Raw genomic sequence first — 112225 nt, 5'->3', positions numbered from 1 at the left:
CCTTCGGCATCGCCGATCTCGCCACCATGCTGGTGGCGAAGAGCAAAGGCGCCGACGACGTCGCGCTGATGAGCATCTATGCCAACACCGGCCAGACCTTCTACTGGCTCAAAAGCTACGGCGTGAACGGCGTCAAGGATTTTCCGAGCCACAAGATCGGCAATCCGCCGGGCGACGCCTCGCGCGTGATGTGGCCGGCGTTTGCGAAGGCAGCAGGCATCGCGCCTGATGCCGTCAGCTTCGTCAATATCGGGCCGACTGCGAAGATTGCGGCGCTGAAGAGCCACACCGTCGACATCATCAGCGATTTCTACAACGAGCACGATCTGAAGGTGATCGAGTTCGGACCCGATCTCGGCTTCGTCAACTGGAAGGACATCGGGCTCAATCCCTACGGCAATTCGCTGATCGTCAACGGCGCTTATCTCCAGAAGAATCCGAAACTCGTCGAAGAGTTCGTGCGCATCTCGCAGAAGGCTTTTGCGACTTGCGTTGCCGACGCTGCACCATGCCTGAAGGCGCTGCTCGACCAGGTCTCCGGTCTCGACAAGGCGAACCAGGAACGCCAGTGGGAGCGCATCAAATATTTGATGACCGACGAATTCACGACGACCAAGTCGCTCGGCTGGATCGAGGGCGAGCGGATGAAGAAGGACTACGAGCTGGTCCAGACCTATCTCGGCATGGAGAAGCCGTTCGACGTGACGACCGCGTTCACGACCAAGATGCTCGACCCCGCCATCAAAATGGATGCGAGCAAGGTGAAGAAGTAGGGGGCGCTGTCGCCCCATACTCCGTCAATGCGAGCGCAGCGAAGCAATCCGGAGTCCCTCCGCGGAAAGATTCTGGATCGCTTCGCTGCGCTCGCAATGACAATGTCGGGGCTGGTTGCGCGCCATATTGTCCGAATGTTGCCCCGGCGCGAGCCAGGACCCCATCCCCGCCGCCCAGCGCCAATCCACGTAACCTCACAGAGAAATTAACCGACCGTTAACCATATCCGCCGCATCGTTAACCATTCAATAAAGGGAACGAGTCGGCCGCTATGCAGGCTGCAGCAAAACCTCAACGCCAAATGGTGCGCCTGCGCGGGCGCTCCTATGTGGCCTTCGTGTTCGTACCGACGGTTCCGATCCAGGACTGGCTGCTGGAGATCGACACCACGATCGCGCGCTCGCCGGGCTTCTTCGCCGGCCGGCCCGTGGTGATCGATCTGTCCTCGGTCGATCTCAGCCAATCCGGCATCGGCCATCTGCTCACCAGCCTTCAGGACCGTAACATCCGCGTGCTCGGGATCGAGGGGGTAGAGGAGGGCCGGCTGACGCCGTCCATGCCGCCGCTGCTCTCGGGCGGGCGCAGTTGCGTGGTCGAGCCGAGCGCGCCCAAGAAGGCTGAAGTGAAGGCCCAGAGCAAGCCGACGTCGCTCCTGCTCGAAAACCCCGTGCGCTCGGGCCAGACCGTGATCTTCCCGGAAGGTGACGTCACCATTCTCGGCTCGGTCGGCTCCGGCGCAGAAGTCGTCGCCGGCGGCTCCATCCACATCTACGGCGCCTTGCGCGGCCGGGCCATGGCGGGCGTGAACGGGCACACGAGCGCGCGCATCTATTGCCAGAAGATCGAGGCCGAACTGCTTGCAATCGATGGGTTTTATCAGACCGCCGACGACATCGACGACGCCTTGCGCGGCCGGCCTGCCCAGGCCTGGCTGCAGGGCAACACCATGCGAATTACGGCACTGGACTGACCAGCAAAGGAGATACTTCAGATGAGTAAAGTACTGGTCGTGACATCAGGTAAGGGGGGCGTCGGCAAGACGACGACGACCGCCGCGCTGGGCGCCGCGCTCGCGCAACGCGGCGACAAGGTCGTCGTCGTCGACTTCGACGTCGGCTTGCGCAACCTCGACCTCGTGATGGGCGCCGAGCGCCGGGTCGTGTTTGACCTCATCAACGTGGTGCAGGGCGTGGCCAAACTGCCGCAGGCGCTGATCCGCGACAAGCGGCTCGAAAACCTCTGGCTGCTGCCGGCCTCGCAAACCCGCGACAAGGACGCGCTGACGGAGGAGGGCGTGGGCAAGGTCATCGACGATTTGCGCGCTCGCTTCGACTGGGTGATCTGCGACAGCCCGGCTGGTATCGAGCGCGGCGCCTCGATGGCGATGCGCTTTGCGGATGAGGCCGTGATCGTCACCAATCCCGAAGTCTCCTCGGTGCGCGATTCCGACCGCATTATCGGCATGCTCGATTCCAAGACGGTGCGGGCCGAGAAGGGCGAGCGCGTCGAGAAGCACATCCTCATTACCCGCTACGATCCCTCGCGCGCCGCGCGCGGCGAGATGCTGACCATCGACGACATCCTGGAAATCCTCGCAACGCCCTTGCTCGGGATCATTCCCGAGAGCCAGGACGTGTTGAAGGCCTCCAATGTCGGCACGCCGGTAACGCTGTCGAACGCGGACGGTGCGCCTGCGCGGGCCTATATCGACGCGGCACGGCGGCTGTGCGGCGACACCGTGCCGATGCAGGTGCCGACCGAGCGCAAGGGCTTCATGGATCGTCTGCTGCGACGGAGGGCTGCATGAGCATGGGTCTGCTTCGGCTTCTCCGCGGCAACAAGGCCTCTGCACCCGTCGCACGCGAACGGTTGCAGATCCTGCTCGCGCATGAACGCGGACTGCGCGGCCAGCCCGACTTGCTCGGCGTGCTGCGTGAGGAAATTCTCGCCGTCGTCTCCAGGCACGTCACGCTGGATCCGACCAAGGTCATCGTCCGGCTCGAGCGCGGCGTCGAAGTGTCGACCCTGGAGGTCGATATCGAGGTGCCCAACGATCTCGAGCGCAAGCGCGTGGCGGTCGCGTAGGGGACGCGGCCGAAGACTTCCAATTTGGGGTGGGTGAATAGGCGGTCCGCTGGGCATAGCGGACCGCCTTTGTCTTGCTTGGGTCTTGCTTGGGCGCCCGTTCAGGTTCCCGGGCCTGCCGATGTGATCGGCTGCTGCCGGAACAGGAGCTGCTGCGAAATCGTTGTTGGCGACCGCGGGACAGCCGAGCGATGCACCGTGGTTTGGTCAGACGGGAGAGCGCCCATGATGTCCGAGGTCCAGGTCCATACCGTTGCGCGGCAGATGCTCGAACAGCACGGCTTTGCTGCGATCGCGAAGGCCGCCGAGCAGGCCCAGGCCTGCGAGGGCCGCGGTGAGGCCGATGAGGCCAGGGAGTGGCGTCACATTGCCGATGCCATGAAGATCATGCGCGGGCCGGCCCATAGCTGACAGCCGGTAAGCGCGGGCGCGCTCAACGCTCCCCGCTGTCGGCGCCCTGCTGCGAAGTGCGATTCGAAGTGGGATTCTGGGTCTGCGGCTGTGGGCGTTCGCCTGTCGCTTTGCAGGGGAGCGGTTCCCACGCGCCGTCGGGCGTCTGCTGATAGGCACTACAGGATGACGAGGCGGATTTTTCCTCGCTTTTCTGGGCATCTGAATTCTTCGCCAGGGCGGGCGCGGTCAGCACCGTGACGGCCGCAAGTGCGCCGGCGAAAACGAAATGGATACTCCGCATGAGGGCTCTCCTGTTCGCATTCGGAGAGGCGGCATGGTGTCGAGGATTGTGACGATTGTTAGCCGCAGCTTCGGTTCTGCCGCGGCGTGCTTAACGCCGCGAAAGAGCGCCTAGCCGCCCTTGCTGCGGATCAGGCCGGCGAGATTGGTTTTCTGGGCCTCGCACCAGCCGGGCATGCCAAGACGGCGCTGGTCCATGTCGGTTGCCTGCGTCGCGACCGCGACCTCGGCCATCAAATCGTCGTCCTGCTTTTCGCCCATCTTGCCGCCGGTGTGCATCCAGGCGATTGCCTTGCGCACCTTCTCCGTGGTGCCGTCCGGCAGCTGCATCTGCTGCGCCTTCTGCACGAGGTCCTGATAGGCGAGATCGGTATTCGGGCATTCGACCCTGGCGGCGAAGGCCTGCAAGACCATCGTCACATAGGTCGAGCGTGGATGGTCCGCCGCTTGGGCCGGCGCGGCGAACAGCAGCAGACCCGCCATCAGGAAACCGGTGCGCATCCTTGGTATCTCCTCCGTTTTTTTGAAGGCTAGCGTCCGGCGGGCCGCTCCGCAATGGCGACGGGACGTATTTGTTGCTTCCCGGTGCGGTGCGCTATCGTGGCCGTCCCCGGCCCCGGAGAGCGACATGAGCCTGTTCAGCACGCCATTCGACCCCGCACGCGACACGGCGCTCGTCACCGGCGCAGGCAATGGCATCGGCCGCGCAATCGCGCAGGCGCTGGTCGGCGAGGGCGTCCGGACCATGTTCGCCGATGTGAGCGCGGAACGGGTGAGTGCGGCGACCGGCGCGAGCAGCAAGCCTGAATTGGCGGTGCGGTGGGTCGGCGATCTCGCCAGGTCAGACGCTTGCGATGCGCTGCTGAGCGCCGCACAGGCCGTGCTCGGTGGGGTGACGTATTTCGTCCACAGCGCATCGCCGCCGCGGCGGGAGTCCGATCATGCGCTCGCGGTCGATCGCAGGACATGGCAGGAGATGCATGCCGTCAATCTCGATGCCGGATTTCATCTGGCGCGCGGGCTGGCAGAACGGCTGATCGCGGCGAAACGGCCCGGCTCGTTCCTGTTTCTCACCTCGCTGCATGCGGGCACACCGCGCAACCTGCCGCATTATTCGACGGCGAAGGCGGGAATGGCGATGCTGGTGAAGGAACTCGCGAAGACGTTCGGGCGTCACGACATCCGCGTCAACGCGCTGGTGCCCGGCGCGATCGCGGCCGGCGGGTTCGTCGCGGACGCCTCGCTGGCGCGGCACATCCCGCTCGGACGTCTCGGCGAGGCCAAGGACCTCGCGCCGATGGCGCTGACAGTATTGTCGAACAGGCTCTCAGGCTACGTCACCGGCGCAGCCTTCGTCGTCGACGGCGGATTGTCGCTGACGAACTGGTTCGAGCCGCCGGTGCTGGACGAATAGCTAGCGTCGCCAGGCCGGCACGGGGTCGAGCGGCGTACGATAGACCTCGTTGTGATCGCGATCGGTGACGCGCACCGCGCAACCCTTCCGTTGCAGCTCCGGCTTCACTTGCGACAGTTCGGTGGCCAATTGATCGGCGCGATCGGAAGCGACCTCGATGTCTTCGAGGATGATTCCGCCCTGGTTCTTGAACTCTTCACCAACCACCAGATCGAAGGAGTAGTAAGGCATCTGAATTCCCCGGTGTGACGACCCAAGTCCTGAAAGTCTTGGCTACAAGTCTTCAACGGAAGTCTTCAACACATGACAGATGGTACCACTGAGTCGATCTTTATCGAATGCACCGGCCGCGCAATCTCTGTGCTTATGGCGCAGAAATGATGTGCAGCATCTGAGCCCGTTAACATTTTATTAAATATGTCAGCGCGATCATGAGGCATGGAATTGCAGCAGAACCGGGCTCCGGGAACCGGCAGCTGCACGAGAAGGCCGCCGGCATAAATCCCGACGGCCTTTTCTCCTGACGGAAGACGGTCATCGGTCTCCGTAGTCGCCCGGACTCAACGCGTCACGTCGAGTCGGACAGCTTGTGCGACGTACCGACAGCGACGCTGCGTTGGCGCTTGGTCTAGCGCAGCGGCATCGGCGGACGCACGACAGGTCCGTCATCATCGGCAACGGCTTGCGTCGTGGCGAGCGGTGCTGGCGGCGGCGCGCCCGCGGCAGCCTGCGAAGGTGCGAGCGGCGCGGGCGAATATGCCGGCATGTAGGTTTGCGACACGACCGGCTTCGGCTTGCGAACCGGCGGCGCCGGAGGCCGCGGCGGGAGCGTGGACGCGCGCGCGCGCGGATCGACCGGCTTGGCCTCAGCCACCGGCTTTGGCGCGGGCGGTTTCGCCATCTCGCGTGCCATCTGCTCCTGCCCGGTCTTCAACTCGGCGATGCTGGCCTTGAGTGCTTCGATCTGCTGCGCCATCGCTGCAAGATCGCGCGTCATCGATTCGACCGACTGCGCTGCATCGGGCTGTGTTGCGGCAGGCGCGGCTGCCGCAACCTGAACCGCAGGCGGGCTCGCAGATTGGTCGATCGTTTCATCCGCTGCAGCTTGCTCCGCGGGAGGCGCGGCCTGCGCGGCGGCGACCGGCGCCGTCTGCGATGTCGAAGGCAGCAGCGATGACAATGCAGGTGTCCATGATGACAATGCAGGCGTCCATTCGGCGAGCATCTGCTTGGCCGTGTCGCCATGTTTCTCCCAGGCGACGGTGGCGGCCGCGCTTCCGCCCGCGAACAATATGGTAACGAATGCGCCGCGTAGCCATTTGCCGGCGGAGGATCGCTTCTGCCGGTTGTGACCATCGCTGGCCGCGACGCGCACGGCAGTGTCGACCGAGGGCGCTGCCGCCTGCCGCTCCGAGACAGGACTGAACCTCGGCTCCAGATTAATCGTGGGCTGCGGCGCGAACTTCGGATTTATTTTGGGCTCCGGACGGGTCGCGATCTCAGGCGCGAAGGCGGGCGCAACGCTGATGGGGCGCGAAGCCAGCACCGTGTCGGGCGAAATCTGCACGGCGTCGTGCGGATCGTTGTCCTTGACCGTGTCCTTCACGATCTCTTCGACGATTTGCCTGGAGTTCAGCGTCGCGAGCATCGCAGCTCCTTTGAAGTATTGGTTTTGAAGTCCTGGTCGTCCGCATTGGCGCGAGCCGATCTGTTGAGGTGAACCCATCCCAAATCCCATGAGCCGAGCCCGAGCACGCACGAGTCCAGCCGGGTTTGACCAAAGCAAGGCGACGGGATGGAGACTGTGCGACGGTCTTCCGCCGTTTGTGGTGATGGAACCCGTATCGCCAAACACGTGCACGTGTTCCGTTTTGCCTTGTTTTCAGCACGATTTAGGCAGCATCTGGTTATGCTGGGGGCGCTACTATCCGCTATCGGGGGGGCCGGCGGTGCCAAAATCTCTACTCGCCTTGTTCGTCGTTGCCTTGCTTCCGCTCGCCGGCTGCATGCAGACAACACTTTCGCCATCGACGGATGCGAGCATGACGCCGCGCGACCGGCAGTTGCTTGCGCATGTGCCTTACGCGCAGGCGAAGGTGCCCGAGCAATATCTCCGCCATATCGTCGATTATCCGCGCAAGGAGCAGCCGGGCACGATCCTGGTCGACACCGATGCGCGCTACCTTTATTTCGTGCTGCCCGAGGGCAAGGCGATCCGCTACGGCGTCGCGGTCGGCGAGGAAGCTATGGCCTTCTCCGGCGTCGCGCGTGTCGGCCGTCTGGCGGAATGGCCTGACTGGGTTCCGACAGCGGACATCCAGGCACGACTCGGACCCTATCCAGCGCGCGTCGCCGGTGGCCCCGCCAATCCGCTGGGCGCGCGGGGCATCTATCTCTATGTCGGCAACAAGGACACGCTCTACCGCATCCACGGCACCAACCAGCCGGAATATATCGGGCAGGCGATCTCATCCGGCTGCATCCGCATGCGCAACGAGGACGTGATCGATCTGTTCGACCGGGTGAAGCTGAATTCGATGGTCGTGGTGTTGCCGCCCGGACAGAACGCGCAAGTCGAGGCAGGCACGAGATGGCGCGGGTAAGGTCGCGCCCTAATTCTCAGGCCGGGCAATGCGCCATTGCAGCGTCGTGGCATTGCCGTTGGCCTCGCCTGGTGCCTTGTCGGCCGGCGAGGTGTAAAGCGGGCGATAGCGGTATGCCCACATCTTGCTGCCGTCGTTGCGGCTGATCACGGTGAAGTCGCCGATGGCCTTGGCGTCGGCTGTTGCGGATAGCGGCACCCAGCTCTCGACGCATTTGCCGTTGCAGTTCGACGTCTTGCCGGTGGTGTCGCGCTCGTAATAGTAGAGCGTCATGCCCTTGAGGTCGACGAGCGTTGGACCCTGCTTGGTCAGGATCACTTTCGCCGGTGAGGTCGTCGCCTCGGGTTTCGGCGGAGGCGGGGCATCGCCGCCCCCATGGCCGTTCGCGAGCGCAGGGCCGGCCGAAAGCGCGATGGCCACCGCCGTCATGAAGAACCTGAACATCCGAAACTCCCGACGGCAAAGTTAATCGCGCGTTAAGCGCCGAATGTTGCCGACCATAACGGCCGAAGGTTAGTTCCTGGTTTCGCGGCATTGCGACAATTACGGATAGAAATAGGTCTATGCCTGCACCCCGCGCAGCGGTGCGCGGCTGAGCTCGTTTCCGGCGGCGATCGCCTTGCGCAAGAGCCGCATCAGCTCCTCGCCTTCCTTCGCGCTGAGACCGCGCAGCATGACGCGCTGGGCAGACTCCACCGCTGGCGTGATCTTGCGCAGCGTGCGCCGGCCTTCCTCGGTGATCTCGAGTTCGCGCGCGCGGCGGTCGCGGCTGGAGGCGCGGCGCTCCGCAAGCCCTTTTTGCACGAGGCGATCGATCACGCCGGTGATGGTGGTGCGGTCGTAGGCGATCAATCCTGCCAGCGTCACCTGGTCGAGCCCCGGATTGGCCTTGATGGTCGCGAGCGCCGCATATTGCACCGGCGTGAGATCGAAGCCGGCGTCTGCGACCTCGCCCAGGAACACGGCGACCGCGATCTGCTGAAACCGGCGCGCCAGATGCCCGGGCATGTCGTTGTTGTCTTTCACCGAAGTCTCCATTTTGGGTCGGGAAGGCGCGGATCGTTGACAGGTATACTGATAGTCAGCATACTGATCAATATCCAAGCAGAACGTTGACGGGAGAGAGGCTCATGCAATTCCATCTGAATGGATTTCAGCCGGGCGATTCCGAAATCGCAGATCCCGCCGAGCGCGTTCAGCCCTCCGGGGCAGCGGGCGCTGTGCCCGAAGAAGTCGATGTCCTCATTGTCGGCTGTGGCCCCGCGGGCTTGACGCTCGCCGCGCAGCTTGCGCAGTTTCCTGACATCAAGACCTGCATCGTCGAGCAGAAGCCGGACCGCCTGCTGGTCGGGCAGGCCGACGGCATCGCCTGCCGCACCATGGAGATGTTCCACGCCTATGGCTTCAGCGAGCGCGTGCTGAAGGAGGCCTATTGGGTCAACGAGACGACGTTCTGGAAGCCGAACGAGCGGACGCCGGAGAAGATCGTCCGCAGCGGCCGGGTGCAGGACGTCGAGGACGGGCTGTCGGAATTTCCGCACGTCATCCTCAATCAGGCGCGTATCCATGACGGCTTTCTCGACATCATGCGCAGATCGCCGGCCAAGCTCGCGCCTTATTACAGCCGCCGCCTGCTTGATCTCGAGCTCGATCCGGCCGCAGGTCCCGCCGATCACGCGGTAACCGTACGCCTCGAACGCGTCGATGCCGGAAGCGAGGGCAAGGTCGAGACCATCAGGGCGCGTTATGTCGTCGGCTGCGACGGCGCGCGCAGCATGGTGCGCAAATCGATCGGCCGCGAGCTGCATGGCGATTCCGCCAATCATGCCTGGGGCGTGATGGACGTGCTGGCGGTGACCGATTTTCCAGACATCCGCTTCAAGGCCCTGATCCAGTCGGCCAGGGACGGCAGCCTGCTGATCATTCCCCGCGAAGGCGGCTATATGGTCCGCCTCTATGTCGAACTCGCCAAGCTCGAAATCGGCGAGCGCGTCGTGAGCCGCAACATCACCGCCGATGACGTGATCGCCAAGGCGCAGCGGATCCTCAAGCCGCACACGCTCGAGGTGAAGGAAATCGCCTGGTGGTCGGTCTACGAGATCGGCCAGCGCCTGACTGACAAGTTCGACGACGTGCCGGAGGCCGAGATCGCCTCGCGCTTGCCGCGCATCTTCATCGCCGGCGATGCCTGCCATACCCACAGCCCGAAGGCGGGGCAGGGCATGAACGTCTCGATGCAGGACGCTTTCAATCTCGGCTGGAAGCTCGCCGCCGTCCTCCGGAGGCAGTGTGCACCGGGCCTTTTGCATTCCTATTCGGCCGAGCGCCAGGCGGTGGCGAAGGAGCTGATCGATTTCGACCGCGAGTGGGCCGGAATTCTCGCCTCCGCCGCCAAGACCGGCGGCGCCGATGCCGCCAGGACGCAGGACTATTTCGTCAGGCACGGGCGCTACACCGCGGGCACGGCGACGCACTACCGGCCATCGGTCCTCACCGGTGCATCGTCCCATCAGCACCTCGCGCAAGGCCTCGTCATCGGCACGCGCTTCCATTCCGCACCGGTCATTCGGCTTGCGGACGCCAAGCCGGTGCATCTCGGCCATGCCGCGCAGGCCGATGGCCGTTTCCGCATCTACGCATTTTCGCCCTCAGATGATCCCGCAGCCGCGGGCTCGGCTATCCGTGCGCTGTGTAACTTTCTCACTGAGGCCCGGGAATCGCCGGTCCGGCGCTATACGCCTGTTGGAGCCGACATCGACCGCGTGATCGACCTGCGTGCAGTCTTCCAGCAGGATCATCGCGCACTCGCGCTGGAGGCCATGCCGGCGCTGCTGCTGCCGCGCAAGGGGCGGTACGGCTTGATCGACTACGAGAAGATGTTCTGTCCGGACCTCAAGAGCGGCCAGGACGTATTCGCCATGCGCGGTATTGATTTGAAGGCTGGCTGCATCGTTGTGGTGCGTCCCGACCAATATGTCGCGCAGGTGCTGCCGATCGACGATTTTTCTGCACTCGCTGCGTACTTCGACGGGTTCATGCTGCAGGCGAACTGACGGTCGAACAGCCCTCTTGCACGCTGCGCCGATGAACGGCGAATGAATATTGAACCGCGCGGCGCATGCGTCTCGATCTTTCGACGGATGAGACCATCGTGCGCGGAACGCCCATTCCGCTTGCGCGTTCCGCCTTGAGAGGAGGAATACGTCATGAGACTCAGAAGCGTTTTGGTTGCCGCATTACTGCTCGCCCCGACGGCCGCACTGGCCGCACCGGGCCTCGTCACTGTCTCGACCGGCCTGCGCGCCGGGCCGGGTTCGGGCTTTCCCCTGGTCGATCGCATCCCCGAGGGCGCCCGCGTCAACATCCATGGTTGCCTGCGCGGCAATGCCTGGTGCGACGTGAGCTTCTCCGATGACCGTGGCTGGGTGTCGTCGCAATATCTCGAATATCTCTACCGCAATCACTACGTCTATCTCCCCGATTATGTCGACGAGATCGACGTGCCTGTCGTCCCCTTCGTGCTGAGCTCGTACTGGTCGAACCACTATGAGGGGCGGCCCTGGTATCGGCGGCACGCCTACTGGAATAATTACTGGACGTCGCACCAGCGCTTCGCGACGCGGATGACGATCGATCCGCGCGCGGCCCGCATCGGTCGTGCGGCGACGCGCGATGCGGCGGCCGCACTCGGACGCAACGGCGCGAACACCAGGGGCGCTGCCGCGGTCTCCGGCCGTGATGCCGCCACGGCACGGCACGACGCTGCCATCGCCAAGCGCGATGCTGCGGTTGCGACCGACCGGACTCGCGCTGGGCCAGGCGAGCGCATCGCGCATGAGCGGACCAACGTGCAGAGCCGCAATCCGCGCGATGCACAGGCCCGCATCATGCACGAGCAGGCGGGAAGCCGCGCCGCGGTGCGTGCGCAGCCGATGGCTCGCGCACACGAGGCGCCACGTGTATCGGCCGCGCCCGCGGGCCGGCCTGCGATGCCGCATGTGGCCCGGCCTAATTTGAGCCACGGCTCGCCGATGAATGCTCATGCCCAGATGCCGACGCCGCGCGCGGCTGCGCCTGCGATGCCGCACGGCGGCGGCGGTGGTGCTCCGCATATCAATGCTGCGCCACGCGGCGGCGGTGCGCCGGCCGGTGGTCCCGGCGGCGGCCACCAGAAGCACTAAATTTGCTAACGAAAGCCCGGCCCTCGCGCCGGGCTTTCTGTTTGGTTCGGGTCAGGTTCCCTGCACGTACAATTTAAGAAAGTTCTTCGCGGGCAGATTTCATCGATCGTAATATGTCTACTCAAAGCTGTAAGCATCCACTCGGGGCAGCGGGGCACGGGAGGATGACGATGAGACAGAGCCAGGCGGAGACGCGCCGCCAAAATGTCGCTAAGCGGTCGATGACCAAGGAGGCCAGACAGCTGACCGGCCTGATCGCCGGACTGCGCAAATCCCTTGATGGGATTCACAAGGAGCGGACGAGCACAAAGCTCACCAGCGCCGAGATAGGCTTGCTCGACGAACGCCGCAACAATCTGCTGCTCACCATCGCAGCCCTGGACGACCGTCTCTCGGCGGTGCAGGGGCTGATCGATCTCGGCCGCCCCCATATCATCCGTGTCCACTGAGCGGACCGCGATCCCTAACGGTTCCGTCGCGGCGGCGATGGACCCGGCCCCGGTGGCCGGCTCTGCATGGCATAAGGGTTGGCGTAGCACTGGGCGGACTGCCCGGAAGCAGTCGCGGCGCACTGCGCAATCGACGTGAAACTGCAATCGATGTTGCTGCCGTCGATGCTGTAGATTTCGATGCAGACAGGATAGTGCGGATCGTAGGTTTGCGCTCGCGCGGGTGCCGTGGCAGCAAGCAGCGCCACGCCAAGCCAGCTCGCGACAAGCAGAATCGCATTCATGATGCGGCGCACGATCAATCTCCGTCGTTTGGTCGGAACCAAAGCACAATCCTGCCGTGGAAGGCACCAAATTGCCACGCTCCCGGCGAATTGCCGCCAAAGCCCGCTGCCACGAGAGGAGCAGGTGCCGGGCAACGCAAGAGGATGCGCATTGGCCTATAAGATGATCGCAGAACGCGACAATGAGAAGTGCAGTTTTGCCCGCGAGAGTCGGTTGCTCATCGTAGCGAAGGCAAAAGTATGGGCGAGCGAGGGGTGGCAGGTCGTCATCACCGATCCGGACGGGAAGGCCTATACTCCGCCCGAATTCGATCAGCTATTGGCGGCGTGACCGCGCGACGGGCTTGGGGACCACATTGACATCGCTCTTTCGACCGGGACGCGATCTGATCGCGTCTTCGGTGATTGTTTCCGTCGTTGCCGTGCTGACGACGACGTTCGCATTCGCGCAAAATCTCGACGCCGGCAAACCGGCCGCGAAGCTCTTCGCCGATGGCTGCTCGACCTGCCATCGCAGCCCGCGCGGCCTTGCGAAGGGTCGCTTCAGCCTGACGCTGACGTGGTTCTTGAAAGACCACTACGCCACCAGCTCCGACTCGGCCAAGGCGCTCGCTGCTTATCTGGAGTCGGTCGATAGCGTCCCGCGTGCTGCGGCGAAGCCCGCTCCGCGTAAGCCGCGGCAGCCCCGGCCGGTTCAGGGCCAATAGCGCCTGCCCGGCGCGGGCGAAGCGGGTGGTGCCGATCAATGCACCGCTGTCTGCGAGAACAGGTTGATGACCAACGACCCCTGATACAATCAGCGCAATGCCGACGAAGGCGGCGGCATCCAGCATCTGCCGGAACAGCACGAACGAGACGGTCGCGGTCAGGATGATGCCGACGCCGCCCCAGATCGCATAGGCGATGCTCAGGGGGATGACCCGGATCGCGACCGAGAGCGCCGCTCGCTCTCGCCATCGTCTTGGGCCGATTATTCTTCAGATGTTGCCGGACCATGGGTTAGCCTTCGCTCGCCGCGTCCCACACTCCAGCCATCGAGCGCTGCGCCATGCATATCCTTCGACCTCAGTTTCGCATCGAGGAGCAGCGCGCGCTGGAATTTGCAGGCCGGCGCGGCTTTGGCGTGATTGTGGCGACGGATGATCGCGGGCCACGCACCTCGCATGTGCCGTTCGTGCTGGACCATCGCGACGGGAGCGCCATTGTGCAGATCCATTTCACTGCCAAAAATCCGCTCGTGCCGCTCGCAGACGGCACGCGGCGCTTCCTGCTGATCGTTGCCGGCGACGATGCCTACATCTCCAACGACTGGTATTCTTCGCGGGACAACGTCTCGACCTGGCTCTATGAGGCCGTGCACCTGTCGGGCGTAGCGCATCTGCGCGGGTTTGACGCGAACCGCGGTCATGGCGATGCGCTGCTTGCGGTGTCCGAGGCGCGGTTGCCGAAACAGCCCTGGGACCTCGCGCAGATGGAGTCGGGCAAGCGCGAGAGCATGTTAGCTGCGATCCGCGTCGTCGATCTCGTGGTCGACACCGTTGAGGGACAGGCCAAGCTCAACCAGCACAAAAGCGATCCGGATCATGTCGCGGTCGCGGATCGATTGGCGCGGTCGGAGGAGACGGGGCACCGGCGGCCGGCGCGGAAGATGCAGGCGCTGCGGCCGGGGCTTGAGTATGAGGCTACTCTTGCGTCACCTCGCATTTGACCCTACGGACCTCTTTCATGCTCGTCATCTCCATTCAAAGCCAGGTGGTCCACGGCCATGTCGGCAACAGCGTGGCGGCCTACGCCATGCAGGCGGAGGGCGTGAACGTCGCGGCGGTGCCGACGACGCTGCTGTCGAACCATCCGCGCTATCCGACGTTGCGCGGACGGGTGCTGGAGACCGAGCTCGTCGCCGATCTCCTGAGAGGCGTCGAGGAGCGCGACCTTGTCGACGAGGCCGCGGTGCTGGTCACCGGCTATCTCGGCTCGCCCGGCAATGCGGCGGTCATCGCCGATTTCGTCGAGCGGGCGCTGAAGCGCAATTCAAAACTGGTCTATTTCTGCGATCCCGTGATCGGCGATGACGGCCGCGTCTATGTGGCCGACGGCATCCTGGACGTGGTCCGGCACCGTCTGCTGCCGGCCGCGCACCTGACCACGCCCAACCGGTTCGAGCTCGAGCTGCTGTCGGGCACCAGAATTGCGGACGCGCAAGGCCTGCGCGTGGCCTGTACAGCGCTTGCGGGCATCGATGTCGTCGCGACCGGCTGCACGCTTACTGACACGCCGGAAGGGCAGATGGAGACGATCCTGTGCGCGGACGGGCAGTTGTCGCGCTTTGCGACGCCGCGATTGCCGATCCGCCCCTATGGCACCGGCGATCTCCTTACCGGCCTGATCGCGGCGCATCTGGCCAAGGGCAAGGCAATGGAGGCGGCCGTGCGGCTCGCGGTCGAGACCGTCTTTGCGGTGCTGGTGCGCACGCAGGAAGCCGGGTCAGCGGAGATGCGCCTCGTGCCGCTGCCGGGGCACAGCGCGTAACGGCTCAGGTGGCGCGCTTGGCGGCCGATTGCGCCGATTTGTGCGGCTTTGCCGGGACCTTCTGCTCGCGCGCGGCCTGCGCCTTTGCTGGCTTGGCGCTGGCCACAGCCCGCATCTTCTTCGGCTTGACGTTGGCGGCTTCCTTGCGATCCGCCATGCCACGCTTCGAGATGTATTCCTGGCCGTCGATCGGGCCGACATGCGGCGGATCGCGGCCGAGATAGGGCCGGCCGATGCCGAGCGCCCTGCCGTTGGCATCGACCCATTTCCACAGGATTTCGGTCGAGACCCAGCGCTGCGCGCGGTTGTCGCCCTTGGTGCTGACGATATCGGCCGCCATGCCATGGCCGTAGCCGCCGCGCGTGCTGCCGCCATGATAGGAGCGATTGGAGGCGGCCTTCAGGCCGCTCGCGATCGACTGGCGATAGTCGTCGCGGAATGCGCTGGTGATGCCCGGTGAGAGGCCGGCGGCTTCTGCGGCGAGCAGCATGCGAAACAACTTCCGCTTGAAGCTGCGGTCCATTCCGCCGATCACGTAGTCCATCATCGGCATGCCGGCGTGCTCGGCCGCCTTCGGATCTTTCCAGCCAAAGTCCTCGTCGACCAATTTAGTGAAGCTGCGCATTACCGTGACCGTCTTGCCCTTGCGCTTGACGGCGACAGGGCGGCGCTCCTCGACCTTGATCGAGTCTTCCTTCGCGGTGCGCTGATAGAGCGTCCACAGATAGCGATCGATGCAAGCATCCATGACGAAGCACTCGTCGAGCACGGCGACGGTGTCGGCAGGTGGCGACGCCTTGCTCGCGGCGGGCGCAGGGCCGGTCGCGATCGCCGCGGGCGACAGCGCGTCTGTCGTCACGGTGTCGGTGGGATCGGCCGATGCGAGTTTTATCACGGACTCTGGCGCGGGGGCAGCCTCGCTGCTGACAGGAGCAGGCTCCGGCGAAACCGCAGGCGGGGGTTCCGTCGGCAATATCAACGCCGGATCGGCCGAGGCGAGCTTGACGGCGGGGGCGGGCATCTCGGGTGCTGCCTCGGCGGCCGCATTCGGTGTCGCAGCGACAGTGGCCGCCGCGATATCTGCGGTCAGGGCGACGCCGTCCTCGATGGTCCCAATGTGCGGGACGTCGGCGAGGTCGAGCCGGCCAAGATCTTTCGCGCGGGACACCGCAGCCGCATTGGCGCCGCTGTTCTCGATGAGGGCCGGAGCGTAGGCGGACAGCGAGAGCGCCAGCCAGCCGGCAAGAACGGCCGAGGGGCATGAGATCGCCACCAGAAGAGACCGCCGATCGTTCATGATCCCTGCCTCCAAACGGTTCTGTTCGAACCAATCTTGCACAGCCAGGCACGCAATGCGTGAATTGTTCGGGGGACGGTGTGGCGGCGCAATGGCGCAAATCGCTCAATGAGGGCTTTTTCGATAGGTGTTGCCGAGGTGCAACGCGGGTTCCCTGGGGTTCTAGGGCGGTACAGCCTGAGAAGGGCTGCAAAGGCATCATACATTGTCGTCAAATTGAGATAACTGAATTTACTCAATCTTGGATTGTGATTCGGTATCTCGCCCTTGCCGACAACGTGCGGTAGAGCTGGGAAGGATGCGAGTTGTGAAATTGAGATTGAAATGTCTGTTGGCCGAATTTGCTGTCGATGAATCCGGCGCGACCGCAATCGAATACGGCCTGATCGCAGCCGGGATCGCGCTGGCGATCATCGAAATCATCTACGCGCTCGGCACCAATCTGGTCGCAAAGCTGCAATCGCTGGCGACCGCGTTGAAATAAGCCGCGTGGTGCGCGATGACGGAGGGAGGCTGGCCATCGCTCTTTCGACAGGCAACCTTGCCGCGGCCGGCGCGTTGGTCGACATGACCCATTCCTCGCTTCGTCCCATGGACGCCTTCGACCCCACCGAGCCGGCCATCCTGCATGATCGGCTCTCCGACGCGATCATCACCTGGACCACCGAGGAGGCTGACGATTACCGGCGGGCCAGCCGGCCGCGCGAGGATGGAACCGTAGTCTGGAAGGCCTATGTCTTCGACGGCTGGGGCAATGTGCTCGGCGGCTGATCGCCGCCCATAAAAGTGTCATGTCGCGCCCGCCGGGGCCTCGACCAAGCTCCTGTGTGCATTAAATATATTGCTATGCGGCGGGCGCGCTGTTGCAATGCAACAAAGTATGTCGCAACGCAGCAAAACGCGCTTAAATGTGCTCCGAATCTTCCACTCAGGAGCATCACCAATGAACACGAAAACTCTGTCGATCGCCGCCGCCATCCTGACGATCGCGGGCAGCACCGCGGCTTTTGCCGCCGAGCTGCCGACCTATGAGGCCAACGGTTTTCCGGTCTCCGCCCTGCAGGTGCGCGTGCTCGGTGCTGCGCATGTCGAGCAGCAGGCAACCGTGCCGGCCACGGTCGCTTCGGTCCACCAGGCTCGCGTGCTGACGCCGCGCAAGGTCAAGACTGCGGACGTCACGACGGGCACCGCCCGCTGATCTGAATTTGCCTGAAGACAACATGAAGCAGGCTCGTCTTCCGAGCCTGTGCGGACCGCGTTCTGTTTCAGGAGCGCGGTCTTTTCTTTGGCGAAGCGAGCCGTGATCTGGCGCTGCCGTGCGCGGGTTATGAAAGTTGCGGCCAATCGCCGTCACGCGCCGGTTGTGTACCGTCGTTCAAAACGAGTGTCGTAGCAATCTTGCGGGCTTCGCCGCGTGACAGACCTGCAACCGGATGGGTTGAGGCGGCTCACGCGCTGACATAAGGCTTGCCGATGGATCAGCGAACGAGCGGCGCTGACGCTCTCATTCGGAAGAACGATGCGGAGCCGGCACTTCTCGGCGTCGTCTGCGGCCTGTCCGCGGCGCTGTTCTGGGCGCTGGGCTTTGCCGGAACGCGGCACGGCCTCAAAGTCGGCTTCACGCCGGTCGATTTGCTCGTGCATCGCTATGTCTGGTCGGGCATCGCGTTCCTGCCGCTGGTGCTGCGCGCCGGCATCGGCGATCTCTGCGGCATCGGCTGGGGCAGGGGCCTGGTGCTGATGGTGCTCGGCGGCCCCGTGATGTCGCTGATCTCCTACACCGGATTCCTGTTCGTGCCGCTCGGCCATGGCAGCGTGATCCAGCCCTCCTGCGCGACGCTCGGCGGCCTGCTGCTCGCCGCAATCGTGCTGAAGGAGCACATCTCCGCCTCGCGCCTGGCCGGCGCTATCGTCATCGTCGGCGGCCTCTGCGTGATCGGCGCGGAATCGATCGGCCATATCGGGGCCGATGGCGTGCAGGGCGATCTGATCTTCGTGCTCACCGGATTCATGTTCGCCGGTTTCGGCGCGCTGCTGCGTCACTGGCGCGTCTCCGCAGTGTCGGCCGCGCTCGTCATCAACGTGCTGTCGCTGCTGCTCTTGCCGATCTATCTTTTGACCGTCGGTCTCGCCCATGTCGCGGCGATCGGCGTAACTGAGAATGCCATCCAGGCGTTGGCGCAGGGCGTGCTCGCCGGCCCCGCCGCGCTTTATCTGTTCGCCGTCTCGGTCCAGCGCCTCGGCGTCGCCCGCGCCGCAATGTTCCCGGCCTGCGTGCCGGCGCTGACGCTCCTGGTCGGCTGGCTGCTGCTCGGCGAGCCACCGACGATGCTGCAGGCGGCGGGCCTGGTCACGGTGCTGTGCGGGTTTTATCTGGCGCAGCGGCAGCGGTGAGCTTGCAGGGGCGGTGGATTGGGCTTCGCCAATCCACCCTGCGGCACCATCCCGGATTGCACAAAGCACAATGCGGGCTACGCTGGCCGCCATGTCCTTCCTCCTCAACATCGACGTCCCCGACGTCGCGCTGGCGACGACATTCTACACTGCCGCCTTCGGCCTGACGGTCGGCCGCCACTTCGGCGCCGATTTCGTCGAGCTGCTCGGCTGGCCGGCGCCGGTGTATCTGCTGACCAAGCCGGCCGGCACACTCGGCGCGGGCAGCGACCGCCGCCGCTACGAGCGGCACTGGACGCCGCTGCATATCGACGTGGTCGTTGACGATGTCGACGCCGCAGTCGCGCGCGCACTTGGTGCCGGTGCGATCCTCGAGGCGCCCGCGCGCGATGCGCCCTATGGGCGGATCGCCATGCTCGCCGATCCGTTCGGGCACGGGTTCTGTCTGCTGGCGTTCAGCGCGAAGGGGTATGACGCGCTGGTCGGAGAATAAATCGAGCGGTCCCGGATGACGCTTGCGCGCCATCCGGGCCAGGCGTGCCGCTATGCTTTCTTCACGAACTCCGATTTCAAATTCATCGCGCCGATGCCGTCGATCTTGCAGGCGATGTTGTGTCCGTCGGTCGCCTCTTGCAGACGGATGTTTCTGACCTTGGTGCCGCCCTTGACGACCGATGAGGATCCCTTGACCTTGAGGTCCTTCATCACGATGACGCTGTCGCCATCGGTCAGCACATTGCCATGCGCATCGCGCACGCCGGCCTCCTGCGCGGTCTGCGGGGCCGCATCGCCCGTGGCGCTCCATTCATGGGCGCACTCCGGACAGACCCAGAGATCGCGATCCTGGTAGGCATGCTCGGACTGGCAGTTCGGGCATTTCATCGGTTCGGTCATTGCTTGCCTCATCACCCGTCACGGGCGCGCCGCACGCATTCCGCCGGACTTGATGGTCAGTCTCGACGGGCTCGTGGCGGGCCCGGCGCCCGAGGATGTCGACGCGGCGTAGCGGCGGGCCGCGCCCAAACAAAAATTCGCGAAAACAACCCCATGCAAAGTAGAAATCGCTCAGGATTTTAGATTTCGGCGATACCGAATAGAATTTGACCCGTCGGGCAAAACAGGGGCATTATGGCATAGTGGGCAGGTGCGGCGGCTGAGTGCCTGTAGTCCGGATGGAGCGCAAGCGTAATCCGGGATGTTGCCACAAGGCACACTGGTCCCCGGATTGCGCTGCGCTCCATCCGGGCTACGAGAGATTGAATTCTTAAGACACTTACATCCCTGCGTGCCGACCTAGCGCATGGGAAAAAATGGCAAAGCTGAGGCTGTCAAGCGCAGATCGGGTTAGGAATGCCGCTTGTCCCCGTAATACACTCAGCGCCGTTTGGGGTTCGGGAGCGTATTGGGAGGGTCGATCATGGCAAGTGTCGAACAATTGCGCAGACGCGAAGGAGTGAACCTGGTTCAACTCGAGGCGGACATCTCATCGATTCGCCAGGGAAGCTCGATCGCTTCAATTGCTTTGCCTGATTACGTCGAGCACACCGAGGGCGTCACGCGCGTCGGCGCGCTCAGTGCAGAGGCGGTCATTCGCGACTATGAGTCCGCTGCAAAAGAGATCGAGGCCATGGGCACCGAGTTGATCGACGCCGCGCAAAAATGCGAGGCGCTGACAGTCCAGGTCCATGATGCGATTGCGTTCATGCGCGAAACGGCGGCGGGGTATCGTGACGAGGGACGGAAGATCTTCAAGCGCATCGAAGAATGCGCGCTCTTCACGGAAGACGTCCGCAAGACGTGCGAAGAGGTCAAGCGCAGAATGAAGGACGTCTCGGTCGGCGAGTCCCCCAACGAGGAGCACGCGATGCAAGAGCGCGAGCTGACCGGGATCGCAGCCAAGGTGTCGGTGTACGAGATACCGGCCACGGAGCGGTAATCCGTAAGGATGGATTTATCCCTCGCGATACCCATCACCTCCGAAGTTGATGGGTATCGCTTTCGCCTGCGCGCGGTCATGCAGGCAAGTCGGATGGCGAATTGGGCTTGCGTTGTTTTGCGTCCTTTAGCACTCTTGCGGGAAGGAGGCCGACGCATGAAGACAATGACCGCCGTGTGTGCTCTCGGAACGGCCCTGGTGCTGTGCAACCTTGGGATATCAGGTGCCGAAGCCCGGGCGCGGAAAGCCCAAGTGGTTCGTGAAGTCGTTCCTGAGCCACGGCTGAGGGTGGACGTCCCGGTGCTCAGGCCAACGCCGTGGGATTATTATATCGTTCCACGCTATCGTTATCGCCCTGAAGACGACCGGGTCGATCCCTACGGCCCGCCCTTGGTGTCGTCGTGGGTGCGCTATGAGGGCTGGCGCTGGCCGTATTGGTGGTGAGATCGGCCAGCGACGGACGCGGAACTGATTGGCGCCTAGGTTGGGTTAGCTCGTAGGATGGGTAGAGCGAAAGCGAAACCCATCACCAGCCGTTATGGCACGATGGGTTTCGCAAGTGCTCTACCCATCCTGCGGGCCACGCTCCCTGACCGCTGTCATCAGCTCGTAGGATGGGTAGAGCGAAAGCGAAACCCATCACCAGCCGTCATGGCACGATGGGTTTCGCAAGTGCTCTACCCATCCTACGGGCCACGCTCCCTGACCGCCGTCATCAGCTCGTAGGATGGGTAGAGCGAAAGCGAAACCCATCATCAGCCGTCATGGCACGATGGGTTTCGCAAGTGCTCTACCCATCCTACGGGCCACGCTCCCTAACCGCCGTTATCCGCCGCAAGGCGCAGAAACTGCCGCTTCATCGCGTTGACCTTGGCAATATAGCCCGCAACGAGGTGATCGCCGCACCGCTCGCCGGCCAGCATCTGAAAGTGGCGGCGCGCGTAGGCCGTGGCGGGGCCTGCGCCGCAGAGATGGATGAAGGCGGCCAGATCCTGCTTCTGCTGCGCGCTTGCTGCGGCGCCCGCTGATCGGAATCCCACACTCATTATGAACATTTGTTCAGGGGAACGGGCATTGGGTTCAGTTCGTTGCATTGGGGGCTTATTCGGAGGAGGACATCATGAAATCAAAGATCATCGCGCTCTCTGCTGCTGTTGTCATGGCTACAGCACCTGCCGTGTTTGCTCAGGGCGTATCGAGCAAGACGCCAGGTCACGAGATGCAGCAGACGGGTTCGAAGAAAGGCGAGCCGGGCGCTTCCAGCTACGCTCCCGGACATAAGATGCACCACGCGAAGACCTCGAAGAAGACCAGCCCCGGCGCGTCGAATTACGCTCCAGGCCAAACCACCGGCTCGAGCACGAAGTCAACGACCGGCTCGAGCACAAAGTCAGGGTACTGAAGTCCAAGTACTGAGGTCCAAGTACTAAGGTCCAAGTACTGAGCGCGTACGGTGGGTTAGCCGAAGGCGTAACCCACCACTGTTTGTCTACGAGGAAGCGAAAGAGGTGGGTTACGTCGGTGGACTGCGCATCGCGCGCAGCCGCGGGCTAACGACCCTACGCGCGACGCTCGCTCCAAGAGCTAACCGCCGTCATCCGCCGCAAGGCGCAGAAACTGCCGCTTCATCGCGTTGACCTTGGCAATATAGCCCGCAACGAGGTGATCGCCGCACCGCTCGCCGGCCAGCATCTGAAAGTGGCGGCGCGCGTAGGCCGTGGCGGGGCCTGCGCCGCAGAGATGGATGAAGGCGGCCAGATCCTGCTTCTGCTGCGCGCTCGCCTTCACCTCGCCCGCGCGGGTGAGAACGTCACCCACATTGCGGTCCAGATACACCGATGCCAGCTCGATGGCGTGGCTCGGGATCGCGCGGCTATAGAGGAAGGTAGACCCGCAAGCAGTCTCCGTGACCGCGTTGCCGCGGACACAGAACCGCGCGGCGTCGGCGTAGGCCGCGTCCAGCATCTGGTAGAGGCCGACGGCGCTGGAGGCGGGCCGGTAAATCGCGAGGGGATTGAGGCTCAATCGCCAGCGCCAGTAGGTGCGCGCCACCGGATTGCCTGAACTCTCGACCTGCGCCAGCGCGGCCAGCAGTTCGGGCGTGATCGTCGCGGTGGAGTAGGCGCGGAAGGGCGGTCCGTATTGCCGCCAAGTCGCAGCCGGGTCCTTGTCGAGGGCGTTGCCGACAAGGACAAACAGCTCGGTCGGCTTGCGGATGACGTTGTAGGTAAGGTTGGCCAGCGCAACGACCGCAAGCAGGATCGCTACGACGCCGACGATCCGAACCATCCGCGGTGCTCGCGCGAACGTCTTTCGCACCCACCGCGCGCTTTGCAGGACGCTGCGAAGGCCGGGCAGGAGGCTTTTGCTTTTTCTTGGCATGGGACTTGTGCGGCGTAGCGACAAGGCTTGTGGCCGTGAACGCTAGTGCGAGACGCCGATCGAGGTCAACCGGCTGACGGGAAGCGGGCAGTTCGCCAGCGAGCGGCGCTCCGCGCCTTCGGCTCATCCGCCCTGCGGGCTCACCAATCCGGATCGCCGTAAGGATCGAGCATATAGGGCGGGGGCATCCAGGGTCCTCGAGGCGGCGGCCTGGGCCGCCGGGGTGCGGCCGCTTGCACGTGCGGCCGTGCAGGCGCAGCCGTATCGTTGTTCGTCGCGCTCCGCGCGGCGGGCTTCGTGGGTGCAGATACCGATGAAGTCGTCAGCTGCGTTTGCAGCGCCTGGACCTGTGCGGCGAGGCGCGCATTGTCCGCCGCATCCTTCTCCTGCGCCGCCTTGAGCTGTTGAATGGTGTCGGCCTGTTCGCGCAGCGTCTGCTCGTTGCGGCTTTTCAGTTGCTCGAGCTTTCCGTTGATGCTCGCAAGCTCGTTGGTGATGGTCTTGAGCGATTGCGCGAGATCAGACGATGACGGGTCAGGCGTTGTGGCACCAGTTCTTGAAGTGTCAGGTTTTGGAGCATCAGGTTTTGAAGCGTCAGCTCTTGAAGCGTCAGGTCTTGGAGCGCTTTCGGTTTCCTTGCCGGCCGGCGGGGCGGGCACCGGACCGGGCCCATCCGCAGCAGCCAGTTGCATCGCCGGCAGCTGCGCCGGACTTTCAACCGCGGATGCTTGCGGGGGCCGACTCGCGGCCGGCGGAGCCCATCGCGCCACGATCGACCTGGCCTCATCGCGATATTGCGATGCGAAGGCGGCACCGAGCAGGCCGATCGCCAGCACGAGGCCGACCAAAGCGCGCACCATGGTCCGATCTCCCTTCAGGCCTTGATCGCGAGCCGTGCGATTCGGTGCCGCCGCTTTGTCCTTGGGAGTCTTGTCCTCGGGAGTCTCGTCTGCGGAAGGCTTGGCTGCATTCGCACCGGCGCTTGCCTGCGAGGCCCCCGGGCCTTCGTTGCCGCGTTCCATTCCGGAAACCAGCCGGTCCAGCCGCGCAAGATCTTCCTCTGCGCTCTTGATCTGGTCATAGGCCCGCGCCAGCCCGCCATCGGCGCGCACCTCGTTCGGCTTGGCGGTATCAGGTTTGGGATCGTTCGTTTCAGGCACCGATGCGCTCTCCATCCGGTCGGGCGTCAATGGGAGGCAGTCCGATCACTGGAAGGATAGGTCTCGCCGCCGTCCAACACAACGCGTGTGCGAAGGAGAAATTATGGCGGGCTGGGGCGGGAGGATCGAAGGCCCGACACCGAACTGTAGCTCCTAGCCCGGATCAGCGACTTGTCCGCCGCAGCTCGCAGAGCGAAGGCGGAAGCGATCTCCGGGACTCTGTCGCCGATAGGGCAGCGACTCCGTCCCCAAGAGTTGTGTGCGCTAACGCCGAAATTCTGGAACCGATAATCAATAGCGGCCGCCGCTGCCCTTTTGCTGCGTGATCCAATCCGATAATGTTTTCCGTGTCGATCCCGCAGTCCGGCCCGGTGATGCCTTCGGATTGTCGCGGACGCCTTTCGTCGGACGGGTGCGCGGCGCTTCCATTGCGTTGACGCCCTTCAAGGCAGCCGTCGATGCTTCCGCGGCTTCCTTCTCGAGGCGCAACTGTTTCAATCGCGCCATCTTGATGCGCTCTGCCTCGACTTCAGGTCGCTCGGACAGCAGCAGCGGCTTGGATTGAGCAAGCCCGGCCGGGACCAGGACCCCGATAATGGTTGTCTCGCCGAGGGCCTTGCAGGCTTCGAACCGATGCAGTCCCTCGACCAGAACGAGGCGGTCTCCGTCAAGCCGAACGGAAATGGGAGCCTGTTGTCCGATGTCCAGAATACTTTCCGCGATCTCCCCGACGGTCTCGGGCCTGAGGGCCTTCTTCTGCTTCGTGGGAACGAAGATCTTCTCGATCGGGAAGCTTTCCGGTTTGGGCATAACATAACTCCGCGTCTACCGGGCCCGTCGGAACCCTTGCCGGTGGTGTCGGGAGTTTAGGAGGGAAGGGCTCGACGGCAAAGGCAATTTCGGGGGCGGGGTGTTGATGAGCATCGACGCCGGAACAGATATGCGATTACGGCAACAGTGCACTTAATTGACGCCGCCCACCAAACACGAGCGGAATCCGCAGATCAGCCGGACGGAGCGAGTGAGTTTAGTGCACTGTCGTCGTAATTCATGTCATGACAAAGGCGTCTCAGGCGGAAATGGGACGATACTCTTCTCGATGAATTTCCCGTCATCGTCGAACAGGACTGTAAAGCGGCCGTCGTCAATGGCCCTCTCCATTTCATCCTTGGTCTTGCCGAGGGCCCGCATTGTCGTGATTCGATCGCTCAGTGCGTGGCGAAACAACGCGCCTCTTAGCGCAAAGTCGAGCTCTCCGAGCTCGAACTGAGCAGGCATCACGGCGCGCTCTGCCAGCTTCCCATTCTTCATGTCGCACTCTGTGTAGAATTGTGGCCGCTCTTTCAGGCTCAAGTTCATGAAGGCGAAATCAACCATTACTTCGCGAGCCTGAATTTCTGAGAGGGAGCCTGTGATCCTCTCAAGCCGCGGCATGGCGCCGTTAATTGCTCCGCAGGCGTCGTTGAACGTCTTGATCAAAACGACATCACCAAGCCTCAAAAGCATGGTTTGGGCCTCAATCAAGTCGCCATAGTCGAACTCGTCAAGCGATCCCTCGCTCTTCGCGGCGAATGCGCCGAGCGAACCAAATACCTCCTTGTCGAGGTGTGAACCGTTAACAAAGCATCGCACAATGCAATGCAGGTGGTGCAAGGTCCCCCAGTCATAAAGGTCGCTGATCTTATGGTCTGGCTTGCGCAGGTCGCGTTCAATGCGAAAGTCGCGATCCTTCAAGTGGGTCTTCAGAAAGATCAGGCCTAGCCATACGAAGAATTCGAGTGAATTGCCGGTTGCGATGTGATTTTGAACCGCTTCCGGACCGGCATTGACGACAGTGCTGATACGCTGCTCGATCTGGCGTCCCATGAGCGAATTACACTCCTCGCAGCATGGAACCTTGTACCTACTGTACTTGATGGTGGTGTTGTTCGGTAGCGTGATCGTTCGGTCGAACAGATTGTATTTCCGCAGAACCCATTCCGGAATGATGTGCTCGTCATTGAAAACTTTCGAGCCAGGCTGTGCACCGCAAATGAAGCAACATCTGCCGAGGCATATGTCGTTCACAAATCGCTCTTTGCTGAAAAACAGGACATTGCCGGCGGCGTCTAGGAATGATCCGTCGGGTGTTTTTGTCCAGGCCATGATGATGTCGAATCTTTCAACTGGTAGCAGAGGTGTTAGAGATGAATAGCTTCTCGATGTCTGCGTCCTTGAGGTCAGCTTTGCCCAGGACGATGATCCACCGTTGGGCAGCGGGTGATTAGTATCGGTCCGCTGCACCTTCTTGCGGCTATTCGCCTCGGCGCTTGCCGCGCAACTTTCTCTCCTCGGCCGAAGGCGGCTCATACTTCCACATTTCGCGCCTCGTGAGTGCTCCCATGAAATCAGCGAGCTTGCCGACTCGAATTCGGTCGTCCGAGTATCCTCCGTGCGAAGCTGCCTCCGGGCGAGCGATCAAGATATAGTCACCAGCCCGGATTTCGCGCGGGCGATTCTGAAAGTCGGCCTCTCCAAAGTGATACTGATCGGATAGCCAAACGCGAACAGTGTCGTTAAATCGCAGTCGGTTTATCTCGTAAACAATCTCAGTCTCGTGTGGGAGTTTTCGGAATGCGCGTACCGCTGAGTGTTCGCGCATCCGCTCCTCAAAATAACGTGGAATAGTGTAGTACAGGTTTTTGCCCATCTCTCGCTCCTCATAGATCTAAAGACAGCGCAACCTTGGCCCACACCGGCGGAAGAAAGCCGCAAATTCGTTGATCTGATGCACATAGAAAATCTGAGTGTGCATGTGTCTCTTGGTGGTGCGCCGAAACTCGCGCCTTGCGCGAGTCAGCTCCGCATGAAAATAGCGCTTACGCGCGATGATAATTACGTCGACGTCACTGTCCCGGGATGATCTGTGAATCGCCGATCCGAACAGATACGTCTGACCAAAGTGGCATGGTCTAAGGTGTCTTCGTATCGCGCGGATGATGCCGTGCCTATTCATTGGCGGCTCTTGTAATTACTGCCGTAATTTCAGTCGGAAACTGGTGCTCGCGGTAGTCGACTTGATCATTGTTCACGTGTGCCTCAAATGCGTCGATGTGGGAGATGAGGCGTTCAAAGATCGAGGTGTGCTCCTTTGGGATCAGAGCGCGATACTCTGTGATCATTTGGCGAATGATTTGATTGTTCGGAATGATTTTCGATTTTCTTAGTTCGTACCAAGCGTTGAGATTGAATCGAACCGGCCCCTGAGAGTCAGCCCCGGAGTTCGGGCCGAAATCACGAAACACGCGGTAATTGTCGTTCATTATCGGGAGGAGCTCGCGGCAGAGCCAAGCAAAGCTCGGGTCACGGGCTTTCGGCCTTGGTGAAGGAGAAAGTGTTCTGATCCGACCCAGTTCGGGAGCGGTTATTGCTGGCTGTTGAGTCAGCCAGCGATAAAGGTCTTCGTAGCCTCGATCGTCTGCCAGACCATATCGCGAGCAGCCGTGCAGCAAGTCCGGAATGCAATCTTGATCCGCACGAGAGAGAGACGCCACAGCGATCTTCTCGAAGGAGACGCCATTCTTTAGTAGCAAAGTACGAAGAATGACTGCCTCGAATCTTGCGCCAGATCCTATGCCGTCTACTTGAGAGTAGCGATTCAGATATTTTTGTGAGGGAACGACGATGATTTTCTCTGCGTGAAGGAATTGGTCTTCCATCCACCTTGGCCAACCTTGAGGTGGGTGAGATTCGTATTGGTCAATTCTAACATCGACGCCTTCGGACCGCAGTCTATCCGCCAGTGATAGTATGGCGGTCTTGAACTGCTCATTCTCCTGGGCGTACGTGATGAAGGTCCGCGGGCCAGTTGGGATGGTTCGCGTTTCGGAAGCTTCTGTTTTCTTGATCACGTGTTTAGCCGAAGTGTTTTAGGTGGTCTTTCAAGCAAGAGAGCCAATAATTAAGCACGCCCTGCGGTTGTGCAAGTGCGCATCTTGTTAACAAATAAGGGCGACCTCTCGGCCGCCCTTAAACGATGTTCTTGTCAGATGCGGGCGAAAGCTGTTCGCGATCTGACCCTCACGAACACCCCGTCGTGCTGCCGCACGTATCGCACTTCATGCAGGTGCCATTCCGCACCAGCGTGAAGTTGCCGCACTCGCTGCACATCTCGCCTTCGTAGCCTTTTGCTTTCGCTTCCGCGCGGCGCTCGGCCTTGCTGGGCACTGCGGTCTGCGCGGTGCCGGCCTTGCTCCATTGCAGGGCTTCCAGCTTCTCGGTGGGCGAGAGGTCGTGGGCGACTTCCTGCTTCAAGGCGACCGCGCCTTCGAGGACGTCGCCGGCACGGCCAGCGCCGTGGCCGGCGAGGGCGGTGACCTTCGAGCCGCCGGCAGGCGCGCTGTCGTTGCCTTGCGAGACCGCGGTGGAGCCGCTGCGCATCACGAACAGATTGTCGGTGCGGGAGCGGGTGAGGCCGCGCGAGACCAGCCTGGTTGCCTGGCGGTTCTGTTCGTCCGGCTCCTTGCCTTCCTCGACGCCCTTGCCGAGCGCGTCGAAGTTCGACTCGGTCGGATCGACATGGGCAAGGTCGAAGCGCGACATATAGCTCACCGCCAGTTCGCGGAAGACATAGTCGAGGATCGAGGTTGCGTACTTGATGCTGTCGTTGCCCTGCACGGGGCCCGCCGGCTCGAAGCGGGTGAAGGTGAAGGCGTCGACATATTCCTCGAGCGGCACGCCGTATTGCAGACCCAGCGACACCGCGATGGCGAAGTTGTTGATGAAGGAGCGCAAGGCCGCGCCTTCCTTGTGCATGTCGATGAAGATCTCGCCGAGACGGCCGTCGTCATACTCGCCGGTGCGCAGGTACACCTTGTGGCCGCCGACGACCGCCTTCTGGGTATAACCCTTGCGGCGATCCGGCATCTTCTCGCGCTCGCGCATCACGATGATGCGCTCGACCAGCTTCTCGACGATCTTTTCCGAGACCTGGGCGGTCCGCGCCGCCATCGGCTTGTCGTAGAGATGGTCGACCGCATCGTCCTCGTCCTCATCGTCGCTGATGAGCTGCGAGTTGAGCGGCTGGCTGAGCTTCGAGCCGTCGCGATAGAGCGCGTTGGCTTTCAGGGCGAGTTTCCACGACAGCATGTAGGCGGACTTGCAGTCCTCCACCGTGGCGTCGTTCGGCATGTTGATGGTCTTGGAGATCGCACCCGAGATGAAGGGCTGGGCTGCCGCCATCATGCGGATGTGGCTCTCGACCGAGAGATAGCGCTTGCCGACCTTGCCGCAGGGGTTGGCGCAGTCGAACACCGGATAGTGCTCGGCCTTGAGGTGCGGAGCACCTTCCACCGTCATCGCGCCGCAGATGTGGACGTTGGCCGCCTCGATCTCGCGCTTGGTGAAGCCAACGGCCTGGAGCAGGTCGAAGCCGGGGGCCGCGATTGCCTCGGCACCGATGCCGAGCTGGTCGCGGATGAAGTCCTCGCCAAAGGTCCATTTGTTGAAGGCGAACTTGATGTCGAAGGCGGTCGGCAGGGCCTTCTCGACCTTGGCGATGGCCTCGTCGGTAAAGCCCTTGGCCCTCAGCGTCGAGGCGTTGATGCCGGGGGCGTTGGAGAGCGAGCCGTGGCCGACCGCGTAGGCCTCGATCTCCGCGATATCGGCTTCGCGATAGCCGAGCGCGCGCAGCGCCGCGGGGACCGCGCGGTTGATGATCTTGAAGTAGCCGCCGCCGGCGAGCTTCTTGAACTTCACCAGCGCGAAGTCGGGCTCGATGCCGGTGGTGTCGCAATCCATGACGAGGCCGATCGTGCCGGTCGGCGCGATCACCGTGGTCTGGGCGTTGCGATAGCCGTGCTTCTCGCCGAGCTCGAGCGCCGCATCCCAGGCCGCCTGCGCATGGCTGACGAGGTCGGCCTGCGGGCAGGAGACCAGGTCCATCGGCACCGGGTTGACGCTCAGCGCCTCGTAGCCGTTGGACTGGCCGTGCGCGGCGCGGCGGTGGTTGCGGATCACGCGCAGCATGTGCGCGGCGTTCTTCTTGTAGCCCGGGAAGGTGCCGAGCTCGCCAGCGATCTCCGCCGAGGTCTTGTAGGTGATGCCGGTCATGACCGAGGTCAGCGCGCCGCAGAGCGCACGGCCTTCCTTGCTGTCATAGGGCAGGCCCATGGTCATCAAGAGGCCGCCGATATTGGCGTAGCCGAGGCCGAGCGTGCGGAACTCGTAGGAGAGCTCGGCGATCGCCTTCGACGGGAACTGCGCCATCATCACCGAGATTTCGAGCACCAGGGTCCACAAGCGGCAGAGGTGCTCGTAGCCGTCGACGTCGAAGCGCTTGGAGGGGATGTCGTAGAACGTCAGCAGGTTCGCGGAGGCGAGGTTGCACGCCGTGTCGTCCAGGAACATGTATTCCGAGCACGGATTGGAGGCGCGGATGTCGCCGGACGCCTTGCAGGTGTGCCAGTCGTTCATGGTGGTGTTGAAGTGCAGGCCCGGGTCGGCCGACGCCCAGGCGGCGTAGCCGATCTTCTCCCAGAGGTCGCGCGCCTTCAGCGTCTTGGTGATCTTCTTCGTCGTGCGTCCCACGAGATTCCAGTCGCCGTCGGTCTCGACGGCGCGCAGGAAGTCGTCCCTCAGCGAGACCGAGTTGTTGGAGTTCTGGCCGGACACCGTGAGATAGGCTTCGGAATCCCAGTCGGTGTCGTAGACGTCGAACTGGATGTCCTTGTAGCCTTGCTTGGCAAACTGGATGACGCGCTTGATGTAGTTGTCGGGCACGAGCGAACGGCGCGCCAGCTTGATCTCGCGGCGCAGCGCCGGGTTCTTCTCGGGGTCGAAGCAATCGTCGCCCGAGCCTTCGCAATTGACGCAGGCCTTCAGTACCGCCTTGAGGTGCTTCTGGTTGATCTTGGAGCCGGTGACGAGCGCAGCAACCTTCTGCTCCTCCTTCACCTTCCAGTCGATATAGGTCTCGATGTCGGGGTGATCGACATCGACCACGACCATCTTGGCGGCTCTACGCGTCGTGCCGCCCGACTTGATCGCGCCGGCGGCGCGGTCGCCGATCTTGAGGAAGCTCATCAGGCCGGACGAGCGGCCGCCGCCGGAGAGCTTTTCGCCTTCGCCGCGCAGGCGCGAGAAGTTGGAGCCGGTGCCGGAGCCGTACTTGAACAGGCGGGCTTCGCGGACCCAGAGGTCCATGATGCCGCCCTCGTTGACGAGGTCGTCACTGACGCCCTGGATGAAGCAGGCGTGCGGCTGCGGATGCTCGTAGGCCGACTTGGACTTGGTCAGCTTGCCGCTGAAGGGGTCGACGTAATAATGGCCCTGGCCGGGACCGTCGATGCCATAGGCCCAGTGCAGACCGGTGTTGAACCATTGCGGCGAGTTCGGCGCGACCATCTGCATGGTCAGCATGTAGCGGAGCTCGTCGTAGAAGGTCTGGGCGTCTTCGTCGGAGGTGAAGTAGCCGCCCTTCCAGCCCCAATAGGTCCAGCAGCCGGCGAGGCGGTCGAACACCTGCTTGGCGCTGAGCTCGCTGACATAGCGGTCCTTCTCAGCGAGTTGGCTGAGCGCCTCGGTGTCGGGCACCGAGCGCCACAGGAAGGAGGGGACGGACTCTTCCTCGACCTTCTTCAGGCGCGCGGCGACGCCGGCCTTGCGGAAATACTTCTGGGCGAGCACGTCGGAGGCGACCTGCGACCACGCGGTCGGCACCTCGACGTTCTCAAGCTTGAATACGACCGAGCCGTCGGGATTCCGGATCTCCGACGTGGTCAGCCGGAAATCGATTCCCGCGTAAGGTGACTGTCCCGAAGTGGTGTGGCGCCGCTCAATCCGCATGGTCTTGCCCCGTCCTTGTTTCTAGCCGGACCGCCTCCGCTGGGCGCCCGGGTCGCTATTTCGTTTCGCGAGTCCTTGACGGGCCTTGCCGGCCTTAAGGCTTCGCAGTTCAGCCGGTGATCCGGCTCCGTTTATCCCGGCGCGATGGTTCACATCCGCCGGCATGTCCACACCCATCCGCCCCCAAGGCGATGAACCCGACATGCGTTCAACGCCCGCAACGTCACTTCAACCAAACGCCACTTCAACCGATTGCCATCCGAGCCTGTTGCCGGCCCGTTCTGGCGCCCGAAAAGTCCGCTTCCGCGGGCAGACAAGCCCTCATCCCGCTGCCATCGTCTGGCTTGGCGGAGTGCAATTTTGCAGACCCTTTGGGGAGTGCCGGCGGGACGCAAACACACTCGCGCCGAACGGACCGAAAGCTAGGACTCTCCGTTGCGCCCGTCAAGAACTAGTGCGAGTTCCTGAATCAAATACTAAATATGGTGGACAGCGGGGGAAAACAGGGGGCAAGCCCGCGCATGTTGTGAGGGCAAGTATCGGTGAGTCCTCAGGGATTCCCAACCAAAAAAATTTATCTGCCGTGACCATACGAAGGCTTCATCCCGCTGTTCACAGGGCAGGTATATTTTTGGGCAACGGGCTTGCCTCGGCGGGACTCACGTAGCGGTACGGAAGGTGAGGGCAGGCATGCCCGCCGGGGTGGTGGTACGGGGGGCGAATCCGCGCCAAGCTGAGCCCGATTTTGCCGGACTGCCCACATGCTTGATTCGACTCGACCGGTGCTGCGGCCACGCATCGCCCCGGCCGGCCTGATGTTCCTCGCCATCACTTCGGTGGGCTGGGGTTTCAACTGGCCGGTGACGAAATTCCTGCTCTCCGAGCTGCCGCCGCTGACCCTGCGCGGGGTGACGGGGGTGCTGGGCGCGGTGCTGCTCGCCGCCCTCGCGCTGATCCGCCGGCAGAGCCTCAAGGTCGAACCTGCGATCTGGCCGCGGCTCGTGACCGCCGCAATCCTCAACGTCACCGGCTGGATGGTGCTGATGGGGCTGGCGCTGCTCTGGCTGCCGGCCAGCGAGGCGGCGCTGATCGCCTACACCATGCCGGTCTGGGCCTCGCTGATCGCCTGGCCGGTGCTGGGCGAGCGACCGACGGTCCTGCGCACCATCGCGCTGGTGATGGCCTTTGCCGGCATCGCGTCGATCATGGGCGGCAACGGCTTTGCGGCCAGCGCGGAAAAGCTGCCGGGCATCATCATGGCGCTGTGCGGCGCGCTCGGCTTCGCCATCGGCACGGTGTTTTCGAAGAAGTACCCCATCCATCTGCCGCCGATCACGGCCGCGGCCTGGCAGATCGGGATCGGCTGCCTGCCGATCTCGATCATCGGCCTATGGGTCGAGATCACGCATCTGGAGCTGGTGACGCCTGTCGGCTGGTGGCTGCTGGTCTATTCGACCGTGGTGCAGTTCTGCATCGCCTATGTCAGCTGGTTCGCCGCGCTGGCGCGCCTGCCGGCCTCCGTCGCCGCCATCGGCACCATGGCGGTGCCGGTGATCGGCGTCGCGGCCTCGGCGCTCGCGCTGCACGAGCCGCTGGGGCCAGGGCAGATCGCGGCGCTGATCTTCACGCTCGCAGCCGTGGTGCTGGCGACGCGCTAGCTCGCCGCCATCCCGCCGCCGTTCAACGCCTTCCTGATCATCTCGGCGAGCTGATTGCGGCGGTAGGGTTTTGTCAGCAGCATCACGCCGTCGTCGAGCTTGCCGTGGTGGACGATGGCGTTGTCGGTGTAGCCGGAGGTGTAGAGCACCTTCAGCCCCGGCCGCCGCTTCGCGACCTCCTCGGCGAGCTCGCGACCGCTCATGCCGCCGGGGATGACGACGTCGGTGAACAGCAGGTCGAAGCCCTGGCCGGCCTCGATGAGTTGCAGCGCGGCCCGGCTGTCGGGCGCGGCGACCGTGTTGTAGCCGAGGCTCTGCAGCTGCGCAGTGACGAAGTTGCGCACCAGCGTGTCGTCCTCGACCACGAAAATGGTCTCGGCGCCGCCTTCGGCCGTCGGCGCGGCGGGGGCGATAGCTTCCGCCATGCCTTCGCCCGGCGGCAGATAGAGCTTGATCGTGGTGCCGTGGCCTTCCTCGCTGTAGATCTTGATGTGGCCGCCGGACTGCTTGACGAAGCCGTAGACCATGGAGAGGCCGAGGCCGCTTCCCTTGCCGACCTCCTTGGTGGTGAAGAACGGCTCGAACGCCTTCTCCTCGACGTCGGGCGGCATGCCGGTGCCGGTGTCGCTGACCGCGAGCATCACGTAAGGCCCGGGCCGCACGTCAGGATTGGCCTGCGCATAGGCCTCATCGAGCACGACGCGGTGGGTCTCGAGCAGCAGCTTGCCGCCATTCGGCATGGCGTCGCGCGCGTTGATGGCCATGTTGAGCACGGCGTTGGTGAGCCTGGAGGGATCGATATGCGAGGTCATCGGCCCCTGTTCGAGGACGGTCTCGATCTGGACCTGCTCGCCGAGAGTAGGGCGCAGCAGCTTTGCGATATCTGATATCGCGGCGTTGATCTCGACATTGCGTGGCTCGAGCGGCTGCTTGCGCGCGAAGGCCAGCAGATGCTGGATCAGCTCGGCACAGCGCTGCGCGGCATCGTCGATCAGCCGCGCCGTGTGCTGGAGCTCCGGCTGCTGTTTCAGGCTCGCCACCAACGTCTCCGTATTGCCGGAGATCACCGTCAGCATGTTGTTGAAGTCGTGCGCGACGCCCCCGGTCAGCTTGCCGATCGCGTCCAGCTTCTGCGACTGGTGCAGTTGCCGCTCGGTCTCGCGCGAAATGGTCGCGTCGTGATAGACCAGGACCGCCCCGGAGACGTTGCCGTGTCCGTCAAGCATCGGCCGGCCGCTGACCATGAGGTGACGGGGAGGATTGCCGCTGTGGGGGCGGACGATCATCTCTAGATTCTCGAACGACCCGCCGCGCAGCACGCGTGCCGACGGCAGCTCGTCGGCCTTGAGCGGGGTGACGCCGTCGCCGTGAAACACCTCGGACAGCGCACGCAGATTGCCAAGGTTCATGCCGGTCCGGTGGAGCAGCATGCGCTCCGCGGCCGGATTCGACAGCAGGACGTTGCCCTCGGCGTCAATGACCAGCACAGCCTCGGCCATGCTGTGGAACGTGCTTTGGAGCACGTTGACCGACAGGCGCAGTTCGTCATGCGCGTTGACGAGATGTTCGGTGCGCTCGGCCACCGCCGCCTCAAGCACTTCCTTGGCGGCCGTGGTCTCCAGCAGCGTGCTCTTCAGTGCGACCGTGGTACGCTGGCTCTCGCGCATCAGCAGTACGACTAGCAGCAGGATCACCAGCGCGCCGATCACGTCGATGCCGAGCAGCACGATGCCGGTGCGGCGAGAGTCCGCTTCACGGGCCGCCAGCAGCTTCTCCTCGCCCGCGGCCAGCCGGTCGAGATTGGCCACGATCACGTCCATCAGGCCGCGGCCCTCGGCCTTGCTCTGAAGCGCTGCAATGCCGGTCTGGTCATCAGCGGCGCGCAGCCGCATTGCCTCCGCCGCGATATCGAACCGCCGTCTGACCAGCGGCACGGTCGTCTTCACCAGTTCGTCCTGGTCGCGATTGTCCCGCACCGCGCGTTCGAGGTCGGCGAGAGTCGGTGCGATCCGGTCCTGTGTCGTTCGAAACTCGTCGGCGAAGCTGTCGCTCCGGTAGATCTCGAAGCCGCGCGCGGCGCTCTCGACGTGGCGAAGCAGCAGGCGCACGTCGGAGATCTTCTTCAGCACCTCGACGGTGTGGTTGACCCAGGCGGCATCGGACCGCGACTTGACGTCGAGTCCGATCGAGGCGGCGGTGATGATCAGGAGGATTGCAAGTCCAGCACCAAGGATGACGCGCTGCGTTCGGATCAAGGTGCTTCTTTCTTGTCCTTCGGCTGCGCGGCCTCGCCGAGGCATTCCCGGATCGTGGTCAGCAGCGCGTCCGGCGTGAACGGCTTGCGCAGGCAGCGTGTCGCGCCGAGTTCCAGTGCCATGCGGAGGAAATCGGGGGAGGGCGAGGCAGACGAGGCGAAGGCGTAGCCCGACATCGCGATCAGAGGGATCGCCGGCGCGCGCTCGTGAAAGATGCGGATGGATTCGAAGCCGCGCATGTGCGGCATGAAGATGTCGACCAGCATCACGTCAAACGTCTGCGCTTCGAGCGCAGCGAGCCCCGTTTCTCCGCCGTCGGCCATCGTGACATCGAAGCCCTGACGTTGGAGGAGGACCTCGATGGTCGCGCCGACCATCGGATCATCATCCACCACGAGGATACGCGGCATGACATTTCCCAACAGATCGAAGTCCCCACATCCATTGGTGATATAGGCGAATCGCGGGACGGGTCAATTTGGGATTGGATCATTGTAGATATGCACGGTGCGGTGAATAGAGGTCCCCGCGCGCTTACATGGACAGGACCTCGCACGTAATGCGCGCGTTGCGCGCGAAACAGGCGATGAGCGCGCGACAAATGAAAGAGGCGCCGCATCGATGCGACGCCTCTTCCTTCAGGTGTTTAAGATCTGCTTACGGGCAGGGATGACGCTGGCCGTCATAACCGAGATACGTGCCCGAGGCCGGGTCGTAGGACTTGAAGCGCTGAGCGCAATAAGCCGACGAGTCGCCGCCGCTATCGGGCACCACCGCCACCGACGGCTCGTCGTAGTAGCTGTCGTCGCCATAGTAGTAGGGGTCGTTGTAGTACCCGCCGCCATAATAGGCGTAGGAGCCGAGGCCGCCGATTGCCGCACCCGCCGCGACGCCCGGCCAGAAGCCGCCACCGTGACGACGCCAGCCGCCACCGTGCCAGTTGCCGCCTCCGCCACGCCAATGGTTGCCCGCGGCTGCGAAGTTGCGGCCACCGCCGCCGCTGAAGGACGGTCCGGCGCCGCCGCCAGGACGCATTGCAGGTCCGGCCGCGAAGTGACCACCACCACCGCCACCGCCGATCCGCGCCCCGCCGCCAAAGCCACCGCCCATGCGGGCGCCGCCGCCACCACCGAAATGAGCACCACCGCCGCCGCCACCACCGAAGTGAGCGCCCCCGCCGCCGCCAATATGACCGCCACCGCCACCGCCACGGCCCGGACCTTGCGCGAAGCTCGGCGTCGCCAACGGAATAACCAGCGCCAGAGCTGCCGCGGCGCTCAAAACTCTCAGACTGTTCATGTCAAAACTCCTTTTCCCGCAAGCAAACCCCTTGAGAGGGCAGTGGTTCCTGGTTCACGCGGCTGTGCGCGTGTGAGGGAGAGATTTTCACGCGGTCGCTGTACCCGGCATGAACGGATCGCGACCGATTTGCGGCTTGGTCTGCGGCGGTCAACACATTTGCGTGGGCACGGCCGCACCCGCCGAACTGGACATTTCGCCGCCCGGATGCCATCAGGGCCTCACGAAGCAGGGTCCTTGCCGCATGAAACAGTTCTTCCTGAAGTTCTTCACCTGGTGGAGTGGCCAGACCTTTGGCACCCAACTCTGGACCAAGCGGTACGGGGAACTGGTCGGCCAGGACGAGCAGGGCAATCTCTATTATCGCACCCGCGGCGGGGCGATCGATCCGACGCTCGGCTTCGAGCGGCGCTGGGTCATCTACAACGGCTACGCCGAGGCAAGCCGCATCCCGCCGTCCTGGCACGGCTGGATCCATCACGTCGTCGACGTGCCGCCGACCGAGGTCAACTACCAGCCGCGCGAGTGGGAGAAGCCGCACCAGCCGAATCTCACCGGCACGGCGAAGGCCTACCGTCCCTCGGGCTCGACGCTCGCCAGCGGCAAGCGTCCGAAGGCGACGGGCGACTATCAGCCCTGGACGCCTGGCTAGGCCCTTCGGCCGCGCGCGAATCTTCAGCACCGGATTGGATGCACCCGCATCCGCCTCATGCCGCTGTGGACAATGGGAACAGCGGGGATGCCGCCTGCGCGCCGATTGCCGTCGCACGAGCGATGCGGCTCAATGATCCCATCTTACGGAGATGGGAGACCATCGCGTTCGGTTCGGGCAACAGTTCGCGACTGTCCCGAGATGCAGCGGCCGCCGACCAGGACTCGATCGGGAGATAGGCCCCCGGTCTGGAAGCTCCGAAATCGCCCGATGGAATGTGCAGCCGCCGTAAGACAGGAAAGGCCGCTTGGGAAACCGAGCGGCCTATTTCTTTGATCTGTTTGTTCCACTCTTTGCCGGCTTGTCAGAGATAGAGATGGAGCGGCGGTGAGTTGCCGACCGGCATCATCTCATAGGGCGGCTTCCAGCCGGGCAACTCGGCGACACGCCGGCGCCAGGCGTCGATGGCGGGGAAAGCGGCGCCAAGATCGAAACCCGTCTCCTCGGTCGGATAGTACAAATAGCCCAGCAGCGAGAAATCGACGATGGTCAGCCGGTCGCCCAGCATGAAGCGGCGGTCGGAGAGGTGTTTGTCGACGATCGAGAACGCGCTTTCGGTTCGTGCCCGCAGATAAGCGAGCACGGCGGGGTGGGCGGGCTCGGGCATGAAGCAGCGCTGAAACCGGTGCTGAGCGAAGCTCGACGTGAATTTGTGGTTGTCGAACAGCAGCCAGCGTCTCGTCTCGAATGTCTCCTCGCGCGTTGGACCGAACACGCCGTGGGTCTCTGCGAGCCACAGCAGGATCGCGCCCGACTGGCTCATTTGCCGGCCATCGGCCTCGAGGACAGGGACTTCGCCCATGACGTTGGTTGCGGCCCGCCAGTCAGGGGCGCGGGTCTCGCCGCCGGCGAAGTCAACGCCGATAGGCTCCCAGTCGAGCCCGGCGGAGTTGAGGAATAGCGCGACCTTGAACGAATTGCCCGAAGCTCCAACACAGTGCAGCCGGTATCGCGCCACGGTCACGCCCTCCTGTGCGCATGCGACCGGCAAGCGTCTGTGGGTGTCGGTCGCAGCCCGGATTATCGCGACAGGCTCCTGACAGCGTCGTGTCAGCAGTGCGGCGCTGAAGAGGCGTCGCGCTGTGTCGCGACACGAGCGGGACCGCGCGTGCTATATCACCCTTTCAGCTGCGCGCTTCACCGCTTCGAGGCGCCGCGCCTGGTTCTGCGCGCCGCGTTGCTTCAGCAACGCAAGCACCTCGGCCGGCGCGGTGTCGGGCGAGCCCGAATTGAAAGGCGGGGCGGGATTGTATTCGAGCTGAGGCTGGATCGCCTCCGCGGTGGTGCGGTTGACCATGATCGACACCAGCGTCAGCGCAAAATCGATTCCTGCGGTGACGCCGCCGCCGGTGATGCGGTTGCGGTCGACGCAGACGCGCGTCCTGGTCGGCGTTGCACCGAATTGGCCAAGCATCTCCATCGCGCTCCAATGGGTGGCGGCGCGGTAGCCTTTCAACAGGCCGGCAGCGCCGAGCGCCAGCGATCCCGTGCAGACCGAGGTGATGTACTTTGCGCTCTCCGCCTGGCTGCGCAGGAAATCCAGCACCTCCTCGTCATTGAGCAGATCGTTGGTGCCGCTGCCGCCGGGCACGCAGATCACGTCGAGCTGCGGGCAGTCGGCGAATGTCGTGGTCGGTGTCAGCGTCAGCACGGAGTCGCTCGGCACCGGTTCGATCCGTTTCCAGACCAGGTGCAGCTTGGCGCCGGGGACGGAAGAGAACACCTGCAAGGGGCCGGTGAAGTCGAGCTGGGTGACGCGCGGAAACACCAGAAGTCCGATCTGGAGCGGTGTCGACATGAGAGCCTCCAACTATGAGCTTGACGACGGCAGATTGGCATGATGCCCTTCCGTCCAAAATGGCGTATTTCCCTCACTTTCGGACATGACTATGATCGGCATCCTGATCTTCCCGGATTTCCAGCTGCTGGATGCGGCCGGCCCGATTTCGGTGTTCGAAATCGCAGCGCGCTGCACCGGCAAGACGACGACCGGGATCCGCGTGCTGGCGCTGAACGCGGGGCCTGTGCGCAGCTCGTCCGGCGTGGAAATGATGGCGCGGGATTTCAGGTCGGCGAATGCGATCACGACCCTGGTCGTGGCCGGCGGCGCCGGCGTGGCGGATGCTGCGCGCTGCGAGGTCACGCGCGCGTTCGTGCATCGGCTGGCGCGGCGCGGCGTGCGGGTTGCCAGCATCTGCTCGGGCGCCTATGTGCTGGCCGAGGCGGGTCTGCTCGACGGGCGCCGCGCCACCACCCATTGGGGACGCACGCGGGATTTCGTCGCACGCTATCCCAAGGTGAAGTTCGAGCCGGACCAGATTTTCACCCGCGACGGCAATGTGTGGACGTCGGCGGGCATTACCGCAGGCATCGATCTCGCGCTCGCGATGGTGACCGAGGACCATGGTGAAGAGATCGCGCAACAGGCCGCAAGGCAGCTCGTGCTGTATCATCGCCGCAGCGGCGGCCAGTCGCAGTTCTCCTCGCTCCTGGAATTGAAGACACCGAACGGCCGCTTCGGCGCGCTGCTGTCCTGGGCGCGCGAGAACCTCGACGCCCGCCTGACGGTCGAAGACCTCGCCGATCGTGCCGGCATGAGCGCGCGGCATTTTGCCCGTGCCTTTGCCGCCGAGACCGGCACGACGCCGTCGAAGGCAATCGAGCGCTTACGGATCGAGGTCGCGCGCGAGCGCGTGCAGTCCTCGCGCGAGGCGATCGAACTCGTCGCGGAGGCGACCGGCTTCGGCGACCCCGAGCGCATGCGGCGCGCCTTCATCCGCGCCTTCGGCCAGCCGCCGCAGGCGCTGCGGCGCGCGGCAAGGGCGGGGTAGGGCGTACTTTAAAAGTGAGGACGTCCGCTTTAGCGGGTAAGGCAGACGTACGCATGGAAGCCCGGCACTTCGCGTTTTGACCCAGAGCGAATGCGACCTGTGCATCGTCCGCTGCCCTGAAAGGAGCGGACGGGTCACCGCCGGCAGCCTTGAAGGAAGTGTACGGGCCGTCTGTCGCAGCAGCCGGCAAGAATCTGTTCAATGGTACTTAATTTGCTTAAACAGGACTCCAACGCTCTTTGCCAGGCTCGGTGGAATCCGACAAGAAATGGGCTCCGTAGACATCGTTGTTCCCTGCTTCCGGTACGGGCACTTCCTGCGAGAGTGTGTCGAGAGCGTTTTGACGCAATCCGGCCCCGAATTGCGCGTGCTTATTATCGATGATGCGTCGCCAGACAATACAGCGGAAGTTGCGGAACAGTTAGCGTGCTCCGATCCCCGCGTCGAATACCGCAGGCACACCTCGAATCAAGGACTCATCGCTACCGCCAACGAAGGCATCGCATGGGCGAGAGCTGATTATATGCTTCTGCTGTCTGCGGACGATTACCTGTTGCCCGGTGCCCTTTCGAGATCGATCGATCTGATGAACGATCATCCTTCTGTCGCTTTCACCTTCGGAGGCGCGGTTGTTCTTGATCAACTGGGGGAGCGTTCGCCCCGTCGAACAGGAGTGGGATCCAGAACCCACGTTTTGTCCGGACTTGATTTCATTGCACTTAACGGCGCAAAAAACATTGTGCTGTCACCAACTGTGGTGGTTCGCACCAGCCTGCAGAAAAGAGTGGGCGGGTATTTGGCTGACTTACCCTACGCCTCTGATATGGAAATGTGGTTACGGCTCGCCGCACACGGCGACGTCGGGGTCATTGCCGCTGACCAAGCCGTGTATCGATCGCACTCGGCCAATATGTCAAGAGAGCCTTCGCGGGAGCAAGATCTGCTGCAACGCAAGGCGGCGATCGAACACTTCCTGACGAGTAGCGCCGCCAAGTTGACAAGCGCTGATGATCTGCGTGCCTGGTTGAACCACATGTTGGCACTCGACGCGATCGGCTGCGCAAGCGCTGCCTTCAACGAGGGAGCGATGGAAAGCTCGGCACGCCTTTCTGAACTTGCAGTGAGTATTGATCCGAGCGTTCAAAGAACGCGTCGCTGGTGGTTTTTCGCCTGCAAGAAGGTTCTGGGCTTGCGAGGTTGGCAGCTGGTGCAGCCTGTAGTTGAATGGTTTAGATCTATCTTGCGGAGTGAGCCCCGCTGAAGGCTGCCAAAACGACGGGGGCGTTATTTCCGCTTCTGGCCCTTCCGGCTCACAAAGACGAGCGCAATTTGTCGGCTCCCGAGGAGAAAACGGACTAGGCATGTCTTGCATGCCGATCAGCCTGATGAGGCGGTGCTGCCGGTTGCCGCGGCGCCAGAAGTGTTCGCACGCGCCGTCAGGCGCCGTGCGATCGGCATCAGCATGTAGGGCGCAAGGTGGATCGGAAACTGCGTCATCGCGAAATAGAGCCAGGTGGTGGGCGGCAGCGCGCCGGCGGTCGCTGCCAGCATCAGGCCGAGGTTGCGCTGTGACACCATCAGTCCGAGCGCCAGCGCGCGCTCATAGCCGATGCGGCGAAACAGCAGCGTAGTGACGGCGAGCAGCGTGAAATAGATCGCGAAGGCGAGAGCCGCGATGCCAATGGTGAACACCGGCTGGGCCACGAGGTCGCTCGCGACATCGCCCATGATCGCGGCCGCAAAGATCAGGAGAATGACGATGTTGAAGCCGTCGATCGGCCGCTTGTGGCGCTCGATCGCGGCGGCGCCGAAGACCCATCGGATCACGGTCGCGGCCAGCAGCGATGCCGCGAGGATGCCGAGCAGCTTCAGGCCCAGCGCAGGCGGCGAGATGCTGAGCATGCCGTCGAGGAAGAGGCTTGCGAACAGCGACGCCGTGAACGGCACGAGCGCGGTCGAGGTCACCAGCGTGACCAGCACGAGCGTGGCATCGAGGCCCATCAGCGCGGCCAGCGCCGGCGAGGCCATCATCGGCGAGGCCATGCCCTGGAGCATCAGTGCCAGGGAAAGGCCGGGCGAACGCGCCGCGAGCCCGGTTGCATGGACGATCAATCCGACGATCAGCGGCACGCCGATCGTGGTCAAGGCGGTGGCGGTGGCGACCAGCGCCGGCCGGCGCAGATGGCTGTAGAGCGCGGCCAGATCGACCCGCATGAAGGAGATGCAGAGCAGAACGAAGATCGCCTCGGTGACGTAGGGCCGCAGCAGTGTCCCGAGCGGCGGCACCGCGGCCGCGATGAACACGACGGCGGCCACCGCACGGGTGCCCTGGCCGCCGAGCCATGTCAGCCCGCGCAGGGGGACGGCAAGGATGGTTTGAAGAAGGGGAGGCATGCGGGACAGCGTCGTCAGCCCAATCCCTTCAGCCACGCGCCGATCTCGCTCACGGCGATATTGGCCTGCTTCAGCAATTTGCCCATCGTGAAGAAGCCATGGAATTGGCCGGGATAGTGCTTGGTGGTGACGGGCACGCCGGCCTGCTTGAGGCGCTCGGCATATTCCTCGCCTTCGTCGCGCAGCGGATCGGCGCCGGCCGTGAGCACATAAGCGGGCGGCAGGCCGGCAAGGCTCGTCGCACGCGCCGGCGAGGCGCGCCAGTCGTGGATGTCGGCGACGCTGCCGAGATAATGATCGCGGAACCAGCGGATCACCGAATGCGTCAGCAGCACGCTGGTCTCGGGCTCGCTGTGGGAGCCGTGCGTCATGGCGAAATCGACGGCCGGGTAGATCAGGAGCTGGCCTGCGATCACGGGGCCCTCGCCATCGCGCGCAGCGAGCCCGACGACGGCCGCGAGATTGCCGCCGGCGCTGTCGCCTCCGATCGACAGGCGCGAGGCGTCGATGCCGAGTTCGTGCGCGTTCGCGGCAATCCAACTGGTCGCGGCGATCGCGTCATCGGCGGCGGCGGGGAACTTGTGCTCAGGCGCGAGGCGGTAGTCGACGGAGATCACAATCAGCGCGCCGGCGGCGGCGAGCTGGCGGCAGACCACGTCGTGGGAATCGAGATCGCCGATCACCCAGCCGCCGCCATGGAAGAACACCAGCGCCGGCGACACGCCCTCGTGCCGGCGCGGCTCTTTCGGGACGAAGATGCGGGCCGGAATCGCACCGTGCTGCGCCGGGATCGACAGCGACGCAACGCGTGCGAGTTCCGGCGGCTCGGGATTGGTGGCAAAGCGCGCCTGCGCGTAATAGGCGCGGGCTTCGCTAGGGGCCAGCGCCTCGTAGGCGGGGCGGCCAGCCTCCTGGAAGGCCTTGTAGACGGCGGCAGCATCGGGATCGAGCACAACGGGCATGACAGGCGACCTGGCGGTTTCTGGTTATGGTGGGTTAGACAATCGGGGCGATGCCCGCCTCGGCCCCGGGGAGGACCTTCCGACTATCCCATCAGCCTGTCGCTCTGGCCAGCGGACGGCGGGCAGGGCAGGAATGCCGCCCTTTCCCCGCCGTATTCAACGTGTTAACCGGATGGCCTGCGAGCGGCGGTATCCCCTGTACAATGTCCAACAAGCCCGATTCGCTGTTGAAGCCGCGCGAGATGTTCAAAACCCTTACTCTGACAGGCCTTGCGGCGCTGCTGGCCGCCACCGCGCTGACGGTTGCGACGCCTGCGCGGGCGCAGATCGGCACGATCTTCTCCGATCCGCCGCCGCGGCCGCCGGGTAGCATTCCGCGCGGCCAGCCGCAGCCGCAGATCCCTGATGACGACGAAGAGGTCCCCGAGCTTCCGCCGCAGGGCCGCGTGCTGCCCTCGCGCCCGATGGCGCCGCCGCCGGGCCGGCAAGGCAATGTGATGCCGGGGCCGGTCGAGACCCAGCCGCTGGCGCCCCCACCGGGCTCAACCGTCGCTCCGCCAAACCAGCCGCCGTCCATGGCGGTCGCTCCGCCCAATCCGCAAGCCGCCCCGCAGCCGGGTGCGCCCGGTCAGCGCCAGCCCCAACAGAAGGGGCCGGGCGGCACAGTCCCGCAGACCCCGGCAAGCCTCCAGCCGGGCGATGAGGTCGTGACCGAGCCGCCGGCCCAGAAGATCGTGAACAAGAAGGCGACGTTCTCCGGCCTCGACAAGATCACGGGGCGCATCATCAATTTCGACGAGGATATCGGCGAGACCGTTCAGTTCGGCGCGCTGCGAGTCAAAACCGACGCCTGCTATACGCGGCCGGCGACGGAAGCCACCAATACCGACGCCTTCGTCGAGGTCGACGAGATCACTCTGCAGGGCGAGGTGAAGCGCATCTTCTCGGGCTGGATGTATGCCGCGAGTCCCGGCCTGCACGGCGTCGAGCACCCGATCTACGACATCTGGCTCACCGACTGCAAAGAGCCGCAGCAGACCATTGCGACCGCGGCGCCGGATCCCGCGAGCAAGCCGGCTGCGCCACCGCCGCCCGCGCAGAAGAAGGCCGCACCCAAGCAGGCCGTGCAGCAGCGTCCGCCGCAGCCCTTGCCGCCGCCGCAACAGCAGCAGCCGGCTCCGCCACCTCCGCCGCCACAGCAGCAGCCGGGCCTGTTCGGCATCCCCGGATTCGGCCGTTAGGCCGATCGTTTGATTATTGCCGCGAGGCGATGATCTCGAGCGCACGTGCGCCCGGGATCGCGGCGCCATCCGAGAGCCTCAGGAAGTCGCCGGGATCGCCGGCGAGGGCCTTGTCGAGCAGGGCGGTGTAGCGCCGGCGCGAAATCTCGACCGCGCCGAAGCTCTTCAAATGCTCGGTGACATATTGCGTGTCGAGCAGCTCGAAGCCGCCATGGATCAGCCGCGCGACCAGGTGCACCAGCGCGACCTTCGAGGCATCGCGTGCAGTGTGAAACATGCTCTCGCCGAAGAAGGCGCGTCCCAGGCTCACGCCGTAAAGTCCGCCGACGAGGTCGTCGCCCTGCCAAGCCTCGACGCTGTGGCAATGGCCGAGCTCGTAGAGGCCGCCATAGAGATCGCGGATGCGCTTGTTGATCCAGGTGTCCTCGCGCCCCGCCTGCGGCGCGGCGCAGCCGGCGATCGTCGCCTTGAACGCGGTGTTGACGGTGACGCGAAACATATCCGAACGCACGGTGCGCGCGAGCCGTGAAGCCACGCGAAATCCCGCGAGCGGGATGACGCCGCGCGATTCCGGCTCGACCCAGAACAGGGTCGGATCGTCGGCGCTCTCGGCCATCGGAAAGATGCCGCAGGCATAGGCGCGCAACAGCACGGCCGGCGTGATTTCAGACGGGGCGGAGTCGCGCGAAGTCATGGCAAAAACAATAGCAGGATCGCGGTGGGGTTGCGATGGGTCGCGCAGGTCAGCTTGCGGCGGCGCTGTTGGTCTTGCCCGGGGCTGCGGGCGCGCGGCGGAACCTCAGCATGACGCGAGTTCCGGCATGGGCGGGGTCGCGCTCCACAGTGGCGTCGAGCTTTGTGGCCATCGCCGCGACGATACGCTGGCCCATGCCGGTGGAGCGTGGATCCGCCTTGACCTTGTCGCCGACGCCGTCATCGGTGATCGTCAGCAGGAGATCGTCGCCCTGCGAGGTCAGCTCGACATGGATGGGGCCGGCGCCGTCCGGATAGGCGTATTTCACCGCGTTCATCACCAGCTCGTTGACGATGATGCCGACAGCGACGGCGCGGTCCGGGTCGATCTCGATCGGCTCGGCCTTCATCGTCAGGCGCGACATCCGGTTGCCTTCGGCCGAGCGGCGCAGATCCTCGAGCAGCGAGTCCAGATACTGGTTCAGCACCACGCTCTTGAGGTCCTGCGAGGTGTAGAGGCGACGGTGCACCTGCGCGACCGCGGCGACTCGGCCCATCGCATTGGTCAGCGCCGCCTTGACCTCTTCCTGACTAGCCGAGCTCGCCTGAAGATGCAGCAGCGAAGCGATGATCTGGAGCGAGTTGCCGACGCGGTGATTGACCTCGCGCAGCAGCAGTTCGCGTTCGGCGGCGAGCGCGGCGTAGCGGTCGCGCGAAGCGTGGATCTCGGCTTCGGCTTGCTCGCGCGCCTTCTGCAATTCAGCCTGGCGGAGCGCGCCGTCGGCGGCGACCTGGAGCAGCGGGATGAATTCGCCCTTGACGTCCTTGACGAGATAATCGGCCGCGCCGGCCTTCAACGCGGTGACCGCGATGCTGGAATCCTGCGACGCGGTGACGAACACCACGGGCGGCGCGCCTGATATCGCCATGATCTGCTCGAGCGTCTCCAGCCCGTCGAGGCCGGGCATGTACTGGTCGAGCGCCACGACGTCGATGCAGCCGTCCGTCTCCGCGCGGCGGATACGCTCCAGGCCTTCCTCGCCGCTTGCGGCGTGAATGACCTTGTAGCCGTGCCGCGTCAGGCCGCGATCGACCAGGCGCGCCAACGCTGCGTCGTCGTCGATGTAGAGCAGGGTTGGCGTGTGCTGGTTCATGAGGCGGCGGGCGGGACCTGGATGACCGAGAAGAACAGGCCGAGCTGCCGGATGGCATTGGCGAAATTCTCGTAGTTCACGGGTTTGGTGATGTAGACGTTGCAGCCGAGCTCGTAGCAGCGCTTGATTTCCTGGGAGTCGTCGGTGGTGGTCAGTACCACCACGGGCGAAGCCTTCAGATATTTGTTCTCCTTGATCTGCTTCAGGATGTCGATCCCGGTCATGTCGGGGAGATTGAGATCGAGCAGGATCAGGAGCGCATTGCCCTTCTGCACGAGCCCGCTGCCGTCGGCGCCGAACAGGTGCTTCATCGCGTCCGTTCCGTTGGCGAAGGAGACGATCTCGTTATTGACGCCAGACCTTCGGATGTTGCGTTCGATCAGCCGGGCGTGTCCCTCGTCGTCCTCGATCATGATGATTGTGACAGGTTGAGTCATTGGTCGGCGTTCCGGTTGCTCGCGTTCCAGGTGATCGGCAGCGTGATGGTGAAGGTGCTGCCCGTGTTCAGTTCCGACGATACCGACATGGTGCCGCCGAGGCGGCGCACAAGTGCACGCACATGCGCAAGACCGATGCCTTGACCTTGCTTGTCCTGGGTTCCCGCCCGGCGAAACAGGTCGAATATCCGCTGGTGATCTTTCGGATCGATCCCGCGGCCGTTATCGCTGATCTCGAAGATAGCGTAGCCAAGCTTCGTGCGCCCGCGGATTCTGATCTCGCCGGGGGTGCCGGGCTTGAGATACTTAATGGCGTTGTCGATCAGATTGGAGAAGATCTGCTCCAGCGCAAGGCGGTCGCTGACGAGAGCCGGCAGGGGCGCGACATGGATCTCGGCCTGCGCTTCGGCGGCCTGATGCGCCAGCGTCGACACGATGGCTTCGATCAACTCGCGGGTGTCGATCTTCACGGGCACGAATTCGCGCCGGCCCTCGCGGGTGAGGTTGAGGATCGCCGAGATCAGGCGGTCCATCTTGCCGATCGACGATTTGATGAAGCCGAGTGCTTCGGAGAAATCCGCTGAAAGTTGCTTGTCGGGACCTTCGAGCGCGATCTCGCCGGCAGCCGGCGGCGGCCCGTCGGCCGGGACATGGGTAAGGCCGCCGATGCGGCGGAAAATGTCGCCGCCAAGTTCTTCGAGTTCGCTGGTGAAGCCCATGATGTTGACGAGTGGCGAGCGGAGATCGTGGCTGACGATATAGGCAAAGCGCTGGATCTCGTCGTTGGCTTCGCGCAGGTCTGCCGTGCGTTCATCGACGAGGGCCTCGAGGTTGGCGTAGGCGTCGCGCAGACGCCCCTCGGCCTCGTCGCGGCGCCGCGCCGAACGCTGTACCAGCCAGATCGAGATCAGGGCCAGCAGCACGACGAGGCCCGAGCCGATGCCGGTCATCGAGGCCGCCAGTGTCTGGCTGCGGTCGGAATTGACCGATCGGAGCCTGAACAGGCGCTCCTCCTCCTGGATCATCGAGACCGCGACCTTGCCAATCTCGGCCGTGGTGTCGGTGGAGGCGGCCTCGCGGACCAGCGCTGCGGCCTTGTCCTGCTGATTCTGGTCGGTGAAATCCAGCTCCTGCGCGAACTGACCCAGCCGGGTTTCGATGGCCGTGCTCAGCTTCTCGATGCTTTCGCGTTGCGCCGGATTATCGCCGGTCAGGCGCGTGAGCCGGTCGAGGGCCGGTATGATCGCTGCAACGGCTTTCTCATGGTCGGCCTTGAAATCCGCCCCTTGCGTCAGGAGATAGCCGCGGGCGGCGCTCTCGGCACGCCGGATTTCCAGCAGCAGAGCGTTGATCTGGTTCTCCGCCTCGATGGTGTGAACCACCCATTTGCTATCGTCTCTGGCCTTGTTGACCAGGTAGACGGAGCCGGCGCTGATCACGGTCAACACCAGAAGGCCCGCCGAGAACAGCAGGATCTGCCAAATGGCGCGCCGTCGTTGCGACTCAGCCGTCACGACGGTCTCGCTTCACGTCAATGGAACTCAAGACGGCCCCTCGGAACTATCCCCGCCGTCCAGAACGCAATCGGGACCAGGCGGTTCCATGGGAGAGAGGATTATCCCGCAGCCGGTTCCTTGCCGGCGAGGTACTGTTCCAGCCAGTGGATGTGATAGTCGCCGTCGATGATCGAGGGCTGGCGCACCAGGTCGCGGAACAGCGGCAGCGTCGTCTCGATGCCCTCGACCACCATCTCGTCCAGCGCCCGGCGCAGCCGCATCAGGCATTCGCTGCGGGTCTTGCCGTGCACGATCAGCTTGCCAACCAGGGAGTCGTAATAGGGCGGGATGGTGTAGCCCTGATAGACCGCAGAATCGATGCGGACGCCAAGGCCGCCGGGCGGGTGATATTGTGTGATGCGGCCGGGCGAGGGACGGAAGGTTTGCGGATTCTCGGCGTTGATCCGGCACTCGATGGCGTGGCCGATAATCTGCACCTCGCTCTGCTTCGCCGGCAATTCGCCGCCGGCGGCGATGCGGATCTGCTCAAGCACGAGGTCGATGTCGGTGATGCTCTCGGTGACGGGATGCTCGACCTGGATGCGGGTGTTCATCTCGATGAAGTAGAACTCGCCGTCCTCGAACAGGAATTCGATGGTGCCGACGCCGAGATATTTCATCTCGCGCATCGCCTTGGCGCAGGTTTCGCCGATCCTGGCGCGTGCAGCGGCGGTAAGAACGGGCGAGGGGCCTTCCTCCCAGACCTTCTGATGACGGCGTTGCAGCGAGCAGTCGCGCTCACCGAGATGGATCGCGCCGCCGCGGCCGTCACCGAGGATCTGGATCTCGATATGACGCGGCTTCTGGAGGTATTTTTCAAGATAAACGGACGCGTCACCGAAGGCGGATTTGGCTTCGTTGGCCGCCGTCGACAGCGCGACCTGAAGATCGGCCTCGCTCTGCGCGACCTTCATGCCGCGGCCGCCGCCGCCGGCCGCCGCCTTCACCAGCACGGGAAAGCCGATCTTCCTGGCGATCGCCATCGCGTCGTCCTCGGGGCCGACCGCACCGTCTGAGCCGGGCACCACGGGAATGCCGAGCTTCCTGGCCGTCTTCTTGGCCTCGATCTTGTCGCCCATCAGGCGGATGTGCTCGGCCTTGGGGCCGATGAAGTGCAGATTGTGCTCGGAAAGGATTTCGGCGAAACGCGCGTTCTCCGAGAGGAAGCCGTAGCCGGGATGCACGGCGTCCGCGCCGGTGATCTCGCAGGCCGCAAGCAGCGCGGGCACGTTGAGATAGCTGTCCTTGGACGGTGGTGGCCCGATGCAGACGCTCTCATCCGACAGGCGCACATGCATGGCATCGGCGTCGGCGGTGGAGTGCACGGCAACTGTCGCGATCCCGAGCTCCTTGCAGGCGCGCAGGATGCGAAGGGCGATCTCGCCGCGATTGGCTATGAGGATCTTGTCGAACATGGTGTCCTTAAGGGACGAATGGCGCGCGGAAAGCGGCGAGGGCGGCTGGCCGCCCCTGGCCGTTACTCAATGATGACGAGCGGCTCGCCATACTCGACCGGCTGGCCGTCTTCGATCAGGATCTGCGTCACCGTGCCGGCGCGCGGCGAGGGGATCTGGTTCATGGTCTTCATGGCTTCGATGATCAGCAACGTCTGGCCGACCGAGACCTTGCTGCCAACCTCGATGAACGGCTTGGCGCCGGGCTCCGGCGCCCAATAGGCGGTGCCGACCATCGGCGAGATCACGGCGCCGGGGTGCTTCGACAGGTCGGCCGCGGCAGCAGCCGGCGCGGCGGCAGCTGCGGCCGCCGACAGGGCGGGGGCGGCTGCCATCTGCATCGGCATGGTCGCGGCGACGCTGATGTTGCGGGCGACGCGCAGGCGAAGGCCGGCACGTTCGATTTCGATCTCGGTGAGGCTGGTCTCATCGAGCAACAAAGCGAGCTCGCGGACGAGCGCGGAATCCTCGCTGGAAAACTTTGCGGCTGCTTTGTCGTCTGGCTGGCGCGCCATGTTCTTTGATCCGAATGTTCTGTGTGAAGAGGGAGCGTCAGGCTTTGGGCTTGATGCCGAGCTTGGCAGCAAGGCCCTGGATGGCGAGGCGGTAGCCCTCGACGCCGAAACCGCAGAGCGAGGCGAAGGCCGCGCGCGCGGTGTAGGAGTGGTGACGGAAACTCTCGCGGGCGTGGATGTTGGTCACGTGAACTTCGACCGTCGGGATCTGGACCGCGAGCAGCGCGTCGTGCAGCGCGATCGAGGTGTGCGAATAACCGCCGGCATTGATGATGATGCCCTTCATCTTGCGGGCGTGAGCTTCGTGGATGAAGTCGATCAGTTCGCCCTCGCGGTTGGACTGCCGGCAGTCGGCCTTGAGGCCGTACGTCGCCGCCGTCTGCCCGCACAGCGCCTCGACGTCGGCCAGCGTCGCGTGGCCGTACTTCTCCGGCTCGCGCGTCCCCAGCATGTTGAGGTTCGGCCCGTTGAGAACGAGGATCGTGTCGGTTGCTGGTTCGGCCATTCCAATCCCGCAAGAGGTGCTTCGGCGTGGCGGGGGTTATAGGTAACAAAGGGCGTGAGGGGAAGCCTTGAAGGACCTCCCAAGGGGCTTCAGGCAGCTCATCCGGCCTGCAAAAACCTGTGCGCAAACTACGGAAATTGCTTGTTAACCAGTCCGAAGGGTGGCTGGCGGCCGAACGGCAAAGGGCGGGCATCGCTGCCCGCCCCCTGAGGTTGCCGTGATCTGGCCTTAGACGTTCAGGACCGCCACGATCTCGTAGGTGTCCGGATTGATGATCACGATCTCGTCCTTGACGAGGACGTACTTGTAGGTGCGCCACTCCGGATAGATCGTCACGACACGCGACGGCAGGGCGTGCAACTCGATACCCTCGCGCGGCACGCGCGTGCCGACCGAAATGTTGAAGTTCACATTGGTCGCGGGCGCCACCTTCTCCTCGCGGATCACCGAGGTGATCTGCGTGCGCTGCTCGGTCGAGAGCTTGGCGGCCGCGCCAGCCTGGCCGGTCGTCGTCTGCGACCGCTCGGTCCCGGTCTGGGTCTGGGTCTGGCTTTGCGAACCCTGGTGGCCCGGCGCGTTCATGCCGCTGCGGTCTTCCTGACCTTGGGCCTTCATGTCCTTGCTGCCCTTGGTCTCGGTTTCCTTGCTCATGCTACCCTTGGACTTCTCGTCGCTCCGCGGGCTCTGGCCGACCGTCGACGACTTCTCCGACTGCGTCGACTTCTCACGCGTCGCTCCCGGCTGGTCCTTGTTCATCTTGTCGGACTGAGTTGACTTGTCGTGAGCGCCCGGCTGATCCTTCATGCCGCCGGCCTGACCGACCGTTCCCTTGTCATGCCTGTCTTGCTTGTCCATGGACTCTTGCTTGCCCATGGAACCACTACGCTCGCCAGAAGGCTGCGAATGCTGCATCTGCGCACCACCGGCGCCGCCACCGCTGTCGCGGTTCATGGTGCCCTGTGCGTTCGCCAGACCGGTGCCCGCGACAAGGGCGAGTGCGGCAACCGAGATCATAAAGCGGTTAGACATCGAATTCTCCTCAGGTGTTTTCTCTGCGTCATTGCCCGCGCCATCAACGAAAGGAGATTTGAGTTGTTCCGGAACGTCAGCGGTTCCGCGGCATTTGTTTCCTAAACGCGAGATGAATGCGCGCGCCGAATTCGCGCCGGAATTCGCGCAGACCTCGGTTAACGAAGCAGAGCTTCGGTCAACAAAAAGGCCGGCTTTTCAGCCGGCCTCGTCGCATGCGCAAGTTGTGAAACGCGAGATCAGCAGGTCGCCTTGCCGCAGCGGGCAATGCCGATCTTTTCCTTCAGGCCTTCGACACCGACCGCGCCGATCACGATCTGCTTGCCGATCACGTAGCTCGGCGTGCCGTTCATGCCCATCGCTTCGGCGAGCTTGAAGTTCTCTTCGATGGTGGCGCGCACCTCGGCGCTGCCGATGTCCTTCTCGATTCTAGCGGTGTCGAGGCCGGCTTCCTTGGCCGCTTGAAGCGCGCGCGCCTTGTCGGCGGCGCCACGGCCGCCGAGCAGCTTCTGATGGAAGTCGAGATACTTCTTGCCGGAGGGATCCTGCATGCGCACGGCGACCGCGACCTGCGCTGCTTCGACCGAGCCCTGGCTCAGCACCGGAAACTCCTTCAGCACGACCTTCAGCTTCGGATCGGACTTCATGAGGTCGAGCATGTCACCCATTGCGCGCTTGCAGTAGCCGCAATTGTAGTCGAAGAACTCGACGAAGGTGACGTCGCCGTCCTTGTTGCCGAGCACGACCTGGCGCGGCGAGTTGAAGATCGCAGCGGAGTTCTGCGCGATGCTCGCCTCGTGCTTTTGCGTTTCGGCCGCGGCCTGGCGCTTGGTGAGCTCGGTCATCGCTTCCTCGAGCACCTCGGGATGGGTGACGAGATAGTTCTTGATGATCGCCTCGAGATCGGTGCGCTGGGCATCGGAGAAGCTGTCGGCCGACGCCGGCGCGGCTGTGCCGAACAGGGCGAGCGCAAACAGCGCGGGAGCAAGCAGGCGCAGCGAAGGCATAGGCAGATCCTCTTATCGAAAGCTGGTTTCGGAAAACGTCCCGGCGGACTTGAACTCGGTGTCGTGACGTCGTGGTGTCGGGCGTCGTCTTGGTCGCGTTAGTTGCGGGGCGGCTTGGCCGCCACGATATCGTCGGCCTTGACCCATCCGGGCGTGCCGACGGCGAAACGGGTTTTCGCGCGCGTGGCGAGCTCGCGGGCGGTCTTGTTGTCGCCGCGCAGATAAGCGGCCTGTGCCGACGCCAGATCCGCCTCGGCATAGTCTCCCTTCCGGCCATAGGCCATCGCGAGCTGCATGTAGCCGAGCGCAGCCTCCGGTTCCCGTGCCACCGCGGCCCGGAGAATCCGAACGGCATCGTCCGTGTAGGCCTTATTATCGGACCCAACCAGAGCCTGCCCAAGTAACATCTCGATGAGGGGCGCGCTGTTCGAAAGCTGCACCGCCTTGCGCAGGGCAGGGATCGCCTCGGCCGGCTTGCCGCCCTCCAACAGGGCCTGGCCTCGCACCTCGTAAAAATACGGGTTGTTCGGCTGGACCTGGATCAGCGCGTCGATCTGGGCCAGCGCACTGCGCAAATCGCCGTGCAGATAGGTGCTGATGGCGCGGGCGTAGCGCGCCGGCATGCTGTCGTTCGTCTGGGGGTAGCGGCGGTAGACCGTCTCCGGCCGCTCCATGAATGCGGAAATCTTGGCGCGCACCATATCGTGGCGGAGCTGGAGCGCGGGATCGTCCTTCTTGTCCCAATAGGGGCTGGAGCTGGCGAATTCCTGGAGCGCCGCGACGCGTTCGGCGGGCATCGGGTGCGACTGCAGATAGGGATCGGCGCCGCGCGCCGCGAACAGGCTCTCGCTGGTGAAGCGCTTGAAGGTCTCGTACATGCCCTTCGGCGATTGCTGGGTCGCGGTCAGGAATTTCACCCCGGCCCGGTCGGCGTTCTCCTCCTGTTGGCGCTGGTAGGACAATAGCGTGCGGCGGATCATCTCCTGCGGTCCGGCGATGGCGGCCGCGCCGGCATTGGCGAGCCCGTTGTTGCCGGCGCTGCTGCTGCGGGTGCTGCCCACGGCGATCGCGCCGGCGCCGAGCAGCATGGCGATGATCATCTGGGTCTGGGCGTTGGCGAGCTGTTCGCGCAGCTTGGACAGATGGCCGCCGGCCAGATGCCCGGTCTCGTGCGCGAGCACGCCGATGATCTGGTTCGGCGTCTCCGACTGGAGGATCGCGCCGTAATTGACGAAGATGCGGCGGCCGTCCGCAACGAACGCGTTGAAGGAGCCCTCGTTGACGATCACCATCTGGATGTTCTGCTTCTCCAGACCGGCGGCGCGCAGGATCGGGCGCGTATATTCGCGCAGGAGCTGCTCGGTCTCGGTGTCGCGCAGCACCGGCGGGCCCTTCTGCGCTTGCGCTGCCGGCATCGGCAACAGCGCGATCGCCGCGGCCGTGACGAGGGCGGTGAGGGCGGAGGCCTTCTTGCGCAATACGATCTGGAGCAACATCAGGCGGTCCGGGTCAAACGGTCTTGATCAAGCAGTTTCGGGATTGGATTTTTGGCGATTGGCGGCGGGCCGTATACGCGATATGCCCTTATGAGCCGTACCCCTTATGAGCCGTACAATGCGGCCAGTCTGGGGCGCAAGCGCCCCGTTTTCCGGACCGGACGGACCGATCCGCCAGCGAAATAGCAGAAATTCATGCACGATGCGACATTGAGGAACCGGTTGGGGCAGTGGCTCGAGCCCTCCCGCCGCAGTGATGTTCCCGCATTCATGGTGATGGACGTGATGGCCGCCGCGGCCCGGATCGAGGCGGCAGGCGGCCATGTCATCCACATGGAGGTCGGCCAGCCCGCAACCGGTGCCCCAAAGACCGCGATTGTGGCCGCGCAGGCGGCGCTCGAGGCGGGGCGGATCGATTATACCTCCGCACTCGGCATCCCCTCATTGCGCGGACGCATCGCGCGCCATTATCGCGATGCCTATGGCTGTGATGTCAGCCCCGAGCGGATCGTGGTGACGACAGGCTCCTCCGGCGGCTTCATCCTGGCCTTCCTGTCGATGTTCGAGCCCGGTGACCGCGTCGCCGTGACGGTGCCGGGTTATCCGCCATATCGTCATATCCTCACCGCGCTCGGCTGCGAGCCGGTGTTGATCGAGACCACGCACGAGACGCGCCATGCGCTGACCGGCGGGGCGCTGCTGGCCGCCCATCGCAAGGCGCCGCTGAAGGGCGTGCTGGTCGGCAGCCCGGCCAATCCGACAGGAACGATGATGTCCCGCGAGGCGCTCGCTGGCCTGATCGCGGCGGCGGAAGACGCCGGCATCCGCTTCATCTCCGACGAGATCTATCACGGGCTCGACTACGCGTTTCCAGCGGTGACGGCGGCGTCGCTCTCGGAGCACGCACTCGTGATCAACTCGTTCTCGAAGTATTTTTGCATGACGGGCTGGCGCGTCGGCTGGATGGTCGTGCCGGAAATCCTGGTGCGGCCGATCGAACGGCTCCAGCAGAACCTCTCGATCTCGGTACCGGCGCTGTCGCAGATCGCAGCCGAAGCCGCCTTCGACGGTGCGGCCGAGATGGAGGAGATCAAGCACGGCTATCAGGAAAACCGGCGCATCCTGATCGAGGGACTGCCCAAGGCAGGCTTGAGCAAGTTCCTGCCTGCCGACGGCGCATTCTATCTCTATGCGGACGTCTCGGACTTCACCTCGGACAGTTTCGACTTCGCCAAGCAGATGCTGGAGCAGGCGCACGTTGCGGCCACGCCGGGCCTCGATTTCGATCCCATCCATGGTCGTTCGTTCATACGGCTCTCCTACGCGCGCTCGGCAGATGAGATGCGGGAGGCAGTTGACCGGATCGCTCACTGGCTTAAATAGCCGCCAGTTTTCGACAGCCGTTTCGAAAACAGCCTTGCGGAGTTCAACTTGTCTGACCGTTCCCTTCCGTCCGCCACCAACCTGCATTCTCCTCTCGCCGCATTGATGTGGCCGACCCGGCCGGGTGAAAGCGTCGGCGCCTTGCGCGCCGTCGTGCTGGTCGCGCTCGGCACCGCCTTGATGGCGCTGTCGGCCAAGGTGAACCTGCCGCTGCCTTACGTGCCCATGACCTTGCAGACGCTGGTCGTGCTGATGATCGGCGCCGCCTATGGCTGGCGCCTTGGCAGCGCAACCATGGTCGCTTACCTCGTCGAAGGTGCGATGGGGTTGCCGGTATTCGCCGGCCCCGTCGGTGGAATTGCGCCGCTGGTCGGCCCGACCGCAGGCTATCTGTTCGGCTTCGTTGGCGGCGCCTTTGTCAGTGGCTGGCTCGCCGAGCGCGGCTGGGATCGCAGTGTGGTGCTGCTGTTTACGGCGATGGCCGTCGGCCACGTCGTCATTCTGGCCGCCGGTTTCGGCTGGCTGGCCTTCGGCCTCGGCCTCGGAATGTCCAAGGCGTGGCAGATCGGCCTGATGCCGTTCATCGCGGCCTCGCTGGTCAAGAACGCACTGGGCGCGACGCTGATGCCGGCGGCCCGCCGGATCATCGATCGTCGCCGGTAAAGCGCGCAATAACGAGCAGTTCCAATTGACAGAGCCGGCCAAGTTGATCTTGGCTGGCTCTGCGTTTGCGGGGGAATGAAACGATGACGACGACAACGATGGCGGGGGCGCCGGTCGCGCCGACCGCCGCCAAGCCGTGGTACAAGGTCCTCTACGTCCAGGTGCTGATCGCCATCGTGCTCGGCGCCATCGTCGGCTGGCTCTGGCCGACGGTCGCCACCAACGAATGGATCAAGGCGCTCGGGGACGGCTTCATCAAGCTGATCAAGATGGTGATCGCGCCGATCATCTTCTGCACCGTGGTCTCTGGCATCGCGCATATCCAGGACGCCAAGAAGGTCGGCCGCATCGGCGTCAAGGCGCTGGTCTATTTCGAGATCGTCTCCACTTTCGCCCTTGTGATCGGGCTCATCATCGGCAACCTGGTGAAGCCAGGCGCAGGCTTCGGCAATGCCGCGGCAAACGAGGCCGCCGTTGCCAATTACGCCAAGCAGGCCGCCGGCCAGAAGTCGGTCGACTTCGTCCTGCACATCATTCCGGACACCGTCGTCGGCGCCTTCGCGCAGGGCGAGATCCTCCAGGTGCTGCTGTTCTCGGTGCTGTTCGGCTTCGCGATCATGGGGCTCGGCGAGCGCGGCCACACCATCCGCAGCTTCATCGACGACGCCGCGCATGCGGTGTTCGGAGTCATCTCCATCGTGATGCGCGCGGCGCCGATCGGCGCCTTCGGCGCGATGGCCTACACCATCGGCAAGTTCGGCACCGGAGCGATCCTCAACCTGATCGGCCTGATCGCGACGTTCTATTTGACCGCGGCGCTGTTCGTGTTCGTCGTGCTCGGGATCATCGCGCGCTTCGCCGGGTTCTCCATCTTCAAGTTCCTCGCCTACATCAAGGACGAGCTGCTGATCGTGCTCGGCACCTCGTCCTCGGAAAGCGCGCTGCCCTCCTTGATGGAGAAGCTCGAGCGCCTCGGCTGCTCCAAATCGGTGGTCGGGCTCGTGGTGCCCACGGGCTACTCGTTCAACCTCGACGGCACCAACATCTACATGACGCTGGCGACGCTGTTCATCGCGCAGGCGCTCGGCTTCGATCTCTCCTTCGGCCAGCAGCTCACCATTCTGGTGGTGGCGATGCTGACCTCGAAGGGCGCCTCCGGCATCACCGGCGCGGGCTTCATCACGCTCGCGGCGACGCTTGCGGTGGTCGACCCGCGCCTCGTGCCGGGCATGGCTATCGTGCTCGGAATCGATAAATTCATGAGCGAGTGCCGCGCGCTGACCAATCTCTGTGGCAACGGCGTTGCCTGCGTGATCGTCGCCTGGTGGGAAGGTGAGCTCGACCGCGACAAGCTCAACGCCAACCTCGCCAGGCAGATCGATCCGACGGACATGGAAACGGCGGTCACGACGGACTGATCTGCAAGCTGGGCCCTGCGGCGCAGAGCGCCGTCAGGTCTTGAAATAATAGGGCTGGTCGAGATCCTCGATCAGCCCTATTTCTTTCGGCGTCCAGCCGAGAGTAGCGCGCGTCTTCGCGCTCGAGGTCGGAACGTCGACACCTGCGAATTGCGCGAACCAGCCAAAATGCTCGGTCGCTTGCTCCGGTGATTTCGAGACGACGGGTACGCCGAGCCGTCGGCCGATCACGTCCGCAATCGCCTTGAACGGCACACCTTCCTCCGCGATCGCGTGATAGTGCTTTGCGGTGGCGCCTTGCTCCAGCGCGAGCCGGTAGACGCGCGCGGCATCGAAGCGGTGCGCGGCCGGCCAGCGGTTGCTGCCGTCGCCGATATAGGCCGCCACGCCCTTTTCGCGCGCGAGATTGATGAGGATGGGCACGAAGCCGTGATCGCCTTCGCCATGCGTGGACGGCGGAAGCCGGACCACGGTTGCGCGGACGCCGGCCAGCGACAGCGCGGTCGATTCCGACACGCGCGGAAAGCGGTGCGCCGATAAATCGTCCTCGGTCGCGAGGCGTCCGGGCGCGAGCAGGGCGACGCCGGAGGTGACGATGAGAGGGCGGTCGGAGCCCTTGAGCTCCTCGCCTAATGCCAGGATTGCGCGGCGGTCCAGCTCGCAATTCTCCAGGAATTTCGAGAAATCGTGGTTGAAGCCGAGGTGCAGCACGCCGTCGGAGGCGGCCGCACCGCTGCGCAAGGACGCATGATCCTCCAGCGACCCCCGATGGATGTCGGCTCCCATCGCAGCGAGCGCTGCGGCTCCCGCATCGGAGCGGGCAAGGCCGGTGACGCGGTGGCCGGCGGCGATCAGGTCCCGAACGACGGCGGAGCCGACGAAGCCGGTGGCACCAGTGACGAATACACGCATGAGCAGTCTCCAAAGTTGGTGGAGACAACGATCTGCGCTAGGATTATCCGGGTAAAGTAGTGACATTATCAGGGTATAATGGCTAACAGGATGAGCGAAACAGCCGCCGCTGAAAACCGGCTCGGGGCCTTTCTGAAGCACCGCCGCAGCCGGCTCGATGCCGCAGCGTTCGGCCTCAGTGGCAGCCGCAGGCGTACGCCCGGACTGCGCCGGGAGGAGGTGGCGCAGCGCGCAAATATCAGCCCGACCTGGTACACGTGGCTCGAACAGGGCCGCGGCGGGGCGCCGTCAGCCAACGTGCTCGACCGCATCGCGCACGCCTTGATGCTGACCGATGTCGAGCGCGAGCATCTGTTTCTGATCGGGCTCGGCCGCCCGCCTGAGGTGCGCTACCGGACCGGCGAGGATGTCTCACCACGGCTGCAGCGCGTGCTGGACGCGCTCGAGACCAGCCCGGCCATCATCAGGACCGCGACGTGGGATGTGGTGGCATGGAATCGCGCGGCAACAATCGTGCTGACCGACTACGCAAAGCTCGCGCCGGAACGGCGCAACATCCTGCGGCTGCTCTTCTGCGAACCGCACGTGCGCGCCGCGCAATACGACTGGGACAGCGTGGCCCGCTTCGTGGTCGCGGCCTTCCGGGCGGATGCGGCGCGCGCCGGCGCGGTCTCGCATGTCGCGGAGTTCGTCGACGAACTCTGTCGGCTCAGCCCCGAATTCGCGGCGCTTTGGGGTGATAACGACGTGCGCCATCATGGCGACGGCACCAAGCGGCTGCGGCACCCCGTTCACGGCACCATGTCGTTCGAATATTCGAGCTTCAATGTCGAGGGCCGCGCTGATCTCAGCATGCTCGTCCACAACCCGGCGACGCCTGAAGATGCCGAACGGATCAAAAAGCTGCTCAGCGAGCGAGCTGACTGACGGATTTTGCCGGCTCGTGCGTGTAACCCGCATCTGACTTCGAAGGAGCGGGCGGCATCGTGGGCAACGCGGCTGTTCGCCGACACGGGCGCTGGCTGCGCGAGTGCGAGGATCGCGATGCTTGCCGCGAAGGCCGAGAGCTAAAAGCGCTCAGGCCGATACGGCGCGGGATCGATCGCCGGTGTCTCGCCGCTCATCATCTCGGCGAGCAGGCGGCCTGTCGCGGGCCCGAGCGTAAAGCCCTGGTGACCGTGGCCGAAATTCATCCAGAGGCCGGGGTGACGCGGAGCGGGACCGAGCACCGGGAGCATGTCGGGCGTGCAGGGTCTCGTGCCGAACCATGGATCCGGCTCGACGCGCCTGCCGAGGTCGATCAGCTCGCGTGCGGAGGCTTCGGCGCTGGCGAGCTGCACCGGTGTTGCGAGCGCGTCCGGGCCGGTCAGCTCGGCACCCGTGGTGATGCGGATGCCCTTGGCCATCGGCCCCATGGCGTAGCCGCCGCCCTTGTCGACCAGCGGCAGATCGAGTGAAGCGCCGCCGCTGTAATGCATGTGGTAGCCGCGCTTGCGCACCAGCGGGATGCGATAGCCGAACTTATGCAGGAGATCGGGCGACCACGGCCCGAGCGTCACGACGGCTGCGGCGGCGTCGATGCGTCCGTTGTCGGTATCGACCGACCAGCCCGTCGCGGTCTGCTGCAAGGTCTGGGCATCACCAAGCAAAAGGGTGCCGCCGAGGCGCTCGAACAAATCAGCATAGGCCGTGACCAGCGCGCCGGGATCGGACACGGTCCAGGTGTCGAGCCAATGGATGGCGCCAGGCAGATCGTCGCGCAGGATCGGCTCGGCCTTGGCGAGCTCGCTGCCTGACAGCACGCGAAAGTTCACACCGAATTCGCGCTGGTCTTCCTCCGCGGTCTTGACCGCGAGGTCGAAGGAGGCGGCGTCGCGATGCAGCATGCGATAGCCGGCGCGGCGGATGAGATTGTCGGCATGGGCCTCGCGAATGAGGACGTCGTGCTCGCCCGTCGCGTAGGCGATCAGGCGCGCCCATGCCTCGATCGCTTCGCGATGCCGCTTCGGCGCCGAATGCCACCAATAGCGAAGCAGCGGCTCGACATGGAGGTGAAGCGACGACAGGCTGTAGCGTACGTCGTTGGTGCGGCCGGTCGCGATCTTCAACAGTGTGGCGAGGTCACGCGGCATCGGATAGGGCCGCACGGCTTCCGCCTGGATCATTCCGGCATTGCCGTAGCTGGTCTCGCGGCCCGGCTCCCTGCGATCGACGAGGGTGACGGTCCAGCCGCGCCGCTGCAAATGCAGCGCCGCGCCCACGCCCACCATGCCGCCGCCGAGAACAATTGCACTTCGCATCAGAGGTGACCTCGCCAAATCAAAACCGCCCGGTTTGACCGGGCGGTTTCAACTGGATTTCCGTTTTATTCGCCGCCGCCGAAGCGCCGCGACCACCAGCCGGCACGCCGCGGTGCCGACGTTTCTCTTGCCGCTTCCGGCGTGGGCTCCGGAGCCGGCACGGGCGGAGCAACCGGGTCGGGTGCCTGCGCCGCGGGCTCGCTCTGGCTGCTCGACGGGAAGCTCACCTTTTCCCGGACCGTGGAGCGACGGCGCGCAGCCTTGTCGTCGGCGGGCTCTTCTTCCGCGGCAGCAGGAGCGGGCTCAGGCTGGGCCGGCGCCTCAATCTGCACCTCGGCGCGCGGCTCGGGCTGGCTGACCTGAGGCTCGGTGGTGTGTTCGGCCTGCGCGATCGAGGGCGCAGCCTCGCTGCCAAGGCTGTCGAAATCGGCGACGGCGTCCGTGGCTTCCGACGGAGCATTGGCTGCGAGCTCGTCGCCGATGGAGCCGGCGAGACCTTCCTCGTTGCCACCGCGACGGCGGCGTCCACCACGACGACCCCGCCGGCGGCGGCGATCGGCGCTGCCCTGCTGCTCGCCGCGGGCTGCCTGGTCCTCGCCTTCCTCGCCGTCCTGCTCGGACTCGGCGTCCTCTTCACCTTCACTAGCCGCCACGGTCGCTTCGGGCGACGTCGGAGCACCGTCCTCGCGCAACTCGCCGTCGCGCTGGCCCCCGCGGCTGCGCCGGCGACGGCGGCGCTTGCGGCGCTGGCCGTCTTGCTCGGAGACGGCTTCGCCGGCAGGCTGCTCCTCGGCGAGACCTTCGGTCTCCTCGGTCTCGACCTCGGATTCCAACTCCGGATCGAACTCCTCGCCGTCAAACGCCTCTTCGGCCACAGGCGGCGGGCTTGCGGCAGCCTGTGCCATCAGCAGCGCCTTGGCGGCTTCCAGCGTATGCACCTGCTCGCCGCGGTCGATCAGATAGGCCTGCGGTCCGCTGACGCTGGGGTCGGCGATGACGGACAGCGTGACCTTGAAGCCGTTCTCGAGGTCGCGCAGATGGCCGCGCTTGTGGTTCAGCACATAGAGCGCGACGTCGGTGCGGGTGCGGACCACGAGATTGTGGGTCGCGCCCTTCATCAGGATCTCTTCGAGGCCGCGCAGCAGCTGCAGCGCAACCGAAGACACCGAGCGGACATGGCCGGTGCCGCCGCAATGCGGGCAGGGATCGGTCGAGGATTCCAGCACGCTGGCGCGGATGCGCTGGCGCGACATCTCGAGCAGGCCGAAATGCGAGATGCGACCGACCTGGATGCGGGCGCGATCCTGCCGGAGGCAATCGGACAGCTTGCGCTCGACTGCACGGTTGTTGCGCTTCTCGTCCATGTCGATGAAGTCGATGACGATCAGGCCGGCGAGGTCGCGCAGGCGGAGCTGGCGGGCGACCTCTTCGGACGCTTCCAGATTGGTCTTGAGCGCGGTGTCCTCGATGTGGTGCTCGCGGGTCGAACGGCCGGAGTTGACGTCGATCGAGACCAGCGCTTCGGTCTGGTTGATGACGATATAGCCGCCGGAGCGCAGCTGCACGGTCGGCGAGAACATCGCATCCAGCTGGCTTTCGACGCCCATGCGCGAGAACAGCGGTTGCCCGTCGCGATACTGCTTCACCGCACTGACATTGGCGGGCATCAGCATCTTCATGAAATCGCGCGCTTCGCGGTAGCCGGATTCACCGGCGACCGAGATCTCGTCGATCTCCTTGTTGTAGAGGTCGCGCAGCGAGCGCTTGATCAGCGAGCCTTCTTCGTAGACCAGCGTCGGGGCCTGCGACTTCAGCGTCAGGTCGCGCACCGTCTCCCACATCCGGATCAGATATTCGAAGTCGCGCTTGATCTCGGGCTTGGTGCGGGCAGCGCCCGCGGTGCGCAGGATGATGCCCATGCCTTCGGGCACGTCGAGATCCTGCACCACTTCCTTCAGGCGCGAACGGTCCTGGGCGCTCGTGATCTTGCGGCTGATGCCGCCGCCGCGCGCGGTGTTCGGCATCAACACGGCGTAGCGGCCGGCGAGCGACAGATAGGTCGTCAGCGCCGCACCCTTGTTGCCGCGCTCTTCCTTGACGACCTGCACCAGCATCACCTGGCGGCGCTTGATGACTTCCTGGATCTTGTACTGGCGGCGCGGGCGGAACGTGCGCTCCGGCACTTCCTCAAGCACGTCGTCGCCGCCGACGGATTCGACGATTTCCTCTTCGCCTTCTTCATCCTCTTCGTCGTCCTCGTCGTCTTCCTCGACTTCGGTGGACTCGTGATGCCGGGCCTCGGCGCTTTCGCCGGCCGCGTACACGGCGTCGGCCGGTTCAGCGGCGGCGGTCACGGCTTCGGCCAGAGCCTCTGCATGCGCTTCGGAGGAGGCGGGCTCCTGCGGCTCGGCGGCGACCACGGGTTCGGCGCCAACGGCTGCGACGGGCGCGGGGGTTTCGCCGGCGTGGTCATGGTCGTGATGTTCGTGCCCGCTTTCATGGCCATGGTCATCATGATCGTGCGTGTGATGGTGATCGTCATCATGGGCGTGGTGATGATCGTCTTGTCCATGTTCATGGTGATCATGTTCATGGTGATCATGGGCTTCGTGCTCGCCGTGATGCTCAGCGTCTGCGTGCAGATTCTCACCCTCGTGCAGGGCGCCCTCGATGTGCTCCGCAAGGACGTCGTCCTCGACCGGCTGGGCCGCGGGATCGGCGCCAGCAACGCCTTCGACGATGTTGCTCCGGACGCGTTCGCCATGACCACGGCGGCGGGCGTTGCGATGGCGCGAGCGGCGACGGCCGTGGGAGCGATTCTCGCTCTCTTCCTCGGCCTCGCGATGAGCCTGCTCCTCGGCCTCGATCAGCGCCTGCCGGTCGGCGACCGGGATCTGGTAGTAGTCGGGATGGATTTCGCTGAAGGCGAGAAAGCCGTGGCGGTTGCCGCCATATTCGACGAAGGCGGCCTGGAGCGAAGGCTCCACCCGGGTGACCTTGGCGAGGTAGATATTCCCGCGCAGTTGCTTGCGTTGCGCGGTCTCGAAATCAAACTCTTCGACGCGATTGCCGCGGACCACGACGACCCGGGTCTCCTCCGGGTGGGTGGCATCGATCAACATCTTGTTGGGCATGTCTTAACTCTTGGCGGCGGCGGGCGCGATTCACCGTGGGCGCTATCTGCGCTGCCGGGTGACGCGACGGTCCACCTGATTCGGGGGTGAGGGGAAGGCCGAAACGCCGTCTCTCGCGCCTTGCCGAATCGGAAGCTGGAGGGCCGAAGCGGCGCGCGGGATTGTCACTCCGCAGCGTCGCGAATGGTCCTTCAGAATTCGTCGGCACAGTCTGGCGCATCAAGCGTCGGCCCGTATGAAACATTGGGCGGCGGGGCCGCCCCTCAATCAGTTGCTGCTGGCCAGGCATGGCGCGAGCGCGCTCGCCTTGGAGATTACGAACCGCTCCCTTGGGATTAAGGGACCGGGTAACGGGTCACGTCGCTGTCAAAACCGTCCCGGAAACGCGGTGGTAACCAGGGACCGTCCGCCACCGGGGCTTAACCCGCTCCACCTCGCTGCCGCGCACCGCGCTGGTCTTTGAGGGGAACGGAAAACGCTGGAATTCCCAAACCTTGAGAGTTCCGGCGCTGCACCGGGAGGCTGAATGCGACACAACCGGAAATATCGGCCGTCAGCATTCCGTACATACGTGGAATGGGCCGACCGTGCAAGGGAGCGTCGCAGGGCGGTCACAGTCGGCAAGTTTCGCGTGTCCGTCATTAAGGATCGATTAACCCTGTGGTTCTATTGCGTTAAAAGAGCTGCTCGGAGGCACGGCATCGGTGGCGAGCCGCACACATCAAAGGGTTTTGCTGGGATGCGTGCTGCTGTGCGCCGCAGCATTGGTGTGTGCTGATTCCTGGCGCCTGAGCGCGGCGGAAAGTCAGGCACAACCCACTGCTGCGGTAGCAAATTTTCCGATCGCCTCGGCCGCTCGGCTGGCCGGCGACGGCAAGCAGACCCGCTTCATCCTCGACATCGATCAGACCGTCACCTTCCGCGCCGTCACGCTCGCGGACCCGTACCGGGTGGTGGTCGACGTGCCCCAAGTCAATTTTCAACTGCCCGCGGGCACCGGGACGGGGGGGCGGGGACTGGTCAAGGCCTTCCGCTATGGGCTGGTCATGCCCGGCGGCTCGCGAATCGTGTTCGACCTGACGGGCCCGGCCAAGATCGCCAATTCCTATGTGCTGGACGCCGCCAATGGCCAGCCGGCCCGGCTCGTGCTCGAGCTGGAGGAGGTCGACCGTAGCGCCTTCGTGCAATCGCTCGCCCCTGAGAATCGCCCCGAACTGCGGCCCGCCATCGCCGACGCGCCCGCAACAGTTCCGGCCGCCGCAGCTCCGGAAGCCGCGCAGCAGAAGGCCGACGGCCGCCCGATTGTCGTGATCGATCCCGGCCATGGCGGCATCGACAACGGCACGCAGTCGGGCGGCGAGAGCGAGAAGAGCCTGGTGCTGGCCTTTGGCCTGGCGCTGCGCGATCGGCTGGAAAAGACCGGCAAATACCGGGTCGTGATGACACGGGACGACGACACCTTCATTCCGCTCAACGATCGGGTCAAAGTCGCCCGCGGGCTCAAGGCGGCCTTGTTCGTCTCGATCCACGCCGACGCGTTGCCGCGCGCCGAGGGCGATGCGCAGGGCGCGACCATTTACACGCTGTCCGACAAGGCCTCCGACGCCGAGGCGCAGCGACTGGCGGATGCGGAAAACCGAGCGGATGCGATCGCCGGTTTCAACCTTGCGGAGGAGCCGACCGACGTCGCCGACATTCTGATCGACCTTACCCAGCGGGAAACTCGCACCTTTTCAAGCCGTTTTGCCCGCTTCTTGATGGGCGAAATGAAGTCGACCGTGCGGATGCATAAGCATCCGCTGAAATCAGCCGGCTTCCGGGTCCTGAAGGCGCCGGATGTTCCGTCGGTGCTGGTCGAGATCGGCTATGTCTCCAACAAAGGCGACCTCGAGCATCTGGTGTCCGAGGGCTGGCGATCCCGCGCCGTGGGCTCGATGGCGCAGGCGATCGACGGGTTCCTGGCCAAACGGATGGCGACCGCCGGGTCGTCGAATTGAGAAGGGTTTTTCTGGGCCGCCGCAAAAGCCCTAGTTTGGCCACAGCGGGCGCTTTATAAAAACGCCGCAGGGGGTTCCGGAATCGGCGAGAATCCCGTTCGGCAAGCGTCTTAGGTCCGGCACTGAAGCAATTGAGTAGGCCGGTAAATTCGCGACGTGATTTTGGCGCCTGTTTTGGGTGTCTTGAGCTAATCTTGAGCTGACCAGAGTTTGAACGGATAAACACATAATGCGCTTGCTGGTGCGGTTCATGGGCTTCCTGTTCGCCGCGGGAACGGTGTTGTTCCTTGTCGGTGTCGGGGCCGTGGCAGGCCTGATCTGGCACTTCTCCAAGGACTTGCCGGACTACTCTCAGCTTCAGGATTACGAGCCGCCGGTGATGACCCGCGTGCACGCGGTCGACGGCTCGCTGCTCGGCGAATACGCCAAGGAGCGGCGGCTGTACCTGCCGATCCAGGCGGTACCGAAGCTCGTGATCAACGCCTTCCTCGCGGCCGAGGACAAGAATTTCTACGAACATGGCGGCATCGATTACACCGGCATGGCACGCGCCGGCGTGGTCTATATCCAGAATTACGGCTCGAACCGGCGTCCGCAGGGCGCTTCCACGATCACGCAGCAGGTCGCCAAGAACTTCCTTTTGACCAACGAGGTCTCCTTCGCCCGCAAGATCAAGGAAGCCTTGCTGGCGATGCGCATCGAGAAGACCTACTCGAAGGACAAGATTCTTGAGCTGTATCTGAACGAAATCTACCTGGGCCTTGGCGCCTACGGCATCGCGGCTGCTTCGCTGGTGTATTTCGACAAATCCGTGAACGAGCTGACGGTGGCGGAAGCCGCTTATCTGGCGGCACTGCCGAAGATGCCGGCCACCCTGCATCCGGTGCGCAACCGCGACCGCGCCATCGAGCGCCGCAATTACGTGGTCGACCGTCTCCAGGAGAACGGCTGGATCAAGCAGGCCGACGCCGACAAGGCGCGCAAGGAGCCGCTGGCCGTCACCAGCCGTTCCAACGGCGCCCACACTTTCGCCGGCGAATATTTCGCCGAGGAGGTCCGCCGCGACATCTTCGAGCGCTACGGCGAGAAGAAGCTTTACGAGGGCGGTCTTTCTGTCCGCACCACGCTCGATCCGAAGATCCAGGTCATGGCGCGCAAGACCATGGTCTCAGGCCTCGTGAACTATGACGAGCAGCAGGGCTATCGCGGTGCGCTGAGCAAGCTCGATGCGTCGGGCGATTGGGGCTTGAAGCTCGCGGAGATCAAGTCGCTCTCCGACATCTCGCCGTGGCGCATGGCGGTGGTGCTGGAGACCAGCGACCAGTCGGCGCGAATCGGCTTCCAACCGAGCCGCGAACTCGGCGGCGCCGTCAGCAAGCAGCGCGAGACCGGCCTCATCACGCTCGATGGCATCAAGTGGGCAAAGGCGGCCTCGGGGGCTGCGAAGGGCAGGGCGGCGACTGCCGTGTCGCAGGTGCTTCAGCCCGGCGACGTGATCTATGCCGATCCGCTCTACAAGGACGGCCAGCCCGTCGAGGGCCAGTACCGGCTGCGCCAGATCCCCGAAGTGTCCGGCGCGATGGTGGTGATGGATCCCTGGACCGGCCGCGTGCTCGCGATGGTCGGCGGCTTCTCGTTCGACCAGAGCCAGTTCAACCGCGCCACGCAGGCCTACCGGCAGCCCGGTTCGTCGTTCAAGCCGATCGTCTATTCGGCTGCGCTCGACAACGGCTATACGCCCTCGACTGTGGTGCTCGACGCGCCGATCGAGATCGACCAGGGCCAGGGCGCCGGCGTGTGGCGGCCTGAAAACTTCTCCTCCGGAAAATTCCAGGGGCCAGTGACGCTGCGCAACGCGTTGCGGCAGTCGCTGAACACCGTGACCGTACGCCTGGCGCAGGATATCGGCATGCCCCTGATCGGCGAATATGCGCGCCGCTTCGGCGTCTATGACGAACTGCCGAACTATCTTTCCTACGCGCTCGGCGCCGGCGAAACCACGGCGATGCGCATGGTCACGGCCTATTCGATGCTCGCCAATGGCGGCCGCCGGGTGAAGCCGACCCTGATCGACCGCATCCAGGACCGCTACGGCCACACCATCTTCAAGCACGACCAGCGCGAATGCCGTGGCTGCGACGCGCCGGGTGGCTGGAAGAACCAGGCCGAGCCGCAGCTGATCGACCGCCGCGAGCAGGTGCTGGATTCCATGACCGCCTATCAGATCACCGAGCTGATGGAAGGCGTGGTCCAGGCCGGTACCGCGACCGTGGTCAAGGCGGTCGGCAAGCCGATCGCCGGCAAGACCGGCACCACCAACGAGGCCAAGGACGCCTGGTTCGTCGGTTTCTCGCCCGATGTCGCCGTCGCCATCTACATGGGGTACGATAAGCCGCGCCCGCTCGGCAAGGGTAACGCCGCGACGGGCGGCCATCTCGCAGCTCCCATCGCACGCGACTTCCTCCAGCTCGCGCTCGCCGACAAGCCCGCAGTTCCGTTCAAGGTCCCGGCCGGAATCAAGCTCGTGCGTGTCGCCGCCAAGACCGGCATGCGCGCTGGTCCCGGCGAGACCGGCGGCACCATCCTCGAAGCCTTCAAGCCGGGCACGGCGCCGCCTGATAATTACTCGGTCATCGGCGTCGCCGATGCCGACGGGCGCATGCCGGCGTCGCAGCAGCAGCAGCCGGATTCCGGCTTCTTCATGCGGCCGGGCACCGGCGGGCTGTACTAAGGCTTAGGACAAGAGGGGCGTTCTTCGCAGCGGCGGTTGCGCTTTGCAGCCGCCGCCGTTACATCCCATCTCAATTGCACGCGGACCAATTCCGCGAGACCAGAGAACGACATGCGCGCCGAAATCGAACGGTTGGTAGAAGAGATCAAGCAGTCGGTCGGGCTGCTGAGGAGGCATCTTTGACGTCGAGAAATCGACGGCGCGCCTCGCTGAGCTGAACAAGCTCGCAGAAGATCCCAATCTCTGGAACGATCCCCAGAAAGCCCAGAAGCTGATGCAGGAGCGCACCTCGCTGGAGGATTCGCTCTCAGGCATCGGCAAGGTCGAGCAGGAGCTCGAAGACGACATCGGCATGATCGAGCTCGGTGAGGCCGAGGGCGATGAGGGCGTGGTCGCGGAAGCCGAAGCCGGACTGAAAGCCTTGAAAAAGGAAGTCGCCCGGCGCGAGCTCGAAGCGCTGCTCTCGGGCGAGGCCGATGGTTTCGATTCCTATCTCGAAGTGCATGCCGGCGCCGGCGGCACCGAGAGCCAGGACTGGGCGCAGATGCTGTTGCGCATGTACTCGCGCTGGGCCGAGACTCATGGCTTCAAGGTCGAGGTGCTGGAGGAGTCCGATGGCGAAGAAGCCGGGATCAAATCCGCCACCATCCAGGTCTCCGGCCACAATGCCTATGGCTGGCTGAAGACGGAGGCCGGCGTGCATCGCCTGGTGCGCATTTCGCCATTCGATTCCAACGCGCGTCGGCACACCTCGTTTTCGAGCGTGCAGGTGTTCCCCGTCATCGATGACAGCATCAAGATCGACATCAAGGAATCCGACGTCCGCACCGACACCATGCGTTCGGGTGGCGCCGGCGGCCAGCACGTCAACAAGACCGAATCCGCGGTGCGCCTGACGCACATTCCGACCGGCGTTGCCGTGGTCTGCCAGGCCGGCCGCTCCCAGCACAAGAATCGGGCGCAGGCCTGGGACATGCTGCGCGCGCGGCTCTACCAAATGGAGCTGAAGAGGCGCGAAGAGAAGGCTGCCGCCGACCAGGCTGCCAAGACCGATATCGGCTGGGGCCACCAGATCCGCTCCTACGTGCTCCAGCCCTACCAGATGGTGAAGGATTTGCGCACGGGTGTGCAGACCTCCGACACTTCCGGCGTGCTCGGCGGCGATCTCGACGACTTCATGGCCGCGACGCTGGCGCAGCGTGCCTTCGGGACCACCGGCGGCGACATCGAGGACGTCGACTGATGCCGCGCGTTGCGTTCATCGGGCTCGGGCGGATGGGCCACGGCATGGCCGGCCGTTATCTCAATGCCGGCTTCACGGTGACGCTGTGGAATCGCAGCAAGGCGAAGGCCGAAGACCTGATCGCGCGCGGCGCGCATTGGACGACCTCGCCAGAGGATGCCGCGATCGATGCCGATGCGGTCGTGACCATGGTTGCCGATGACGAAGCCTCGCGCGCGGTCTGGCTCGGGCCTGAGGGAGCCGCCAAGACGGCGAAGGCGGGCACCATCGCGATCGAATGCTCGACCGTCTCCTACGATCATGCGCGCGAGATGGGCCGCGAGCTGAACGGGCGCGGGCTCATCTACATCGATTGCCCCGTGACGGGATTGCCGGACGCGGCAGCCAGCGGAAAGCTGACGCTGTTGGCCGGCGCCGATGCGGCCGATCTCGAACGCGCGCGGCCCTATCTGGTGCCGATCGGCTCGACCATCCGCCATTTCGGGCCGGTCGGCTCCGGCACGGTCTACAAGCTCATCAACAATCTGATGGGCGCGATCCAGATCGCCGGTCTCGCCGAAGGCCTCGCCATCGCCGAGCAGGCCGGGCTCGACATGAAGCTGGTGCTGGAGTCGATCCAGGCGGGCGTTGCTGCAAGCCCGCAGGTGCAGCGTCACTCCAAGCGCATGGTCGCCCGCGACTTCAGTGGGGCGACGTTTACGTCGGCGCTGCGGCACAAGGATGCCGCCTATGCGGTGAAGCTCGCGGAGAGCCTGCTGGCCGACAAGCCATTGGTCGCGCGCGCCGCGGTCGAGGCCTATGACCGCGCCAAAACCATCATGCCTGATGACGATGAAGGCAAGATGATCGAGCTGGTGTCGCGGCCGAAATAGGCCGTATAGCTCTGTTGCGGAAATCGGGTGGTCACTTCCATGGCTTCGCGCTAGGCGACGGCTCTGGTCGCCAGATGCGAGACGTCATGCTTCCCACCGACAACAGGATCGACGCACGCGACTGGTTGCTGTTGGGCTTCCTTTCGATCCTGTGGGGCGGCTCGTTCTTTTTCAACAGCGCAGCCTTGAGGGAATTGCCGCCATTGACGCTGGTGCTGCTGCGAGTGGCGCTGGGCGCGGCCTTCCTCCTGCCGCTCCTGCGGCTTTATCGGATCAGCCTTCCCGGAGACGTCGCGAGTTGGCGGCCGTATGTCGCCATGGCGTTTCTCAACAATGTGCTGCCATTTTCTCTGATCGTGACGGCGCAATTGTTCATTTCGAGCGGGCTGGCGTCGATCCTCAACGCTACCACACCGTTATTTACCGTCGTGGTAATGGCTGCTGCCGGAGGGGAGAGGCTGATAGCGCGTCGGGCGGCGGGCGTCGTCGTGGGCCTGATCGGCGTGATCATTCTGAAGGGGGCTGGAATCGAGCTGCTGACAGGTCAAGGGATCGGGATCCTGCTTTGCCTCGCTGCGGCTCTCAGCTACGGATTCGCGGCGTTGGTGGCACGGCGCTGGCTGTCGAAATCACCGCCGCTTGCGACGGCGACATGTCAGTTGCTCGCATCGTCGGTCATGATGACGGTGCTGGCCTTCGTGTTCGACCGGCCATGGCGCCTGCCGATGCCTGACATGACGACCTGGCTCGCCGTGCTCGGCTCCGCTGGCCTCTCGACCGCGCTCGCGTATCTCGTCTTTTTCCAGGTGCTGCGGCGCTCAGGGGCAACCAACGTGACGCTGGTGACGCTCCTCCTTCCCGTGACTGCAATCCTGCTCGGGTATCTCGTCCTGGGTGAGCCGATTTCGGTGCACGAGATCGCCGGCGCCTTGGTCATCGCCAGCGCGCTGCTCGTGATCGACGGGCGCGTACTGCGGCGGCGCGGTGTAGGTTCCCGGCTCGGTGTTTCACCTCGCGGAAAATAGTGATGCTTGCCAGCGGCAGGCGACCTTGCGACACTTCCCGCAAAACAAAGACTACAAAACATAGGGGAGAGAACGATGCCGGGCCGTCGCAAAAACCTTGCTGCCCTCGCCATGCTTCTTGCCGGAGTGCTCCTCACGACGCCGGCCCTGGCGCAGAAGAAATACGATCCCGGAGCCACAGATACCGAAGTCAAGATCGGCAACATCATGCCCTATAGCGGGCCGGCGTCGTCCTATGGCGTGATCGGCAAGACCGAGGCCGCCTATTTCAAAATGATCAATGACCAAGGCGGCATCAACGGACGCAAGATCAATTTCATCAGCTATGACGATGCCTATTCGCCGCCGAAGGCGATCGAACAGGCGCGCAAGCTGGTCGAGAGCGACGAGGTGCTGCTGATCTTCCAGCCACTCGGCACGCCCTCGAACTCCGCGATCATGAAATACATGAACGCCAAGAAGGTGCCGCAGCTCTTCGTTGCCTCCGGTGGTACCAAGTTCGGCGACCCCAGGAACTTTCCTTGGACCATGGGCTTTCAGCCCAATTACCAGAGCGAAGGGCGGATCTACGCCAAATACATCCGTGACCATTTCCCCAATAGCAAGATCGCGGTGTTGTGGCAGAACGACGATGCCGGCAAGGACCAGTTCAAGGGCTTGAAGGACGGGCTCGGCGACAAGATCAGCATGATCATCGCCGACAAATCCTACGAGGTCAGCGATCCCTCGATCGATTCGCAGATCGTCGCCTTGCACGATTCAGGCGCGGGCATTTTCTTCTCATGGGCCGCGCCGAAGGGGTCTGCGCAGGCGATCCGGAAGGTCGGCGAGCTCGGCTGGAAGCCGAAGTTTTTCCTCGCCAATACGGCTACGTCGATCGCCTCGGTGCTGAAGCCTGCCGGGCTCGAATATTCCAGGGACATCATCTCGACCGCCTATTTGAAGGATCCGACCGATCCGACCTGGGACAAGGATCCGGCGGTGCTCGCATGGCGCGCGTTCATGGACAAATATTACCCGGAAGGCGACAAGGCGAACGCCAACAATCTCTACGGCTTCGTCCAGGCAGAGGCGATGGCGCAGGTGCTAAAGCAGTGCGGCGACAATCTCACGCGCGAGAACGTCATGAAGCAGGCGACCAGCCTGAAGAATTTTCACACCGACCTGATGCTGCCCGGCATCATGGTCAACACCTCAGCCGACGATTATTTTCCGATCGAGCAGATGCAGCTGATGCGCTTCAACGGGCAGGCCTGGGAGCTGTTCGGCGACGTCATCACCGGCGAGGTCGGCCGCGAGCGGGGCCAATAGACAGGGCGTCGTGCTTGAGTGTGATGCCGGCGGCTGGGCACTTTGCGCGCGCGGCCATAGCCTCACGATAGACCATTTCCGTGCTGGCATTGAAGGTCGACGCGGAATATCGCGCAGCGGCGCGCGCCTGGGCCGCGTGTCCCATGCAACGGCGGCGCTCGGGATCGCGGATCAGCGCATCGATTGCCTCGCCGAGTTGTCCGGCATCATCGGGCGGCACAGTGATAGCCTCGATACCGTGGCGGGCGACGCGTGGCACGGCGGTGTCAAGGGCGGTGTTCACGATGGGCCGGCCCGCCGTCATGGCTTCGAGCTGGACCAGGCCAAAGGTCTCGGCGTCGGTGCGGGACGGCATCGCGAACACGTCTGCGATGCACATTAGCTTAAGGCGCTCGCAATCGGGCACGGAGCCGAGCAAGCGGATTCTGTCGGAGACGCCGAATTCGTCGATGAGCCGCTGCAGCTTCGGCCGCTCGGGGCCTTCGCCGATAATCCAGACTTCAAACGATCGATTGACCGCAGAGCGGATCAGGACATCAAAACCTTTTTGGGGAACGAGCGGACCGCAGGCGAGCACGAGCCGCCCCCGATCGTTGATATGGCCGGCTGTGAACTGCGGCCAGTTGAATTTCGCGGCATCGATTCCGAAGGGGACGACGCGGCATTTGCCGGCATGTTCGTTCAATTGCGGCATCGCGTCGATCAACATGTGATCGGAAACGACGATCGCTTCCGCGCGGCGCAGCGTCTTGCGTTCCAGAACGTTCCTGAGCCAGCGTTTGCTCCGATGGGCGACGACGTCGCCATGCCAATGCACGATCAGCGGCTTGCATCGAGCAAAGCCGAAGACGATCGCCAGCTCCGCGAGCGGGAAGGGGCCGTGGAGTGCAAGAAGATCGTGCTTTGCGATCTGGCGGAGCAGCTGCCAGGGCAAGATCAACGCTTTCGGCAAGCCTATCGCACGCCCGAAAGAACTTCCGGCTGCGGCCTGTAAGTCATTGATGACGATCTCGCGACGGTGAACCGAACTCGCGGACACCAGCGCCGCGGACGCAAACCCCTCTTTCAGGCCAGCGAAGATATCACGGATCACCGCGAGCGGGCCGCCGACCAAATCGAGAGTGTCGGCTTTGAAGATGTGCAGAACCGACGGACGGTGCGGGGATTGGCTGGTGTGATGCATGATGGCGTCAGCCGCCGAGCAGGGCTGCAACGAACAGTGCGGTCAGCGCCGAGATGAAGATCACGCCGCGCAGCAGCGCCGGCGGCATCGGCTCGAGCGCGCCGGACCCCCGGTCGGGAGCCGGCACAGCACGCAGTGAACTGGAATTGCGGACCAAGCGGTCGGCCATGGGTGTGAGTCCCTTTACGTTGCGCCCTCAGTGGCGTTTCGTATATGTGGGAAAATTTACCACGTCAATCGTCAAATCGGGAAGTGTGGGATTGTGTCCCACGGAAGCCATGGGTACAATTCAGATATGAATGCCAAGTCCGGGTCCAAAGCAGCGGCTCCGCAGCCGAATGCCGCCGCGAAGCTGCACGCGCCGCTGGCGCGGCTGCTGCGCCCGCTCGTGCGGCTCTGCATCCGCAGCGACATGACCTTTCCGGCATTGGCGCAACTGCTTCGCGAGCTCTTCGTCAACGTTGCCGAGCATGATTTCACGCTGGACGGAAAAGAGCAGACCGACAGCCGCGTCAGCCTGCTTACCGGCATCCACCGCAAGGAAGTGGCGCGGCTGCGCGGCGCCGGCGCACCGGTGCACGAGGCGCCGGCCACGGTGTCGCTGACCAGCACCGTGATCGCGCGCTGGCTTGCGGCGCCCGAATTCACCGATGCGAAGGGCGAGCCGCTGGCGCTGCCACGCACCGCCGAAGGCGATGCGCCGTCGTTCGAGCAGCTCGTCGCCTCCGTCACCAAGGACGTGCGCCCGCGCGCGGTGCTCGACGAATGGATCGACCGCAAGCTCGTCACCATCAACGACGCTGACGAGATCGAGCTGGTCGAGGCGGCCTTCGTTCCGAGCGGCGAGGACGACAGCAAGTGGCACTATCTCGGCCGTAATCTGCACGACCACATCGCGGCCGCCGCGCAAAACGTCTCGGGGCCGGCGCCGCGCTTCCTCGAACGCGCGGTGCACTACAACAATATCTCGCCGAAACTGGCGCGGCGACTCGAGGCGCGCTCGCGCGAGCTCGCCATGGACGCGCTGAAGACCGCCAACCGCGAGGCCAATCGCGCGCTCGTCAAGGACAAGGGCGGTGACGCCCGCTGGAATTTTGGCATCTACATCTACAGCGAAGATGCAGATGGGAAGGGAGAGGCCAAGGAAGCCGGCAAGGAAAGCAGCAAGGAGGGTGGTTCTTCATGAGCCGGCCGCCGCTGATCTCTCGCCGCCTGCTGCTGGCTGGACTTTGGCTCGCCGGCACGCCGATGGCCCGTGCGCAGGTCAAGCGCGGCACCGATCAGGGCATCGGCGGCACGGGAATCACGCGCGGCGACGATCACGGCATCGGCGGCACCGGCATCGTCGGCGTGATCCAGCGTTTCGGCAGCATTTACATCAACGGCGAGCGCGTCACTTATGCGAGCGACGTGCCTGTCCGGATCGATGACGAGGCAGCGAACCCCAAGGCTCTGCGCATCGGCCAGCTCGCCCGCGTGGTTGCGACCCGTCAGACTGACGGCACGCTCGTGACGCGCAACATCACGATCGCGAGCGAGGTCTCCGGTCCGATCGAAGGCGCCAAGGGCAACGAGCTGACGGTGCTCGGCCAGAAGATCGTCGCGAGCGACAAGGAGAGCAAGCTTCGTGCGGGCACGCAGGTCGCCGTCTACGGCCTGCGCCGGACCGACGGCGTGATCGTCGCAAGCCTGGTCGAGCCGCGTCGCGAGGCGACCGAGCGTGTCACTGGTCTCGTCGAGCGCGGGCCTGACGGCTTGCGTATTGGCGGGCTGAAGCTGAGCGGCGTCGATCCGCTGCTGGTCGGCCAGCGCGTCCAGATCGAGGGCAGTTCGAGCCAGGGCGCGATGCAGGCGGCGCGCACGCGGATCGACGATTTCTCGGATCTCGTCGGCGCAAGCCGGCTTTCGATCGAGGCCTATGTGCAGCGCGCGGGCTCGAACCTCCAGCTCGGCTCCGGGTTCATCGCCCGCGACGGCTCACGGTTCGGTCCGGCGGCGGGTGAGGCGCGCATGGTGGTCAACGGCGTGTTCGACCGCTCGCGTGGGCTCCAGCTGGACTCCGCGCAGTTGGTCGGCCCAATCCGGGGATCGCCGGGGCAGGCGCCCGGCGGCGCCGGCAATCCCAACCGGTCGCCCGGCGGCTCGATGCTGCATCCAAACCGCGGCACGCCCAATCCGGGCGGCAGCCAGCCCGGTGCGCCTGCGTCGGGATCGAGCCCTGCCGCGACTCCTGGTTCCGCCCCGACCGGGCCAAGCGGCCCGTCGGGTCTCGGCGGTCTTGGCTCGCCTGGCACCGGGCCCATGGGGCCTGGCGGTGGAATGGGTGGTGGTGGCTTTGGTGGTCCCGGAGGCGGGATGGGCGGTGGCCGGCGCTAGATGCTGGAGGCCAGACAAGCAGAAAGGAAAATAGCGCGGACCTAGCCCGCACTCATACGCACGCCGGCGCGCAGGAATTTCTGCGGATCGACCGCTTCGCCGTCGATGCGGGTTTCATAGTGCAGGTGCGGGCCGGTGGAGCGGCCGGTCGAGCCGACGAGACCGACGACCTGGCCGATCTTCACGATCTCGCCGACCTTCACGTTGATCTCGGAGAGATGGCCGTAGCGGGTCGCAAGCCCATTGCCGTGGTCGATCTCGATCATGCGGCCGTAGCCGCCGGACCAGCCGGCCGAGACCACCTTGCCGTTGGCGGTGACGCGAACGGGATCGCCGGTGGCGGCACGGAAGTCGAGCCCGGTATGCATTGCGGGCCGGCCGAGGAAAGGATCGCTGCGCACGCCGAATCCGGAGGTGAATTCGACCTCGCCGATGACAGGCTTGCGGTAGGGCACCAGCGCCAGTGTGCGATTGAGGCGATCCATCTCGGCGCGCGTGGTGTTGATGCGGTAGAGTTGCTTCTCGAACGGTCCGGCATTGGCCATCAGTTTGACGGGCACGAAGGGGCCGCCCATCGCGGAGCGCGGCACAGCGGATTCTAGGCTGGCGAGATTGAGGCCGAGATCGCTGACCACGCCGCGCATCCGGCGCATGCGTGAATCCATGCCTTCCTCGACGGCGCTGAGCGCCGCCATCTGCCGACGCTCGACCTGGTCAAGCGAGGTCGTGAGCCGGACCAGGATGTTGTCGAAGCCCTGGTTCTTGGCAAATTGGCTGCTCGGCGGGGCCGCGACCGCCGGGGCGCGCGACTCGAGCCGCGCTTCGCGATCGGGCGGTGCCACGAAGATCACGGTGTCGCTGATCGGCGACGGCTTCGGGGTACCCTGCGTTGCGCCCTGGTTCGAATCGCCGCGCGGTGGGGCTGAGCGGGGGATCGATCCGGTCACGTCGGGCATGGCCCCGAGCGCCGTCGCCCGGGACTCCAGCGCCGTCTGGCGCTTCATGATCTGGTCGAGCTTCTGATCAAACTGTTCCTGGTCGAGCAGCTGCCGGCTGGTGGTGCGGTCGACCTCGGCGCGCAGCTCGGCGATGCGGTCCTCATAGGCGTATTGCATCTCGGCCTGGCGCGCGATCAGCCGGGTCAGGACGTCGTCGCGGAAGGCGAAATAGGTCGCGGTCGCCGCCGACCAGAGTCCGAGCAGCACCACCGTGCCGACCACGATCCAGAACACCACAGGTCCCAGGCGGACCTGCTTGCCGTGATGCACGATGGTGTAGGCGTCGTCGATCGCCGGAAGGGGAATCGCGGCTGCCACCGCGGCGGCAGGACGGCGATGGAAGGCCCGTCCATGGTCGTGCGGCTGATGTTGGGGGTACTGCGAATATTGGGCAGAACTTTTCGACATCGGCACTCCGGTGCCGGTCGGATGAGTCCGTACGGCCTAATTGCCGCAGCAATCTGGGCCGGCCATGGTTAATTTTCCGGAAACGGAACCGCTCGCACTTAAAGGATTGGTTAAAGGCTTCTTGCGGCTTCCAACACCTGATCGGCATGCCCGTCGACCCGGACATTGCGCCAGACCCTGGCGACCTTGCCGTCTGCGCCGATCAATACCGTGGTGCGAAGAATCCCGAGGAAGCTCTTGCCGTACATGGATTTTTCGCCCCAGGCGCCATACTTTTCCAGCATCTCGTGTTTCTCATCCGAGATGAGCGGGACGCCGAGACTGTGCTTGTCGCGGAACTTCTCCTGGGCCTTTAATGGATCGGCGGAGATACCGAGCACGGCCGTGCCGGCAGCAGTGAAGGCGTCGCTCAGCCGCGTGAAATCGATGGCCTCCCTGGTGCAGCCGGGCGTGTCGGCGCGGGGATAGAAGAACAGGACGAGCTTCTGGCCGGCATAGTCAGCCAGCGAGACCACATCGCCGCCATCGCGGGGCAGGCGGAAGGCGGGCGCCTTCTGGCCCTCGCTCAGGGCGGACTTCGCCGTCGCGGGCGCGGAGGCCGATTTGGAGGAATTTAACTGTTTGGATGCGGCCTTATGTGATCCTGCTTTTGCTACGGTCCTGGTTGATTTGCTCGCCGGCGTCCGCTGTGTTTTCGCGGACTTTGCTTGAGTCGTTGCCCGCTTGGTCGGGGCCTGCTTTTTAGCCGTTGCAATGCCGGAGGGCGTTTTGGACGATTTCTTTCGGGATTTCTTGGACATACGCCTTCCTTTCGACGCTTTCGGCGGGTCAACCGGAGCGGTATTGCAGCTCTCGTCCGGTGTGCCGGAATCGCGCCCTCGTCTGGGCAAGTCTGGCGATGCCGGAGTATCGTTACAAGGAATTCCACGCACCACCCCACTGCTCGTTGAACGCGCTCCCGGGGCGAAATGACGAACAGCAGGAATATTCGAGGTATGGCGGCAGTGCCGGCGCAGGGAGCTTCGCTTCCCGTGGACGGCTGCGGTCCCGGCGGCGCTCAATCTTACGATGGGCGTCTGTATCGAGAGGCAATGGCAAGGAATACGTCGCCCCAGGATTATAATCGGGATCTCGATCGGCGCGGCGGTCAACAGCCGCAGGAATGGGACGACGCCGACTGGGATCCGGATCAGGAAGCAGCGGCGGGCCATCGGGCGCGCCGGCTGTTGTCGCGTTCCAATTCGGGGTTCGGTCGCTTCGGCGACGGATTTGGGCCGTTGCGCCGCTGGCTCGCCGCCGATCGCTGGCTGAAGCGGCTGGCCATCGTGGTCGGGGCTCTCGTCCTCATTTTCGTCGGCTGTTTCGGCGGGCTGTGGTGGCGACTTGGTGCAGGTCCCATCAATCTCGATATCGCCACGCCCTGGTTAGCTGCCGCCATCGAGGACAATATCGGCCACGGCAACACGGTGGAGATCGGCGGCACCCAGATCGAGCGGGCCGGGCGGGTCCGCATCGCCGTGCGCATCCGTGACATCATCGTGCGCGACCACGATCACGCCATTGTCGCCAGCGCGCCGAAGGCCGAGGTAAAACTGTCGGGTGCAGGTCTCCTGATGGGGCATCTGCGCGCGGAAAGCCTCAATCTCGTCGATGCCGAGCTCGCGATCCGGATCGCGCCTGACGGCACCGTCACGGTGTCGGCCGGCGACACCGCAAAGCCGCTCGCAACCGGCGTCGCATCCAAGAAGGACGCGGGCCTGCCGCCGACATTCCCGCGCGGTGTCCCGCCGCCGCCATTCGCCACGGCGCCTGCAAGCCCGGACGCAACGCAGGCCGCCCCCCAAGCCGCCGCGCCGAGTGGCATTCTTCAGGGCCTCGACTGGCTCGACAGTCTGAGCATGACCGGCCTCGACGGCCAGAACCTCAACGAGATCGGTCTGAAGAACGGCAACCTGATCGTCGACGATCAGCAGCGCGGCAGCAAATGGGCCTTTGAGAACATCACGCTCAGCCTGCGCCGGCCGAGCCGTGGCGGCATCGCGCTCAGCCTCGGTGAAGAGGGCGCGCGCCCGTGGTCGCTGCGTGCCACGATTGGCCCTGCCGAGAACGGTGTGCGCTCGGTCGATATCCGCGCCGACAAGGTTTCCACCGCCAACATCCTGCTGGCGCTGCGGGTGAAGGATCTCACCTATACGGCCGACCTGCCGCTGACCGGCGAGCTCAAGGGCGAGCTCGGCCGTGACGGCGTGCCGACCTTCTTCCGCGGCAAGATCGCGATCGGTGCGGGCAACATCATCGACACCGACACGCCAGATTACCCGATGGCGGTCGACTCGGCCGAGATCAATGTCGAGTGGGATTCGAACCGGCGGGTGCTGGTCGCCCCGTTCAAGATTCTCTCGGGCGCGAACCGCATGACGCTTCTGGCCCATCTGGAGCCGCCCAACGGCACCACCAACGATTGGCAGCTCGGCTTCAGCGGCGGCTCGATCCTTTTGGGCGGTATCGACAACGAGCCGCCGCTGGTCTTCAACCGTATCGCGATCGGCTTCCGCTTCGACACCGACCACAAGCGCCTGCTGCTGACGCAGGCCGATATCAGCAATGGCGAGATCGGTGTCGCCGGTACCGGTGCCATCGACTATTCGGGCGAGCCGCGGCTGACGCTGGGTTTTGCGGGAACGCCGATGTCAGCCTCGGCGCTCAAGCGGATGTGGCCGACGCTTGTCGTTCCTGAGTTGCGCGAATGGGTGATCGAGCGGATCGAGCGCGGCACGCTCCAGCGCATCGAGATCGGCGTCAATTCGCCGACGAAGAACCTGCCGCGCAAGGGCCCGCCCATTCCCGACGACGGCCTGTCGGTCAACATCGTGGCGAGTGGCGTCGCGGTCCGCCCGGTGGATGGCATGCCGGTGGTGCACGATGCCGATTTGAAGGCGCGTGTGACCGGGCGCACCGCGACCGTGAATATCGGGCAGGGCATTGCCGATACGCCGGCGGGCCGTAAGGTCACGATCTCCGACTTCGTCTTCGAGGTGCCGGACATGGCGCCCAAGCCATCGCCATCGCGAACCAGGTTCCGCGCCGACGGCCCCGTGCCGGCGGCGGCCGAAATGCTCGCCAATGACCGGTTGAGCGATCTGTCGTCGACTGTCATCGATCCCAACACCAGCAAAGGGACGTTCACGGCCAGCATCCAGCTCGGCCTGCCGGTCAAGGGCGAGCTCACCAAGGCCGACACGACCTACGCCGTCACCGCCGACCTCAACGGCTTTGCCGCCGACAAGCTGGTGATGAATCAGAAGCTGGAGGCCAACAACCTCAAGATCGTCGCGAGCAATCAGGGCTATCAGGTCAAGGGCGACGTCAAGATCAACGGCCAGGCGGCTTCGCTCGACTACCGCAAGCCGGCCGAGGGCGATGCGGACGTCAAGTTGCAGGCGACGCTGGACGATGCGAGTCGCGCGCGCCTTGGCTTCGATCTCGGTCCCGCCGTCAGCGGATCGCTGCCGATCAAGCTGTCGGGCAAGATCGCCGGCGGTCCCGATCAGACGACGAAGCTCGGCGTCGAGGCCGACCTGACCTCGCTCAAGCTCGACAACATCCTGCCCGGCTGGGTCAAGCTGCCGGGCAAATCGGGCAAGGCCAGCTTCAAGGTCGTGCCGACGGCGCAATCGACGCGTCTGGAGGAGATCGTCATCGAAGGCGGCGGTGCCTCGATCAAGGGCTCGCTGGAAGTCGACGCCAACGGCGACCTCTTGAACGCGAGCTTTCCGACCTATTCGCCGTCCGACGGTGACAAGGCATCGCTGAAGGTGGAGCGCAGCCAGGACGGCGTGGTCAAGGGCATGATGCGCGGCGACGTATTCGACGGCCGCGGCTTCCTGAAGTCGGCGATCTCAGGCAATTCCAAGGACGATGCCAAGAGCAAGTTGAAGAACGTCGATTTCGACATCGACGTGAAGCTCGGCGCCGTCATGGGTTTCAACGGTGAGGCGATGCGTAGCGTCGACGCCAAGATGTCGCGCCGCAATGGTGCGGTCAAAGCCTTCACGCTGAGCGGCAGGATCGGAAAAGACACGCCTGTGGCGGCCGATTTGCGCGGCGGCCGCGCCCAGGGCAGTCGCGAGGTGATCTATCTCCAGACCAATGACGCCGGCAATTTGCTGCGCTTCACCGACACCTACACCAAGGCAGTCGGCGGCCAGTTGGTGGTGGCGATGGAGCCGCCGTCGTCGGAGCCGAACACGACGCGCGAAGGCCTCATCAACGTCCGCGACTTCACGGTGAAGGGCGAGGCGCAGCTCGAACGCGTCGCCGCCGGCGCGCCCAACGGTACCGGGAACGGCGTCTCTTTCAGCGCGCTGCGCGCCGAGTTCACGCGCCAGAACGGCGCGCTGACGATCCGCGATGGCGTCGTAAAGGGCCCGATGATCGGCGCCACAATCGAGGGCTCGATCGACTATCCCGGCAACCAGGTGTGCATGAGCGGGACTTTCGTGCCGATGTATGGCGTCAACAACATCTTCGGCCAGATCCCGTTGTTCGGCATCTTCCTCGGCGGCGGCAACAATGAAGGATTGATCGGCGTGACCTATGAAGTCGTCGGCACGCCGGCCGCGCCCGTGATGCGCGTCAATCCGATCTCGGCGATGGCGCCGGGCCTGTTCCGCAAGATCTTCGAATTCAACACCGGCAAGCAAAGCTCGCCGTTCGAAGAATTCCCCTCGCAGGCGAACGATGGCTCGACCGGATCGACGCGTCAGCTATCGAGCGGTTGCAGTCTCGCGCGGCGATAGCAGTGAAGCGGTGGTGACGAGACTCAATTGCCGTCGCGAAGAGATGCACTCCCGCTTCCGCCTATGAGCATCCGTAAATGATCGTCATGGCCGGGCTAGTCCCGGGCATCCACGTTCTTGGTGCCTTGCGGCGAGACGTGGATGGCCGGGACAAGCCCGGCCATGACGACGTGGGGAGTTTGGTACCGGCCGTCTTACGCCGCGCGCACGCCGGCCAGGAACGTCCCGACTTCGCCGGAGAGCTGCTCGGCCTGCTTGGAGAGGTTCGACGCGGCCGCGAGCACCATGCCTGCAGCATTGCCGGTCTCGTTGGCGGCGGTGCTGACGACGCCGATATTGGTGGTGACTTCCTTGGTCGCCTCTGCGGTCTGCGAGACGCTGCGGGCGATCTCGGCGGTGGCGGCGCCTTGCTCCTCGATGGCCGCGCCGATCGAGGTGGCGATGCGGCTGACTTCCTCGATGGTGGCGGTGATGCCGCCGATGGCGTCCACGGCCTCCTTGGTCGCGCCCTGGATCTGGGCGATCTTGTCGCCGATCTCGCGAGTGGCTTCCGCGGTCTGGCTCGCGAGCGACTTCACCTCGGAGGCGACGACGGCAAAGCCACGGCCGGCTTCACCGGCGCGAGCGGCCTCGATGGTGGCGTTGAGGGCTAGCAAATTGGTCTGCGCCGCGATGCTGGAGATCAGCTCGGCGACGTGCTCGATCTGCTGGGCGCCGTCCGAAAGCGCGCGGACGATGGTGTCGGTGCGGCGTGCGCTGTCCACCGCACGTCCCGTGACCTCGGCGGACTGCGCGACCTGACGGCTGATCTCGGTGATGGAGGAGGAGAGCTCTTCGGCTGCGGCTGCAACCGTCTGGACGCGCTGGCTGGCTTCAGTGGCGGCCGAGCCGACCACGGCGGCGCGGCGGTTGGTGCCCTCGGCCGTGGACGACATCGACTTGGCGGTGGTCTCCAGCTCGCCCGAGCCCAAGGCCATCAGGCCGACCAGCTGGCCGACGGAGGCGTCGAAGCGGTCGGCGAGCGCGATCAGGGCGTCACGCTTCTCCTGCTCGCTGCGGGTCTTGGCGGCGACCTGCTCGGCCTCCAGGTTGCGCGCCGTCAAGGCGGTCCGCCGCAGCACTTCGAGCGTCTCGGCCATGCGGCCGATCTCGTCACCGCGGCCGGTCTCCTCGACCGGCTTGTCGATGGCGCCTTCGGAAATCTCCTGCATGCGGTTCTTCTGGCGGTCGAGCGCGCCGAGCACGTCACGGGCAATCAGCCACGACAGCGTCGCCATCAGCAACATCAGGCCGAGGCCGACCGCGGCCAGCTCCAGCGTCAGCGCGCGCACGTCGGCGTCGATGTCGTCGACGTAGAGGCCGTAACTGATCGTCGTGTTCCAGGGCGCAAATTTGCGCGTGAACACGGTCTTGCGGACAGGCTCGGTCTGGCCGGGACGGGGATATAGATAGGAGGTCACGCCGCCCTGCGCGGCTTGGTTGCCGGCGCTTATGATCGCATCGGCAATGAGGATGCCGTTGGAATCCTTCGCGCCCGTGATCTTGCCTTCGAGCTGCTGGTTCGCGCCGTTGACCAGGATCGAGGTATCGGCGTTGTAGACCACCGGATAGCCTTGGCCGCCATTGAAGCTCATGCGGCGGCCGCGCAGATGGAACTGGACCTTCGCTTCAGCCTGGGTCAGCTTGCCGGCGGTGACGTCGTCCTGAACCGACTCGGCGAGGTTGTAGAGCATGTCGACCGCGGTCTTCATCTGCTGGACGCGGTCCTCCATCATGCGGCTCTTGCTGAGGAAGGCCGAGACCGCGATGATGGCCGCGATTGTGAGAGCCGCAAGGCAGACCATGCTGGCAAGCTTGGTGCGGATCTTCAAATGGCTCAGCAACTTCATCGCAGCCTCTACGGAAATGATTGTTATTGCTCGCATCGGTAGCATGAAGTTCTTACCAATCGTGAACACAGGCGCGCGGCCGCCGGCTGCGCGAAAGCCCCTGCGCGGCCTTATCCGCAATCGTGCAGGCAAACCGACATGCGCCAGCGCACGTCAGCAACTGTGCTGGAGAATATCGATCCTGGACTTTGCCGGTTATCGAGCCTGGCGGGAGCGGCAATGAACCGATTCGTCCATCGCCTCGTCATGTCCGCGCTGCTCGCAGCAGCCCTCGTTCTCATCTGGAACGTATTGGGTTCGCGGTAGGCAGCACCGGCAATGCTGCCGGTGCCATCCGTTACTTGCGCGTTAATTGCATGCGCATCAGCGCCGGGCGAACGCGCCGCCGGTCGAGTCGCTTTCCTTGCCCATCAGCGCATCGACGCTGACCGAGCCGCCGCCGGCCGCCGAGAGATAGAGGCAGGCGAAGCAGAACAGGATGGCCGCGGTGCCGCCATTGAGCAGCGGCAGGAACACCGGCGTGCCGCTCTTGAGCATGTGGCCCATGAAATAGGCGAAGGCCATTTCACCCGACAGGATGAAAGCCGAGAGCCGGGTGAACAGGCCGAGCATCAGAGTGGCGCCGAGCACCAGCTCGAGCGTACCGGCCGCGTAGATCAGCGGCGGGATGTCGGCGAAGTAGGGGAGCACCGGAAACTTAAACAGCTTGGCGACGCCATACTGGAACAGCAAGAGGCCGGTGATGAAGCGAAACAGGCTCAAGAGAACCGGTTGAAAGCGAGTGAGATAGGGAAAGTTCATTGGTTTGTGCCCTCCATCCAATGCTGGGACTTGGACCGTATTCAGTTCCGGCTCGCAAGCCACCCGGGATCAATTCCGCGCTGACATTTTCGTCATGTAGGACAAAACACCGCAGTTCGTCCCTTCACTCCCGTTGCGCCGGATTTTTTCGCATGCGGTGCCTCTATGTCGTGCGTAATTTCCCGGTGACACCGAGGGATGCAGGTTACGCCGGGGAGACCTACTCTCGCAAGGCGGGGACAATCAGGAATGGAATCATTCCGAGGATCACGCTCGCAAGTGCGAAGACAAGCAGGAGATTGTAGCCGTGCGTAAAGTCGTGGATGAGCCCGCCGCTCCATGAGCCGAACGCCGAACCCAATCCGCTGCCGATCGAGATGGTGCCGAAGATCGTGCCAACGCGCTTGCCGCGAAAAATCTTCATTGCGGTCGCTGTGATCAGCGGGCCGCGCGATCCCATCATGCTGCCGAAGCAGACGACGAAGCCGGTGAGCAGGATCATGTTCGGATAATACTGCAGGAGCCAGAGCAGGAAGATGCCGATGATCGAGATCGCGTAGCTGAGCAGCACCGACGGCCGGCGCCCGATCAGCCCGTCGAGCGCGGATACGCCGAGCATGCCGAACACCAGTACCACGCCCGAAAAACCCCAGGCGGTCGCCGCCTGGAGCGGCGGAAAGCCGGCGTCGATCAGATAGGCCACGATCTGCGCGGCGATCGCGTACATGCCGACCGCGGTGAAGAAGAAGGTCGAGAACAGCGCCCAGAAAGCGTGGTGGCGCATCGCGCTCACAAGCGTCCAGCCGTTATCGATGAAATCAGGGTCGGTCTTCTTGGTGACATGCGGCGAGCCGGCCGCGAACATGCGCCAGGGCAGAAGCAGCAGCGGCACGAGCAAGCCGAGCGCGGCAAAGCCGTATACTTGATAGGTTTCACGCCAGCCGAGATGATCGATCAAAAGCTGCGAGGCCGGGAGCAGCGCCAGCACGCCGCCCCCCATCGCCGAATAGACCACCGCCATCGCGGTCGGCAGCTTTGGGCCGAACCAGCGGCCGAGCATGATCGAGTTCGGGACGTTGCCGATGAAGGCGACACCGATGCCGACGCAGAGTCCGATCGAGAGCTGGAATTGCCAGAGCGCCTGCGCGTGCGCGGCGATCAGGAAGGCCGAGCCGAGCAGGAAAAGCCCGAGCGCGTAGACGATCCGCGGCCCGGAATGATCGAAGAGGCGCCCGACCAGTGGCGCGGTCAGCCCGCTGATCAGCCAGGTCAGTGAGTAGATCGAGACGACCTGCGCACGGTCCCAGCCAAAGTTTTCGGAGATCGGCTTGAGGAAGACAGTGAAGCTCTCGCTGAGGCCGCGGCCGAGGACGGCGAGCGTGAAGCACAGCCCGAGCACGACGAGTGCGGTGCGCACCGCATCTCGCTGGGTTGCCCCAACCTGTTCCCTGGGCGTGTTCTGGTCCATTGCCGGTCAGGGAGCGCGCTTCGGCGCGCCCTGACAAGCATCAAAAGCTCATACGCCTATGCAGGCCTGATGAGGACGTGCTTCTTCTTGCCGAAGGACAGCTTGATCACGCCCTCAGGCGTCAGATGGGTCGCCGACAGCGCCATCTTCTCGTCGGTGACGAGTTCGTCGTTGACGCGCAGGCCTCCGCCCTTGATCTGGCGCCGTGCCTCGCCATTTGAGGCAACCAAGCCCGCCTTGACGAAGGCGTTGAGCACGCCGAGGCCGGCACCCAGTTCGCCGCGCGGAATTTCCACCGTCGGCAGGCTTTCGGCCAGCGCGCCTTCCTCGAAGGTGCGCCGCGCGGTTTCGGCAGCCTCGTTGGCCGCGTCGCGGCCGTGCAGCAGCGCGGTCGCCTCGGTGGCGAGCACCTTCTTGGCTTCGTTGATCTCCGAGCCCGCGAGCGCCTCGAGCTTCCTGATCTCGCTCATCGGCAGGGTCGTGAACAGTTTCAGGAATTTGCCGACGTCGGCGTCTTCGGTGTTGCGCCAGTACTGCCAGAAGTCATACGGCGAGAACTGGTCGGCATTGAGCCAGACCGCGCCTTGCGCGGTCTTGCCCATCTTGGCGCCCGACGCCGTCGTCAGCAGCGGCGTCGTCAGCGCGAACAGTTGATGCGTGCCCATGCGGCGGCCAAGATCGACGCCCATGATGATGTTGCCCCATTGGTCGGAGCCGCCCATCTGCAAATGACAGCCGGCGCGTTTGGCAAGCTCGACGAAGTCGTAGGCCTGGCAGACCATGTAGTTGAACTCGATGAAACTCATCTCCTGCTCGCGCTCGAGGCGCAGCCGCACGGAGTCCATCGTCAGCATGCGGTTGACCGAGAAATGCCGGCCAACGTCACGCAGCATCTCGATCCAGTTGAGCTTGGTCAGCCACTCCGCATTGTCGAGCATGACGGCGTCGCTGTTGCCTTCGCCATAGCGCAGCACCTTGGCGAACACGCCGCGGATCGAAGCCTTGTTCGCCTCGATCTCGGCGACGGTGCGGATCGCGCGCGTCTCGTCCTTGCCGGAGGGATCGCCGACCATGGTGGTGCCGCCGCCCATCAGCGTGATCGGCTTGTTGCCGGACTCCTGGAGCCAGTGCAGCATCATCATGGTCAGGTAATTGCCGACATGCAGCGAACGGGCGGTGCAATCGTAGCCGACATAGGCCGTCGCCTCGCCCTTGGCGGCGAGTGCGTCCAGCCCCTCGAAATCGGAGCACTGGTGGATGAATCCACGTTCCTGCAAGGTATTGAGGAAATCCGATTTAAATACAGTCATCTGTCGGCGTGCCTGACAATTCTTGGTTTACTGTTTTGGGCGCAATTTAAGGGTCTTCCGTGGGAACTCGATTGCCACCCGCCACTTTGGCTGTGGCATTATAAGATGTGTCCCTCTGGCACAAGATCGGCATGCCGGAGTGGGGTCTCTTGAGGACGCTGATCCATGATGTTGACGGCACTCGGTTTGATGAGCGGCACCTCGCTGGACGGGGTGGATGTCGCGTTGATCGAAACCGACGGAAAGCAAGTGAAGGCGTTCGGGCCATCCGGCTACCGGCCCTACAGTTCGGCCGAGCGTAATCTGCTGCGCCAGGCGCTGAGCGAGGCCGTGCACCTGCCGCAACGCGATGCCCGCCCGGGCGTTCTGGCCGAGGCTGAGCGCGCGGTGACGCTGGCCCATGCCGAGGCTGTGGCTGCCTTCATCGCCCAAAACCGGATGAAGCCGGAGGACATCGACATCGCCGGCTTCCATGGCCAGACCGTGCTGCATCGCCCTGAGCGGCGGCTGACGGTGCAGATCGGTGATGCGCCGGCGCTCGCCAGAGCCATCCATATCCCCGTGATGCATGATTTCCGCGCCGCCGACGTCGAGGCCGGCGGGCAGGGCGCGCCGTTCGTGCCGGTCTACCACCGCGCACTGGCGCAATCGCTGGAGCGCGAGGGGCCGATCGTCGTCGTCAATATCGGCGGCGTCTCCAACATCACCTATATCGACGGCAGCGACACCCTGATCGCCTGCGACACCGGGCCCGGCAACGCGCTGCTCGACGATTTCATGTACCGCACCATGAACCAGCCGTTTGACACAGAGGGAAAATTCGCGGCGCTCGGCAAGGCGGACGAGGCCTGGATCGCGCGGGCGCTGGCGCTGTCGTTCTTCGCAGCTCCGCCGCCGAAATCGCTCGACCGCAACGACTTTGCCGCGCTGAAGCTCGGCGATATCGCGCCGGCCGACGGCGCCGCGACGTTGACGGCCTTCACCGCGGCTGCAATCGCCCGCATCATTCCGCTTTTGCCGCGCCGGCCGCGGAGTTGGATCGTCTGCGGCGGCGGCGCCCGCAACCTCACCATGCTGCGCATGCTGCGGGAACAGGTGGGATCGGCGACCGTCGAGGCCGCCGAGACGCTCGGCTGGGCCTCAGACGCCATCGAGGCGCAGGCCTTCGGCTTCCTCGCCGCCCGCGGCCTCAAGGGTTTGCCGCTGTCCTACCCGGCCACCACGGGCGTGCCGATGCCGATGACGGGCGGGGTCATCGCGCGGCCCTGAGATCCGGCTGATTGATGCAGCTGCATCTATCTTGACGAATGCATGCAGATGCATTTACATTGAATGCAGTTGCATCAAACTGCCGGGACCAGCCATGACCGCATCACTCAAACTGATCAGCCACAAGCTTTGCCCCTATGTGCAGCGCGCCGTGATCGCGCTCAACGAGAAGGGCGTGCCGTTCGAACGCGTCGACATCGATCTCGCCAACAAGCCGGACTGGTTCCTGAAACTGTCGCCGCTCGGCAAGGTGCCGGTGCTGGTGGTGACGACGGACAACGGTGAGGTCGCGCTATTCGAAAGCAACGTGATCTGCGAGTACATCGAGGAAACGCAAGCAGGCGAGAAGCTGCATCCGGCCTATGCCCTCAAGCGCGCCGAGCATCGTGCCTGGATGGAGTTCGGCTCGGCGACTCTCGGTGACCTCTGGGGGCTGGAGACCACGACGGATCCGGCGACCTTTGAGAGCAAGCGCCAGGCGCTGGCAGCGAAATTTGCGCGTGTCGAGGCCGCGCTGAGCTTAGGCCCGTTTTTCGCCGGCGATACGTTCAGCCTGGTCGATGCGGTGTTCGCCCCCGTCTTCCGTTATTTCGACGTGTTCGACGAACTGGCCGAGCTCGGCATCTTCAAGGATTTGCCGAAGATCCGTGCTTGGCGCGCCGACCTAGCGAAGCGTCCGAGCGTCCGCACTGCGGTCGGCGCGGACTATCCGCAATTGCTGCGCGCCTTCCTCGTGCGCCACGACGCACATCTGCTGAAGCTTGCGGCCTGAGCGCACGCCGATGCCCTCTTCCGTGGCTTGGCTCATGCTGGTGATCGCCGGCGTGCTGGACGTCGGCTGGGCGATCTCGATGAAATACGCCGACGGCTACACGCGTGCAGGGTGGAGCATCGTCTCGCTCGTGCTGCTCGCAGCCTTCGTCTTCCTGCTCGGACGCGCCTTGAAGGTGCTCGAGGTCGGCGTGGCCTATTCGGTGTGGACCGGCATCGGCGCGGCCGGCACCTTCATCATGGGCGTCATGCTGTTCGGCGAGACCTTGAGCGCGATGAAGCTTGCGGGCATCGCGCTCGTGCTGTTGGGAATCGTCGCGCTAAAACTCGCTTAACGCACGTTGGCCAAGCGCATGTCGAGATACGCCGTGATGGTTTCCATCAACGGCTCGAGCTTGGCGTCGAAGAAGTGGTTGGCGCCGGGGATGACCTGCTGGTCGATCACGATGCCCTTCTGCGTCTTCAGCTTCTCGACCAGCGTGTTGACGTCCTTGGGCGGCACCACCGCGTCCTTCTCGCCATGCACGATCAGCCCCGACGAGGGGCAGGGCGCGAGGAATGAGAAGTCATAGAGATTGGCAGGCGGCGCGATCGAGATGAAACCCTCGACCTCGGGACGGCGCATCAAAAGCTGCATGCCAATCCAGGCGCCGAAGGAGAAGCCGGCGACCCAGCAGGCGCGCGCCTCGGGATTGATGGTCTGAGCCCAATCGAGCGCTGCGGCGGCGTCCGATAATTCGCCGGTGCCATGGTCGAATGAGCCCTGGCTGCGGCCGACGCCGCGGAAATTGAAGCGCAGCACCGAGAAGCCGCGGTGCGCGAACGCGTAGTAGCACTGGTAGATGATCTGATGATTCATCGTGCCGTGGAACTGCGGATGCGGATGCAGGACCATCGCGATCGGCGCGTTCTTCTGCTTGGCCGGGTGATAGCGGCCTTCGAGACGGCCAGCAGGGCCGGTGAAAATAACTTCGGGCATGGATGATCTCTTGATTGATCCCTTGAAGACGGTCCTCAGCAATCAACCGATTGTGCGAACTTCATCGGCTGCTGTGCCGACCAAGCCGCGAAGGGAAGGGTGGAGCGGCGCCCTCGGATGATGCGCGAGCGGCGCGCGGTGAACTGACGCGCGCGTTCTAACATGAGGCGAGGGTCAAAAAGCAAGCATCTTGAACATCGCCCAATGAGCTCAAGATGTTAGCGTGTCATGGCCGCGTCATTGCGGGATGAGGATTCGGAATCGAGGTTGCCAATCGCTCCACAGGGGCCCATGTCGGGCCTCAGCGTGGGCGCACAAGCCCCATTTACAGAGTAATATAATACCTCATGCGGAGCCGTGTCTACCTCGACTGGAATGCGACCACGCCGCTCCGCGCCGAAGCGCGGAGCGCGATGCTTGCGGCTTGGGAGCTGATCGGCAATCCGTCCTCGGTCCATGCCGAGGGCCGCGAGGCGCGCCGGCTGGTCGAGGACGCCCGTGCCACGCTTGCAGCGGCTGTCGGTGCGTTGCCGCGCAACGTGGTCTTCACTTCCGCGGGGACCGAGGCGAACGCGCTGGCACTGTCGCCTGGCCTGCGGGGCCCGTCCGGCGGCCCCATCGAGCGGCTCCTGGTTTCGTCCGTCGAGCATGCCTCGGTGCTGGCAGGCGGCCGGTTCCCAGTGGACAAGATCAGCCAGATCCCGGTCACACCCGCCGGCGTCATCGACCTCGACCATCTGAAGGCGCAGCTCGGCGACGGCCCGCCGGCGCTGGTCTCCATCATGGCGGCCAACAACGAGACTGGCGTAATTCAACCGGTCGCAGAGGCCGCAGCGATCGTTCACGAGGCTAGCGGCCTCCTGCACGTCGATGCGATCCAGGCACTCGGAAAAATTCCGTTCGATATCAACACTGTAGGGGCGGACCTTGCGACCTTTTCTGCGCACAAGATCGGTGGCCCCAAGGGAGTTGGTGCGTTGGTCGTGACGGAGGGGCTTGCCGGCCTGCAACCAGTGCTGCGGGGCGGCGGACAGGAACTGAACCGGCGCGCAGGAACTGAGAATGTCGCTGGCATCGCCGGCCTCGGGGCCGCGGTGAAAGCGGCGCTTCGGGCTCTGCCGGAGGATGCGGAGCATATAGCAACCCTCAGAGATCGCTTGGAAAATGGTCTCCTCGGGATGGCCGGGGCGACCATCTTCTCTCACAACGTGAAGAGGTTACCAAACACCGTTTTATTCACCGCGCCAGGCCTGAAGGCTGAGACCGCCGTCATCGGATTCGACCTCGAAGGCGTGGCCGTGTCCTCAGGTTCGGCCTGTTCCTCGGGCAAAGTGCAGGCGTCCCATGTTCTGTCGGCCATGGGATTTGATCCCGCAGTCGCCCAGGGAGCAGTGCGTCTCAGTCTGGGCTGGTCCACGGAACCAGATGACATCAACAGGGCGTTAGAGGCTTGGCGAAAGCTCGGTAATACCCTACTTAAGGGTTAAGCGACGAAACACGGCTTGAACGGTTCTAAGAGCGTGCGTCTCGCCAAGAAACATCGTAATAGTCGTCCGAATTTGATGATCCACCGCGGTCCTTGAAACCGCGAGCGGAGGATGGAATGCCAGCCGTACAAGAGACGGTCGAGCGCGTGAAGCGCATCGACGTCGACCAGTATCGTTATGGGTTTGAGACCCTGATCGAGTCCGACAAGGCCCCCAAGGGGCTGTCGGAAGAGACCGTCAAGTTCATCTCCGAGAAGAAGAATGAACCCGCCTGGATGCTCCAGTGGCGGCTGGAAGCCTATCGGCGCTGGCTGACGATGACCGAGCCGACCTGGGCGCGCGTCGATTATCCCAAGATCGACTTCCAGGACCTCTATTACTATTCGGCGCCGAAGCCGAAGAAGACGATCACCTCGCTGGACGAGATCGATCCGGAGATCCTGAAGACCTACGAGAAGCTCGGCATTCCCCTGCGGGAAGTCGCCATGCTCGAAGGCGTCGAGCCGAAGCCCGGCGATCAGGACCCGGCCCGGCGCAAGATCGCGGTCGACGCGGTGTTCGATTCGGTTTCGGTTGCGACCACGTTCAAGGCTGAGCTGAAGAAGGCCGGCGTGATCTTCATGCCGATCTCGGAGGCGATCCGCGAGCATCCCGAACTGGTGCAGAAATATCTCGGCTCGGTGGTTCCGACCTCGGACAATTTCTACGCGACGCTGAACTCGGCGGTGTTCTCCGACGGCTCGTTCGTCTACGTGCCGCCGGGCGTGCGCTGTCCCATGGAGCTGTCGACCTATTTCCGCATCAACGAGCGCAACACCGGCCAGTTCGAGCGCACGCTGATCATCGCCGACAAGGGCTCCTACGTCTCCTATCTCGAAGGCTGTACCGCGCCGCAGCGCGACGAGAACCAGTTGCATGCCGCCGTGGTCGAGCTCGTCGCGCATGACGATGCCGAGATCAAATACTCGACGGTGCAGAACTGGTATCCCGGCAATTCGGAAGGCAAGGGCGGCATCTACAATTTCGTCACCAAGCGTGGCGACTGTCGCGGCAACAATTCCAAGATCTCCTGGACCCAGGTCGAGACGGGGTCTGCGATCACCTGGAAGTACCCGAGCTGCATTCTGCGCGGCGATAACTCCCGCGGCGAGTTCTACTCGATCGCGATCTCCAACGGCTTCCAGCAGGTCGACAGCGGCACCAAGATGATCCATCTCGGCAAGAACACGTCGAGCCGGATCATTTCCAAGGGCATCGCGGCCGGTAAATCGCAAAACACCTATCGCGGCCTCGTCACCGCACATCGCAAGGCGACCGGCGCGCGCAACTTCACCGCCTGCGACTCCTTGCTGATCGGCGACAAATGCGGCGCGCACACGGTGCCGTACATCGAGGCCAAGAACTCTTCGGCGACGTTTGAGCACGAGGCGACGACCTCAAAAATCTCTGAGGATGTGCTGTTCTATTGCGTCCAGCGCGGGCTTTCGCAGGAGGAGGCTGTCGGCCTCGTCGTCAACGGCTTCGTCAAGGACGTGCTCCAGCAGCTGCCGATGGAGTTCGCGGTGGAAGCGCAGAAGCTGATCTCGATCTCGCTGGAAGGATCGGTCGGCTAGCTTCGACCTCATCCTGAGGAGGCTGCGGTACGCGGCCGTCTCGAAGGATGAATGTTACAACGATTGTTGGCCTCCTCCTTCGAGACGCGCCTGCCGGCCGCTCCCTGGGACGAGGGGATAGATGGAACAAGACAATGGCATTGCTTGAAGTAAAAGGCCTGAAGGTACGTGTCGAGGAGCGCGAGATCCTCCACGGGCTGACGCTGACCGTAAACGAGGGCGAGATCCACGCGATCATGGGGCCGAACGGCTCCGGCAAATCGACGCTCTCCCACGTCATCGCCGGCAAGCCCGGCTATGAAGTCACCGACGGCGAGATCCTGTTTAGGGGCGAGGACCTGCTGGACATGTCGCCTGACATGCGCGCGGCCAAGGGCGTATTTCTGGCGTTCCAGTATCCGGTCGAAATTCCGGGCGTTAGCACCATGAACTTCCTGCGCACGGCACTGAACGCGCAGCGCAAGGCGCGCGGCGAGAGCGAATATTCGACGCCGGACTTTTTGAAGAAGGTTCGCGAGGTCTCGAAGTCGCTGAACATCCCGCAGGACATGCTCAAGCGCGGCGTCAATGTCGGCTTCTCCGGCGGCGAGAAGAAGCGCAACGAAGTGCTTCAGATGGCGCTGTTCGAGCCGAGCCTGTGCATCCTCGACGAGATGGATTCCGGCCTTGACATCGACGCGCTGCGGATTGCGGCCGACGGAGTTAATGCGCTGCACTCGCCCAAGCGCGCGATGGTCGTCATCACCCATTATCAGCGGCTGCTCAACTACATCGTGCCTGACGTGGTGCACGTGATGTCGAAGGGCCGTGTCGTGAAGAGCGGCGGCAAGGAACTGGCGCTGGAGCTGGAAGCGTCCGGCTACACCCAGTTCGAGGACGCCGCGTAAGGAATTTTGCGATGAACGTTGCTGTGGCAAAGACCGGAAAAGGCCGCGCGGTGAGCGATCTCTTCGCCAGCGCCGAAGGCCGGCTGCCGGGTTCGCCGGCCGTGATCGCGGTACGCCGCGAGGCGTTCGAGACCTATGAGCGTCTCGGCCTGCCGCATCGCCGGATCGAGGAATGGAAATACACTGACCTGCGCGCGCTGGTCGGCGAGGTGCTGCCGCTGGCAGCCAACCCCGATGCGGCCGCGCTGAAGCGCGCGGCGGAGGCCGTGAAGGCGCACGCGATCGCGGGCGCCCGCAAGCTGGTGCTGGTCGATGGCGTGTTTTCGGCCGATCTCTCTGACGTCAAGGCACTCGGCTCCGAGGTAGGCTTCAAGACGTTACGGGAGACGCTGGAGATGGATGCCGGTCTTCTGAAGACGGCGTCCACCGATGCCGTGATTGCGCTGAATGCGGCGATGGCGACTGATGGCGTCGTGCTGTCGATTGCCGATGGCGCGCAACTGTCCGCGCCCGTCCAGATCATCCATGTTGCCACCGCTGCTTCTGCATCGGCGTTCACCCGCTCACAGCTGCGGATCGGGAAGGGCGCTCGCGCCACGATCATCGAAAGCTTCGTGGCGGCAGACGCCAAGGCCTATCAGGTCCATGACGCCGTGTTGGTCTCGATCGGCGACAACGCCGATGTCGCGCTTGTCCGCCTGATGGACGATGCGCCTGATGCGGCGAACATCACGTCGCAATTCGTCACCGTCGGCGCCAACACGAAGGTCAATTTTTTCAACATGACCAGCGGCGCCGCGGTCAGCCGCCTCCAGGGCCTTATCACGCTGGCAGGCGAGGGCAGCGAGCTCTCCATCAACGGCGTAAACTTGTTGCAGAAGACCGAGCACGGCGACACTACGCTGGTGGTCGACCACGCCGTGCCGAACTGCATCAGCCGCGAGGTCTTCCGCGCCGTGATCGACGATCGCGCCCATTCGGTATTCCAGGGCCGCATCATCGTTCGTCCCGACGCGCAGAAGACCGACGGCAAGATGATGACCCGCGCGCTGCTGCTCTCGGACGAAGCCGAGGCCGACAACAAGCCGGAACTCGAGATCTTCGCCGACGACGTCTCCTGCGGCCACGGCGCCACCGCCGGCGCGCTCGACGAGAACCTGTTGTTCTATCTGAAGGCGCGCGGCCTGCCCGAGAAGCAGGCCCAGGCGCTGCTGATCCAGGCCTTCGTCGGCGAGGCGATCGAGCAGATCGCCGATGATAATCTGCGCGAGCATGTGATCGGGATTGCCGCGCGCTGGCTGGAGCGGCGCCAATGAGCACGCATCCGGCAGTCCTGAACGGGTCTTATGACGTCGCGCGCGTGCGCCAGGATTTTCCGGCGCTCGCCATGCAGGTCTACGGCAAGCCGCTGGTCTATCTCGACAACGCGGCGTCGGCGCAGAAGCCGCAAGTCGTGCTCGACCGCATGACGCAGGCCTATACGTCCGAATACGCCAACGTGCATCGCGGCCTGCATTACCTCGCCAACGCCGCGACTGAAGCCTATGAGGGTGGTCGCACCAAGGTGGCGCAGTTCATCAACGCGCCGCGAACAGAGGAAGTGATCTTCACCCGCAACGCGACCGAGGCGATCAATCTGGTCGCGTCGTCCTGGGGCGGGCCGAACATCAAGGATGGCGACGAGATCGTCATCTCCATCATGGAGCACCACTCCAACATCGTGCCCTGGCATTTCCTCAAGGAGCGCCAGGGCGCCGTGATCAAATGGGCGCCCGTCGACGACGAGGGCAACTTCCTCCTCGACGAGTTCGAGAAGCTGCTGACCGCCAAGACCAAGCTGGTCGCGATCACGCAGATGTCGAATGCGCTCGGCACCATCGTCCCGGTCAAGGACGTTGTGAAGATCGCTCACGCCCGCGGCATTCCGGTGCTGGTCGACGGCAGCCAGGGCGCGGTGCATCTGCCGATCGACGTCCAGGACCTCGGCTGCGACTTCTACGTCTTCACCGGCCACAAGGTCTATGGTCCGACCGGCATCGGCGTGCTCTGGGCCAAGTACGACCAACTCGCCGCGATGCGCCCGTTTAATGGCGGCGGCGAGATGATCCGAGAAGTCTCGCGCGACATCGTCACCTATGGCGATCCCCCGCACAAATTCGAGGCCGGCACGCCGGCGATCGTCGAGGCGGTGGGCCTGGGTGCGGCCATCGATTACGTCAATTCGATCGGCAAGGAGCGAATCGCCGCGCACGAGCACGATCTCCTGACCTACGCGCAGGGGAAGCTGCGCGAGATCAACTCGCTGCGGCTGATCGGCACCGCGCGCGGCAAGGGTCCGGTGATCTCCTTCGAGCTCGAGGGTGCGCACCCCCACGACGTCGCCACCGTGATCGACCGCCAGGGCATTGCGGTGCGCGCCGGCACCCATTGCGTGATGCCGCTTTTAGAGCGGTTCAACGTCACCGCCACCTGCCGGGCGTCGTTCGGCATGTATAATACGCGGGAAGAAGTCGATCATCTGGCACAGGCGCTGTTGAAGGCGCGGGATTTGTTCGCATGAGTGACACGGCCGAAATCAAAGCCAATCCGATGGAAACCCAGTCGGCGCTGCCGCCTGAGGAAACCGAGCGTCTCACCACCGAGATCATTGCCGGGCTGAAGACCGTGTTCGACCCGGAAATTCCCGCCGACATCTATGAGCTCGGCCTGATCTACAAGGTCGAAATCAAGGATGACCGTTCCGTCGACGTCCAGATGACGCTGACGACGCCGAACTGTCCGGCCGCCGGTGAGCTGCCGACCATGGTCGAGAACGCAGTCGCCAGCGTCCCCGGCGTCGGCGTGGTCGACGTCAAGGTGATCTGGGAGCCGGCCTGGACGCCGGAACGCATGAGCGACGAGGCCCGCCTCGTGCTCAACATGTGGTAATGCTTACATACTAGCTTTGCAGAATTGGCATTGAATTCGCGCCGCAACGGACCACATCACTGACATGACCCAGATATCGTCAGGCTCGACACCAGCATCCACTCCCAAGCCGCGGCGGCCGCGCCCGCAGGTGATGCGGCTGACGGATGCCGCAGCTCAGCGCATCAGCGAGCTGACCCAGCGCGCTGATTCCGAGATCGTGGGCCTGCGCGTCGGTGTGAAGAACGGCGGCTGCGCTGGGCAGTCCTACACCGTCGAATACGCCCATGATGTCCGCCCGACCGATGAGGTCGTCGAGGACAAGGGGGTCAAGATCCTGATCGATCCCAAGGCCGTACTGTTCCTGCTTGGCACCGAGATGGACTACAAGGCCGACAAGATGCAGGCCCAGTTCGTCTTCAACAACCCGAACCAGATCTCCGCTTGCGGCTGCGGCGAGTCGGTCGAGCTGCGCCCGGCGAAGATCGACGGGTAGTTCTCTCCGTCATCGCGAGGAGCCCTTGCGACGACGCAATCCAGGTCGTCTCTGCAGCGGATAGTCTGCTTCGCTTCGCTCGCAATGACGGCGGTGATATGAACGCTGGCTGCTGGCTCCGGGAAGCCTCCATGGACCGCGAATTCCTGATCGACCTGTTCGCCGATTTCGGCCCTGTCACCATCCGAAAAATGTTTTCCGGCTACGGCATCTCCGCCGACGGTATCAACTTCGCGCTCGCCTTGCGCGCCGGCCTGTTCTTCCGCGCCGACGAGCAGACCATCCCGGACTTTGAAGCGGAAGGCTCGAAGCCGTTCCAGTATGCGACCCGGGCCAAGACCGTGCTGGTGAATTCCTATTGGGAGCTGCCGGCGCGCCTGTTCGACGATTCCGAGGAGCTTGCGCGTTGGGCGAGGGCAGCGCTCGCCGCCGCCCAGCGTGCCAAGGCGAAGAAGCGGGCGAAGGGAAAGAAGGCGGCGAAGAAGGTGGCGAAGACGGCCACGCCGAGGAAGCCCGTTGCGAAGAAGCGCCCGGCCAAGAAAACGGTACGTCAGGTGGGCAAAGCGACCCGCCCGCCATAGCTCGAACAGCGAAGGCGGAAGCGTGCCCACCCACCGTTGAGGTCCTGATGTGAGATGGTGGGCACGTCGCTGCGCGCCTTTGCCCACCGTACGCGACGTCAATCCACCGCCTTTGTCAGGCCAACCTTCATATCTTTGGCCATGCAGACACAGACACCGTCCGCAAGCACGCGACCGTCGGCAATTCCGAGCACCAGCTTGCCGCGCCGGACCTGGCGCATGGCGACCTCGTAGCGCACGCGTCGCGTGTCCGGTGTGATGGATCCCGTGACGTCCACCTCGCCGACGCCGATGGCGCGACCCTTGCCCGGTGAGCCCGACCAGCCGAGCCAATAGCCGATCACCTGCCACATGGCATCCAGCCCCAGAGACGCCGGCATCATCGGGTCGCCGCGATAATGGCAGTCAAAGAACCAATAGCCAGGCCCGATGTCGAGCTCGCCGACGACATGGCCCTTGCCGAACTCGCCGCCGTCCATGCTGATTTCTGTGATGCGGTCCATCATCAGCATCGGCGGCGCGGGCAATTGCGCATTGCCGGCGCCGAAATAGCCGCCCTCGCTCGATCTTAGCAGTTCGTCCCTAGTGTAGGACGGTTGTGGAGCATGAAAATCGTGGGGATTGGACAAGGCGACAAGTCCTTCCGGATGCTCGCAGTCAGGCGCCCGTAAAGCGGCGAGGAAGATGTCGTTTGTCAGGTCAGAATGTCAAGCGCGGGTGGTGCGCAGATTCGGCGTCACGCCACCCGGTTGTGCGTCTCGACCGCGAATTCCGGATCGGCCTCGCAGATCACGCGGTTGCGGCCGTTGCGCTTGGCGGCGTAGAGGCAGGCATCCGCACGCTCGATCAGCGCGTCGGTGTCGTCGCCCTGCTTGAGCATGGAGACGCCGACGGAGATGGTGACGCGGCCGAGGATCTCGCCGGTCGATTTCTTCTTCAATTCCTTCGCCATCACAGCGCGGCGAATGTGATCTGCAACGGTGAGCGCCTGGCGCAGCGCCGTGTTGGGCAGCAGGACAGCGAATTCCTCGCCGCCATAGCGCGCGGTGATGTCCTGTCCCTTGATGGTCTGCTTCATGGACAGGCCGACGAGCCGCAGCACCTGGTCGCCGGTGAGATGGCCGTAGGAATCGTTGAACGACTTGAAATGATCGATGTCGAACAGCAGCAGGGACAGCGGCTCGCCAGAGGCGAGCGCGCTCTGCACGGCCATGCTGATCATGCGATCGAAATATTTGCGATTGCCCAACCCCGTGAGCGGGTCAGTCAAGCTCTCGGCCCGGATCGCCTCCAGGCTCTGCTGGAGGTTGCTGATCTCGCTCTTGGACAGCGTCAGCCGCTCTTCCAGCGCCTTGTTGGTCTCGCGCATCTCGCTGGTCGAACGCAGCAGCGTCTCGACGATCGACTTGATCTGGTCGCGGCTCTTGGCCGTCGACAGTTGCTCGGTCGCGCCCGACAGGCTGGCATCGTAGGAGCCGGTCATCCCGAGCGCTTCGCTCAGCACCTTCAACACGTCGTCGATCTCGCCGATGACGCGTGCGCCGACCTTGTCGATGCGGTCGGTGGTCTTGATGTGGGAAAGATAGGTCTCGTAGATCTGCTCGAGATCGCCCTCGGTCAGCTTGCCATGGCGCGCCAGCGTCTCGTTGATGATCTTGTTGAGCGGTGCGTTATAGCCGGTAGCGTAGACGTACCAGATCTCGTAATTGCGGGGAATTGCGGTTTGCCGAAGCGACCGGATCTGACCGAGCGCCACCTCGGCGAACGCCATCGTGCGTTCGTGTTCGTCGAGCACGTTGACCACGGAACATTCCCCACGGCGATCAGTGCGCCGGTCGATCGCTGCAATGCTTAAATTATGTTCGTAGGCTAACGGATGATCGTGAACGGCCCGTAAACAGCCGTTCGCCGATGCATCAAAAAATTGTGCGGCTGTTTTTTTCAACCGCAGTCTAAAATTAGTCTCGTGCTTCAGGCGCCGGCGGGGGAACGAACGGGGCGCAACAGGAACGCCGGGAGATGCGAGTGATCGCCCGGTTCGGTGTCTGCTTCGCGCTGGCGGCGCGGCTCGGGACGGCCGATCGAGGGCACGTGGGATGGATTGGCTGGTTGGTGCGATCCGCCGCGCGGCTCGGATGATTGCCGTGGTTCACGGGGAGGCCTTGCGTCGCGTGCGGGCCTTGCCTCGCGTGCGGATCGCGCTTCGGCCGCAGGCCTGGCATCGACCGCGGGTCTTGCCTCGGCGGGCTGTGCCGCTTCATCGCGCGGCTCGTGGCCGCGACGCGATTTCCCGCGTCCGCTGCGGGAGCGTTCGCGATCCCGTCCGCGCGACTCGCGCGGGCGCTCGCTCTGTTCGGCTGTGCCGGCGTGCATCTCGAAGTCGCCCTCGGCGCGGGGAATGCTCTGGCCGATCAGCTTCTCGATCGCCACCATCGACTTCTGGTCGAGCGGCGTCACGAGCGAGATCGCGACGCCGGTCCGGCCTGCGCGGCCGGTGCGGCCGACGCGGTGGACATAGTCGTCAGGATGGTGAGGGACGTCGAAATTGAAGACGTGGCTGACCTCAGGGATATCGAGGCCGCGGGCGGCGACGTCGGAGGCTACCAAAAGCGGCAGCTCGCCCTTACGGAACTGTTCGAGCGCCGCCGTGCGGGCCGACTGGTCCATGTCGCCGTGCAGGGCCCCGACGCTGAAGCCGTGCTTCTGGAGCGATTTGTGAACGACGGCGACTTCGCGCTTGCGATTGCAGAAGATGATCGCGTTCTTGAGATCCTTGGCCTCGCGCAGCAGGCGCCGCAGCAATTCGCGCTTTTCATGCGCCTCGCGCCCGGCCGGGACCTGACACTGCGAGACTGTGACGGCGGTGGTGGCGGGCTTGGAAACTTCCACCTTCTGCGGGTTGTGCAGGAAGGTCTCGGTGATGCGCCGGATTTCCGGCGGCATCGTCGCGGTGAAGAACAGGGTCTGCCGCGTGAACGGGACCAGCTTGCAGACGCGCTCGATGTCGGGAATGAAGCCCATGTCCAGCATGCGGTCGGCTTCGTCGATGACGAGCAGCTCGACGCCGGTGAGCAGGAGGCCACCGCGCTCGGTGTGGTCGAGCAGGCGGCCGGGGGTGGCGATCAGCACATCAACGCCGCGCGTCAGCTTGGCATCCTGGTCGCCGAAGGACACGCCGCCGATCAGCAGTGCGACATTGAGCTTCTGGCCTGCGCCGTAGCGGTCGAAGTTTTCCTTCACCTGCGCCGCAAGCTCGCGGGTCGGCTCCAGGATCAGCGTCCGCGGCATGCGCGCGCGGGCGCGACCCTTTTCGAGGATGGTGAGCATCGGCAGCACGAAGGCTGCGGTCTTGCCGGTGCCGGTCTGGGCGATGCCGAGCACGTCCTTGCGTGCGAGGACGTGGGGGATCGCCTGTTCCTGGATGGGGGTGGGGGTGGTGTAACCGGTGGCCGCCACTGCGGCGAGAACTTTTTCGGATAGTCCGAGATTGGTAAAGGACATTGAGCCTCTGGTCGAAACCGCCGTTCGGAATCGAAGGTAATAAGGCTGTCGCGTTCCACCCCAAAACGGCGCGCTCTCAAAGAAGCTGGGGGTGCTGACTCACGCGAACAAAGCGCCAGGCTCAGGAATCGGTCTTCGATCTGAGCCGCGTCGCTTCGGAACATAGGCAGGAATCGGCCAAAGTCAATGGAGCGGGCGCGGGAAGGCCCTAAAAAACCTGAGGTTTTTGCCCAAATAGCGGGCCCGGCTGGGCTTTTCCGGGCGACAGCCATTGGGTGGGGCGACGGTTAACGCCCTTCCGGACCCTGGGCGCGGAAGTCGCCGGGGGCCATCCCGTAGGCGGCGCTGAAGACCCGATAATAGGTCGCCAGGCTCTCGAAGCCGCAGGAGGTCGCGATATCAGCGATCAGCCGGTCCGGCGCCTCGCGCATCAGACGACGGCTCTGTTTCAGGCGTTCGTCCGTCACGGTCTGCGAGAAGCTCTTCGCCGCGGTTTCGAACAGCATGTGCAGGTGACGCACGGACACCCCGAGCAGGTCGGCCACCCTCGCCGGCGCCAGATCGGGGTCTTGCAGCTGGCGCGCGATCAGGCGCCGCGCCTGCGAGAGCCGGGCGGTCCGCAGCGCGGACTGTCCGAGGCGGCTGCCGGGCCGCACGATGCCGCGCTCGATCAGCGCCAGATGGGCCAAGGCTTGAACTAAGGAGGCTTGAACTAAGGAGGACTGGACCAGGGAGGTCGCATCGGCGGCGCCATCATCGTCGACGACGGCCTCACCGAGATCGGCGAAACAGGCGCCGAGCAGGGGCGCCAGGCCGGGATCGTCGAACGTCCGGGGCGCAAGCTCGCGCATGCGCTTGTCCTGTGTGGCGAGGCCGCTCAGGGGGATCTTCAGAATGCGCAGGTGGAAGCCCCCTGCGCCGAGCGGCGCGGTGCGATAGGGCTGGTCGGTATGGCTGGTGGCGAAGCTGCCATTGGCGATCCCGAAGTCGCTTGCGCGCATGCCGCCGAACCAGCCGCCGCTGCCGAGCTGCTGATACACGCAAAGGCTGTCACCCGGCGCGCGGGCGATGTCGGACGTGCTGCGTTCGACCGTGTAGTGCGAAGCCTTCAACTCGACGAGGCCGCCGCCGCCGACCTGGCGTAGCGAGAATTCGCCGAAGAAATCGCCGCGCCGTTCGCGCTCGAGTTCGGCCGTAACCCCGAACAGGCCCTTGGCGCGGACCTCGCGCCAATAGTCGAAGCGGTCATGCGGCTCGACCTCGTCGGTACACCAGCGATACACGGCAGCCCCTCGCTTCCAGCGCAATTGCCCAGGAAATCGTCTAACAAAGAGCAGATTCCGGCGGAATCTGCCATAGACCAGATCGCGGAAGCGGAGGCCCAAGCCTGTTCTAAGCCTGTTCTAAGCCTGTTGAACCGTCGATATGGCTGAGCCGACTATCACATCAACGGCGGAGGGGTCCAATGAACCGGTGTTCGAGGGATCGGCGCCGTTCTGCAACGGGAATTTTGCGATGACGCGTCGGCTTTTCAGAATTCTGGCGGCACTCGGCCTGGCGGCAAGCCTATGCGGCTTCGCGCTTCCTGCACATGCCGAGAAGCGCGTGGCGCTCGTCATCGGCAACAACGACTACAGGAACGTCCCGAAGCTGCTCAAGGCGGTCAACGACGCCCGCACCATGGGCGATACGCTCAAGCAGCTTGGCTTCTCGGTGATGGTCGCGGAGAACCAGAGCCGGCAGCAATTCTCCGAGACGCTGCTCGCGTTCGACCGCGCGATCGAGCCCGGCGACACCGCATTCTTCTTCTATGCCGGCCACGGATTCGAGATCGCGGGCCAGAACTATCTGCTGCCGACCGACGTGCCGGCCGCGACGGAAGGGCAGGAAGAGCTGGTGCGCGACGCCTCGATCCTCGCCGACCGCATCGTCGAGCGCCTGCAGAACAAGAAAGCGCGGACCTCGATCCTGGTGTTCGACGCCTGCCGCAACAATCCGTTCGAGCGCACCGGCACGCGCGCAGTTGCTGGTGGCGGCGGCCTCGCGCCGATGACGCAACTGCCCGAAGGCGTGTTTTCGGTGTTCTCGGCAGGCCCCCGCCAGACCGCACTCGACCGCCTCTCAAACGACGATGCCAATCCCAACTCGGTGTTTACGCGCACCTTCGCCAAGGAGCTGTTGCAACCCGGCGAGAACCTGGTGCAGGTGGCGCAGCGCACCCGCCGGCTCGTCAGCGAGATGGCCGACACGATCAAGCACAGGCAGGTGCCGGTCTATTTCGACCAGATGGTCGACGACGTCTTCCTCAGCGGCCTTGCCAAGGACGCGGCCCGCCCGGCCGATCCGCCGCCGCAGAAGCTTGCGGCGCTGCCGCCGGTCTCGGTGCCTCGCGTGCCGAGGGAGGAAACCGCCAATGCGCCGATCGCGAGCTTCTCGCGGCACAATGGCGGCTGGAGCGTGGTGTTCTCCTTTGCCGACCCGACGCTCGGCATTTCCTGGCGCATGGCCGGCAATGGCGATTTCCGCGAGACCGGTTTCATCGACACGCTTGATCCGCGGACGCGCAAACGGATGCCGAACCCGTCGATTGAGTTGCCGTCGGATGCTGCGGCCGGCACCATCGAGGTCCGCTATGTCGATCCGGCCGGCGACATGCAGGGGCCGTTCCCGGTCAGGTTCGATCCCGAGGCCGCGCTGATCCGCGACCAGCGCAAGATCCTCGACATGACCGCGACGAACTGGCTGTCATTCCGCGAGTTCAACGGGCTGCTGGTCTACTACACGCACCTCGTGTCCTACCGCTGCGCCATCCGTGAGGTGCGCATCGGCATCGACACCGCCGTTCCGAACCAGCTGTTGAAGATGCCGGGCTGCGACATGCGCGACCCCAGCGCGATCGGCGCCGGCATGCCGCTCTACATGAAGCTTGCCCCGGCCACGCAATTCGTCTCGGTGGAGTTGACCTACCGCGACGGCAGCGTGTCGGAGATCAAGAGTTTCCGCAGCGCGACCCGCAGCAACAACTGAGCGATCTGCGGCTCCATTGTCGGGCGGCGAACGTCGTTCGCGCGGGGAACTAGCCGCGACGCTTTCTGACGAAGCGCTTGACGGAGTCGATCGCTTCCATCAAGGGCGGCGCGAGCGAGAAGATCGTCCCCATGGCGATCGAGACGATGACGTGGCGAAGCAGGAATTTCTCCTGCTCCTCGAACGGATAGCCGTTCTGGTCGATCCGCGCCGGCGCGAGCGTGCCCGCGTCCTGTCGATCCGGCTTCCGCGGCTTGCGCTGCGGGAGCATGATCACGACGAAAAGCACGTTGATCAGCAGCCAGATGCCAAGCACTATGAGTACGGTACGCACCGCAAGATCATCCTGAAATCGACTAAAACCGTCAGCAACGCTACTGGCCATTCGGCACCCCGGCAAACCAATTCCGGCTTGTTGCACCGCACAGCGGACTAAAGTTGTAAGCGAGGGGTTGATGACGGAATCAGATACGCTCGAGCGCACCGTCCGTCACTCCGTGAGAGTCCGGTGTTGCATCGTCGGCGGCGGGCCGGCCGGCATGATGCTTGGCTATCTCCTGGGGCGCGCCGGCATCGATGTCGTGGTGCTGGAGAAGCACGCGGATTTCTTCCGCGACTTTCGCGGCGACACCGTGCATCCCTCGACGCTCCAAGTCATGGATGAGCTCGGCCTGATCGACGCCTTCCTGAAGCTGCCGCATCAGCGCTTGCAGACGATGGACGGCTTGTTCGGCGGCACGCCGGTGCGCATCGCCGATCTCAGGCGGCTCCGCACGAAGCACCCATTCATTGCCTTCATGCCGCAATGGGACTTCCTCAATTTCCTGCGCGAGGCCGGCCAGCGCTTCGCCTCGTTCAAGGTGATGATGAACACGGAGGCCGTCGACCTGATCCGTCGCGGCGAGACCATCGCCGGCGTGCGCGCGATGACGCCGGAGGGGCCGATCGAGATCGAAGCCGATCTCACCATCGCCTGCGACGGCCGGCATTCGACCGTGCGCGAGCGCGCCGGTCTCGTGGTCGAGGAGATCGGCGCACCAATGGACGTGCTGTGGTTCCGCGCCGGCCGCAAGGCGGACGAGACCGAAAATGTGTTCGCGCGCGTCGAGCCCGGCAAGATGATGATCACCTTCGATCGCGGCGACTATTGGCAATGCGCCTACGTCATCGCCAAGGGCCAACATGATGAGGTGAAGGCGAGGGGATTGCAGGCGCTGCTCGACGACGTCGTGCGCATGGCGCCGATCCTGAAGAGCGGCATTTCTGACGTGAAGAGCTTTGACGACGTCAAGCTGCTCACCGTCGCGATCAACCGCCTGGCGCGCTGGACGCGGCCGGGCCTGCTTTGCATCGGCGATGCTGCGCATGCGATGTCGCCGGTCGGCGGCGTCGGCGTCAATCTCGCCGTGCAGGATGCGGTCGCGACCGCCAATTTGCTTGCAGACAAGCTTCAGCAGGGCTGCCCATCCGACGACGAACTCGATGCCGTGCGTCGCCGGCGCGAATTCCCGGTCAAGATGACGCAGCGGATGCAGGTGATCGTGCAGAACAACATCATCAGCGGCGCCTTGCAGGGCAGCGATCGGCCGCTGAAGGTGCCGTTGATCGTGCGTCTCATCACCGCGCTGCCATGGCTCCAGGGCATTCCGGCGCACCTGCTCGCGCTCGGTGTGCGACCCGAGCACGTGCAATCGAAGGCCGCCCCGGGATCGTAGCGCAAAAATTCGGTAGGGATTTCGGTAGGGATAACGTCGCATTAAATCGTGCGCGGCGCGTTGCGTGCGTGCAACAGCGCAACGGATTCAAGGACGGTAACTTGCCAATCCGGCGCCTTAACTTTCTTGATTCAAATTTGAGTAAGAACTGCGTGTGAGCGTGCAACCCATCAAAGGATACGGGGTGTACCATGCGTAACAAATTGATTGCTGCCTTCGCCTGCACGACCGCTCTGGTTTCGACTGGCGCTGCGTCCGCCGCCGATCTCGGCGCGCGTCCCTACACGAAGGCGCCGGCCTATGCCGAGCCGCTGTTCAACTGGACCGGATTCTATGTCGGCGGCCATATCGGTGGCGCCTGGACCAACGAGCAGTTCATTAATAACGGGACTGGCGCGCCGTTCGGCGATCTCGTTCCGGGCGAAGGTTTCCGTCAGCGCAAGTCAGGCATCATGGGCGGCGCCCAGATCGGCTACAACTGGCAGGCCAACAACTACGTGTTCGGCATGGAAGGCACCATCTCCGGCCTCGACAACAAGGGCACGGTCGCGAACACCGTGTTCGGTGCCGGTGACGATATCTTCACCTGGCGCGCCAACGTGCTTGCGACCGTCGTCGGTCGCGCCGGCTTCGCCGTGCAGAACAATCTGTTCTACATCAAGGGCGGCTATGCCGGCGTGAACAACCGTCTCAACGTCAGCGACACCGTTGCCGCGTCGACGGGCTCGGGCGGTCAGACCCACTGGGCCAACGGCTGGACCGTCGGCGCCGGCTGGGAATACGGCATCACCCGCAACTGGATCGTCGGCCTCGAATACAATTACGCGGCCTTCGGCAGCCAGACCTATCAGCTTGGCGGCACCTCGGGTAATTACACGTTCGATGCCAAGCCGCGCGACATCCAGTGGGCCGTTGTGCGCGCGAGCTATAAGTTCGACGCGCCGGTCATCGGCCGCTACTGAGCAACAAACGACCAATCAAAGAAAAGATCACGACCAAATTAAAAGCCCCGGCTTCGACCGGGGCTTCTTTTTTCGTGCAGCCGCGACGGCGCCTCAGGCCATCACCGAGAACCCGCCGTCGACTGGAATCGCAGTGCCGGTCACGAAGTTCGAGGCGGGCGAGGCGAGGAACACGGCGATGCCAGCGAAGTCGTCGATGTCGCCCCAGCGTCCCGCGGGCGTGCGCGCCAATACACGTTCGTGCAAGCCAGACACCTGCTGCCGCGCGCCGCGCGTGAGATCGGTGTCGATCCAACCCGGCAGGATGGCGTTGACCTGGATGTTGTCCGGCGCCCAGGCATTGGCGCAGGCGCGTGTGTACTGCACGATGCCGCCCTTGCTCGCCGCATAGGCCGTCGCAAAGCTCGCGCCGAAGATCGACATCATCGAGCCGATATTGATCACCTTGCCGTTGCCCGACGCCTTGAGAGCGGGGTAGGCGGCCTTCGAGCACAGGAAGGCACTGGTGAGGTTGGTCGCGATGACCTTGTTCCACTCGTCGAGCTCGAGCTCGTGCGGCGGCTTGCGGATGCTCATGCCGGCATTGTTGATGAGGATGTCGATACGGCCGAGCTCCCTGACGACGCGGTCGATCATGGCCGCGACCGCTTCCTTGTCGGTGACGTCGGTGGTGACGGCAATCGCCTTCACGCCGCGCTGTCTGAGATCGGCAACGGCAGCGGCCGACTTGGTTTCGTTACGTCCGACCACGGCGATATCGGCGCCGGCATCGGCGAGTCCGTGGGCGAGGCCGAGACCGATGCCGCCATTGCCTCCCGTGACAATCGCGACCTTGCCGCGGAGATCGAACCGGTTGGATGTCATATTTGTATTCCCTGGTTTCTTCTATTGGTTGCTTTGCCAGATCAGCACCAGTCCGAAGCCGGCCATGGCTGCGCCATAGCCGGCCCATTGCAACTGGTTGACCATGAAGCTCGATCGCGGCCACGGGACCGTGCCCGTGCCCTGTCCGATCCAGAGCAGCCCGACGGCGAGGGCAAACAGGCCTGCGATCAGCAGAAATCTGCGCATGCATTCCTCCCCATCGGTCAGCTTCTGTCGCGGCCCACGGCGTGAACGCCACAGGCCCGCGAAAGCTTGGAGGCCAGACTAGCCGGCTTCAGCTTGGATACAATGGCTGTATCTGCAAGACCGAGGGAGGACGCATGTCCGTATGCAGGATGATCCCAGGCATGGTAGCCGCACCGCGGCGATTCCTTATGCCGACTGGTCAATGAGTGGAGGGGCAGCTCGCAAGCGCATTTGGAGCAACAAGACGAGCGTCAACTGTTGAGGCCCGCACAACGAAAAAGCCCCGGGCAATGCCGGGGCTTTGACGTCTGAACTTGCGTTCGGATTAGTACTTGGCGACGACCGGACCGGTCCAGTTGAAGCGGTAGACCAGCGAGGTCGAGATCGTCTGGTTCCAGCTGTTGGCGCGGATGCTGTTGCCGACCGGAACGTTGCCGACATCGAGCAGCTCGTCCTGAGTCTTGGCGTTGTAGAAGGCCGAACGATACTCGGTCTTCATGAACCAGCCCGGCGAGCTGATGCCGAAAAAGTTCAGGCTGTTCTCGACGCCGCCACCGATGAACCAACCGTTGCGGTTGTAGCTGTTGAGGTGGGCACCGACGGGAACGCCGGCGAGGTCCGTGAAGTTGGTCTGGCCGAAGTGGGCGCCCGAATAACCGCCGTTGACGTAGGTGAGAACGTTCGGAGCGGCCAGCCAGCCGAGGCGCACACCAGCGGCCCAGGAGGTTTCCAGCTTCTGGTTGCCCGTGATACCGTTGAGCGGATCCTGGATGGTGGCGCGGATGCTGCCGAACTGACCGTCAGCGAACACGCCAGCGACCCAGGTGCCGCTGAACTGCCAGTCGTAACCGGCGCCCACGGTGCCGAACCAGCCCGAGCCGCCCTGGCGCTGGGTGATCGTCAGCGGCGTACCGGAAACCGTATCCACAACGCTCTGGTCGGCATTCGAGAGGCCGCCACCGCCGCCGCCGAAGATGTAGAAGCCGGTCCAGTTGGCGACCGGGGCGGGCATCGGAGCCTTCACGTAGGGACGGGCCGCAAGATCAGCCGCCGAGGCCGAACCGGTCATCGCCGCAACCGCGGTCAGAGCGAGCAAAATCTTCTTCATCTTAAAATCCCCAAGCTTTGGTCTGTCTGGCAGACGCGAGCGCACTGAAGTCCGTGTGATCTGATGCCCCGACTATAGACGCTTTCCACCGAAATGCTGTTGCCGGACAGGCACAGTCGCCGGGAAACGCCGCCCTTCGGGGATTTTGGCGGCGATCGTCGAAATCGGATATAGTGTTCTATTATCAATCAGTTGTCTTGATTTTTGAATGTCGAGTTCGAGTAAGGTTTCGTTAGTGATCGGGCGCTGTTCGAAATGGAGGCAATCCCGCCTCAGCCTTGGCGCCAGTGAGTCGCTGGCCGAGTCGCCGATCAGATGCGGTCTGTCGATCGGCATAGGGGGCGACCTTGTGGGTCGCTCCCCTGCCACACCACCCGGCATGCGGGTCCGCACCGGGCGGTTCGAGAAGTTGAGGTCATGAGAGACG

Annotated in this window: 109 protein-coding genes and 2 pseudogenes (1 of these 111 cut by a window edge); 55 read left to right on the top strand and 56 right to left on the bottom strand. The window is 64.1% G+C overall.

Annotated elements, in window-relative coordinates:
* From IVA80_RS28975 to IVA80_RS28955, 5 genes are all read left to right on the top strand, one after another.
* Positions 1–773, top strand: the 3' portion of a protein-coding gene (locus IVA80_RS28975; RefSeq protein ID WP_247437984.1) for an ABC transporter substrate-binding protein. 235 nt of this gene lie to the left of the window's left edge; 773 of the gene's 1008 nt are visible here — the last part of the coding sequence; its start codon lies beyond the left edge, outside the window; its stop codon occupies positions 771–773.
* Between the two features lie 272 nt (positions 774–1045).
* Positions 1046–1744 (top strand): septum site-determining protein MinC, encoded by a 699-nt coding sequence (gene minC / locus IVA80_RS28970; RefSeq protein ID WP_247437983.1) that lies wholly within the window; start codon positions 1046–1048, stop codon positions 1742–1744.
* Between the two features lie 21 nt (positions 1745–1765).
* Entirely contained in the window at positions 1766–2581 is an 816-nt protein-coding gene (minD, locus tag IVA80_RS28965; RefSeq protein WP_247437981.1) for a septum site-determining protein MinD, read from the top strand.
* Positions 2578–2859, top strand: a complete 282-nt coding sequence (minE, locus tag IVA80_RS28960; RefSeq protein WP_247437979.1) for a cell division topological specificity factor MinE — start codon at positions 2578–2580, stop codon at positions 2857–2859. The genes minD and minE overlap by 4 nt, the downstream gene beginning before the upstream one ends.
* A 225-nt stretch (positions 2860–3084) precedes the next feature.
* The gene (locus IVA80_RS28955) at positions 3085–3270 is read left to right on the top strand and encodes a hypothetical protein (protein ID WP_092026124.1); all 186 of its coding nucleotides are present in this window, start codon (positions 3085–3087) and stop codon (positions 3268–3270) included.
* Between the two features lie 22 nt (positions 3271–3292).
* On the opposite strand, the gene IVA80_RS28950 is transcribed toward IVA80_RS28955, so the two are convergent.
* On the bottom strand, positions 3293–3553 hold the full coding sequence (locus tag IVA80_RS28950; RefSeq protein ID WP_247437977.1) for a hypothetical protein: 261 nt from the start codon (positions 3551–3553) through the stop codon (positions 3293–3295).
* A gap of 110 nt (positions 3554–3663) precedes the next feature.
* Positions 3664–4053, bottom strand: coding sequence for a hypothetical protein (locus IVA80_RS28945; protein ID WP_247437976.1), 390 nt, complete (start codon positions 4051–4053; stop codon positions 3664–3666).
* Positions 4054–4180: 127 nt separating this feature from the next.
* On the opposite strand from IVA80_RS28945, the gene IVA80_RS28940 reads away from it, so the two are divergent.
* Positions 4181–4966, top strand: a complete 786-nt coding sequence (locus IVA80_RS28940) for an SDR family oxidoreductase (RefSeq protein ID WP_247437975.1) — start codon at positions 4181–4183, stop codon at positions 4964–4966.
* Here IVA80_RS28940 and IVA80_RS28935 read toward each other — a convergent pair whose 3' ends face one another.
* Both IVA80_RS28935 and IVA80_RS28930 read right to left on the bottom strand, forming a co-directional pair.
* Positions 4967–5197 carry a hypothetical protein gene (locus IVA80_RS28935; protein WP_247437974.1) on the bottom strand — a complete coding sequence of 77 codons (231 nt, stop codon included), beginning with the start codon at positions 5195–5197 and terminating at the stop codon, positions 4967–4969.
* A gap of 397 nt (positions 5198–5594) precedes the next feature.
* Entirely contained in the window at positions 5595–6614 is a 1020-nt protein-coding gene (locus IVA80_RS28930; RefSeq protein WP_247437973.1) for a hypothetical protein, read from the bottom strand.
* A gap of 358 nt (positions 6615–6972) precedes the next feature.
* Between IVA80_RS28930 and IVA80_RS28925 the strand changes: the two genes are divergently transcribed.
* Positions 6973–7569, top strand: coding sequence for a L,D-transpeptidase (locus IVA80_RS28925; protein ID WP_247438010.1), 597 nt, complete (start codon positions 6973–6975; stop codon positions 7567–7569).
* Positions 7570–7578: 9 nt separating this feature from the next.
* Here IVA80_RS28925 and IVA80_RS28920 read toward each other — a convergent pair whose 3' ends face one another.
* Both IVA80_RS28920 and IVA80_RS28915 read right to left on the bottom strand, forming a co-directional pair.
* Positions 7579–8013, bottom strand: a complete 435-nt coding sequence (locus IVA80_RS28920; RefSeq protein WP_247437972.1) for a hypothetical protein — start codon at positions 8011–8013, stop codon at positions 7579–7581.
* A 117-nt stretch (positions 8014–8130) separates the two neighbouring features.
* The gene (locus IVA80_RS28915) at positions 8131–8595 is read right to left on the bottom strand and encodes a MarR family winged helix-turn-helix transcriptional regulator (protein ID WP_247437971.1); all 465 of its coding nucleotides are present in this window, start codon (positions 8593–8595) and stop codon (positions 8131–8133) included.
* Between the two features lie 104 nt (positions 8596–8699).
* On the opposite strand from IVA80_RS28915, the gene IVA80_RS28910 reads away from it, so the two are divergent.
* The 3 genes from IVA80_RS28910 to IVA80_RS28900 all read left to right on the top strand — a co-directional run bounded on the left by IVA80_RS28910 (position 8700) and on the right by IVA80_RS28900 (position 12199).
* Complete coding sequence (locus tag IVA80_RS28910) at positions 8700–10622, top strand: FAD-binding monooxygenase (protein ID WP_247437970.1); 1923 nt, start codon at positions 8700–8702, stop codon at positions 10620–10622.
* Between the two features lie 153 nt (positions 10623–10775).
* A complete protein-coding gene (locus IVA80_RS28905; RefSeq protein WP_247437969.1) occupies positions 10776–11750 on the top strand; it encodes an SH3 domain-containing protein in 975 nt (324 codons plus the stop codon).
* Between the two features lie 170 nt (positions 11751–11920).
* Positions 11921–12199 (top strand): hypothetical protein, encoded by a 279-nt coding sequence (locus IVA80_RS28900; RefSeq protein ID WP_346348030.1) that lies wholly within the window; start codon positions 11921–11923, stop codon positions 12197–12199.
* Positions 12200–12213: 14 nt separating this feature from the next.
* Here IVA80_RS28900 and IVA80_RS28895 read toward each other — a convergent pair whose 3' ends face one another.
* Complete coding sequence (locus tag IVA80_RS28895) at positions 12214–12495, bottom strand: DUF3551 domain-containing protein (RefSeq protein WP_247437967.1); 282 nt, start codon at positions 12493–12495, stop codon at positions 12214–12216.
* Positions 12496–12607: 112 nt separating this feature from the next.
* On the opposite strand from IVA80_RS28895, the gene IVA80_RS28890 reads away from it, so the two are divergent.
* Together IVA80_RS28890 and IVA80_RS28885 are read left to right on the top strand one after the other, a co-directional pair.
* A complete protein-coding gene (locus tag IVA80_RS28890) occupies positions 12608–12814 on the top strand; it encodes a hypothetical protein (RefSeq protein ID WP_346348031.1) in 207 nt (68 codons plus the stop codon).
* Positions 12815–12839: 25 nt separating this feature from the next.
* Positions 12840–13190 (top strand): hypothetical protein, encoded by a 351-nt coding sequence (locus tag IVA80_RS28885; protein WP_247437964.1) that lies wholly within the window; start codon positions 12840–12842, stop codon positions 13188–13190.
* A 35-nt stretch (positions 13191–13225) separates the two neighbouring features.
* Here the strand turns inward: IVA80_RS28885 and IVA80_RS28880 are convergent.
* Positions 13226–13424 (bottom strand): annotated as a pseudogene (locus IVA80_RS28880) (SMR family transporter); the annotation flags it as partial.
* Positions 13425–13531: 107 nt separating this feature from the next.
* Here IVA80_RS28880 and IVA80_RS28875 point away from each other — a divergent pair.
* Positions 13532–14191 carry an FMN-binding negative transcriptional regulator gene (locus IVA80_RS28875; RefSeq protein ID WP_247437960.1) on the top strand — a complete coding sequence of 220 codons (660 nt, stop codon included), beginning with the start codon at positions 13532–13534 and terminating at the stop codon, positions 14189–14191.
* A gap of 17 nt (positions 14192–14208) precedes the next feature.
* Entirely contained in the window at positions 14209–15012 is an 804-nt protein-coding gene (gene pdxY / locus IVA80_RS28870) for a pyridoxal kinase (RefSeq protein WP_247437958.1), read from the top strand.
* A gap of 4 nt (positions 15013–15016) precedes the next feature.
* Here pdxY and IVA80_RS28865 read toward each other — a convergent pair whose 3' ends face one another.
* Positions 15017–16309, bottom strand: a complete 1293-nt coding sequence (locus IVA80_RS28865) for a hypothetical protein (protein ID WP_247437956.1) — start codon at positions 16307–16309, stop codon at positions 15017–15019.
* A gap of 319 nt (positions 16310–16628) precedes the next feature.
* On the opposite strand from IVA80_RS28865, the gene IVA80_RS28860 reads away from it, so the two are divergent.
* The 5 genes from IVA80_RS28860 to IVA80_RS28840 all read left to right on the top strand — a co-directional run bounded on the left by IVA80_RS28860 (position 16629) and on the right by IVA80_RS28840 (position 19196).
* Entirely contained in the window at positions 16629–16793 is a 165-nt protein-coding gene (locus tag IVA80_RS28860) for a Flp family type IVb pilin (protein ID WP_247438008.1), read from the top strand.
* 5 nt (positions 16794–16798) lie between these two features.
* Positions 16799–17080, top strand: coding sequence for a hypothetical protein (locus IVA80_RS28855; RefSeq protein WP_247437954.1), 282 nt, complete (start codon positions 16799–16801; stop codon positions 17078–17080).
* 172 nt (positions 17081–17252) lie between these two features.
* A complete protein-coding gene (locus IVA80_RS28850; RefSeq protein ID WP_247437952.1) occupies positions 17253–17507 on the top strand; it encodes a hypothetical protein in 255 nt (84 codons plus the stop codon).
* Positions 17508–17782: 275 nt separating this feature from the next.
* Positions 17783–18703, top strand: coding sequence for a DMT family transporter (locus tag IVA80_RS28845; protein ID WP_247437950.1), 921 nt, complete (start codon positions 17783–17785; stop codon positions 18701–18703).
* Between the two features lie 91 nt (positions 18704–18794).
* Entirely contained in the window at positions 18795–19196 is a 402-nt protein-coding gene (locus tag IVA80_RS28840; RefSeq protein WP_247437948.1) for a VOC family protein, read from the top strand.
* A gap of 50 nt (positions 19197–19246) precedes the next feature.
* On the opposite strand, the gene IVA80_RS28835 is transcribed toward IVA80_RS28840, so the two are convergent.
* The gene (locus IVA80_RS28835; protein ID WP_247437947.1) at positions 19247–19597 is read right to left on the bottom strand and encodes a zinc ribbon domain-containing protein YjdM; all 351 of its coding nucleotides are present in this window, start codon (positions 19595–19597) and stop codon (positions 19247–19249) included.
* 523 nt (positions 19598–20120) lie between these two features.
* Between IVA80_RS28835 and IVA80_RS28830 the strand changes: the two genes are divergently transcribed.
* Both IVA80_RS28830 and IVA80_RS28825 read left to right on the top strand, forming a co-directional pair.
* A complete protein-coding gene (locus IVA80_RS28830; RefSeq protein ID WP_247437946.1) occupies positions 20121–20639 on the top strand; it encodes a hypothetical protein in 519 nt (172 codons plus the stop codon).
* A 156-nt stretch (positions 20640–20795) separates the two neighbouring features.
* Positions 20796–21083 (top strand): hypothetical protein, encoded by a 288-nt coding sequence (locus tag IVA80_RS28825; protein WP_247437945.1) that lies wholly within the window; start codon positions 20796–20798, stop codon positions 21081–21083.
* A 371-nt stretch (positions 21084–21454) separates the two neighbouring features.
* Here the strand turns inward: IVA80_RS28825 and IVA80_RS28820 are convergent.
* Positions 21455–21652 (bottom strand): annotated as a pseudogene (locus IVA80_RS28820) (lytic transglycosylase domain-containing protein); the annotation flags it as partial.
* 107 nt (positions 21653–21759) lie between these two features.
* Between IVA80_RS28820 and IVA80_RS28815 the strand changes: the two are divergent.
* A complete protein-coding gene (locus tag IVA80_RS28815) occupies positions 21760–22041 on the top strand; it encodes a hypothetical protein (RefSeq protein ID WP_247437944.1) in 282 nt (93 codons plus the stop codon).
* A gap of 182 nt (positions 22042–22223) precedes the next feature.
* On the opposite strand, the gene IVA80_RS28810 is transcribed toward IVA80_RS28815, so the two are convergent.
* The 7 genes from IVA80_RS28810 to IVA80_RS28780 form a co-directional block, all read right to left on the bottom strand.
* Positions 22224–23021 (bottom strand): transglycosylase SLT domain-containing protein, encoded by a 798-nt coding sequence (locus IVA80_RS28810; protein ID WP_247437943.1) that lies wholly within the window; start codon positions 23019–23021, stop codon positions 22224–22226.
* Positions 23022–23161: 140 nt separating this feature from the next.
* Positions 23162–24196 (bottom strand): hypothetical protein, encoded by a 1035-nt coding sequence (locus tag IVA80_RS28805; RefSeq protein ID WP_247438006.1) that lies wholly within the window; start codon positions 24194–24196, stop codon positions 23162–23164.
* 276 nt (positions 24197–24472) lie between these two features.
* Positions 24473–24991 (bottom strand): ParB N-terminal domain-containing protein, encoded by a 519-nt coding sequence (locus IVA80_RS28800; RefSeq protein ID WP_247437940.1) that lies wholly within the window; start codon positions 24989–24991, stop codon positions 24473–24475.
* A 243-nt stretch (positions 24992–25234) separates the two neighbouring features.
* The gene (locus IVA80_RS28795) at positions 25235–26326 is read right to left on the bottom strand and encodes an HNH endonuclease (RefSeq protein ID WP_247437939.1); all 1092 of its coding nucleotides are present in this window, start codon (positions 26324–26326) and stop codon (positions 25235–25237) included.
* A gap of 148 nt (positions 26327–26474) precedes the next feature.
* Complete coding sequence (locus IVA80_RS28790; protein ID WP_247437936.1) at positions 26475–26870, bottom strand: hypothetical protein; 396 nt, start codon at positions 26868–26870, stop codon at positions 26475–26477.
* Positions 26871–27168: 298 nt separating this feature from the next.
* The gene (locus tag IVA80_RS28785; protein ID WP_247437934.1) at positions 27169–28071 is read right to left on the bottom strand and encodes a toll/interleukin-1 receptor domain-containing protein; all 903 of its coding nucleotides are present in this window, start codon (positions 28069–28071) and stop codon (positions 27169–27171) included.
* A 169-nt stretch (positions 28072–28240) separates the two neighbouring features.
* Complete coding sequence (locus tag IVA80_RS28780) at positions 28241–32005, bottom strand: vitamin B12-dependent ribonucleotide reductase (RefSeq protein ID WP_247437933.1); 3765 nt, start codon at positions 32003–32005, stop codon at positions 28241–28243.
* A 761-nt stretch (positions 32006–32766) separates the two neighbouring features.
* Between IVA80_RS28780 and IVA80_RS28775 the strand changes: the two genes are divergently transcribed.
* Entirely contained in the window at positions 32767–33663 is an 897-nt protein-coding gene (locus tag IVA80_RS28775; RefSeq protein ID WP_247437931.1) for a DMT family transporter, read from the top strand.
* Here IVA80_RS28775 and IVA80_RS28770 read toward each other — a convergent pair.
* The 3 genes from IVA80_RS28770 to IVA80_RS28760 all read right to left on the bottom strand — a co-directional run bounded on the left by IVA80_RS28770 (position 33660) and on the right by IVA80_RS28760 (position 37217).
* The gene (locus tag IVA80_RS28770; RefSeq protein WP_247437929.1) at positions 33660–35918 is read right to left on the bottom strand and encodes a CHASE3 domain-containing protein; all 2259 of its coding nucleotides are present in this window, start codon (positions 35916–35918) and stop codon (positions 33660–33662) included. The genes IVA80_RS28775 and IVA80_RS28770 overlap by 4 nt on opposite strands.
* Positions 35915–36328, bottom strand: coding sequence for a response regulator (locus IVA80_RS28765; RefSeq protein ID WP_028148724.1), 414 nt, complete (start codon positions 36326–36328; stop codon positions 35915–35917). The genes IVA80_RS28770 and IVA80_RS28765 overlap by 4 nt, the downstream gene beginning before the upstream one ends.
* A gap of 247 nt (positions 36329–36575) precedes the next feature.
* Positions 36576–37217 (bottom strand): BA14K family protein, encoded by a 642-nt coding sequence (locus tag IVA80_RS28760; RefSeq protein WP_247437927.1) that lies wholly within the window; start codon positions 37215–37217, stop codon positions 36576–36578.
* A gap of 244 nt (positions 37218–37461) precedes the next feature.
* Between IVA80_RS28760 and IVA80_RS28755 the strand changes: the two genes are divergently transcribed.
* The gene (locus IVA80_RS28755) at positions 37462–37869 is read left to right on the top strand and encodes an NADH:ubiquinone oxidoreductase subunit NDUFA12 (RefSeq protein WP_247437925.1); all 408 of its coding nucleotides are present in this window, start codon (positions 37462–37464) and stop codon (positions 37867–37869) included.
* A 364-nt stretch (positions 37870–38233) separates the two neighbouring features.
* Here IVA80_RS28755 and IVA80_RS28750 read toward each other — a convergent pair whose 3' ends face one another.
* Together IVA80_RS28750 and IVA80_RS28745 are read right to left on the bottom strand one after the other, a co-directional pair.
* Entirely contained in the window at positions 38234–38887 is a 654-nt protein-coding gene (locus IVA80_RS28750; protein ID WP_247437923.1) for a glutathione S-transferase, read from the bottom strand.
* 153 nt (positions 38888–39040) lie between these two features.
* Positions 39041–39727 (bottom strand): DJ-1/PfpI family protein, encoded by a 687-nt coding sequence (locus IVA80_RS28745; RefSeq protein ID WP_247437921.1) that lies wholly within the window; start codon positions 39725–39727, stop codon positions 39041–39043.
* A gap of 91 nt (positions 39728–39818) precedes the next feature.
* Between IVA80_RS28745 and IVA80_RS28740 the strand changes: the two genes are divergently transcribed.
* A complete protein-coding gene (locus tag IVA80_RS28740; protein WP_247437920.1) occupies positions 39819–40760 on the top strand; it encodes a GlxA family transcriptional regulator in 942 nt (313 codons plus the stop codon).
* A 268-nt stretch (positions 40761–41028) separates the two neighbouring features.
* Entirely contained in the window at positions 41029–42021 is a 993-nt protein-coding gene (locus tag IVA80_RS28735; RefSeq protein ID WP_247437919.1) for a glycosyltransferase, read from the top strand.
* A gap of 116 nt (positions 42022–42137) precedes the next feature.
* Here the strand turns inward: IVA80_RS28735 and IVA80_RS28730 are convergent, their stop codons facing one another.
* Entirely contained in the window at positions 42138–43154 is a 1017-nt protein-coding gene (locus tag IVA80_RS28730) for a Na+-dependent transporter (protein WP_247438004.1), read from the bottom strand.
* Between the two features lie 14 nt (positions 43155–43168).
* Positions 43169–44116, bottom strand: a complete 948-nt coding sequence (locus tag IVA80_RS28725; RefSeq protein ID WP_247437918.1) for an alpha/beta hydrolase — start codon at positions 44114–44116, stop codon at positions 43169–43171.
* A gap of 203 nt (positions 44117–44319) precedes the next feature.
* Between IVA80_RS28725 and IVA80_RS28720 the strand changes: the two genes are divergently transcribed.
* On the top strand, positions 44320–45357 hold the full coding sequence (locus IVA80_RS28720) for a DUF2155 domain-containing protein (protein ID WP_247437917.1): 1038 nt from the start codon (positions 44320–44322) through the stop codon (positions 45355–45357).
* Between the two features lie 13 nt (positions 45358–45370).
* Here the strand turns inward: IVA80_RS28720 and aat are convergent, their stop codons facing one another.
* From aat to IVA80_RS28670, 10 genes are all read right to left on the bottom strand, one after another.
* Entirely contained in the window at positions 45371–46051 is a 681-nt protein-coding gene (gene aat, locus IVA80_RS28715; RefSeq protein WP_247437916.1) for a leucyl/phenylalanyl-tRNA--protein transferase, read from the bottom strand.
* A gap of 49 nt (positions 46052–46100) precedes the next feature.
* Positions 46101–47204, bottom strand: a complete 1104-nt coding sequence (locus IVA80_RS28710) for a histidine kinase dimerization/phosphoacceptor domain -containing protein (protein ID WP_247437915.1) — start codon at positions 47202–47204, stop codon at positions 46101–46103.
* Entirely contained in the window at positions 47201–47641 is a 441-nt protein-coding gene (locus IVA80_RS28705) for a response regulator (RefSeq protein WP_247437914.1), read from the bottom strand. The genes IVA80_RS28710 and IVA80_RS28705 overlap by 4 nt, the downstream gene beginning before the upstream one ends.
* Positions 47638–49155, bottom strand: coding sequence for an ATP-binding protein (locus tag IVA80_RS28700; protein WP_247437913.1), 1518 nt, complete (start codon positions 49153–49155; stop codon positions 47638–47640). Before IVA80_RS28700 ends, IVA80_RS28705 begins: the two co-directional genes overlap by 4 nt.
* 101 nt (positions 49156–49256) lie before the next feature.
* Positions 49257–50612: an acetyl-CoA carboxylase biotin carboxylase subunit gene (accC, locus tag IVA80_RS28695; RefSeq protein ID WP_247437912.1), complete on the bottom strand. Its 1356-nt coding sequence runs from the start codon at positions 50610–50612 to the stop codon at positions 49257–49259.
* A 62-nt stretch (positions 50613–50674) separates the two neighbouring features.
* Entirely contained in the window at positions 50675–51166 is a 492-nt protein-coding gene (gene accB, locus IVA80_RS28690; RefSeq protein ID WP_247437910.1) for an acetyl-CoA carboxylase biotin carboxyl carrier protein, read from the bottom strand.
* A gap of 37 nt (positions 51167–51203) precedes the next feature.
* Positions 51204–51671, bottom strand: a complete 468-nt coding sequence (gene aroQ / locus IVA80_RS28685) for a type II 3-dehydroquinate dehydratase (RefSeq protein ID WP_247437908.1) — start codon at positions 51669–51671, stop codon at positions 51204–51206.
* Between the two features lie 228 nt (positions 51672–51899).
* Positions 51900–52700 carry a DUF1236 domain-containing protein gene (locus tag IVA80_RS28680; protein WP_247437906.1) on the bottom strand — a complete coding sequence of 267 codons (801 nt, stop codon included), beginning with the start codon at positions 52698–52700 and terminating at the stop codon, positions 51900–51902.
* A gap of 239 nt (positions 52701–52939) precedes the next feature.
* The gene (locus IVA80_RS28675; protein ID WP_247437905.1) at positions 52940–53707 is read right to left on the bottom strand and encodes a DsbA family protein; all 768 of its coding nucleotides are present in this window, start codon (positions 53705–53707) and stop codon (positions 52940–52942) included.
* 98 nt (positions 53708–53805) lie between these two features.
* Positions 53806–55203 carry a M48 family metalloprotease gene (locus tag IVA80_RS28670; protein WP_247437904.1) on the bottom strand — a complete coding sequence of 466 codons (1398 nt, stop codon included), beginning with the start codon at positions 55201–55203 and terminating at the stop codon, positions 53806–53808.
* Between the two features lie 195 nt (positions 55204–55398).
* Here IVA80_RS28670 and IVA80_RS28665 point away from each other — a divergent pair, with 195 nt between their 5' ends.
* From IVA80_RS28665 to IVA80_RS28655, 3 genes are all read left to right on the top strand, one after another.
* Entirely contained in the window at positions 55399–56586 is a 1188-nt protein-coding gene (locus IVA80_RS28665) for an aminotransferase class I/II-fold pyridoxal phosphate-dependent enzyme (RefSeq protein ID WP_247437903.1), read from the top strand.
* Positions 56587–56691: 105 nt separating this feature from the next.
* On the top strand, positions 56692–57249 hold the full coding sequence (locus tag IVA80_RS28660) for a biotin transporter BioY (protein WP_247438002.1): 558 nt from the start codon (positions 56692–56694) through the stop codon (positions 57247–57249).
* 83 nt (positions 57250–57332) lie between these two features.
* Positions 57333–58667 carry a dicarboxylate/amino acid:cation symporter gene (locus IVA80_RS28655; protein WP_247437902.1) on the top strand — a complete coding sequence of 445 codons (1335 nt, stop codon included), beginning with the start codon at positions 57333–57335 and terminating at the stop codon, positions 58665–58667.
* A 33-nt stretch (positions 58668–58700) separates the two neighbouring features.
* Here IVA80_RS28655 and IVA80_RS28650 read toward each other — a convergent pair whose 3' ends face one another.
* Entirely contained in the window at positions 58701–59579 is an 879-nt protein-coding gene (locus tag IVA80_RS28650; protein WP_247437900.1) for an SDR family oxidoreductase, read from the bottom strand.
* A 90-nt stretch (positions 59580–59669) separates the two neighbouring features.
* On the opposite strand from IVA80_RS28650, the gene IVA80_RS28645 reads away from it, so the two are divergent.
* Entirely contained in the window at positions 59670–60506 is an 837-nt protein-coding gene (locus IVA80_RS28645; RefSeq protein WP_247437899.1) for a helix-turn-helix transcriptional regulator, read from the top strand.
* 140 nt (positions 60507–60646) lie between these two features.
* Here IVA80_RS28645 and IVA80_RS28640 read toward each other — a convergent pair whose 3' ends face one another.
* Both IVA80_RS28640 and IVA80_RS28635 read right to left on the bottom strand, forming a co-directional pair.
* Positions 60647–61879, bottom strand: a complete 1233-nt coding sequence (locus tag IVA80_RS28640) for an FAD-dependent oxidoreductase (protein ID WP_247437897.1) — start codon at positions 61877–61879, stop codon at positions 60647–60649.
* Positions 61880–61944: 65 nt separating this feature from the next.
* Positions 61945–64203: a ribonuclease E/G gene (locus IVA80_RS28635; RefSeq protein ID WP_346348029.1), complete on the bottom strand. Its 2259-nt coding sequence runs from the start codon at positions 64201–64203 to the stop codon at positions 61945–61947.
* Between IVA80_RS28635 and IVA80_RS38715 the strand changes: the two genes are divergently transcribed.
* From IVA80_RS38715 to IVA80_RS28605, 7 genes are all read left to right on the top strand, one after another.
* Positions 64168–65103, top strand: a complete 936-nt coding sequence (locus IVA80_RS38715) for a hypothetical protein (RefSeq protein ID WP_346348028.1) — start codon at positions 64168–64170, stop codon at positions 65101–65103. The two genes, IVA80_RS28635 and IVA80_RS38715, sit on opposite strands and share 36 nt — an antisense overlap.
* A 614-nt stretch (positions 65104–65717) precedes the next feature.
* Positions 65718–67010 (top strand): N-acetylmuramoyl-L-alanine amidase, encoded by a 1293-nt coding sequence (locus IVA80_RS28630; RefSeq protein WP_247437892.1) that lies wholly within the window; start codon positions 65718–65720, stop codon positions 67008–67010.
* 229 nt (positions 67011–67239) lie between these two features.
* Positions 67240–69741 carry a penicillin-binding protein 1A gene (locus IVA80_RS28625; RefSeq protein ID WP_247437890.1) on the top strand — a complete coding sequence of 834 codons (2502 nt, stop codon included), beginning with the start codon at positions 67240–67242 and terminating at the stop codon, positions 69739–69741.
* 111 nt (positions 69742–69852) lie between these two features.
* Positions 69853–70984 (top strand): peptide chain release factor 2 gene (gene prfB, locus IVA80_RS28620; protein WP_247437889.1). Its coding sequence is split into 2 segments (ribosomal slippage): positions 69853–69921 and positions 69923–70984, totalling 1131 coding nucleotides; the frame shifts between segments, so codons are not numbered across the junction.
* On the top strand, positions 70984–71856 hold the full coding sequence (locus IVA80_RS28615) for an NAD(P)-dependent oxidoreductase (RefSeq protein WP_247437888.1): 873 nt from the start codon (positions 70984–70986) through the stop codon (positions 71854–71856). Before prfB ends, IVA80_RS28615 begins: the two co-directional genes overlap by 1 nt.
* Before the next feature lie 86 nt (positions 71857–71942).
* Complete coding sequence (locus tag IVA80_RS28610; protein ID WP_247437887.1) at positions 71943–72881, top strand: DMT family transporter; 939 nt, start codon at positions 71943–71945, stop codon at positions 72879–72881.
* A 75-nt stretch (positions 72882–72956) separates the two neighbouring features.
* On the top strand, positions 72957–74192 hold the full coding sequence (locus IVA80_RS28605) for an ABC transporter substrate-binding protein (protein ID WP_247437886.1): 1236 nt from the start codon (positions 72957–72959) through the stop codon (positions 74190–74192).
* Here IVA80_RS28605 and IVA80_RS28600 read toward each other — a convergent pair.
* Positions 74158–75306 (bottom strand): glycosyltransferase, encoded by a 1149-nt coding sequence (locus IVA80_RS28600; protein ID WP_247437885.1) that lies wholly within the window; start codon positions 75304–75306, stop codon positions 74158–74160. The two genes, IVA80_RS28605 and IVA80_RS28600, sit on opposite strands and share 35 nt — an antisense overlap.
* A gap of 76 nt (positions 75307–75382) precedes the next feature.
* Positions 75383–75544 carry a hypothetical protein gene (locus tag IVA80_RS28595; protein ID WP_247437884.1) on the bottom strand — a complete coding sequence of 54 codons (162 nt, stop codon included), beginning with the start codon at positions 75542–75544 and terminating at the stop codon, positions 75383–75385.
* A gap of 126 nt (positions 75545–75670) precedes the next feature.
* Between IVA80_RS28595 and IVA80_RS28590 the strand changes: the two genes are divergently transcribed.
* Together IVA80_RS28590 and IVA80_RS28585 are read left to right on the top strand one after the other, a co-directional pair.
* Positions 75671–76561 (top strand): DUF6502 family protein, encoded by an 891-nt coding sequence (locus tag IVA80_RS28590; RefSeq protein ID WP_247437883.1) that lies wholly within the window; start codon positions 75671–75673, stop codon positions 76559–76561.
* Complete coding sequence (locus IVA80_RS28585) at positions 76558–77751, top strand: DUF5666 domain-containing protein (RefSeq protein ID WP_247437882.1); 1194 nt, start codon at positions 76558–76560, stop codon at positions 77749–77751. The genes IVA80_RS28590 and IVA80_RS28585 overlap by 4 nt, the downstream gene beginning before the upstream one ends.
* 41 nt (positions 77752–77792) lie before the next feature.
* Here IVA80_RS28585 and IVA80_RS28580 read toward each other — a convergent pair whose 3' ends face one another.
* Positions 77793–79157: a M23 family metallopeptidase gene (locus IVA80_RS28580; protein ID WP_247437880.1), complete on the bottom strand. Its 1365-nt coding sequence runs from the start codon at positions 79155–79157 to the stop codon at positions 77793–77795.
* Positions 79158–79267: 110 nt separating this feature from the next.
* Positions 79268–79957, bottom strand: a complete 690-nt coding sequence (locus tag IVA80_RS28575) for a peroxiredoxin (protein WP_247438001.1) — start codon at positions 79955–79957, stop codon at positions 79268–79270.
* 195 nt (positions 79958–80152) lie between these two features.
* Between IVA80_RS28575 and IVA80_RS28570 the strand changes: the two genes are divergently transcribed.
* The gene (locus IVA80_RS28570) at positions 80153–83956 is read left to right on the top strand and encodes an AsmA-like C-terminal region-containing protein (RefSeq protein ID WP_247437878.1); all 3804 of its coding nucleotides are present in this window, start codon (positions 80153–80155) and stop codon (positions 83954–83956) included.
* Between the two features lie 194 nt (positions 83957–84150).
* Here the strand turns inward: IVA80_RS28570 and IVA80_RS28565 are convergent, their stop codons facing one another.
* From IVA80_RS28565 to tyrS, 4 genes are all read right to left on the bottom strand, one after another.
* Positions 84151–85845, bottom strand: a complete 1695-nt coding sequence (locus IVA80_RS28565; protein ID WP_247437877.1) for a methyl-accepting chemotaxis protein — start codon at positions 85843–85845, stop codon at positions 84151–84153.
* Between the two features lie 363 nt (positions 85846–86208).
* On the bottom strand, positions 86209–86646 hold the full coding sequence (locus tag IVA80_RS28560) for a DoxX family protein (protein ID WP_247437876.1): 438 nt from the start codon (positions 86644–86646) through the stop codon (positions 86209–86211).
* Positions 86647–86866: 220 nt separating this feature from the next.
* On the bottom strand, positions 86867–88114 hold the full coding sequence (locus tag IVA80_RS28555) for an MFS transporter (protein WP_247437875.1): 1248 nt from the start codon (positions 88112–88114) through the stop codon (positions 86867–86869).
* Positions 88115–88170: 56 nt separating this feature from the next.
* On the bottom strand, positions 88171–89424 hold the full coding sequence (gene tyrS / locus IVA80_RS28550) for a tyrosine--tRNA ligase (protein ID WP_247437874.1): 1254 nt from the start codon (positions 89422–89424) through the stop codon (positions 88171–88173).
* A 165-nt stretch (positions 89425–89589) separates the two neighbouring features.
* On the opposite strand from tyrS, the gene IVA80_RS28545 reads away from it, so the two are divergent.
* From IVA80_RS28545 to IVA80_RS28535, 3 genes are all read left to right on the top strand, one after another.
* On the top strand, positions 89590–90693 hold the full coding sequence (locus IVA80_RS28545) for an anhydro-N-acetylmuramic acid kinase (RefSeq protein WP_247437873.1): 1104 nt from the start codon (positions 89590–89592) through the stop codon (positions 90691–90693).
* A 94-nt stretch (positions 90694–90787) separates the two neighbouring features.
* Entirely contained in the window at positions 90788–91465 is a 678-nt protein-coding gene (locus IVA80_RS28540; protein WP_247437872.1) for a glutathione S-transferase family protein, read from the top strand.
* Positions 91466–91475: 10 nt separating this feature from the next.
* Complete coding sequence (locus IVA80_RS28535) at positions 91476–91799, top strand: multidrug efflux SMR transporter (protein WP_247437871.1); 324 nt, start codon at positions 91476–91478, stop codon at positions 91797–91799.
* On the opposite strand, the gene IVA80_RS28530 is transcribed toward IVA80_RS28535, so the two are convergent.
* Positions 91796–92443, bottom strand: coding sequence for an alpha/beta hydrolase (locus IVA80_RS28530; RefSeq protein ID WP_007591562.1), 648 nt, complete (start codon positions 92441–92443; stop codon positions 91796–91798). The two genes, IVA80_RS28535 and IVA80_RS28530, sit on opposite strands and share 4 nt — an antisense overlap.
* A 347-nt stretch (positions 92444–92790) precedes the next feature.
* Here IVA80_RS28530 and IVA80_RS28525 point away from each other — a divergent pair, with 347 nt between their 5' ends.
* The 8 genes from IVA80_RS28525 to IVA80_RS28490 all read left to right on the top strand — a co-directional run bounded on the left by IVA80_RS28525 (position 92791) and on the right by IVA80_RS28490 (position 100414).
* Positions 92791–93930, top strand: coding sequence for a cysteine desulfurase family protein (locus IVA80_RS28525; protein WP_247437870.1), 1140 nt, complete (start codon positions 92791–92793; stop codon positions 93928–93930).
* A gap of 116 nt (positions 93931–94046) precedes the next feature.
* Positions 94047–95543: a Fe-S cluster assembly protein SufB gene (gene sufB / locus IVA80_RS28520; RefSeq protein WP_247437868.1), complete on the top strand. Its 1497-nt coding sequence runs from the start codon at positions 94047–94049 to the stop codon at positions 95541–95543.
* 134 nt (positions 95544–95677) lie between these two features.
* The gene (gene sufC / locus IVA80_RS28515; RefSeq protein WP_247437866.1) at positions 95678–96430 is read left to right on the top strand and encodes a Fe-S cluster assembly ATPase SufC; all 753 of its coding nucleotides are present in this window, start codon (positions 95678–95680) and stop codon (positions 96428–96430) included.
* A gap of 11 nt (positions 96431–96441) precedes the next feature.
* Positions 96442–97746, top strand: a complete 1305-nt coding sequence (gene sufD, locus IVA80_RS28510) for a Fe-S cluster assembly protein SufD (RefSeq protein WP_247437865.1) — start codon at positions 96442–96444, stop codon at positions 97744–97746.
* Positions 97743–98990 (top strand): cysteine desulfurase, encoded by a 1248-nt coding sequence (locus tag IVA80_RS28505; RefSeq protein WP_247437864.1) that lies wholly within the window; start codon positions 97743–97745, stop codon positions 98988–98990. The genes sufD and IVA80_RS28505 overlap by 4 nt, the downstream gene beginning before the upstream one ends.
* Positions 98987–99358 (top strand): SUF system Fe-S cluster assembly protein, encoded by a 372-nt coding sequence (locus tag IVA80_RS28500; protein WP_045000007.1) that lies wholly within the window; start codon positions 98987–98989, stop codon positions 99356–99358. The genes IVA80_RS28505 and IVA80_RS28500 overlap by 4 nt, the downstream gene beginning before the upstream one ends.
* Before the next feature lie 133 nt (positions 99359–99491).
* Positions 99492–99833: an iron-sulfur cluster assembly accessory protein gene (locus IVA80_RS28495; protein WP_247437998.1), complete on the top strand. Its 342-nt coding sequence runs from the start codon at positions 99492–99494 to the stop codon at positions 99831–99833.
* A 131-nt stretch (positions 99834–99964) separates the two neighbouring features.
* Positions 99965–100414: a TfoX/Sxy family protein gene (locus IVA80_RS28490; protein WP_247437863.1), complete on the top strand. Its 450-nt coding sequence runs from the start codon at positions 99965–99967 to the stop codon at positions 100412–100414.
* Between the two features lie 98 nt (positions 100415–100512).
* Here the strand turns inward: IVA80_RS28490 and fabA are convergent, their stop codons facing one another.
* The 4 genes from fabA to IVA80_RS28470 form a co-directional block, all read right to left on the bottom strand.
* A complete protein-coding gene (gene fabA, locus IVA80_RS28485) occupies positions 100513–101043 on the bottom strand; it encodes a bifunctional 3-hydroxydecanoyl-ACP dehydratase/trans-2-decenoyl-ACP isomerase (protein ID WP_247437862.1) in 531 nt (176 codons plus the stop codon).
* A 107-nt stretch (positions 101044–101150) separates the two neighbouring features.
* The gene (locus IVA80_RS28480) at positions 101151–102218 is read right to left on the bottom strand and encodes a GGDEF domain-containing protein (RefSeq protein WP_247437861.1); all 1068 of its coding nucleotides are present in this window, start codon (positions 102216–102218) and stop codon (positions 101151–101153) included.
* 167 nt (positions 102219–102385) lie between these two features.
* Positions 102386–103915: a DEAD/DEAH box helicase gene (locus IVA80_RS28475; protein WP_247437860.1), complete on the bottom strand. Its 1530-nt coding sequence runs from the start codon at positions 103913–103915 to the stop codon at positions 102386–102388.
* Between the two features lie 287 nt (positions 103916–104202).
* Positions 104203–105198 (bottom strand): AraC family transcriptional regulator, encoded by a 996-nt coding sequence (locus IVA80_RS28470; RefSeq protein ID WP_247437859.1) that lies wholly within the window; start codon positions 105196–105198, stop codon positions 104203–104205.
* Positions 105199–105430: 232 nt separating this feature from the next.
* On the opposite strand from IVA80_RS28470, the gene IVA80_RS28465 reads away from it, so the two are divergent.
* On the top strand, positions 105431–106942 hold the full coding sequence (locus IVA80_RS28465) for a caspase family protein (protein ID WP_247437858.1): 1512 nt from the start codon (positions 105431–105433) through the stop codon (positions 106940–106942).
* 49 nt (positions 106943–106991) lie between these two features.
* Here IVA80_RS28465 and IVA80_RS28460 read toward each other — a convergent pair whose 3' ends face one another.
* On the bottom strand, positions 106992–107276 hold the full coding sequence (locus IVA80_RS28460) for a hypothetical protein (protein WP_247437857.1): 285 nt from the start codon (positions 107274–107276) through the stop codon (positions 106992–106994).
* A gap of 121 nt (positions 107277–107397) precedes the next feature.
* On the opposite strand from IVA80_RS28460, the gene IVA80_RS28455 reads away from it, so the two are divergent.
* Both IVA80_RS28455 and IVA80_RS28450 read left to right on the top strand, forming a co-directional pair.
* A complete protein-coding gene (locus IVA80_RS28455; RefSeq protein WP_247437855.1) occupies positions 107398–108657 on the top strand; it encodes an FAD-dependent oxidoreductase in 1260 nt (419 codons plus the stop codon).
* Between the two features lie 191 nt (positions 108658–108848).
* On the top strand, positions 108849–109619 hold the full coding sequence (locus tag IVA80_RS28450) for an outer membrane beta-barrel protein (protein ID WP_247437854.1): 771 nt from the start codon (positions 108849–108851) through the stop codon (positions 109617–109619).
* Positions 109620–109712: 93 nt separating this feature from the next.
* Here the strand turns inward: IVA80_RS28450 and IVA80_RS28445 are convergent, their stop codons facing one another.
* The 4 genes from IVA80_RS28445 to IVA80_RS28430 all read right to left on the bottom strand — a co-directional run.
* On the bottom strand, positions 109713–110483 hold the full coding sequence (locus tag IVA80_RS28445; protein ID WP_247437852.1) for a glucose 1-dehydrogenase: 771 nt from the start codon (positions 110481–110483) through the stop codon (positions 109713–109715).
* A gap of 21 nt (positions 110484–110504) precedes the next feature.
* Positions 110505–110690 carry a hypothetical protein gene (locus IVA80_RS28440; RefSeq protein ID WP_027553620.1) on the bottom strand — a complete coding sequence of 62 codons (186 nt, stop codon included), beginning with the start codon at positions 110688–110690 and terminating at the stop codon, positions 110505–110507.
* Positions 110691–111015: 325 nt separating this feature from the next.
* Entirely contained in the window at positions 111016–111798 is a 783-nt protein-coding gene (locus tag IVA80_RS28435) for an outer membrane beta-barrel protein (RefSeq protein ID WP_247437851.1), read from the bottom strand.
* 72 nt (positions 111799–111870) lie between these two features.
* On the bottom strand, positions 111871–112225 hold a 355-nt coding region (locus tag IVA80_RS28430; protein ID WP_247437848.1), incomplete at its 5' end, for a hypothetical protein.

Origin of the sequence: Bradyrhizobium sp. 139, from assembly GCF_023074175.1 — a bacterium.
Taxonomy (GTDB): domain Bacteria; phylum Pseudomonadota; class Alphaproteobacteria; order Rhizobiales; family Xanthobacteraceae; genus Bradyrhizobium.
Note: the sequence above shows the minus strand (reverse complement) of the source record. Positions and strands in the feature narration are given on the sequence as shown.

Excerpts from the sequence above, each read along its gene's own strand:
- minC (WP_247437983.1), top strand. The coding sequence starts at position 1,046 with ATGCAGGCTGCAGCAAAACCTCAACGCCAAATGGTGCGCCTGCGCGGG.
- minD (WP_247437981.1), top strand. The coding sequence starts at position 1,766 with ATGAGTAAAGTACTGGTCGTGACATCAGGTAAGGGGGGCGTCGGCAAG.
- minE (WP_247437979.1), top strand. The coding sequence starts at position 2,578 with ATGAGCATGGGTCTGCTTCGGCTTCTCCGCGGCAACAAGGCCTCTGCA.
- IVA80_RS28955 (WP_092026124.1), top strand. The coding sequence starts at position 3,085 with ATGATGTCCGAGGTCCAGGTCCATACCGTTGCGCGGCAGATGCTCGAA.
- IVA80_RS28950 (WP_247437977.1), bottom strand. The coding sequence starts at position 3,553 with ATGCGGAGTATCCATTTCGTTTTCGCCGGCGCACTTGCGGCCGTCACG.
- IVA80_RS28945 (WP_247437976.1), bottom strand. The coding sequence starts at position 4,053 with ATGCGCACCGGTTTCCTGATGGCGGGTCTGCTGCTGTTCGCCGCGCCG.
- IVA80_RS28940 (WP_247437975.1), top strand. The coding sequence starts at position 4,181 with ATGAGCCTGTTCAGCACGCCATTCGACCCCGCACGCGACACGGCGCTC.
- IVA80_RS28935 (WP_247437974.1), bottom strand. The coding sequence starts at position 5,197 with ATGCCTTACTACTCCTTCGATCTGGTGGTTGGTGAAGAGTTCAAGAAC.
- IVA80_RS28930 (WP_247437973.1), bottom strand. The coding sequence starts at position 6,614 with ATGCTCGCGACGCTGAACTCCAGGCAAATCGTCGAAGAGATCGTGAAG.
- IVA80_RS28925 (WP_247438010.1), top strand. The coding sequence starts at position 6,973 with ATGCAGACAACACTTTCGCCATCGACGGATGCGAGCATGACGCCGCGC.
- IVA80_RS28920 (WP_247437972.1), bottom strand. The coding sequence starts at position 8,013 with ATGTTCAGGTTCTTCATGACGGCGGTGGCCATCGCGCTTTCGGCCGGC.
- IVA80_RS28910 (WP_247437970.1), top strand. The coding sequence starts at position 8,700 with ATGCAATTCCATCTGAATGGATTTCAGCCGGGCGATTCCGAAATCGCA.
- IVA80_RS28905 (WP_247437969.1), top strand. The coding sequence starts at position 10,776 with ATGAGACTCAGAAGCGTTTTGGTTGCCGCATTACTGCTCGCCCCGACG.
- IVA80_RS28900 (WP_346348030.1), top strand. The coding sequence starts at position 11,921 with ATGAGACAGAGCCAGGCGGAGACGCGCCGCCAAAATGTCGCTAAGCGG.
- IVA80_RS28875 (WP_247437960.1), top strand. The coding sequence starts at position 13,532 with ATGCATATCCTTCGACCTCAGTTTCGCATCGAGGAGCAGCGCGCGCTG.
- pdxY (WP_247437958.1), top strand. The coding sequence starts at position 14,209 with ATGCTCGTCATCTCCATTCAAAGCCAGGTGGTCCACGGCCATGTCGGC.
- IVA80_RS28865 (WP_247437956.1), bottom strand. The coding sequence starts at position 16,309 with ATGAACGATCGGCGGTCTCTTCTGGTGGCGATCTCATGCCCCTCGGCC.
- IVA80_RS28850 (WP_247437952.1), top strand. The coding sequence starts at position 17,253 with ATGAACACGAAAACTCTGTCGATCGCCGCCGCCATCCTGACGATCGCG.
- IVA80_RS28845 (WP_247437950.1), top strand. The coding sequence starts at position 17,783 with ATGGATCAGCGAACGAGCGGCGCTGACGCTCTCATTCGGAAGAACGAT.
- IVA80_RS28840 (WP_247437948.1), top strand. The coding sequence starts at position 18,795 with ATGTCCTTCCTCCTCAACATCGACGTCCCCGACGTCGCGCTGGCGACG.
- IVA80_RS28835 (WP_247437947.1), bottom strand. The coding sequence starts at position 19,597 with ATGACCGAACCGATGAAATGCCCGAACTGCCAGTCCGAGCATGCCTAC.
- IVA80_RS28830 (WP_247437946.1), top strand. The coding sequence starts at position 20,121 with ATGGCAAGTGTCGAACAATTGCGCAGACGCGAAGGAGTGAACCTGGTT.
- IVA80_RS28825 (WP_247437945.1), top strand. The coding sequence starts at position 20,796 with ATGAAGACAATGACCGCCGTGTGTGCTCTCGGAACGGCCCTGGTGCTG.
- IVA80_RS28815 (WP_247437944.1), top strand. The coding sequence starts at position 21,760 with ATGAAATCAAAGATCATCGCGCTCTCTGCTGCTGTTGTCATGGCTACA.
- IVA80_RS28810 (WP_247437943.1), bottom strand. The coding sequence starts at position 23,021 with ATGCCAAGAAAAAGCAAAAGCCTCCTGCCCGGCCTTCGCAGCGTCCTG.
- IVA80_RS28805 (WP_247438006.1), bottom strand. The coding sequence starts at position 24,196 with ATGGAGAGCGCATCGGTGCCTGAAACGAACGATCCCAAACCTGATACC.
- IVA80_RS28800 (WP_247437940.1), bottom strand. The coding sequence starts at position 24,991 with ATGCCCAAACCGGAAAGCTTCCCGATCGAGAAGATCTTCGTTCCCACG.
- IVA80_RS28795 (WP_247437939.1), bottom strand. The coding sequence starts at position 26,326 with ATGGCCTGGACAAAAACACCCGACGGATCATTCCTAGACGCCGCCGGC.
- IVA80_RS28790 (WP_247437936.1), bottom strand. The coding sequence starts at position 26,870 with ATGGGCAAAAACCTGTACTACACTATTCCACGTTATTTTGAGGAGCGG.
- IVA80_RS28780 (WP_247437933.1), bottom strand. The coding sequence starts at position 32,005 with ATGCGGATTGAGCGGCGCCACACCACTTCGGGACAGTCACCTTACGCG.
- IVA80_RS28775 (WP_247437931.1), top strand. The coding sequence starts at position 32,767 with ATGCTTGATTCGACTCGACCGGTGCTGCGGCCACGCATCGCCCCGGCC.
- IVA80_RS28765 (WP_028148724.1), bottom strand. The coding sequence starts at position 36,328 with ATGCCGCGTATCCTCGTGGTGGATGATGATCCGATGGTCGGCGCGACC.
- IVA80_RS28760 (WP_247437927.1), bottom strand. The coding sequence starts at position 37,217 with ATGAACAGTCTGAGAGTTTTGAGCGCCGCGGCAGCTCTGGCGCTGGTT.
- IVA80_RS28755 (WP_247437925.1), top strand. The coding sequence starts at position 37,462 with ATGAAACAGTTCTTCCTGAAGTTCTTCACCTGGTGGAGTGGCCAGACC.
- IVA80_RS28745 (WP_247437921.1), bottom strand. The coding sequence starts at position 39,727 with ATGTCGACACCGCTCCAGATCGGACTTCTGGTGTTTCCGCGCGTCACC.
- IVA80_RS28740 (WP_247437920.1), top strand. The coding sequence starts at position 39,819 with ATGATCGGCATCCTGATCTTCCCGGATTTCCAGCTGCTGGATGCGGCC.
- IVA80_RS28735 (WP_247437919.1), top strand. The coding sequence starts at position 41,029 with ATGGGCTCCGTAGACATCGTTGTTCCCTGCTTCCGGTACGGGCACTTC.
- IVA80_RS28730 (WP_247438004.1), bottom strand. The coding sequence starts at position 43,154 with ATGCCTCCCCTTCTTCAAACCATCCTTGCCGTCCCCCTGCGCGGGCTG.
- IVA80_RS28725 (WP_247437918.1), bottom strand. The coding sequence starts at position 44,116 with ATGCCCGTTGTGCTCGATCCCGATGCTGCCGCCGTCTACAAGGCCTTC.
- IVA80_RS28720 (WP_247437917.1), top strand. The coding sequence starts at position 44,320 with ATGTCCAACAAGCCCGATTCGCTGTTGAAGCCGCGCGAGATGTTCAAA.
- aat (WP_247437916.1), bottom strand. The coding sequence starts at position 46,051 with ATGACTTCGCGCGACTCCGCCCCGTCTGAAATCACGCCGGCCGTGCTG.
- IVA80_RS28710 (WP_247437915.1), bottom strand. The coding sequence starts at position 47,204 with ATGAACCAGCACACGCCAACCCTGCTCTACATCGACGACGACGCAGCG.
- IVA80_RS28705 (WP_247437914.1), bottom strand. The coding sequence starts at position 47,641 with ATGACTCAACCTGTCACAATCATCATGATCGAGGACGACGAGGGACAC.
- accC (WP_247437912.1), bottom strand. The coding sequence starts at position 50,612 with ATGTTCGACAAGATCCTCATAGCCAATCGCGGCGAGATCGCCCTTCGC.
- accB (WP_247437910.1), bottom strand. The coding sequence starts at position 51,166 with ATGGCGCGCCAGCCAGACGACAAAGCAGCCGCAAAGTTTTCCAGCGAG.
- aroQ (WP_247437908.1), bottom strand. The coding sequence starts at position 51,671 with ATGGCCGAACCAGCAACCGACACGATCCTCGTTCTCAACGGGCCGAAC.
- IVA80_RS28680 (WP_247437906.1), bottom strand. The coding sequence starts at position 52,700 with ATGTCTAACCGCTTTATGATCTCGGTTGCCGCACTCGCCCTTGTCGCG.
- IVA80_RS28675 (WP_247437905.1), bottom strand. The coding sequence starts at position 53,707 with ATGCCTTCGCTGCGCCTGCTTGCTCCCGCGCTGTTTGCGCTCGCCCTG.
- IVA80_RS28670 (WP_247437904.1), bottom strand. The coding sequence starts at position 55,203 with ATGTTGCTCCAGATCGTATTGCGCAAGAAGGCCTCCGCCCTCACCGCC.
- IVA80_RS28665 (WP_247437903.1), top strand. The coding sequence starts at position 55,399 with ATGCACGATGCGACATTGAGGAACCGGTTGGGGCAGTGGCTCGAGCCC.
- IVA80_RS28660 (WP_247438002.1), top strand. The coding sequence starts at position 56,692 with ATGTGGCCGACCCGGCCGGGTGAAAGCGTCGGCGCCTTGCGCGCCGTC.
- IVA80_RS28655 (WP_247437902.1), top strand. The coding sequence starts at position 57,333 with ATGACGACGACAACGATGGCGGGGGCGCCGGTCGCGCCGACCGCCGCC.
- IVA80_RS28650 (WP_247437900.1), bottom strand. The coding sequence starts at position 59,579 with ATGCGTGTATTCGTCACTGGTGCCACCGGCTTCGTCGGCTCCGCCGTC.
- IVA80_RS28645 (WP_247437899.1), top strand. The coding sequence starts at position 59,670 with ATGAGCGAAACAGCCGCCGCTGAAAACCGGCTCGGGGCCTTTCTGAAG.
- IVA80_RS28640 (WP_247437897.1), bottom strand. The coding sequence starts at position 61,879 with ATGCGAAGTGCAATTGTTCTCGGCGGCGGCATGGTGGGCGTGGGCGCG.
- IVA80_RS38715 (WP_346348028.1), top strand. The coding sequence starts at position 64,168 with ATGCCGGGCCTCGGCGCTTTCGCCGGCCGCGTACACGGCGTCGGCCGG.
- IVA80_RS28625 (WP_247437890.1), top strand. The coding sequence starts at position 67,240 with ATGCGCTTGCTGGTGCGGTTCATGGGCTTCCTGTTCGCCGCGGGAACG.
- IVA80_RS28615 (WP_247437888.1), top strand. The coding sequence starts at position 70,984 with ATGCCGCGCGTTGCGTTCATCGGGCTCGGGCGGATGGGCCACGGCATG.
- IVA80_RS28610 (WP_247437887.1), top strand. The coding sequence starts at position 71,943 with ATGCTTCCCACCGACAACAGGATCGACGCACGCGACTGGTTGCTGTTG.
- IVA80_RS28605 (WP_247437886.1), top strand. The coding sequence starts at position 72,957 with ATGCCGGGCCGTCGCAAAAACCTTGCTGCCCTCGCCATGCTTCTTGCC.
- IVA80_RS28595 (WP_247437884.1), bottom strand. The coding sequence starts at position 75,544 with ATGGCCGACCGCTTGGTCCGCAATTCCAGTTCACTGCGTGCTGTGCCG.
- IVA80_RS28590 (WP_247437883.1), top strand. The coding sequence starts at position 75,671 with ATGAATGCCAAGTCCGGGTCCAAAGCAGCGGCTCCGCAGCCGAATGCC.
- IVA80_RS28585 (WP_247437882.1), top strand. The coding sequence starts at position 76,558 with ATGAGCCGGCCGCCGCTGATCTCTCGCCGCCTGCTGCTGGCTGGACTT.
- IVA80_RS28580 (WP_247437880.1), bottom strand. The coding sequence starts at position 79,157 with ATGTCGAAAAGTTCTGCCCAATATTCGCAGTACCCCCAACATCAGCCG.
- IVA80_RS28575 (WP_247438001.1), bottom strand. The coding sequence starts at position 79,957 with ATGTCCAAGAAATCCCGAAAGAAATCGTCCAAAACGCCCTCCGGCATT.
- IVA80_RS28570 (WP_247437878.1), top strand. The coding sequence starts at position 80,153 with ATGGCGGCAGTGCCGGCGCAGGGAGCTTCGCTTCCCGTGGACGGCTGC.
- IVA80_RS28565 (WP_247437877.1), bottom strand. The coding sequence starts at position 85,845 with ATGAAGTTGCTGAGCCATTTGAAGATCCGCACCAAGCTTGCCAGCATG.
- IVA80_RS28560 (WP_247437876.1), bottom strand. The coding sequence starts at position 86,646 with ATGAACTTTCCCTATCTCACTCGCTTTCAACCGGTTCTCTTGAGCCTG.
- IVA80_RS28555 (WP_247437875.1), bottom strand. The coding sequence starts at position 88,114 with ATGGACCAGAACACGCCCAGGGAACAGGTTGGGGCAACCCAGCGAGAT.
- tyrS (WP_247437874.1), bottom strand. The coding sequence starts at position 89,424 with ATGACTGTATTTAAATCGGATTTCCTCAATACCTTGCAGGAACGTGGA.
- IVA80_RS28545 (WP_247437873.1), top strand. The coding sequence starts at position 89,590 with ATGATGTTGACGGCACTCGGTTTGATGAGCGGCACCTCGCTGGACGGG.
- IVA80_RS28540 (WP_247437872.1), top strand. The coding sequence starts at position 90,788 with ATGACCGCATCACTCAAACTGATCAGCCACAAGCTTTGCCCCTATGTG.
- IVA80_RS28535 (WP_247437871.1), top strand. The coding sequence starts at position 91,476 with ATGCCCTCTTCCGTGGCTTGGCTCATGCTGGTGATCGCCGGCGTGCTG.
- IVA80_RS28530 (WP_007591562.1), bottom strand. The coding sequence starts at position 92,443 with ATGCCCGAAGTTATTTTCACCGGCCCTGCTGGCCGTCTCGAAGGCCGC.
- IVA80_RS28525 (WP_247437870.1), top strand. The coding sequence starts at position 92,791 with ATGCGGAGCCGTGTCTACCTCGACTGGAATGCGACCACGCCGCTCCGC.
- sufB (WP_247437868.1), top strand. The coding sequence starts at position 94,047 with ATGCCAGCCGTACAAGAGACGGTCGAGCGCGTGAAGCGCATCGACGTC.
- sufC (WP_247437866.1), top strand. The coding sequence starts at position 95,678 with ATGGCATTGCTTGAAGTAAAAGGCCTGAAGGTACGTGTCGAGGAGCGC.
- sufD (WP_247437865.1), top strand. The coding sequence starts at position 96,442 with ATGAACGTTGCTGTGGCAAAGACCGGAAAAGGCCGCGCGGTGAGCGAT.
- IVA80_RS28505 (WP_247437864.1), top strand. The coding sequence starts at position 97,743 with ATGAGCACGCATCCGGCAGTCCTGAACGGGTCTTATGACGTCGCGCGC.
- IVA80_RS28500 (WP_045000007.1), top strand. The coding sequence starts at position 98,987 with ATGAGTGACACGGCCGAAATCAAAGCCAATCCGATGGAAACCCAGTCG.
- IVA80_RS28495 (WP_247437998.1), top strand. The coding sequence starts at position 99,492 with ATGCGGCTGACGGATGCCGCAGCTCAGCGCATCAGCGAGCTGACCCAG.
- IVA80_RS28490 (WP_247437863.1), top strand. The coding sequence starts at position 99,965 with ATGGACCGCGAATTCCTGATCGACCTGTTCGCCGATTTCGGCCCTGTC.
- IVA80_RS28475 (WP_247437860.1), bottom strand. The coding sequence starts at position 103,915 with ATGTCCTTTACCAATCTCGGACTATCCGAAAAAGTTCTCGCCGCAGTG.
- IVA80_RS28465 (WP_247437858.1), top strand. The coding sequence starts at position 105,431 with ATGACGCGTCGGCTTTTCAGAATTCTGGCGGCACTCGGCCTGGCGGCA.
- IVA80_RS28455 (WP_247437855.1), top strand. The coding sequence starts at position 107,398 with ATGACGGAATCAGATACGCTCGAGCGCACCGTCCGTCACTCCGTGAGA.
- IVA80_RS28450 (WP_247437854.1), top strand. The coding sequence starts at position 108,849 with ATGCGTAACAAATTGATTGCTGCCTTCGCCTGCACGACCGCTCTGGTT.
- IVA80_RS28445 (WP_247437852.1), bottom strand. The coding sequence starts at position 110,483 with ATGACATCCAACCGGTTCGATCTCCGCGGCAAGGTCGCGATTGTCACG.
- IVA80_RS28440 (WP_027553620.1), bottom strand. The coding sequence starts at position 110,690 with ATGCGCAGATTTCTGCTGATCGCAGGCCTGTTTGCCCTCGCCGTCGGG.
- IVA80_RS28435 (WP_247437851.1), bottom strand. The coding sequence starts at position 111,798 with ATGAAGAAGATTTTGCTCGCTCTGACCGCGGTTGCGGCGATGACCGGT.